The 107,407-nt window shown below is 65.9% G+C and carries 78 protein-coding genes, 1 tRNA gene, 1 pseudogene and 1 riboswitch (1 of these 81 running past the window's edge); of the genes and pseudogenes, 40 read left to right on the top strand and 40 right to left on the bottom strand.

All coding sequences use genetic code 11. The features are described 5' to 3' along the window. Window positions 1-297 precede the first annotated feature (297 nt). Window positions 298-468: pseudogene (locus FHT02_RS21480) on the top strand (nitronate monooxygenase); the annotation flags it as partial. Between the two features lie 868 nt (window positions 469-1,336). Here the strand turns inward: FHT02_RS21480 and FHT02_RS05695 are convergent. Both FHT02_RS05695 and FHT02_RS05690 read right to left on the bottom strand, forming a co-directional pair. Next, a complete protein-coding gene (locus FHT02_RS05695; RefSeq protein ID WP_184085385.1) occupies window positions 1,337-1,870 on the bottom strand; it encodes a hypothetical protein in 534 nt (177 codons plus the stop codon). 13 nt (window positions 1,871-1,883) lie between these two features. Next, window positions 1,884-3,032, bottom strand: a complete 1,149-nt coding sequence (locus tag FHT02_RS05690) for a zinc-dependent alcohol dehydrogenase (RefSeq protein ID WP_184085383.1) — start codon at window positions 3,030-3,032, stop codon at window positions 1,884-1,886. Window positions 3,033-3,292: 260 nt separating this feature from the next. Between FHT02_RS05690 and galU the strand changes: the two genes are divergently transcribed. Further along, window positions 3,293-4,192, top strand: a complete 900-nt coding sequence (galU, locus tag FHT02_RS05685) for a UTP--glucose-1-phosphate uridylyltransferase GalU (RefSeq protein WP_184085381.1) — start codon at window positions 3,293-3,295, stop codon at window positions 4,190-4,192. A gap of 30 nt (window positions 4,193-4,222) precedes the next feature. After that, entirely contained in the window at window positions 4,223-5,566 is a 1,344-nt protein-coding gene (locus FHT02_RS05680) for a UDP-glucose dehydrogenase family protein (RefSeq protein WP_184085380.1), read from the top strand. Between the two features lie 539 nt (window positions 5,567-6,105). Here FHT02_RS05680 and FHT02_RS05675 read toward each other — a convergent pair. The 12 genes from FHT02_RS05675 to FHT02_RS05615 all read right to left on the bottom strand — a co-directional run bounded on the left by FHT02_RS05675 (window position 6,106) and on the right by FHT02_RS05615 (window position 30,108). Then, entirely contained in the window at window positions 6,106-6,294 is a 189-nt protein-coding gene (locus FHT02_RS05675) for a hypothetical protein (protein WP_184085378.1), read from the bottom strand. 90 nt (window positions 6,295-6,384) lie between these two features. After that, the gene (locus FHT02_RS05670; RefSeq protein ID WP_184085376.1) at window positions 6,385-7,776 is read right to left on the bottom strand and encodes an exopolysaccharide biosynthesis polyprenyl glycosylphosphotransferase; all 1,392 of its coding nucleotides are present in this window, start codon (window positions 7,774-7,776) and stop codon (window positions 6,385-6,387) included. 589 nt (window positions 7,777-8,365) lie between these two features. Continuing rightward, window positions 8,366-10,000: an alkaline phosphatase D family protein gene (locus FHT02_RS05660; RefSeq protein ID WP_184085372.1), complete on the bottom strand. Its 1,635-nt coding sequence runs from the start codon at window positions 9,998-10,000 to the stop codon at window positions 8,366-8,368. Window positions 10,001-10,013: 13 nt separating this feature from the next. Then, on the bottom strand, window positions 10,014-12,401 hold the full coding sequence (locus FHT02_RS05655) for a TonB-dependent receptor (protein WP_184085370.1): 2,388 nt from the start codon (window positions 12,399-12,401) through the stop codon (window positions 10,014-10,016). A gap of 189 nt (window positions 12,402-12,590) precedes the next feature. After that, window positions 12,591-15,656 (bottom strand): TonB-dependent receptor domain-containing protein, encoded by a 3,066-nt coding sequence (locus tag FHT02_RS05650; RefSeq protein ID WP_184085368.1) that lies wholly within the window; start codon window positions 15,654-15,656, stop codon window positions 12,591-12,593. 17 nt (window positions 15,657-15,673) lie between these two features. Next, window positions 15,674-16,675, bottom strand: coding sequence for a glycosylasparaginase (locus tag FHT02_RS05645; RefSeq protein ID WP_184085366.1), 1,002 nt, complete (start codon window positions 16,673-16,675; stop codon window positions 15,674-15,676). Between the two features lie 274 nt (window positions 16,676-16,949). Beyond that, window positions 16,950-18,869 (bottom strand): alpha-L-fucosidase, encoded by a 1,920-nt coding sequence (locus tag FHT02_RS05640; RefSeq protein ID WP_184085364.1) that lies wholly within the window; start codon window positions 18,867-18,869, stop codon window positions 16,950-16,952. A gap of 14 nt (window positions 18,870-18,883) precedes the next feature. Continuing rightward, window positions 18,884-21,202 carry a GH92 family glycosyl hydrolase gene (locus FHT02_RS05635; RefSeq protein WP_246352196.1) on the bottom strand — a complete coding sequence of 773 codons (2,319 nt, stop codon included), beginning with the start codon at window positions 21,200-21,202 and terminating at the stop codon, window positions 18,884-18,886. After that, window positions 21,199-22,677 (bottom strand): glycoside hydrolase family 125 protein, encoded by a 1,479-nt coding sequence (locus FHT02_RS05630; protein WP_184085360.1) that lies wholly within the window; start codon window positions 22,675-22,677, stop codon window positions 21,199-21,201. The genes FHT02_RS05635 and FHT02_RS05630 overlap by 4 nt, the downstream gene beginning before the upstream one ends. Next, window positions 22,629-25,190, bottom strand: a complete 2,562-nt coding sequence (locus FHT02_RS05625) for a glycoside hydrolase family 3 C-terminal domain-containing protein (protein WP_184085358.1) — start codon at window positions 25,188-25,190, stop codon at window positions 22,629-22,631. The genes FHT02_RS05630 and FHT02_RS05625 overlap by 49 nt, the downstream gene beginning before the upstream one ends. Then, window positions 25,187-27,778, bottom strand: coding sequence for a glycosyl hydrolase 2 galactose-binding domain-containing protein (locus FHT02_RS05620; protein ID WP_184085356.1), 2,592 nt, complete (start codon window positions 27,776-27,778; stop codon window positions 25,187-25,189). Before FHT02_RS05620 ends, FHT02_RS05625 begins: the two co-directional genes overlap by 4 nt. After that, window positions 27,775-30,108 (bottom strand): beta-N-acetylhexosaminidase, encoded by a 2,334-nt coding sequence (locus FHT02_RS05615; protein WP_221239311.1) that lies wholly within the window; start codon window positions 30,106-30,108, stop codon window positions 27,775-27,777. The genes FHT02_RS05620 and FHT02_RS05615 overlap by 4 nt, the downstream gene beginning before the upstream one ends. A 246-nt stretch (window positions 30,109-30,354) precedes the next feature. Here FHT02_RS05615 and FHT02_RS05610 point away from each other — a divergent pair, with 246 nt between their 5' ends. Then, on the top strand, window positions 30,355-31,092 hold the full coding sequence (locus tag FHT02_RS05610; protein WP_184085354.1) for a GntR family transcriptional regulator: 738 nt from the start codon (window positions 30,355-30,357) through the stop codon (window positions 31,090-31,092). Between the two features lie 60 nt (window positions 31,093-31,152). After that, window positions 31,153-34,056 (top strand): beta-galactosidase GalA, encoded by a 2,904-nt coding sequence (galA, locus tag FHT02_RS05605; RefSeq protein ID WP_184085352.1) that lies wholly within the window; start codon window positions 31,153-31,155, stop codon window positions 34,054-34,056. Here the strand turns inward: galA and FHT02_RS05600 are convergent. From FHT02_RS05600 to FHT02_RS05575, 6 genes are all read right to left on the bottom strand, one after another. Continuing rightward, complete coding sequence (locus tag FHT02_RS05600; RefSeq protein ID WP_184085349.1) at window positions 34,053-35,300, bottom strand: alpha/beta hydrolase; 1,248 nt, start codon at window positions 35,298-35,300, stop codon at window positions 34,053-34,055. The genes galA and FHT02_RS05600 overlap by 4 nt on opposite strands. 61 nt (window positions 35,301-35,361) lie before the next feature. Then, complete coding sequence (nagE, locus tag FHT02_RS05595) at window positions 35,362-37,071, bottom strand: N-acetylglucosamine-specific PTS transporter subunit IIBC (protein WP_184085346.1); 1,710 nt, start codon at window positions 37,069-37,071, stop codon at window positions 35,362-35,364. After that, the gene (ptsP, locus tag FHT02_RS05590; RefSeq protein ID WP_343056843.1) at window positions 37,068-39,608 is read right to left on the bottom strand and encodes a phosphoenolpyruvate--protein phosphotransferase; all 2,541 of its coding nucleotides are present in this window, start codon (window positions 39,606-39,608) and stop codon (window positions 37,068-37,070) included. The genes nagE and ptsP overlap by 4 nt, the downstream gene beginning before the upstream one ends. Window positions 39,609-39,653: 45 nt before the next feature. Beyond that, a complete protein-coding gene (gene nagA / locus FHT02_RS05585) occupies window positions 39,654-40,787 on the bottom strand; it encodes an N-acetylglucosamine-6-phosphate deacetylase (protein ID WP_184085343.1) in 1,134 nt (377 codons plus the stop codon). Next, the gene (locus FHT02_RS05580) at window positions 40,784-41,833 is read right to left on the bottom strand and encodes an SIS domain-containing protein (RefSeq protein ID WP_184085340.1); all 1,050 of its coding nucleotides are present in this window, start codon (window positions 41,831-41,833) and stop codon (window positions 40,784-40,786) included. Before FHT02_RS05580 ends, nagA begins: the two co-directional genes overlap by 4 nt. 38 nt (window positions 41,834-41,871) lie before the next feature. After that, complete coding sequence (locus FHT02_RS05575; protein ID WP_343056837.1) at window positions 41,872-42,660, bottom strand: copper homeostasis protein CutC; 789 nt, start codon at window positions 42,658-42,660, stop codon at window positions 41,872-41,874. Between the two features lie 107 nt (window positions 42,661-42,767). Here FHT02_RS05575 and FHT02_RS05570 point away from each other — a divergent pair, with 107 nt between their 5' ends. Continuing rightward, the gene (locus FHT02_RS05570) at window positions 42,768-43,154 is read left to right on the top strand and encodes a GFA family protein (protein WP_184085336.1); all 387 of its coding nucleotides are present in this window, start codon (window positions 42,768-42,770) and stop codon (window positions 43,152-43,154) included. A 100-nt stretch (window positions 43,155-43,254) separates the two neighbouring features. On the opposite strand, the gene FHT02_RS05565 is transcribed toward FHT02_RS05570, so the two are convergent. Then, window positions 43,255-43,860 (bottom strand): TetR/AcrR family transcriptional regulator, encoded by a 606-nt coding sequence (locus tag FHT02_RS05565; protein ID WP_184085333.1) that lies wholly within the window; start codon window positions 43,858-43,860, stop codon window positions 43,255-43,257. A 103-nt stretch (window positions 43,861-43,963) separates the two neighbouring features. Between FHT02_RS05565 and FHT02_RS05560 the strand changes: the two genes are divergently transcribed. Genes FHT02_RS05560 through FHT02_RS05550 form a run of 3 tightly spaced genes read left to right on the top strand, consistent with a single transcriptional unit; the run spans window position 43,964 to window position 49,836 of the window. Beyond that, window positions 43,964-45,151, top strand: a complete 1,188-nt coding sequence (locus tag FHT02_RS05560) for an efflux RND transporter periplasmic adaptor subunit (RefSeq protein ID WP_184085330.1) — start codon at window positions 43,964-43,966, stop codon at window positions 45,149-45,151. Between the two features lie 6 nt (window positions 45,152-45,157). After that, entirely contained in the window at window positions 45,158-48,367 is a 3,210-nt protein-coding gene (locus FHT02_RS05555; protein WP_184085327.1) for an efflux RND transporter permease subunit, read from the top strand. 5 nt (window positions 48,368-48,372) lie between these two features. Then, a complete protein-coding gene (locus tag FHT02_RS05550) occupies window positions 48,373-49,836 on the top strand; it encodes an efflux transporter outer membrane subunit (protein ID WP_184085326.1) in 1,464 nt (487 codons plus the stop codon). A 243-nt stretch (window positions 49,837-50,079) separates the two neighbouring features. Here the strand turns inward: FHT02_RS05550 and FHT02_RS05545 are convergent, their stop codons facing one another. The 3 genes from FHT02_RS05545 to FHT02_RS05535 are packed head-to-tail and all read right to left on the bottom strand — an operon-like array spanning window position 50,080 to window position 54,371. Then, window positions 50,080-51,591: an efflux transporter outer membrane subunit gene (locus FHT02_RS05545; RefSeq protein ID WP_184085323.1), complete on the bottom strand. Its 1,512-nt coding sequence runs from the start codon at window positions 51,589-51,591 to the stop codon at window positions 50,080-50,082. Window positions 51,592-51,600: 9 nt separating this feature from the next. Then, window positions 51,601-53,184 (bottom strand): MDR family MFS transporter, encoded by a 1,584-nt coding sequence (locus tag FHT02_RS05540; protein ID WP_184085320.1) that lies wholly within the window; start codon window positions 53,182-53,184, stop codon window positions 51,601-51,603. Continuing rightward, window positions 53,181-54,371 (bottom strand): HlyD family secretion protein, encoded by a 1,191-nt coding sequence (locus tag FHT02_RS05535; protein ID WP_184085317.1) that lies wholly within the window; start codon window positions 54,369-54,371, stop codon window positions 53,181-53,183. Before FHT02_RS05535 ends, FHT02_RS05540 begins: the two co-directional genes overlap by 4 nt. Window positions 54,372-54,470: 99 nt before the next feature. Between FHT02_RS05535 and FHT02_RS05530 the strand changes: the two genes are divergently transcribed. The 7 genes from FHT02_RS05530 (at window position 54,471) to FHT02_RS05500 (ending at window position 61,976) form a co-directional block, all read left to right on the top strand. Next, window positions 54,471-54,938, top strand: coding sequence for a MarR family winged helix-turn-helix transcriptional regulator (locus FHT02_RS05530; protein ID WP_184085314.1), 468 nt, complete (start codon window positions 54,471-54,473; stop codon window positions 54,936-54,938). Between the two features lie 49 nt (window positions 54,939-54,987). Then, a complete protein-coding gene (locus FHT02_RS05525; protein ID WP_184085312.1) occupies window positions 54,988-55,599 on the top strand; it encodes a TetR/AcrR family transcriptional regulator in 612 nt (203 codons plus the stop codon). Window positions 55,600-55,725: 126 nt separating this feature from the next. After that, window positions 55,726-56,085, top strand: coding sequence for a hypothetical protein (locus FHT02_RS05520; protein WP_184085309.1), 360 nt, complete (start codon window positions 55,726-55,728; stop codon window positions 56,083-56,085). Window positions 56,086-56,128: 43 nt separating this feature from the next. Further along, window positions 56,129-56,773, top strand: a complete 645-nt coding sequence (locus FHT02_RS05515) for a peptidylprolyl isomerase (RefSeq protein WP_184085306.1) — start codon at window positions 56,129-56,131, stop codon at window positions 56,771-56,773. Between the two features lie 126 nt (window positions 56,774-56,899). Then, complete coding sequence (dacB, locus tag FHT02_RS05510; RefSeq protein WP_184085303.1) at window positions 56,900-58,303, top strand: D-alanyl-D-alanine carboxypeptidase/D-alanyl-D-alanine endopeptidase; 1,404 nt, start codon at window positions 56,900-56,902, stop codon at window positions 58,301-58,303. Between the two features lie 91 nt (window positions 58,304-58,394). Further along, window positions 58,395-60,839, top strand: coding sequence for a hybrid sensor histidine kinase/response regulator (locus FHT02_RS05505; RefSeq protein WP_221239310.1), 2,445 nt, complete (start codon window positions 58,395-58,397; stop codon window positions 60,837-60,839). A gap of 201 nt (window positions 60,840-61,040) precedes the next feature. Further along, window positions 61,041-61,976 carry a DUF808 domain-containing protein gene (locus FHT02_RS05500; RefSeq protein WP_184085300.1) on the top strand — a complete coding sequence of 312 codons (936 nt, stop codon included), beginning with the start codon at window positions 61,041-61,043 and terminating at the stop codon, window positions 61,974-61,976. Window positions 61,977-61,983: 7 nt separating this feature from the next. Here the strand turns inward: FHT02_RS05500 and FHT02_RS05495 are convergent, their stop codons facing one another. Both FHT02_RS05495 and FHT02_RS05490 read right to left on the bottom strand, forming a co-directional pair. Continuing rightward, window positions 61,984-63,027 carry a patatin-like phospholipase family protein gene (locus FHT02_RS05495; RefSeq protein ID WP_184085297.1) on the bottom strand — a complete coding sequence of 348 codons (1,044 nt, stop codon included), beginning with the start codon at window positions 63,025-63,027 and terminating at the stop codon, window positions 61,984-61,986. Beyond that, window positions 63,027-63,755, bottom strand: a complete 729-nt coding sequence (locus FHT02_RS05490; protein WP_184085294.1) for an SDR family NAD(P)-dependent oxidoreductase — start codon at window positions 63,753-63,755, stop codon at window positions 63,027-63,029. Before FHT02_RS05490 ends, FHT02_RS05495 begins: the two co-directional genes overlap by 1 nt. A 244-nt stretch (window positions 63,756-63,999) precedes the next feature. Here FHT02_RS05490 and FHT02_RS05485 point away from each other — a divergent pair, with 244 nt between their 5' ends. Together FHT02_RS05485 and FHT02_RS05480 are read left to right on the top strand one after the other, a co-directional pair. Further along, window positions 64,000-64,905 carry a manganese catalase family protein gene (locus tag FHT02_RS05485; protein ID WP_184085291.1) on the top strand — a complete coding sequence of 302 codons (906 nt, stop codon included), beginning with the start codon at window positions 64,000-64,002 and terminating at the stop codon, window positions 64,903-64,905. Window positions 64,906-64,918: 13 nt separating this feature from the next. Beyond that, a complete protein-coding gene (locus tag FHT02_RS05480; RefSeq protein WP_184085288.1) occupies window positions 64,919-65,443 on the top strand; it encodes a ferritin-like domain-containing protein in 525 nt (174 codons plus the stop codon). A 473-nt stretch (window positions 65,444-65,916) separates the two neighbouring features. Here the strand turns inward: FHT02_RS05480 and FHT02_RS05475 are convergent, their stop codons facing one another. Further along, window positions 65,917-66,444 carry a DUF4142 domain-containing protein gene (locus FHT02_RS05475; RefSeq protein ID WP_184085285.1) on the bottom strand — a complete coding sequence of 176 codons (528 nt, stop codon included), beginning with the start codon at window positions 66,442-66,444 and terminating at the stop codon, window positions 65,917-65,919. Window positions 66,445-66,614: 170 nt separating this feature from the next. Between FHT02_RS05475 and FHT02_RS05470 the strand changes: the two genes are divergently transcribed. Then, window positions 66,615-67,637, top strand: a complete 1,023-nt coding sequence (locus tag FHT02_RS05470; RefSeq protein WP_221239309.1) for an SDR family NAD(P)-dependent oxidoreductase — start codon at window positions 66,615-66,617, stop codon at window positions 67,635-67,637. Between the two features lie 104 nt (window positions 67,638-67,741). Here FHT02_RS05470 and FHT02_RS05465 read toward each other — a convergent pair whose 3' ends face one another. Further along, complete coding sequence (locus tag FHT02_RS05465; RefSeq protein ID WP_184085278.1) at window positions 67,742-70,165, bottom strand: DUF3772 domain-containing protein; 2,424 nt, start codon at window positions 70,163-70,165, stop codon at window positions 67,742-67,744. Between the two features lie 214 nt (window positions 70,166-70,379). Between FHT02_RS05465 and FHT02_RS05460 the strand changes: the two genes are divergently transcribed. The 11 genes from FHT02_RS05460 (at window position 70,380) to FHT02_RS05410 (ending at window position 83,895) form a co-directional block, all read left to right on the top strand. Beyond that, the gene (locus tag FHT02_RS05460) at window positions 70,380-71,243 is read left to right on the top strand and encodes a helix-turn-helix domain-containing protein (RefSeq protein WP_184085275.1); all 864 of its coding nucleotides are present in this window, start codon (window positions 70,380-70,382) and stop codon (window positions 71,241-71,243) included. A 259-nt stretch (window positions 71,244-71,502) separates the two neighbouring features. Beyond that, a complete protein-coding gene (locus tag FHT02_RS05455; protein ID WP_184085272.1) occupies window positions 71,503-71,769 on the top strand; it encodes a hypothetical protein in 267 nt (88 codons plus the stop codon). An 83-nt stretch (window positions 71,770-71,852) separates the two neighbouring features. Next, window positions 71,853-73,178, top strand: coding sequence for a hypothetical protein (locus FHT02_RS05450; RefSeq protein ID WP_184085268.1), 1,326 nt, complete (start codon window positions 71,853-71,855; stop codon window positions 73,176-73,178). A gap of 7 nt (window positions 73,179-73,185) precedes the next feature. Continuing rightward, complete coding sequence (locus tag FHT02_RS05445) at window positions 73,186-75,015, top strand: type I secretion system permease/ATPase (RefSeq protein ID WP_184085265.1); 1,830 nt, start codon at window positions 73,186-73,188, stop codon at window positions 75,013-75,015. Then, window positions 75,012-76,355 carry an HlyD family type I secretion periplasmic adaptor subunit gene (locus FHT02_RS05440; RefSeq protein ID WP_184085262.1) on the top strand — a complete coding sequence of 448 codons (1,344 nt, stop codon included), beginning with the start codon at window positions 75,012-75,014 and terminating at the stop codon, window positions 76,353-76,355. The genes FHT02_RS05445 and FHT02_RS05440 overlap by 4 nt, the downstream gene beginning before the upstream one ends. Before the next feature lie 36 nt (window positions 76,356-76,391). Next, on the top strand, window positions 76,392-77,510 hold the full coding sequence (locus FHT02_RS05435; RefSeq protein WP_184085260.1) for a hypothetical protein: 1,119 nt from the start codon (window positions 76,392-76,394) through the stop codon (window positions 77,508-77,510). A 177-nt stretch (window positions 77,511-77,687) separates the two neighbouring features. Next, window positions 77,688-79,313 carry a hypothetical protein gene (locus FHT02_RS05430; protein ID WP_184085257.1) on the top strand — a complete coding sequence of 542 codons (1,626 nt, stop codon included), beginning with the start codon at window positions 77,688-77,690 and terminating at the stop codon, window positions 79,311-79,313. Then, window positions 79,295-80,917 (top strand): Dyp-type peroxidase, encoded by a 1,623-nt coding sequence (locus FHT02_RS05425; protein WP_184085254.1) that lies wholly within the window; start codon window positions 79,295-79,297, stop codon window positions 80,915-80,917. Before FHT02_RS05430 ends, FHT02_RS05425 begins: the two co-directional genes overlap by 19 nt. Beyond that, the gene (locus FHT02_RS21865) at window positions 80,914-82,149 is read left to right on the top strand and encodes a cytochrome P450 (protein WP_184085252.1); all 1,236 of its coding nucleotides are present in this window, start codon (window positions 80,914-80,916) and stop codon (window positions 82,147-82,149) included. Before FHT02_RS05425 ends, FHT02_RS21865 begins: the two co-directional genes overlap by 4 nt. A gap of 265 nt (window positions 82,150-82,414) precedes the next feature. Further along, window positions 82,415-82,816, top strand: a complete 402-nt coding sequence (locus FHT02_RS05415; RefSeq protein ID WP_184085249.1) for a hypothetical protein — start codon at window positions 82,415-82,417, stop codon at window positions 82,814-82,816. Window positions 82,817-82,998: 182 nt separating this feature from the next. Beyond that, entirely contained in the window at window positions 82,999-83,895 is an 897-nt protein-coding gene (locus FHT02_RS05410) for an ROK family protein (RefSeq protein ID WP_184085246.1), read from the top strand. 129 nt (window positions 83,896-84,024) lie between these two features. On the opposite strand, the gene FHT02_RS05405 is transcribed toward FHT02_RS05410, so the two are convergent. Further along, the gene (locus FHT02_RS05405) at window positions 84,025-84,648 is read right to left on the bottom strand and encodes a DNA-3-methyladenine glycosylase family protein (protein WP_184085243.1); all 624 of its coding nucleotides are present in this window, start codon (window positions 84,646-84,648) and stop codon (window positions 84,025-84,027) included. Window positions 84,649-84,711: 63 nt separating this feature from the next. Here FHT02_RS05405 and FHT02_RS05400 point away from each other — a divergent pair, with 63 nt between their 5' ends. Continuing rightward, entirely contained in the window at window positions 84,712-85,029 is a 318-nt protein-coding gene (locus FHT02_RS05400) for a 2Fe-2S iron-sulfur cluster-binding protein (protein WP_184085240.1), read from the top strand. Between the two features lie 32 nt (window positions 85,030-85,061). On the opposite strand, the gene rlmB is transcribed toward FHT02_RS05400, so the two are convergent. Together rlmB and FHT02_RS05390 are read right to left on the bottom strand one after the other, a co-directional pair. Continuing rightward, the gene (gene rlmB, locus FHT02_RS05395) at window positions 85,062-85,811 is read right to left on the bottom strand and encodes a 23S rRNA (guanosine(2251)-2'-O)-methyltransferase RlmB (protein WP_184085237.1); all 750 of its coding nucleotides are present in this window, start codon (window positions 85,809-85,811) and stop codon (window positions 85,062-85,064) included. Beyond that, window positions 85,811-87,424: a M20/M25/M40 family metallo-hydrolase gene (locus tag FHT02_RS05390; RefSeq protein WP_184085234.1), complete on the bottom strand. Its 1,614-nt coding sequence runs from the start codon at window positions 87,422-87,424 to the stop codon at window positions 85,811-85,813. Before FHT02_RS05390 ends, rlmB begins: the two co-directional genes overlap by 1 nt. 124 nt (window positions 87,425-87,548) lie before the next feature. Here FHT02_RS05390 and FHT02_RS05385 point away from each other — a divergent pair. Continuing rightward, a tRNA-Tyr gene (locus FHT02_RS05385) sits at window positions 87,549-87,635 on the top strand. A 312-nt stretch (window positions 87,636-87,947) separates the two neighbouring features. Here the strand turns inward: FHT02_RS05385 and FHT02_RS05380 are convergent. Then, on the bottom strand, window positions 87,948-90,803 hold the full coding sequence (locus tag FHT02_RS05380) for a PAS domain S-box protein (RefSeq protein ID WP_184085231.1): 2,856 nt from the start codon (window positions 90,801-90,803) through the stop codon (window positions 87,948-87,950). A gap of 463 nt (window positions 90,804-91,266) precedes the next feature. Continuing rightward, window positions 91,267-92,148 (bottom strand): archaetidylserine decarboxylase, encoded by an 882-nt coding sequence (gene asd / locus FHT02_RS05375; RefSeq protein WP_184085228.1) that lies wholly within the window; start codon window positions 92,146-92,148, stop codon window positions 91,267-91,269. Between the two features lie 326 nt (window positions 92,149-92,474). Next, window positions 92,475-92,588, top strand: a riboswitch (SAM-I-IV-variant riboswitch). A 52-nt stretch (window positions 92,589-92,640) separates the two neighbouring features. On the opposite strand from asd, the gene FHT02_RS05370 reads away from it, so the two are divergent. Next, on the top strand, window positions 92,641-93,693 hold the full coding sequence (locus tag FHT02_RS05370) for a beta-eliminating lyase-related protein (RefSeq protein ID WP_184085226.1): 1,053 nt from the start codon (window positions 92,641-92,643) through the stop codon (window positions 93,691-93,693). Window positions 93,694-93,731: 38 nt separating this feature from the next. Here FHT02_RS05370 and rdgB read toward each other — a convergent pair whose 3' ends face one another. Both rdgB and rph read right to left on the bottom strand, forming a co-directional pair. Beyond that, entirely contained in the window at window positions 93,732-94,376 is a 645-nt protein-coding gene (rdgB, locus tag FHT02_RS05365; protein ID WP_184085223.1) for an RdgB/HAM1 family non-canonical purine NTP pyrophosphatase, read from the bottom strand. Continuing rightward, window positions 94,373-95,086 (bottom strand): ribonuclease PH, encoded by a 714-nt coding sequence (gene rph / locus FHT02_RS05360; protein ID WP_184085219.1) that lies wholly within the window; start codon window positions 95,084-95,086, stop codon window positions 94,373-94,375. The genes rdgB and rph overlap by 4 nt, the downstream gene beginning before the upstream one ends. Window positions 95,087-95,175: 89 nt before the next feature. On the opposite strand from rph, the gene FHT02_RS05355 reads away from it, so the two are divergent. From FHT02_RS05355 to FHT02_RS05325, 7 genes are all read left to right on the top strand, one after another. After that, the gene (locus FHT02_RS05355) at window positions 95,176-95,682 is read left to right on the top strand and encodes a DUF6438 domain-containing protein (RefSeq protein WP_184085216.1); all 507 of its coding nucleotides are present in this window, start codon (window positions 95,176-95,178) and stop codon (window positions 95,680-95,682) included. Window positions 95,683-95,758: 76 nt separating this feature from the next. Beyond that, complete coding sequence (hrcA, locus tag FHT02_RS05350) at window positions 95,759-96,802, top strand: heat-inducible transcriptional repressor HrcA (protein WP_184085214.1); 1,044 nt, start codon at window positions 95,759-95,761, stop codon at window positions 96,800-96,802. 16 nt (window positions 96,803-96,818) lie between these two features. Continuing rightward, window positions 96,819-97,382, top strand: coding sequence for a nucleotide exchange factor GrpE (gene grpE / locus FHT02_RS05345; protein WP_184085211.1), 564 nt, complete (start codon window positions 96,819-96,821; stop codon window positions 97,380-97,382). Between the two features lie 93 nt (window positions 97,383-97,475). Beyond that, on the top strand, window positions 97,476-100,223 hold the full coding sequence (locus tag FHT02_RS05340) for a [protein-PII] uridylyltransferase (protein WP_184085208.1): 2,748 nt from the start codon (window positions 97,476-97,478) through the stop codon (window positions 100,221-100,223). Window positions 100,224-100,238: 15 nt separating this feature from the next. Next, window positions 100,239-100,622, top strand: a complete 384-nt coding sequence (locus FHT02_RS05335; protein WP_184085205.1) for a VOC family protein — start codon at window positions 100,239-100,241, stop codon at window positions 100,620-100,622. A gap of 112 nt (window positions 100,623-100,734) precedes the next feature. After that, window positions 100,735-101,049 (top strand): YdeI/OmpD-associated family protein, encoded by a 315-nt coding sequence (locus FHT02_RS05330; protein ID WP_184085202.1) that lies wholly within the window; start codon window positions 100,735-100,737, stop codon window positions 101,047-101,049. A gap of 67 nt (window positions 101,050-101,116) precedes the next feature. Then, a complete protein-coding gene (locus FHT02_RS05325; RefSeq protein ID WP_221239308.1) occupies window positions 101,117-101,869 on the top strand; it encodes an SIMPL domain-containing protein in 753 nt (250 codons plus the stop codon). Between the two features lie 48 nt (window positions 101,870-101,917). Here the strand turns inward: FHT02_RS05325 and FHT02_RS05320 are convergent, their stop codons facing one another. From FHT02_RS05320 to FHT02_RS05300, 5 genes are all read right to left on the bottom strand, one after another. Then, window positions 101,918-102,778 carry a glycoside hydrolase family 16 protein gene (locus FHT02_RS05320; RefSeq protein WP_184085196.1) on the bottom strand — a complete coding sequence of 287 codons (861 nt, stop codon included), beginning with the start codon at window positions 102,776-102,778 and terminating at the stop codon, window positions 101,918-101,920. Beyond that, window positions 102,775-103,311, bottom strand: a complete 537-nt coding sequence (infC, locus tag FHT02_RS05315; protein ID WP_184085193.1) for a translation initiation factor IF-3 — start codon at window positions 103,309-103,311, stop codon at window positions 102,775-102,777. The genes FHT02_RS05320 and infC overlap by 4 nt, the downstream gene beginning before the upstream one ends. Before the next feature lie 125 nt (window positions 103,312-103,436). Further along, window positions 103,437-103,760 carry a YnfA family protein gene (locus FHT02_RS05310; protein WP_184085190.1) on the bottom strand — a complete coding sequence of 108 codons (324 nt, stop codon included), beginning with the start codon at window positions 103,758-103,760 and terminating at the stop codon, window positions 103,437-103,439. Continuing rightward, complete coding sequence (gene thrS / locus FHT02_RS05305) at window positions 103,760-105,751, bottom strand: threonine--tRNA ligase (RefSeq protein ID WP_184085461.1); 1,992 nt, start codon at window positions 105,749-105,751, stop codon at window positions 103,760-103,762. Before thrS ends, FHT02_RS05310 begins: the two co-directional genes overlap by 1 nt. 111 nt (window positions 105,752-105,862) lie before the next feature. Next, on the bottom strand, window positions 105,863-107,407 hold the 3' portion of the coding sequence (locus FHT02_RS05300) for an EAL domain-containing protein (RefSeq protein ID WP_184085187.1). 486 nt of this gene lie beyond the right edge of the window; 1,545 of the gene's 2,031 nt are visible here — the last part of the coding sequence; its start codon lies off the right edge, out of view; its stop codon occupies window positions 105,863-105,865.

Here is a 107,407-nt window from a genome sequence, read left to right as displayed (position 1 = left end):
TGCGGAGTGCGTGATGAACATTGGAAGAGCCGCCCGCGAAGCCCCATCATGCGGCGGCACATGCCGACCGCGAAGACGACCATGCTCCCGGCAACGGCATCTCAGAAACCCCTTGCAACCGACGCGATTAGACGACGAATGGCCAAACGTGAGAAGCGGCAATGCGGCTCTGAACGTCCACATTTGGGTCTTCCCGGCCGCAGAGCTGCCAGTCAGCTTCCGCCCCAGAGCCCGACATTCACTTTGCGCTTCGAGATGCCCATAAGCAGACGATCGTACATTGGGGTTGGTGTGCTCATGTCCTTGCTCGATCGTTTCGAACTCAGTGCGCCGTTGATCCAGGCTCCGATGGCCGGCGTCTCAACGCCGCTCCTGCCGGCATCGGCTTGTGAAGCGGGGGCGTTGGGCTCCATCGGTGTCGGCGCGACGGACGCTGCGGGTGCCCGCACCATGATTGAGGAGGTGCGTGAGATTGTGGCGCAGGGTATCGAGGCGGGTGGCCACCGCGGCATGTTGCTCACGTGCGCGCTCGCGGTAATATGCCGGGTTTTCAGCCATAGGCCCCTCCGTCGCAGGCGGCTAAACGAAACCAAGAGCGAAACGTTGCCGCGAGCCGGAGACCGCCGGTACGCGTCCGCTCTCGACCGTGACCTCTAAAATGCCGCCCTTCCGCTGCCGCTCAATCTAAGCCGTTCAGGCAGCTGCCTTCGGTTGCCGCGAGCGGCTATAGAGCCGTATGAACGACCGGCTGAAATTGGGGAGCCGGAAGGGTGGTGTAAGCGTCGGCTTGGGTCTTAGCGGCCGATCAGCGAGCGAAGCTAATGTCCGCTTCGCGCGATCTGGTCCGGGAGCTGCCAAGCTTCAACCGGCCGATTTGGGCCATCCGAACAGGTCGAATCGGTCGATCAAGAAGGTGCCAACTTGTACCATAATGGTTCGTCGGGCGAGGGTTCGTGTCTATGTTTCGGACCCGGTGCGGGGTGGGGCCACGCAGGGGCCACGGACCTGAGATGGCCCAAAAACCCGCGCTTTTCCGCGGTTTATGCGAACAAGTGTGAGTCCTGTAAGCGCACCATTCGCAAATACCTAGTTTTCACTACCTGTTCCCTAAGGGGGAATCGCTGGCGTGCGGCGCTTCCGGCTTTCGGCATTCATGCGCGCTATCATGCGTTTGCTCGGTGGAGCCGCTGCCCACGCACTTGTTCCCACTTGTTGAAGCGCGTGCTGCGCCCGACATGACGGCTACGGACCGCAAGATCGGCGACATGCTCGGACAGGAGAGGGCTTGATCCGGGGGCGGGCCGTTCAAGCGACCTGCCGCCCCACAGGATCCGCTTCAGCCTTGTGTGCCGTCCTCGCGCTTCCGGGCGCGCCGGCCCCGGGCAAGCAGGCTGATGGCCAGCGATACGCCCGCGACGACCGCGACTTTCTTGGTGAAGCCGCGCTTGTTATATGCAAGCTCGGAGCGGATGCCCATCTCGCCAGGAATGTTGGGCAACCGGGCATGGGCGAGATCGGCGACGACGCCCTCAACCACGTTGATCCGGTCGGCGCCCATCAGCATCAGCCAGTGGATCCAATTGGACTCGCTCCAGCGGAAGGCCGTGCGGCGCAGCACGCCGCTGAGCCCGCTGGGCGGTGTCGAAGTCCCGACCACCGCCGGCTGGCGGATATGCTCGATCGACTGGAGGATCTCGACATCGGGATGCTGGATCGGCGGACGATCCCAATGGCGGGTGAGCCCATGATCCTGCGTCTGATCGCGCATCGGATATGTGGGATCGTTGCGCGGATCGGCGTCGACACCCCAGCCTGGGATGGTGGAGGTGTCAACCAGCGACGGGCTCTCGGTCTTGACGGGAAGAGTCATGCGGGCCTCCTGCTCAACCGCCATTGGGCACCAGCACCGGCTTGATGCAGCCGTCCAGCTTGGCAGCGAAAATGTGATACGCGTCAGCCACATCGGCCAGCGGTACCTTGTGGGTGATCATCGCCTTTGGGTTGATATGGCCGGCGCGGACATGCTCGATCAACCGCGGCAGCAGCCGCTTCACCGAAGCCTGGTTGGCGCGGATGGTGATGCCCTTGTTCACGACATTGCCCATCGGCACCATGTTGCCGGTCGGGCCATAGACGCCGACGACCGATACAATCCCGCCCTTCTTTACCGAATTGATTGCCCAGTGGAGGGCGATCGCATTGCCCGCCTCGAGCTTCAGTTTGGTGCCGAACAGCGTCTGGAGGAAATTGCCCTTGGCATCGCCGCCGACCGCGTCGATCGCAACGTCCACGCCCAGGCCGTCAGTGGTCTTCTTCAGGAAGACCACGACATCGTCCACTTCCTTGAAGTTGTAGACCTCGGCTGGGCCGAAGGTCCGCGCGAACTCCAGGCGATAGTCGATATGGTCGAACACGATCACGCGGCCGGCGCCGAACAGCCAGGCGGCCCGCGCCGCCATCAAGCCCACGGGGCCGGCGCCGAACACCACCACCGTGTCGCCCTTCTGAATGCCCCCCATCTCGGCCGCCTGGTACCCGGTCGGCACCACGTCGGTCAGCAGCACGGCGTCGTCGGGATCCATCCAGTCGGGGATCAAGGTCGGCCCGACATCGGCATAGGGCACGCGGACATATTCGGCCTGACCGCCGTCATAGCCGCCAGCAGTATGCGAATAGCCGTAGATGCCGCCGACCGCGGTCGCCTGCGCGTTGGACTCGTGGCAGTTGCCGAACAGCCCTTGCTTACAGAAATGGCACTGGCCGCAGGCGATATTGAACGGCACCAGAACATGGTCGCCTGCCTTCAGGTTCTCGACCTCGGGCCCGACTTCCTCGACGATGCCGCAGAACTCGTGGCCAAAAGTCATGCCCACGCGCGTGTCGGGCACCATCCCGTGATACAAATGCAGGTCCGATCCGCAGATGCACGACCGCGTGACCCTCACGATCGCGTCGCGCGGGTGCAGGATCTTGGGCATCGGTTTTTCCGACAAGCGGACCCGATATGGTCCGCGATAATCCATCGCCAGCATGCATGCTCCTCCGTTGCCCATCCGAACATCGCTAAAGCCTTGCAGTTCCGCGACTTACATAGGTTATGCTAGACGCTGCCCCTGGCGTCGGGGTGTGCGGAGCGTCGGCACTCGGTCCACCAGATGATTCTCATGGACGCGGGAAGGTCCTGACCGTTAGGACGCGAAATACTAGCTCACCGGAGCCCAGCGGACGATCAGCCGAAATTGCCGTTAACCACTTCCCCATTTATGCTGCGCCGCAGCGATGGAGGTGATCAATGGCACCAAAGACGGTACGTAAAGCAGTGTTTCCCGTGGGTGGCCTCGGCACCCGCTTTCTTCCAGCAACCAAGGCAATTCCCAAAGAGATGCTGCCGATCGTCGACCGGCCGCTGATCCAATACGCCGTCGAAGAAGCGCTCGAAGCCGGCATCGAGCACATGATCTTCGTGACCGGTCGCGGCAAAGCAGCGATCGAGGATCATTTTGATATCGCCTACGAGCTGGAGTCCACCATGCGCGGCCGCGGCAAGTCGCTCGACATCCTGGACGGCACGCGGCTGAAGCCGGGCTCGATCACCTATGCCCGTCAGCAGGAGCCGATGGGACTGGGGCACGCGATCTGGTGCGCTCGCGATGCAGTGGGGGACGAGCCGTTTGCCGTGCTGCTCGCCGATGATTTCATGGTCGGCCGACCGGGCTGCTTGAAGCAGATGGTCGAGGCCTATGCCCGTACTGGCGGCAACCTGATCTGCGCGGAGGAAGTGCCCGACGATCAGACGCACCGCTATGGCATCATCACGCCTGGCGCGCGCGATGGCGCGCTGACCGAAGTACGCGGCTTGGTCGAAAAGCCGGCGCCCGGCACCGCCCCGTCGAATCTGTCGGTGATCGGGCGATATATTCTCCAGCCCGAGGTCATGCAGGTTCTTGAGCGTCAGGAAGCGGGCGCGGGCGGAGAGATTCAATTGACCGACGCGATGGCGCGGCTGATCGGCGAGCAATCGTTCCACGGCGTCACGTTCCAGGGAACGCGGTACGATTGCGGCGACAAGGCTGGGTTCCTGCACGCCAACTTGGCCGTTGCGTTGGGCCGTGACGACCTGGGCGACGCCGTCGAGGCGTTCGCGGCCGATCTGCTCGACCGTCGCGCGGCGCAGCGCCGCGTCGCGGCGTGACCAATTTCATCCAGTAAGGGAGTATTAGGGATGCGTATCGTGATGATCGGGTCCGGCTATGTCGGTCTCGTTTCCGGCGCCTGCCTCGCCGATTTCGGCCACCAGGTGGTCTGCATCGACAAGGATGAAAGCAAGATCGCGCGGCTGAAGGGAGGGCAGATCCCGATTTACGAGCCGGGGCTGGAGGATCTGGTCGCGCGCAACGTCGCCGCCGGGCGGCTGACTTTTTCCACCGAACTCGGTGAGCCGGTCCGCGCCGCCGAGGTCGTGTTCATCGCGGTGGGCACGCCCGCGCGCCGTGGCGATGGCCATGCCGACCTGTCCTATGTCTATGGCGCTGCCGAAGAGATCGCGCCGTGGCTCGACGGTTTCACCGTTATCGTCACCAAATCGACGGTGCCGGTCGGCACGGGCGACGAGGTCGACCGCATCCTGCGTGAGACCAATCCGGAAGCCCAGTTCGCCGTCGCATCGAACCCTGAATTTCTGCGCGAAGGCGCCGCGATCGAAGACTTTAAGCGTCCCGATCGCATCGTTGTCGGCATTGAGGACGATCGTGCCCGGCCAGTGATGGAAGAAGTCTATCGGCCGCTCTACCTCAACCAGTCGCCAGTCCTGTTCACCGGCCGGCGCACCAGCGAGCTGATCAAATATGCTGCCAACGCTTTCCTGGCGCTGAAGATCACCTTCATCAACGAAATGGCGGATCTGTGCGAGGCAGTTGGAGCCGATGTGCAGGAGGTTGCGCGCGGCATTGGTCTGGACAACCGCATCGGCGGCAAGTTCCTGCACGCAGGCCCCGGCTATGGCGGCTCCTGCTTCCCCAAGGACACGCTGGCGCTGGTCAAGACCGCTGAGGATTCCGGCGCGCCGCTGCGACTGGTCGAGACCACGGTGGCGGTGAACGACACCCGGAAGCGCGCAATGGGCCGCAAGATCGTCGCCGCGTGTGGCGGATCGGTGCGCGGCAAGAAGATCGCGGTGCTTGGCCTGACCTTCAAGCCCAACACCGACGACATGCGCGACGCGCCGTCGCTGTCGATCATACAAGCACTGGAGGATGGCGGCGCGACGGTAAGCGCGTTCGATCCCGAAGGCATGTCGTCGGCGCGGGCGCTGTTGCCTAACGTCGAGTTCGTGACGTCGCCTTATGATGCCGTGGACGCCGCCGCGGCGACGGTGATCGTCACCGAATGGGACGCGTTCCGCGCGCTCGACCTGCGCAACATCCGCGAGCGAATGGCAGGCGACGTGCTGGTCGATTTGCGCAACATCTATCGTCCTGAGGCTGCGGAAGCGGCGGGGCTGTTCTATTTCGGCGTTGGTCGTGGCCAGCTGTCCGAACCTGCGGAGCTCAGGGCCGCGGCGGAGTGAGCGTTTTGGGGTGCGGGATCGACTTGTCAGTCCCGCAACTCCAATGGCCTCGAATGCATGTAGAGCCATGCGATGAATGCCGGGAATGCCTCTAAAATGTGCGTGGTGGCCGAGTTCGGCAATCGACGCCGGGGGGGTGTTTTATACATATTTCGTATCTGCGTCCGCGTTGCGGCGCGTTGTTGCTTTGTTTCCTTCCCGCCTGCTCTGGTGGCTCTTGTCCAACTGAAAGCAGTCAAGGCACGATCTTGTTCGCGGGGCCGACCGTTACGGGGGTGGCCTCGACTAGCGGGTCGGATCAAGGCGTTTCAGCAGCACCGGCAGCCTCAACTGCGGCTTCCGCGAGTCCTTTTTCGAACTTGGACTTCGCAAGCGGAACCAAGCCGCCGGAACGTGCGGTGCTGTCAGTAGGGGCGGGCAGCTATGCGCTTATGGAGCACGTGCTCATGCCGCAAAGACGCAACTGGTCGCGCGGAATGGCACGGCTGGTTGGTCAACGTGCCTTAACTACGACACGCCGCACGTGCGAGCGGCGAGAATCAGCCGAGCAGCCAAGCTCCAAGCGCGCCGAGCGCCGCGAAAAAAGCAGTAATTCCCGCCCAGCGCGATACGCCCTGCACGATCCGCTCGCCCGGCGAATCGGTGTCGCCGTAGGGGAATTCGATTTCGGCGCTGATACGACCAGGCGGGGTGTCCGCCCGGTCCGCCACTGCCACTATGTTCGCCACGCCTGAGACCCTTGTTTGTCCAGCGCAGGATTACTCGGCAAACGGTTATCAAACGGTTCCCGCTTGCCGCTTGTGCGACGAAGCGCGGGATCAATAGGCGTTGCGGTGGACGACGACCTGCGCGGTGCGCGCCAGGATGCCGATATCGCGTAATAGGCTCCAGCGGTGGAGATATTCCAGATCGGCTTCGAGCCGGTTGAGGATATCGCGGCGATGCTCGGTCGCGCCACGGAAGCCGCGGATCTGCGCCAGGCCGGTGATGCCGGGCTTGAGCGCGTGGCGGTGCCAATATTGGCGATCGACGCGCCAGAACAATTCGTCGCCGGCCGTGGAGCCCAGCGCATGGGGCCGGGGCCCCACCAGGCTCATCTCGCCGAACAGCACGTTGATCAGCTGGGGAAGTTCGTCGATGCTGGTCTTGCGAATGAAACGGCCGACCCGCGTGATGCGGTCGTCGTCGCGGCTGGCCGAGCGGGCGCCCTGGCGGTCGGCGCTCTCGACCCGCATGCTGCGGAACTTGAGGATGTGGAAGATGCGGTTGCCGCGGCCCATCCGCTCCTGCCGGAAGAAGACCGGGCCGGGCGAGTCGAGCTTAATGAGCAGGGCAATCACCAGCATCGCGGGCGTGAGCGCGATGAGCACCGGCACGGTCAGGATGATGTCGAGCAGGCGCTTCTTGGCGCGATTGGCCAGGTTCAACGGCCCGCGCGACACCACCACGGTGGTGACGCCGTTCAGCTGATGCACCGACAGCGGCGCGAGCTCGCCGATCTCGGGCACGATGATCTCGCCTAGGATGTTGGCGCCCTTGAGCAGCTGCGCCCATTCGTTCTTGCGCTCGGGCGCGCAGCTGATGACGACGCGGTCGTAATGCTGGAAGATCGTGCCCAGACGATGGAGCATATAGGGGTCGTCGAGATCGGAGCGCAGCGCGGTCATGTTCGCGTCGATGATGTCTCCGCCCAGATACGCGTCGGGAACGTTGCCGCCATCGACGATCACCAGTTCGGTATGCAGCCGCCCGCCGCAACTGCGCTGCACCAGCGAGCAGATCAGCACCCGCTGCGCGACGATCAGGAGCACCGCCGAGGCGATGCCCAGCGACAAGGCGAAGCGCGGCAGGGTGCCTGTCACCTTCAGCGAGAAGACGACCAGCAGGAACAGCAGCATCGTGGCGGAAAGCGAAACCAGCGCGCGGCGCGTGCTGGCGATGCCGCTGGTGAGGCATTTGGGGCCATAAGCCTGGTTCTGGAACGCCACGGCGGCATAGACCAGCATGCCGCCGATCAGCGACGTCCACACGTCCGACGGGATCGACCGTGGCTGCTCCACCTGCGCACCGACTCCGAAGCCGACCAGCAAGGCGAACAGGTCCGCGGCGATCAGGATCAGGCAAAGCCAGATTTTCGCACTGCGCTTTGCCGCGACCATCAGCGGCGCACGGCGCGGGAAATCATGGATCGCCAAGTCGATCTTTGACATGCGGGATCTCGCCTCCCTGACGAACTCAACTGGCCTGGGGCACAGGTCAGGAACGCAACCTATGCTTGCTGCGGTGCAACAGGACACAGGCTGGGAGGGAAGACAACAAGGGGGCTGCCGGACGCCCCGAAAGCGGGACGATCGGTGTTAACATGATTGTTAACTACGATCCCACCCTCCCTCGGCCCCCGTGGAATCAACCTGGATCAAGTCAGAAGAAGGCCCACGATCCAACCGTGCCCAGGACGAGCATGAAGGCTGCGGGCCCGATTCGCGAAATCGCTTGAACCGCGCCTTCGGCACGATCGGCGGGGAAGAGCAGCAGCAGTCGCGCACGCCGATTGACGTCGGGCCCCTGGTCCGATGGCGAGGAAGCCGGCGAGACGCCAGCATGCACGTTTGTGGAGCCCTGCAGACGCGCTGGTTCACCCATCATGCCATCCTCACGACGGCCGGGATTGAAAACCCGGTCCGTAGAACAGAGGTCTTACAGATGTGGGCACGATGAAGCGAGTTGATTCCGCGCCGGCTTATTAAGTGCGCGGTGTAGACGGGGCGCGGCTGGACAAGCCGCGCCCCGTCTACCGCTTCAGACGCGCTGGAGCGGTGCCCGCTGCGCGGCGGGGGCAACGCGGTAGGTTGCGGCGACCTTCCGGCCGAACGGCTTGGCAAGGATCGTGGAAACAGTGACGAACTCCGCTGTGGCCGCGCTCGGCGTCAGCGTCAGCAGCGTGTATCCCTTGTTGTCCTGATCACAGAATGCGACTTCGCGGTTCGCCTCGGCGAGTACAACGCCGAGACCTGGAAGCAGCGAGCCATAGGACGGACTGGTAATCGCAGTGCTGCCGAATTCCGATGCCACGAGCATGCCGGCATCGTCGTACAGGTCGTTGGCCCAGGCAGCATGGCTGTCGCCTGCCAGCACGATCGGTTTCGAGCCTGCACGCCGAAACGCCGCGTAGAGCCGTTCGCGTGCCGCCGGGTAGCCATCCCATGCGTCGAAGTTGAAGGGCAAACCGGCCTCGAAGCCGGCGGCCGCCTGTTGGAGCCGCTTGCGGTAGACCTCCGGAAGCTTTGCGATGTGCGGTGCGAGGCTGGTCAGGTTGGGGCCAGCGACGCGTGCCATCAGGACCTGATTGCCGAGCATCTGCCACGGCTTGTTCGCCTGAACCGAAGCCGCGAGCACGCCTTCAAGCCAGCGTTGCTGATCGGCGCCGAGCATCTCGCGCTCCGGCCGGGCACGTTCAGCCATTACTGCGGCATATTGCTCTGGCCCCGGGGTCCCACCCTTGACCTCGGCCTGCTCGGAACGAGCGAGCAGCCGCGTTTCGACCATGGCAAGCGTCGCCAAGTCCCCGAATTCGAAACTGCGGTTGATCGCGTCCCACGGGCGGCCCTGCTTCGGATCTCGGATCGGCATCCATTCGAAATACGCCTGCATCGCCGCGGCTTTGCGCGCCTTCCAGTTGCCCTCGGTCGCGGGGTCATGGTTCTCCGCGCCGCCGATCCAGCTGTCATTGGCAACTTCATGATCGTCCCACACGCAGATGAACGCGGCCCGGGCATGCGCGGCCTGCATGTCCGCGTCGCCCTTCACCTGCGCATGGCGGCGGCGATAATCCGCCAGCGTCAGGATCTCGTGTGGCGGATCGGGCAAGCGGCCCAGCTTCTTGCCGACTTCGACGCCATATCCCTCGGCGCCATATTCATAGATATAGTCGCCCAGGTGGAGCACCGCGTCGAGGCGCGGCAACGCCGCCATGTCGGCATAAGCGTTGAACAATCCGCCCGGGTAGAGCTGGCACGACGCGACGGCGAGCACCAGCGAATCGATCGCTCCCTTGGGCAAGGTTCGGAAGCGGCCCACCGGCGAGCGGTGGCCCGAAGCAGTGGTGAACCAATACCAATAGTCGCGCCCCGCCTTCAGCCGCGTGACCTCCACCTTTACCGTGTGATCGGCGGCCGCACGCGCCGTGGCCTTGCCGCTGGCGATCGGCTTGCCGTCCGCCGCAGCGGCGACATGCCAGGTGACGGGCACATCTCCGACACCCGCATCGGCCGTGATCCGAGTCCAGATCACCGCACCATCCGCCGCGGGATCGCCGCTGGCGATGCCATGTGCGAAGCGTGCCGCCACTGGCTGGGCGGTTTGCGCAGCGCCTGGAACCCCAAGCGCTGCGCCGCTTCCGAGCAGCGCAAGTGCGCCGCGCCGATTGATCGTCATGTCCAGTATTCTCTTAGAAGCGGGCAGTGAGCTGCGCGCCGTAGAAGCGCGGCTCGGCCGGGATGAAGGTAGGCGTGCGGAAGCTGCCACCGGTATTGCCGGCGTCGAGCAGATACCGCTCATCGGTGGCGTTACGGATGAAGCCGGCCAGTTCGAAGCGCTCGTCCATGAAGCTCACGCCCGCACGCGCGTTGACCAGCGTGACCGGCCCCTGAGACAGTGCGATGTTGTTCGGCACTTCGAAGAAGATGCGGCTGCGATGCGTAACGGTCGGCGTAGCGAAGAAGCGCACGCCGTTGCCAAGCGGCGCGTTGATCGTGAAGCCGGCGGCCGCCTGCCATTCGGGCTGGAGGCGGAAGCGCGCGCCCGAGAAGGTGGAGGCGAAGCTTTCATTCTCGTCGATGCCGCCGTTGATGTAGCCGACATTGCCGAACAGGTTGAGCCAGGATGTGGCGCGCACGTTCAGTTCGGCCTCGGCGCCCAGATTGCTTGCGGTGCCGGCGCTCTGCGTCAGCGACGTGCCGTTGGGTTGAAGCACGCTGACCTGGAAGCCGTCATACTTTTGGTAGTAGACGCCCAGCGAGCCCGAGACGGGGCCGACGCTGCCCTTCAGGCCGGCTTCGTAGTTCCAGACACTCTCTTCCGGAACGAGCTGGAGGTTGGAGGCTGGCGCCCCAGTCGCCAGCCGCCTCGCGTTGAGCTGCACGACCGGCGAGCGGCGTCCCTTCGAAATAGTCGCGAAGACGTTCACATCGTCGGTCAGACGGTACAGCATGTTGAAGCGTGGCAGCACCGCCGAATAGGATCGCCGTGCGGTAAAGGTCTGGCCGCGCGTGTCGATCTGACCAGGCAGCAGCGACGGGCCGATGCCCGCTGCCAGCAGTAACGCACGCTGTTCCGCCGGAAGCAGGGTCGGGAGCAGCGGCACCGGCACGTCCGCGCGGTAGCCCGACTTCCTCTGCTCGATCAGGATGCGCACGCCGGCGGTCAGTTCCAGGGCCGGCGTAGGGATCCAGGTTGTGTCCGCGAACATCGAATAGCTGTCGTTGCGGCCCTGATTCTCATAGACCGAACGATACGGAATTTGGGTCAGCCGACCGCCAGTCGCGAGCGCAGTGGCATTGGCGGCGGTTGGGACGCCGGGCGTGAACCCGACGCACGGCACAGCCGGCGCGCCCGGCAGCGCCGGCCGGCCCTGAAGCGCAGTCAGGCACTGGATGAACGAGCCTTCCTCGGACGAGAAAGGCACGTTCTGGAAATTGTCCTCAACGAACACATTCCAGCCGAACGATGCACGCCACTGCGGATCGCTGTACGAGAAACGGCCCTCATGGCTCGCCTGCCACCCCTTCGAGATCTCGGCGAATTCGAGGAACCATGCGGCCGAGCCATCCGCGTCGAAAACCTCGCGGCTGTCGAACTTGCGATAGCCGTTGACGGTGGTGAACGTGACGCCCGAGCCGAAATCATAGTTCGCTGTCAGGTTGACGTCATAGACTTCGCGGTTGAGGCCCAGCTGATCGTCGCCAAGCGCCTGTTCCGACAAAGGCGATCCGCCCAGATTAGCCTTTCCGAACGGATCACCTGGACCTGCTTCGGTAGGCAGTACCCGCGAGATGAACGGCGTTCCGCCGTTGCGCTGCTGGTCGTAGGTGCCGATCAGGTCGACGGTCAGTGCGTCGGCAGGCGTGTAGCGCAAGGACGCGCGGACGCCGAGCTGGTCCTGCGAGTAGAGCTCCTTTTCCTGGCGCGGCGACAGGTTTTCCACATAGCCGTCGCGCTTCTTCCATTCGAACGCGACGCGGCCGGCCAGCGTGTCCGAACCCGCGTTGAGGAAGCCGGACAGCAGCGTGGAATCATAATTGCCATAGGCGGCGGTCAGAGCGCCAGAATAGCCGGGCTTGGGACGCGCCGAGGTCAGGCTGATCGCGCCCACCGCCGAGGCCGTACCGAACAGCGTCGCCTGCGGCCCCTTGATGACCTCGACACGCTCCAGGTCGTAGATCGCCTGGTACGAGCCGCGCGAGCGCGAGATGTCGACGCCGTTATAATAGAGCGTGACGCGTGGGCCCTGCTGAGCCGAACCGGAATCCGAGGTGATGCCGCGGATCACGATGCCGGGATTGTTGGCGCTCTGCTCCTGGATGTTGAGGCCGGGAATATAGTTGGACAGTTCGTCGAGATCGCTCACGCCGATCTCGGCCATGCGCTCGCCAGTGATCGCCGAGATGGTGATCGGCACGTCGGTGGCGCGCTGCTCTATTTTCTGCGCGGTGACGATGATATCGCCACCATGCTCCTCAGCGGCGGCGGGGTCCTCGATAGTGCTCTGCGCCAGAGCGGGCGCGGCGACAAAGGCAGTGGTGGCGAGCAGCGCCGCGAGCGAAATCCGGTACTTCATTATGTCCCCCGAGTTGGTCCCGGGCTGCTGGACACCGATTGTGAAGCGGTCGCGGCGGAGGTGTTACAATTCTACGAAAGATCGCTTCTTTCGTGTCTCCTGCCGCGCCCGTGCCGATCCGCGGCTCCAAGAAAAAGGGCCCGCCTTCCGAAGAAGGCGAGCCCAAGGTTCCCTGGGAAGGGATCTCGATCAGAAGTTGATGGTCGTCCCGAACGCGATTTGGCGACCCAGCGAGTCGTACCGCGAGTTGATCGTGTTGGTACGCGACAGGCTGCCGACATTGTACGAGTTCGGGAACAGCGGCGGCGTCTTGTCGAGGATGTTGTTCGCCGCGATCCGGAACGAGAAGCCGTCATTGACGCGGAAGCTCAGCGCCAAATCGAAGTAATCGAATGCTTCGATCCGGTTGAACGTCGCGCGCTCACCCGCCTGGGTCCAGCCGAGCGTCGGATCGCCCGAGTTGGTGACGTTGGTCAGCGGGCCGAGGTGACGCCAGTTGAGCGACGCGCTGAAGAAGCGGTCCTGGGTGGTGTAGGTACCACGCAGGTTGTGCGACCATTTCGGGATCAGCTGGCCGCAGCCTGCGCCGCCATAATAGCCCACGCAGTTCTTCTCCGGCAGGGCCGGCGAGTCCTGGCCACCGGCCAGGGTCGTCAGCGAGCCCGAGAAGTCGAAGTCCAGACGGCCTGCACCACCCAGCGGTAGTGCGTACTGGCCCTGGAAGTCCCAGCCATGCGACTTGCTCTTGTAATAGTTGGTCGTGCCCTGGCGGATATAGCCGGTCGCCGGATTGCCCGTCGGGTTGCTGGTCAGCGTGCCGTCGGGGTTGCGCACGAATGCGTCGCAGAAGAACGCGCTACCGGTCGCAAGACAGCCGTTCGAGAAGTAGCTGTAGTCGTTGTAGCCGATCGAGTCGTCTAGATCGATCATGAAGCGATCGACCGAGACCACCAGACCCGGCAGGAAGCGCGGCTTGAGGATCAGGCCAAACGTCTTGGTATAGGCGGTCTCCGGATCGACGGTGAAGCCGCCGCTACGCGTGGTGCAGCCGATATCGGTCGGGCACAGCAGTGTCTGGCTGCCGTACAGGCTGTCGGCCAGACCAGTCGCTGCGCAAACCTCACGCGAGGCGATCGGCGAGCCATAGACCGGCACCTGCTGGCCGTTCGCACCGGTCGTGAACGTCACGGTGGGGGCGCAGAAGTCGCCGAAGCTCGGCACGATCCGGTTGTAGCTGATGTTGCTGCCCTGGAACGCCTCGACGACCGTGGGTGCACGCTGTGCGCGGTTGATCGATCCGCGGAAGGTGATGTCCGGGATAGGTGCCCACAGCGCCTCTGCCTTCCAGGTCGAGAAGGTGTCGGGATTGCTGCTGTACTTCGACAGACGGTACGCGCCGTTCACCTGCAACAGGTCCGCAAAGGGCTTGTGCTGAGCGATCGGCACCTGGAGCTCGACATTACCTTCCCAGACATGCTGGGACAGGCTCTGGTCGGTGCCGCCGTTCCGCGCGCGCCAGATCGGGTCGGCATAGCCTTCGAGCTGGTCTTCACGGAACTCGGCGCCGATCGCGATGGCCACGCCCTCCTCGGCCCAGGGGCTCTGGATGCCATAGGTGCCAAGGTCACCCTGTACCGTCGCAATGACGTTGTAGAGGCGGTTCTCGGTCGTCGAGGTGCCGAAATTGCCTTCGGTCAGATAGTTGAATAGCGCGGTGTTGTTGACCGCCGAGTTCGAACTGAACGGATCAAAGGGTACGCAGCCGTTCGCCACGTCGTTCACGCAGCTGATCGTACCATTGTTGTTGACCACGTTCAGCGCGTTGTTGACGCGGTTGAAGTCCGGACGACCCCAGGTCGTGTCCATCTTGTTGTATGAATAGACGCCACCGACGTCATAGCTCCAGCCCTGTGCGAAGTCGCCGCGCAGGCCGCCCGATACGCGCACGCCCTGGTTGAGGTAGCTGTCGTTGATGGCCGGTACATTGTCGAAGCGCGCGCGCACTTCGATCGGAACGGTGCCGCCAGTGCCAGCTGCCGCGCCGCAGACGATCTGTGCCTGCGCCGCCGACATGAACGGGTTGTTGCAGTTGATCGTGTAGGGGGTGGTGCCCGGAGCATAGGCGGTCGAGCTCAGCACACGCGCTGGATAGGGGTTCGTCGACTCGTCGCGGAACCACATGGCATTGGCATAGACTTCGACTGCGTCCGAAATCTCGAACGAGGCAAAACCGCCGGCATTCCAACGCTCGTTCTCGCGCTGGAAGGCCAGCCCGTCGAACGGGTTGGCGGCGTAGGCGTCACTGTAGGGCAGGAAGGTGCGCGTACCGTCCGGGTTGTTCACATATTGCGGGGCGGTGCCGGGCAGGCCGCCGGTCCCCGGCGTGCCGGGGATGCGCGGCGAAATATAGCCGTTGGGCGTATAGGTCGAGACGGTGCAGCTCAGCGGGCCGTCCTTGACTGTCTGCTGAAGCTCGCATGATGAGGTTTCACGCGCGCTGTAGGGGACCAGGTCCGCCTTGCGGTAGTTCACGTAACCCGAGACGTGGAAGCGGTCGTCGAACAACTTGGTGCCTGCGGTCAGCGACAGGTCGACGCGTCCGCCGTCGAATGCCGAGCCGGTGCGCGGCTGGGCGAAACCATATTGGCGCGCCGTTTCCGAGACGATGGTCGGCTTGTTCTCGTGCGCGTAGAAATTATAGTTGCCGTTCAGCTGGATGCCTTCGAAATTGTCATCCAGGATGAAGTTCACGACGCCGGCGATTGCGTCCGAACCGTACACGGCCGATGCGCCGCCGGTCAGCACGTCGACGCGCTTGATCAGCGAGGTCGGGATCATGTTGGCGTCCAGGCCGTTCTGCGTACCCAGGCGCTTGCCGTCGACCAGGACGAGCGTGCGCTCAAAGCCCAGGTTGCGCAGCTTGATGCGCTGGCGACCGTCCGAATCTTGATAGTTCTGCTGGCTGTCCGGGGCGATCATCGGAATGCGGTTGAGCACTTCCTCGATGTTCACTGCGGCCTGGGCGCGGATCGACTCCGACGTCACCGAGGTGATCGGTGCCGCGGCGGCGATGTTCGGACGGCTGATCCGCGAACCGGTGACGACTATCGAGCCTTCATCCGTGCTGGCGGTATCGGCATTCGCCGTGGTTTCGGCGACCGGGCCGCCGGTCGTGTTCGCTTCCTGCGCAAAGGCAGGAGCGGCGAACAGCACCGCAAAGCAGGTGGAGCTCAGTAACAGCGCATTCTTCTTCATATCTTCCCCCAAGGGATTCACTTTTGAGTGTTGCCGCGCCCTTTTAGGCTTTCGGCGGCTCGGACTTGCGTCCCGCCCTGCGGGTCGGTGACGGCAAAGGTGAAGCCGGGCTGGAGCGCGAAAGCGCCCACTTCGCCGCGGCTGTTGATGGCAAGGAAGCCGACTTGGGCGTCACGGATCGCGTCGCCACGCAGCTTGGCGATGTGCAGCACGGCCTCGCGGCATGCAGCTTGCGGCGACATGCCCGAACGCATCGAGCCGACCACGCGCGCCGAACCGACGATGCGGGTGACTTCTTCACCCACGCCGGTGGCAGTGGCAGCGCCGACGCCGGCTTCGACGTACAGGCCCGAACCCGCCTGGGGCGAGTCGCCGACGCGCCCGCGCAGCTTGAACGCCATGCCCGAGGTGGTGCAGGCGCCGGCAAGCCGCCCATCGGGCGCGCAGGCGACCATGCCGATCGTGTCATGATCGAGCGCCGAGCCGCGCAGATTCTCGCTGTTGGCGATGGGCTGGTACTTGGCGGTCTTGAGCCATTCGCGCCACGCCTTCTCGGCTTCCGGCGTCAGCAGCTTGGTCTTCTGGAAACCCTGCTCGACCGCGAACTGGTGCGCGCCTTCACCCACCAAGAAGGTGTGCGGCGTCTTCTCCATGACGCGGCGCGCGACCGAGATCGGGTGCATGAAGTCTTCGAGCGCGGCGACCGCGCCGACATTGCCGCGGTCGTCCATGATGATCGCGTCGAGTGTCACATGGCCGTCACGGTCGGGATAGCCGGAATATCCGACCGAGTGATTCTCGGGATCGGCTTCGGGAACCCACGCCCCGACCTCAAGCGCATCGACCAGATTGCCGGTCTTCTTCCACTGCGCATACGCCGCGGCGTTCGCCGCCGCGCCGAAATCCCAAGTCGACACGATCAGCGCGCGCGACGTAGCCTGCGCTGCTGCTGGGCCCGCGGCTGCGATCGCAGCACCGCCGACACCCAACGCCAAAGCTCCCCGACGAGACGTTTCCATGGTTCGCGACATCCCAAAGCCCGGCCGCCGATGGGCAGCCGTCCAAGCCCGAACGTCATAGCTACGTCCTTAGCCTGACACGAGGTTGTCATAGGTGAAATCGCACTTCAATACCAAAAACGGCGTTGGTCCTATCTGTCGCGCGATCTTGCAGACCAGTTGCATAATTACGTCACCCCGCCGCAGGACCAGCAGAGTCGTGCGCCGCCACGCTGCATTGCAGCATAAAACGAGGAAGCGGCGCGTCACGGGCTCCACGTGACGCGCCAGCAGATCAGCGTTTTGGCGTGAAGCCGCCAATGCCTGCAATTGCGAGGCGCGAGGCTGCAACCGCGGTTTCCGCGAAGCGGAGTCGCAGATAACGGGTGGCACGCGCCTGAGCGAAGACGATGCGCTGCGTGGAGAGCGCGTAAGCGATGTTGGAGAACTCCCCGCTCGCTGCGGCAGTCCAATTGGTACCATCGGTGCTGGTTTCCGCATGGTAGCCGCGCGGCGGGGCGGCGCCGGTCATCACCTGGCGCGAGGGCGTCAGGCTGAAGCCGGCAAGATCGGTGACCGCGCCAAGATCGACAACGACCTGCGCGGGCTTCGCTGCCACAGGGCTGGGCTGAATCCAGATGGTGCTGGCCTCGTTGTCGAGCAGCTTCTCGGCGCCCGGTGCACTCGCCTCAACAACCCGCCACTTCGTGACGTCGAGTACGGTTGGATCCGTGGAGACGATCGCGGGCACCGGCACCGGCGCGACCGAGCGGAACAGCGCAAACTCGCTGATCGCGGGGCTAGCCGGCGCCTCCAGCACGCGGAGCCGCACGCGGCGCGGCCCAATCGGGGCGGGAAGGCGGATGATCCGTTGTGCCGAGATGCATTCATGCTCGGCCAGCGTCCGCCACTTGCCGTCGACCTCTGCATCTACTGCGAAGCGCGTGACGCGGACGCCGAGCGGAAGATATTCGCGCAGCCGGATCACGTCGAAGCGAGTGCCGGGCTTGAGGTCCAGCGTCAGCGTCGGATTGGCGACACCGTCGGGGCCGGTCCAATAGGTCTCGCGATCGGCATCAAGCACGCGCGATGGCGTGAAGCCCGCGCGACTGTGGCTGGCGTGCGCCACCGCTCCTTTGGCAAGGTCGCGTGCAAAGGTGGCGCGGATCGCATCGCCGAACGATTTGAGGATCTTGAAGTCCTGATCGGGAATGCGGCCGCGCCGATCCGGTGGGATGTTGAGGTTGAGGTTCGTGCCGCGCCCGACCGACTCATCATATAGCCGGATCAGCCGCTCGGGGCTCTTAACCTTGGAATCCTCGTCGGCGTGATAGAACCAGCCCGGGCGGATCGAGACGTCGGTTTCCGCCGGCCACCAGATTGCGCCGCCGCGCACGCCCGAATTGCCGTTCTTCTGGTCATACGGCTCGTTGGGCATGGTCGGCCAGCACGGATCACCGGCCACGCCGTCTTCATTGCCAACCCAGCGAATGTCGGCGCCGAGAGGATCGAAGGTGCAGGCGTTGGGCTGAAGCTGGTGCACCAGCGCGATAATCGACGGCCAATTATAGTAACGCGGCGCGTCAATCTTCCGCGCCTCGCGCGCGCCGCCATAATAGCCGTCGCCGCCATTGGCGCCGTCGAACCAGACTTCGAACAGCTCGCCATAGCGGGTGCACAACTCGGTCAGTTGCGCGCGGTAATACTCGACATAGGCCGGACGGCCGTATTCGGCATGGTTACGATCCCACGGTGACAGGTACAGCCCAAAGGGCAGCTTCGCGCGCTTGCACGCGTCGGCCATCTCGCGGACGATGTCGCCCTTGCCGTCTTTGTACGGGCTGTTGCGGATGCAATGCTCGGTGAGCATCGTAGGCCACAAGCAGAAGCCATCATGGTGCTTCGCAGTAAGGATCAGCCCCTGAAGGCCACCGGCCTTGGCTGCCGCCACGATCTGGTCGGGATCGAGGTCGCTGGGATTGAACAGCTTGGGGCTTTCGTCGCCAAAGCCCCATTCCTTATCGGTGTAGGTGTTGATCGAGAAATGGACGAAGGCGTATTGCTCGCGTCCGTGCCAGCGCCACTGGCGCGGGTGTGGCGTCGCCCCGAAGGGGTTGGGCGCGTTCGCCTGTGGCGCGGCGAGGGCGGGAGCAGCGGGGAGCGCGGCACCGGCGAGGCCGGTGGCGATCAGGGTGCGCCGGGAAAGTTCGGTCATAGGATCCTCTTGTCTCAGGCGGGCGTGCGGCCAAACGACGGCGGGCGGTCGGCAAGGGCGCGGCCGAACGCGCGATTGGGTGTGCGGGACATTGTGAAGCGCAGCGTTCCGCCCCCAGCGAGATCGCGATGCGCAATCCAGCTTTTGGTCCACGGGCGACCGTTCCAGGTCACCGCGGCGACATAGGGGGTGTCGGGCCCATTGTTCGGCGCTTCGATCACCAACTTGCGCGTGCCCAGCTTGAGCGTCGCGCGGGTGAACAGCGGCGATCCGAAGACATAGGCAGCCTCGACCGGATCGACCGGATAGAAGCCCAGCGACGACAGCACGAACCAGGCGCTCATCTGCCCGCAATCGTCATTGCCGATGATCCCGTCGGGATCGTTCTTGTACATTTCGACGCAGAGGCGGCGGACCATAGCCTGAGTTTTCCAAGGCGCGCCGACATAGCTGTAGAGATAGGGTGCGTGCTGATCCGGCTCGTTGCCGTGCGCATATTGGCCGACGAGGCCGGAGATATCGGGCGGGGCGTTGGCAGGCAGAGTCGAGGGCGCGGTGAACAGCGCGTCGAGCTTGGCCTCGAACTTGGCATCGCCGCCCATATGCGCGATCAGGCCATAGATGTCGTGCTGGTTGAGGAAGGTCGCCTGCCAGCCATTGGCTTCGGTATAGTCGCGCCAATCCGGTTCGGGCATGTGGCCGAGCTGGATCGGGTCATAGTTCTTCCACCAGCTGCCGTTCGCGAACTTAGGCCGTGCGAAACCGATCTGGGGGTCGATGACGTTGCGCCAATTGCCCGAGCGTTTGAGCAGGCGATCGGCGTCGGCGGGTGCACCCGCGACCCGCGCGAGCCGCGACGATGCCCAATCGTCATAGGCATATTCCTGAGTGCGGCTGACACTCTCATTCACCTTATCAGCCGGAACATAGCCGAGCCGGTCATAGTGATCACGGCCTCGGCTGTTTTCCTTGTCCGGCGCGGCGAAGTCGAAGCTTCGCTTGGCGATAGCCGGCCAGGCCGCGGAATAGTCGGCGGGAATGCCCTTGGCATGCGCCTCGGCGAGCGGCACCACGCCGTGCCAGCCGATCATTGTGCCGGTTTCCTTGCCCTGAAGCGGCCAGACCAGCGGGCCGAAAGGCGATTGCGCGGTCTGGCGGATAAGATCGTCGACGAGCAGCTTGGTCTGGTCGGGTGCGACGAGCGTCAGCAGCGGGTGCAGCGCGCGATAGGTGTCCCACAGCGAATAGCTGCTGAACGCCGTGCCGCCGGCAGGCGCGGTGTGCACCCTTCCGTCGAGCCCAGGGTAGCGGCCATCCACGTCGGAAACGAGCGTCGGCGCGACTTGGGAATGATAAAGGGCCGAGGAGAGGATCGTGCGCTGGTCGGCGGTGCCACCCTCTACCTGAATGGTGTCGAGCGCCATGGCCCAGCGCGCGGACGCGTCTCGGCGGATGCGGTCGAAGTTCCAGTGCTTGGCATCTGCCTGGAGATTGGCGCGGGCGCCGGCGGCGTCGACCGCCGAGATGCCGCAGCGAACCAGCACCGGCGCGGCCCCGGCATCGTCATAATGGAGGACAGCCTTGAGCCGCTTGCCGGTGACACCCGTAGAGCCGGCCGGCTGGGGCAGATCATTGTCGCCATGGAAGGTGATACGGTTTGGCCGACGCGAGAACTGCATCGCGAAGAAGATGCGGCGACCCTTGGCCCAACGGAACACGCGGCGCGTGCCGGTGAGCGTGCCGTCGGCGTCGATCGCGAGTGAGGCTTCGTCGATCAGCGGATGCGCGCCGGTGCGCTCCAGCACCAAGTGCGACAGGTCGACCAGCAGGTGCCCGGCACCCTTGGGAAAGCGATAGCGGTGCCAGCCCGCGCGATCGGTGACGGTCAGCTCGGCCTGCACGCCGGTTTCCAGCGCGACGCGGTAATAACCGGGCTCGGCCTGCTCAGCCGAGAAGCGCTGGCGATAGCCTGCGTCGGGGTTCTCCAGCGTGCCGGGCTGCAGCTGCACGGGGCCGGCGGAGGGCACTACCAGCACATCGAGCATGTCGCCGATGCCGGTGCCCGACAAATGGGTGTGCGAGAAGCCGAGGATCGAGGTGTCGGCGCGGTAATAGCCCGAACAGGTTTCCCAGCGCTCGACCCCGGTATCGGGGCTGAGCTGGACCATGCCGAACGGCACGGTGGCGCCGGGATAGGTATGGCCGGTGCCGCCGGTACCGATAAATAGGTTGGGCGCGGCGGCCTTCCGTGAGCGTGCAGCGGAAGCCGGCAGCGCGGAGGCGGCGAGCCCGAAGGCGCTCGAGGCGAGCAGTTGGCGACGAGTAGGGGTCAAAGCGTGTCCGCCAATAGGTGCGGCCGGGTGTCGGCCAGGTGAACGATGAGCTCGCCGAACAGGCCATTTGCCCAGGCGAACCATTCGCGGGTGAACTTGGAGGGATTATCGTCGTCCACGGCTTCGTGGATGAAGCCGGTGCCGCCATCGCTGTCGCGGATCATGCGCAGGCAGGTGCGGATCGTCGCGTCGTCGCCGACGGTGAAGGCGCGCATCACCAGCGACATCGGCCAGACCTGGCCCAGTCCGACATGCGGTCCGCCAATGCCTTCAACAACCTTGCCACGTGACCAATATGGGTTGTTCTCGCTCCACGCCGCCGCGGCGGTGCGCTGAAACAGCGGGTCGCTCGCCCTGAAACAGCCGAGATAGGCGAGGCTGGAGAGCGAGGGGACGTTGGCGTCGTCCATGAAGATCGCGTTGCCGAACCCGTCGACTTCGAACGGAATGACCTCGCTGCCGTCGGGCAGCCGCATCCGCGCATATTGGCGGAGCGCCGCGGCGACTTCGTCAGCGAGCGCCACGGCTTCGGTCGCCAGTGCTGCATCGCCGCGGGCGGCATTCGCCACCACCGCAAGTTCGCGTAGCGCGGTCACGGCGAAATAGTTGGACGGGATCAGGAACGGCAGGACGCAGGCGTCGTCCGACGGGCGGAACCCGCAATGGATCAGACCCACGGATCGCGACGGCGCACCATAGCCATCGAGCGGCAGGGATTCGCTTGGGATGTTGCTCTTGCGCTGGAAGCGGTACGGACCCTTGCCGTTTTTGCGCTGCTGCTCGCGGAAGGTGGCGATGCTCAGCCGCGCGGCTTCCGCCCAGCGCGCGTCAAAGGGAGTCCTGTCGCGCGTTGCCTGCCAATAGCCGTGCGCCAGGCGCATCGGGTAGCAGAGTGAGTCGATCTCCCATTTCCGCTCGGCCACGCCGGGCTTGAGCGGAAAGCGGTCGTCTAGCGACCAGCTGAGGTTCGTCTTGGCGGTGGGATCCTCCATATACGCGTTGGCATAAGGATCGAGCAGGATCGATCGCGACTGGCGGGCGATCAGGCCATGGTAGAGCCGCCGCAGATCGGCATCCTGCCTGGCGAGGTGCAGATAGGGCTTCACCTGCGCCGAGCTGTCGCGCAGCCATAGCGCGTTGATATCGCCGGTGCGCACGAACGCGTCGGGTGCGCCGTCGATCGTGCGCATGGCGACGGTGGTGTCGAGCGTGTTGGGATAGCAGTTGCCGAACATCCAGCGCAGTTTGGGGTCGCCGATCTTCTTCGAGACGCGGACGATCTCACGCTCAACGGCCTTGCTGACGAACTTGCGCTCGGCCGGCTTCGGGCGGTGGCTGACGAAGCCGCTCTTCTGGCCGAGCGCGGGGGTGGCTGCGAGCGCAAGCGCTGCGCCGATCACGGTACGGCGGCTGATCTCCTTGGCAATCACTTGGGCAGCTCCTGGGCTTCGCCGGTCAGGGTAAAGTCGGCCCATTGGCCAGGCGCAGTGCCGGGCTGGCCACCGCCGACCCACAGGCGATAGGCGCCGGGCATCACGCGGCGGGTGCCGTCGCGTGCCACCGTGCTGATGCTGCGGGGATCGAGGGTGAAGCGCAGCGTGGATGCCTTGCCGGGCTTGAGATCGACGCGGCGGAAGCCGGCGAGCTCGCGCTGGAGCACCGGGGTGGTCATGGTGCTGCCCTTGACCGCGGGCGGCACCACATAGGCCTGCACGACTTCTTCGCCCGCGCGGGCGCCGCTGTTGCGGACGCGGACGCTGACGTCGACCGGGGTAGTGGTGCCACCGGCCTTGGCGGTGAGCGCGTCATAGGTGAAGCTCGTGTAGCTCAGGCCATGGCCAAAGCCCCAGAGCGGCGTGCCGGTGAAGAAGCGGTAGGTGCGCTCCTTCATGCCATAGTCGACGAAGGCGGGCAGGTCCGAGGTCGATTTGTAGAAGGTGACGGGCAGGCGGCCGGACGGATTGTTGAGCCCGGCCAGCGTCTCGGCGATGGCGGTGCCACCGGACTCGCCGGGATACCAGGCAGTGAGGATCGCGTCGGCCATCGCTGGGTCGACCGCCACGGCGCTGCCGTTGGTCAGCACGAGCACCACCGGCTTGCCGGTGTCGCGCACCGCCTGGAGCAGGCGCTGCTGGGCGAAAGGCAGGGCGATGTCGGTGCGGTCTCCGCCGGCAAAGCCGGGGACGGTGACCTGAAGCGCCTCGCCCTCAAGGTCCGGCGACAGGCCGAGCACTGCGACCACCACGTCGGCGTCCTTGGCAGCGCTTACTGCCTGGGCGAGCAACGGCTCGGCGGGGGGCAGCCAGAGCAGGCGCAGCCCTTCGTCCTCACCGGCATGATCGAGCTCCATGCGGAAGGCGTGGCGGCGGCCATCGCTGGTGAAGGGGATCTCCACCCGCGCCTTGCCAAGCAGGCCAGCGTGAAGCGGCTTGCCGTCGATCCACAGCCGCACGCTGTCGTGCGTGGTGCAATCCTTCCAGCATGCCGGAATGTCGATCGCCAGCGTGTAGCGACCGGCGCCCGGGGGCACGATATCGCCGGACCAGCGCACCGCGAACCCCTTAGGGTCGAGCCCTTCGATCGGGGCGGCGCGGGTGTAGTTGAAGTCGATGCGGCGGTCCTGCCGGACATGCGCGGGCGTGCCGGTCACGGTGGGGCTGGCGAAATATTCCGCCTTGAGCCCCGGCTTGCCGTCGGCGGTGAAGGCGGTTTCGGGCATCACCACCGGCGCGCCATCGGCGAGCACCGAGCCTTGCGCGAACCGGACGTTCCCAGCGCCGAACTGGCGGCGGATGCCGTCGAGCGGGGTCACCGGCGCCTTGGCAGTGCCGTGATAATTGCCCTCGAGCACGTTGAGGTCGTCGGCATTTGCGCCAATCACCGCGATCCGGCTGCCGGGCTTGAGCGGCAGCCGGGCGGCGTCGTTCTTGAGCAGCACGATCGCCTTGCGCGCGGCGTCGAGCGCCAGTTCGCGGTGGGCGGGCGTGCCGACTTCGCTTGGGCGGATGCGGTTCCACGGGCTGGTCGCGCCGAAGATGGTGCCGAGCGCCTGGCGTGCCGAAAGCGCGCGGGTGAGCGCGGTGTCGATCTCCGCCTCGCTCACCAGCCCACGCTTCACCGCTTCGGGCAGCGCGGCATAAGTGTTGCCGCAGTTGAAGTCGTTGCCGCCCTTGATCGCGACTGCGGAAGCTGCCGCGGCGTCGAGGCGGTAATGGTGGAACATGTGAATGTTGGCCACCGCGTCGCAGTCCGACACGGTGAAGCCGTTAAACCCCCAATCGGTGCGCAGCCGGGTGTTCATCAGGTCGGGCAGAGCGCAGACCGGCACCCCGTGGATCGAGTTGTACGCGCACATCAGCGAGCGCGCCTTGCCCTCGGTCACCGCCAGACGGAAAGCGGGGAGATAGGTCGATTCCAGGTCCTGCGGGCTGGGATCGACATCGAAGCTGTCGCGCCCGGCCTCGGGCCCGCTGTGCACCGCGAAATGCTTGGGCGTAGCGATGACCTTTGGATATTTGGGATCAGGGCCCTGCAGACCCTTGATGAAGGCGACGCCCAACCGCCCGGTGAGGTAGGGGTCCTCGCCATAGGTTTCCTGGCCGCGGCCCCAGCGCGGATCGCGGAAGATGTTGATGTTGGGCGACCAGATGGTCAGGCCTTCATAGATCCGTCGATCGGCGTTCAGCGGCTTGGCGTTGAACTTCGCGCGCGCTTCAGTGGCGACGACGTCGCCCACCTTGCCGAGCAGGTCGACGTCCCAAGTGGCGGCGAGGCCGATCGCCTGGGGGAAGACGGTGGCATAGCCGTTGCGCGCCAGGCCGTGCAGGCCCTCATTCCACCAATCAAAGGCGGGCAGGCCGGCTTCGGGATTGGCGGGCGCGGTGCTTTGCAGCTGGGCGGCCTTTTCCTCCACCGTCATCGTCGCGATGGCCTTGGCAATCGCATCGGCATCGGGTTCGGCGGCGGCGAGAAGCAGGAACGGGATCATGACTGGGGTCCGAGAGTGCGGAGGGTGAGGGCGCGTTGCAGCGCTTGCGGGTCGGCCTGCGACGCGACGGTGATCGTCACGCTTTCGCCGGGCAGCAGATCAAAGCCGTCGTCAGAGGGCTGGGCGGCGATGCTGCCGAAGTCGAGCATCACCGCGCGGGCGAGCGCCGAGGCAGTGATTGTGACGCGATTGCCGTCCCAGCGCGCGGAAAGGCCGGGGGCGAAGTACGCCATGTCCTTGGGCAGCGCGCGCTCGACGATCGTGCGAGAGATGCTGCGCCCGCCGATGATCAGTTCGGCGACGGCATAGCTGGCGTTCGCGGGGGCGGCACCGAACAGGTCGGCGTCGGCGATCTTCGCAGCTTCCTGGGCGCCGAGCGGGTTGAGCGTCACTTCGGCGCCGCGCTCGCCCAGCGGCTTGCCGGCCATGTCGAACGCGCGAATGCGCCACTGCGCCTGGATCGGCTGAGTCGCGTCGGACACCAGCGCCACCCGGGTTGCACCGTCGCGATGCTCTGTGACGATCGCCTGGGGCGCGAAGAAGCGGCGGGCCGCATAATGGAGAAGCTTCCACTGGCCGCTATAGTCAACGCTGGCCCAGGAGATGGCCGGCCAAGTGTCGTTGAGCTGCCAATAGAGCGAGCCCAGCGTAGTGGGACGGCAGGCCCGGTGATGCCGCGCGGCCATGTCGATCGCCTGGGCCTGGTTGACCTGCGTCAGGTACACCGTGTCGGCGAAGTCCTTTGGCGCGCGCAGGCGCTGGTCGAGATAGAGCTTGAGACGGCTATTGCCCTCGCCCGCGAGGAACTTCTGATGCGCCTTGAGTACGGGACTCTCCAGCGTCAGCGGGCCATCGCCGGCAAAGCCGCGAACCGTGGACATGTCAGGCATCGCCTGGAAGCCGTATTCCGACATGAAGCGCGGACAACTGTCGAGGTAACGCTCAACCGGCTTGGAGCCGGACCACACGTCCCAGAAATGGCGGTCACCGTCCTTGTCAGTGTCCGCCGGCGCCTCGTAATCGGTCGCCGGCGAGTTGTTCCAATAGGGCGTGCCAGGCGAGCGGGTGAGCACCGCGTTGCGCAGCACGCGATCGAACAGCACCGCCATGCCGACGCCGATCCGCTCCTGCTCGTCGGCGCCGACGCGCTTCTTGAACGCCTTGCGGTCGGACCAATTCTCCCAGCCGGCCAGGATCTCGTTGCCGCCCGACCAGGCGATCACCGAGGGATGCGGCTGGAGCCGTTCGACCTGTTCCTCGGCCTCGATCCGGACATTGTCGCGGAACGCCGCGTCCGGTGGCGTGACCGCGCCGCCGAACATGAAGTCCTGCCAGATCATCAGGCCCATCTTGTCGGCAATCTCGTAGAACGCGTCGTCGAGATAATATCCGCCGCCCCAGACGCGGATCATGTTCATGTGCACGTCGCGCGCGCTCTGGAGGATGTGCTCCATCTGCGCGCGCGGCACGCGCGACGGGAAATTGTCGAAGGGGATCAGGTTCGCACCCTTGGCGAAGATGGGTACGCCGTTGACCTTGAAGCCGAAGCTGCCGTCTTTGCGGATCAGATCCACCGTGCGCAGGCCCAGCGTCTGGGTAATGCGGTCACTGGTCTCGCCGCCATCGACCAGCGAACCGGCGACGCTGTAGAGGGGCTGGTCGCCATACCCGACCGGCCACCAGCGTCGCGGCTTCGCGACGGTGAGGGGGAGGCTGAGTTCGTTGATGCCCGCTGCAACGGTGAAGCTGCGCTTGACGCTCTGCTTCTTGCCGCCGGGCGCGGTGAGCATGGTGTTGAGCGTGAACTTGCCGGCGCGGTCGGCAACGATGCGGTAGCGCGCCACCAGGCGGGCTTCGGCGGCGTTGATCGCTTCCTGCTCGACACGCAGGCCGTCGATGCGGGCTGCGTCCCAAGCTTCCAGCCGCACCGGGCGCCACAGGCCGATGTTGATCAGGCGCGGACCCCAGTCCCAGCTCCAATGATATTTGGGCTTACGGATGTAAGGCGAGGTCTGCTTGCCCTTGGGCTCGTCGCCGAATTCGGATTCATATTCGCCTGGCAGCGGGTTGGCTTCGGCGAGCACGCGAGGCTGGAGCGTGCGAATGGGCGAGGCGAACGAAACCACCAATTCGTTGCGGCCGGCGTGGAGGGCAGACTTGGCGTCTACCCGCCAGCGGCGATGCGCGTTGTCCGCGGTAAGCAGCAGCTTACCGTTAAGCGACACCTTGGCGAAGGTGTCGAGCCCGTCGAACACAAGTTCAAGGTGATCGCGCTTGAGCATCGCCGGGGTGACGTCGATCACCTTGCGGAATTGCCAGTTGGTCAGGCCGGCCCATTGGATCGGCGCCTGGTTGATGCCCTTGAACGGATCGGGGACGCGGCCGAGCGCGATCAGGTCCTGCTGGACGCTTCCCGGAACACGCGCCGCGAACCAGCTCGCCTCGCCGGGATGGGCCTTGGCAGCGGGCGTATCGGCTGGGTCGATGCGGACTTCCCAAGCGCCGTCGAGCGACAGCGTCTCGCGCGGATCGGCCCAGGCGGGAAGGCCGGCGAACAGCAGCGGAAGGGCGAGCAGCGCGCGCTTCACTTGGACGCCCCCTCGGTCAGTTCGACCTTTTCGACCGTGTAGAAGGGCGCCGACAGCGGTGAGGTGAATTGGAAGCACAGGTCTTCGTCTCCCTGCATCTCGGGAATCGTGCCCGAGAAGGTGAATTGGTTGGGTGCTGTCTCGGGATCGGGCAGCGCGAAGCTGCCGATCAGGATTGGCTTGATGGTCTTGTCCTTGGCAGCCGCGGTGCAGCGCGCAGTGACCAGCAACTCGCCATGCATCGTTGCTGGATAATGGTCGCGGCGTTTCAACGTGTCGTGCGCCAGGCCCCAGTGCCGGGCCAGCCGCGCGACGCTGACGGTGAAGCCCCTGGCAACATCAAGCGGTGCGGCGGGATAGGCGCTGCAATTGTTGTACAGTTCGATGTTGTACACCGGCGCGTTGGCAGTTGCGTCGGGCGTGAGCGGCACGCGTAGATACAGGTTCCCGCCAGGGCAGGCGGCGAGGTCGGAGGTGGTGCGGGTCAACAGTGCCGCGCGGCCGGTGTCGAACGCGCGCGCGGCGGCGGTGGCGTTCCCCGACTTGTCGAAGGCCGCGGCGCGGATCGTCACACCGGGTTTGAGCGTCAGCGCGCCTTGGTAGGCAGGCGACTTCGACGTCGGCTCGCTGCCGTTGGTGGTGTAGCGGATCGTGCCGTAGGAGGCCTGGGTCGACAGCGCGACCACCGCCTTGTTGGCGCGCAGCGCGTCGCCGCGGCTGCCCTGAAGCTGATAGGCGACTGCAAAGGCGCCGTCAGAAACGTGCATTCCCGAGCGCCGCCAGCGCCCGATCTGTGGCTGCACGCGGTCGAGGAAGCTGGAGAAGTCCCGCTTGTCCTTAGCCGACCAGGTCATCTCGGCGATCGCGGCGGCACGCGGGAAGAACGCGTGCTGCATCTGCTGCGGGGTGATCAGATACTCGCTCCACGCATTACCCTGCGCGCCGAGCACATGCTTCGCGCGATCGGCATCGATCCCGACAGGTATGGGTTCGTACCGATAGATTTTCTCAAGCGACTGCACCGCCAGCCGGCCATTCCACTCGTCGGGGAGGTTGCTTTGCAACTGGTCCAGATACAGGAGCGGCGACGGGCTCAGCACCACGTCATGCCCCTGATTGGCGGCTTCCACAGCGCCTTTCTCCCCGCGCCAGGACATCACCGAAGCAGAGGCGGGCAACCCGCCTTCCAGGATCTCGTCCCAGCCGATCAGCCGCCGCCCCTTGGTGGCCAGATACGTGCCGAACTGCTCAATCATCCAGCTTTGCAGTTGGTTCTCGCTCTTCAGGCCGAGTGCCTTGATCTGCGCCTGGACCTTGGGCGAGCGCTCCCATTGATCCTTGATCGCCTCGTCGCCGCCAAGATGGATGAAGGTGCCGGGGAAGACTTCGATCAGTTCATCGAGCACGTTCTTGACGAACTGAATGCCCTCAGGCGCCGGATTGAAGAGATACGGCATCACCCCCCAATCGTGCCCGACTTTAGGCGCATCGGCGAACACGCTGAACTCAGGATAGGCGGCCGCGAGCGCCTGGGCATGGCCCGGCAGGTCGATCTCGGGGACGATCGTCACGCCGCGCTCCGCGGCATAGGCGACCAGCGCCTTCAACTGGTCCTGGGTGTAGAAGCCGCCATGCTTCGGCCCGACCGGTCCGCCGCTAGACGGCGGCGTGCGCCAGCCGCCGACCTCCGTCAGCTTGGGATAGCGCTTCACTTCGAAGCGCCAGCCCTGATCGTCGGTCAGATGGAGGTGGAGCGTGTTGAGCTTCACCGAGGCCATTTGGTCGACGATCTTGTACACTTCCTTGATCGGCTGGAAGTGGCGGGCGACGTCCATCAGCAGCCCGCGCCAGCCAAAGCGCGGTGCGTCCTCGATACTGAGCGCCGGCACTTTGGCCGCTTTGCCGAAGGCGCGGTCGGGGCTGAGCAGCTGCGCGACGCTCATCGCACCATAGAGCAGGCCGCGATCTCCTGACGCGGTCACGCGGATGCCGGATGTGTCCACGATCAGGCGATAAGCTTCGTCGCCGGAGACAGTCGCATCACGGGCGAATGTGATCGCTGCGGTACCCGCGCCGCTTGTCAGGGTAAGGCCCCGCTCGGTTTTGACATGCGCCGCAAGCACACGCGCCGCCGTGGCGGCGCCGGCGTCACCGGGGGGCGTGGCGATGACCGCGCCATCCCGTACCGTGAAGGTACCGGAGCCGAGCACAACGGCGGCCGGCAGCGGCGTCAGCGGGAGCGTGTCGGCGCTCTGCGCAAAGGCGGAAGACGATGCGAGCAACGCTGCCCAGCCGAGCTGCCGCGCTTGCCTCATTCCGATCTTGCCCATGTCCTGCCTCCCGCAATGCCGTCGACCCGCGGCTGGAGGCTAGGTGTAACCAATATAGGTCCTGGCACAATAGCTGCGTTCGATATCTTGTCTCGTTCGGGTGTTTGTTGCCACGACATTGCTGCGGCGCGGACGCTTCGCGTCACATACCAATATAGCCCCACAAGGATGCCGTTGCCCGACAAGCATTGTTGCGATAGCTTCGCAGGCAAGGGGTAGCGCAAGGGGGCGCACCGGGGAGGGTCGATGTCATTTTCGGATCAGGTGGGGCGCTTTCGCGCGGATAATCCTTCGCCGCTCTACCTTCAATTGCAGCAGCTCATCCGGGAAGGCATTGGCGGCAACGTTCTGAACCAGGGCGATGCGATCCCGCCCGAGCGCGATCTAGCGATCGAGTATGACGTGTCGCGCATCACCGTGCGCAAGGCGATCGGCGGGCTGGTCGAGGAAGGGCTGCTGACTCGCCGCCGCGGCGCTGGCACCTTTGTCGCCGGGCGTGTCGAGAAGAGTTTTTCCAAGCTGTCCTCCTTCACCGAAGACATGGCCGCGCGCGGGCGCCGTGCGAGCAGCAGCTGGATCTCGCGCGCACCGGGCCAAGTGAACCCGGAAGAAGCGATGATGCTGGGCTTGTCCCCAGGCGCGCCGGTGCTGCGCTTCGCCCGCATCCGCTACGCCGATGACGAGCCGATGGCGCTCGAATTCTCCACGCTTGCGGGTTATTGCCTGACTTCGGTCGATGCCGTCGAGGAATCGCTGTACACCGCGCTGGAAAAAGTCGGGAACCGGCCCGTGCGCGCATTGCAGCGGCTGCGTGCCGTCCCCTTCGGCACCGAGCATGCGCGGATGCTGGGCGTCGATCCGGGCCATGCCGGGCTGCTGATCGAGCGCCGCGCATTCCTGCGCGATGGCCGTGCCGCCGAAGTCACGCGCTCCTATTATCGTGGCGACGCTTATGACTTTGTGGCGGAACTGAGCGACATATAGCCCCGTCTTTCTCGTTGTTCAGGCCGGCGGAGTATGGCGGCCTTAGTTGGAGTGTACATCATGGACCGCCGTCAAATGCTTCGCGGCAGTGTCGGCGCCGGCGCCTTGCTGACTGCGCCGATGCGCGAAGCCGCGGCCGCGCCGGCAGGCGCAGGTGACGGTTTCCCGATGCCGCAGCCGATGCGGGGCCTCGCCCCGCGGCTGCCCGATCCCGACTCCTCGCGCACGCTGCTCGAACTGGGTTGGCGCTTCCATGAAGGCGACGTGGTCACGCCTTTGCCGCAGGGCCACCATGAGACTTACCTGAGCGTCAAGGCCGGCAACGCGCTTGGCGCGGCGGCGATGGGCTATGATGATAGCGACTGGGCGGAGGTGCGCCTGCCGCACGATTGGGCGGCGGGGCAGCCTTTCGTCGAGACGGCAAATGTCTCGCAGGGATTTCGCCCGCGCGGGATCGGCTGGTACCGGCGCGCGCTGCGGCTCGACCCGGCGGACCGAGGCAAGACGCTGGAGCTGCATTTCGACGGCATCGCCACCAATGCGACGATCTGGATCAACGGCAGCACCGTCGCGCATAATTGGTCGGGCTATAACAGCGTCCATGTCGACCTGACGCCGTTCGCGCGCTTCGGCGAAGAAACGAACGAGATCGCCATCCGCGTCGATGCCGATGCCAAGGAAGGCTGGTGGTATGAAGGCGCCGGGCTGTACCGCCATGTCTGGCTGGTGCGCCGCGCACCCGTCGCGATCGTCAGCGACGGCGTGCATTGCGACCCGCGGTTGCGCGATGGTCGCTGGCATGTGCCGGTGGTGGCGACGCTGGGCAATGTCTCTCGCCAGGCCTCGACGGTGACGGTTGAGGCGGCCCTGCTGGACCCCAAGGGCCGCGAGGTGGCGATTGGGCGCGCGGACGTTGCGGTTCCGGTGCTTGGCCAAGCGGACGCGGTGCTCGATCTCGATGCCGGTATGCCGCAATCATGGTCGGTGGAGCGCCCGACACTCTACACGGTGCGCGTGCGGGTAGTGGTGGATGGCAAGGCGATTGACGAACGCCGCGTGGCGATTGGCTTCCGCACGATCCGCTTTGATGCCGACCAGGGGCTGTTCGTCAACGACAAGCACGTCAAGCTGAAGGGCGTGTGCCTCCACCAGGACCATGCCGGGGTGGGTGTGGCGCTGCCCGACGCGCTGATCCGCTGGCGGCTCGAGCGGCTCAAGGCGATGGGCTGCAACGCGATCCGCATGTCGCATAACGCGCCGACTGCCGAACTGCTCGATTGGTGCGACCGGATGGGCTTCCTGGTCATGAACGAGAACCGGCTGTTCAACCCGGCGCCCGACTATATGGCGCAGCTGGAATGGCTGGTGCGGCGCGACCGCAACCGCCCGAGCGTGATCCTGTGGTCGGTGTTCAACGAAGAACCGATGCAGGGTACCGAGGCTGGCGTCGAGATGGTTCGGCGCATGGCCGCGGCGGTGCACCGTCTGGACGGCAGCCGTCCGGTAACGGGCGCGATGAACGGGTCGTTCTACAACCCCGTGAACGTGTCGAGCGAGCTCGATGTGATGGGGTTCAATTACTATCAGGCGGACTACGACAAGTTCCACAAGCTCAACCCGACCAAGCCGATCACCAGTTCGGAGGACACCAGCGCCTATCAGACGCGCGGCGCGTTCGAGACCAATGCCGCCGGCCATGTGATCACGTCCTACGACAAAGAGTCGGCGAGCTGGGGCGCGACGCATCGCGACACCTGGAAGAATATCGCGGAGCGTCCGTTCGTCGCCGGTGGGTTCGTGTGGACCGGGTTCGACTATCATGGCGAGCCGACCCCGCATGCCTGGCCGACGATTGCCAGCTTCTTCGGCATCCTCGATCTGTGCGGCTTCCCCAAGACCGCGTTCGACATTCATCGCGCGCATTGGGTGGACGACGAAGCCGTGGTTGCGATCGCGCCGCACTGGACCTGGCCGGGGCGTGAGGGCGAGCCGATCAAGGTCTCCGTCAGCAGCAATGCCGAAACGGTCGCGCTGCGGCTGAACGGGCGCGAACTGGGCGTGCAGAAGGTCGACCGGATCATGGGCAATGAGTGGAGCGTTCCCTACGCGTCAGGCCGGATCGAGGCGCTGGCGATGCGCGGCGGCAAGGTGGTCGCGCGCGCGATGCACGAGACCGCCGGCAAGCCGGTCGCGCTGCGGCTCACGCCTGCGCGCACCGCGATGGCGGGCGACGATGAGGATGCGCAGCCAGTGACCGTCAGCGCCGTCGACGCGCAGGGGCGCCATGTCCCTACCGCCAACCTGATGACCCGCTTCACCGTAAGCGGCGCGACGATCCTGGGCGTTGGCAATGGCGATCCCAACAGCCATGAGCCCGAGCAGGTGGCGCCAAATGCGGGGTCGCGCTCGCTGTTCAATGGCTTGGCGCAGGTGATTGTCCGCGCCGGCAAGGGCAGGGGCAGCATCACCGTGCGCGCCACCGCCGAAGGGTTGAAGCCGGCCACTCTGACGATCGCCCGCGCCGACATCGGCCCACGCGCCCAGGTCGCGGTGGTACCGCAAGTGCAGGCGGTCACCGACTGGCGCCGTTCGGCCCGCTTTGCGGAGCGGCCAGCGCCGACCCTGGCGCCCGCTAATGGAGACAACAACAGCTGGGATTTTGTGAAGAGCGGCACGGCGACGCCCGCCGATACGCAACCCGGCTGGCGGGTTTATCGCACGCGCGCCACGCCGTGGAAGCGCGTTGCGGCCCAAGGCGGAACGATCACGTTCGAGCGCGTGGCCGGACGCGCGGAGCTCTGGATCGACGGGGAGAAGCGGGCGGCGAAGGCAGACGCCGCGCCTGGCGCGCTGCGCGCGTCGCTCGCACCGGGTCAAGGGCCGCGTACGATCGTTTTGCTCGTCGAAGCGGCGCCCAGCATGCCGTCTGGCATCGTCGGCCCGGTGGCGATCAGCTCGCGTTAGCGCAGCGTGAGCGTGGCGGTCGCGGCTGCGGGCGCGTCGATGCGCTCCCGCAGCGACTCTTCGACCGCGCGCGCGGTACGGCGAACCTTGCCCGAATACGCGCTGCGCCCATTGACGATGACCCGCAGCGGTTGATCGAGATTCACCAGCCGGTCGGAAAGGCGAAGCGTCGTGCCCACCGGGACCGACCCGGTCAGCGTGATCGCCTGACCCTCCACCCACGCAGTGATCGTCTCGCCCGCCTTCAGCGCCGCGGCATCGGGGATGCGCAGCCAGTAGAAGCGGTCATGGGCGACATCGTCCTGCACCCAGACGATCCGTTTGGGCCAGGAATCGCGGGTGAAGCCCGCCATCCATGGCACGCCCTCGGCATCCTTGCGGTTCATCCAGTGGGGCAGGCCCGGATAGATGCGGGACATATGGACATAGCCGCCTGGATCGGCGGCGTGCAGCCGGTCGAGCTCGGCGGTCCGGTCCGCTGCGATCTTGTTGCGGTCATAAGCGGCGTCGGCGCCGCCCATGAAGATCGCGAAGGGAAGGTTGCGCAGGCCGAGCAGCGACACATCATTGGGGTGCCCCGCCATCATCGCAGCGGCCGCGAAGCGGTCCGCCATGCGCGGGGCAAGCTGCCACACGCCATCGCCACCCGCTGAATAGCCCATCAGATAGACGCGGTTGGGATCAACGCCGTTGGCGACGATCTGCGCCTCGATCAGGCGCTCAAACAGCGGATCGATATGCCCTTCGTGCCAGAGGTTCCAGGTGTCGGTCGGCGCGCGCGGGGCAAGGTACACGCCTTCGGCCAGCTCGTAGAGGCGGATCTGGTTGCGCCACTGCTGATCGTTCACTGCCGGCTCGGCATTGCCGCCGCCATGCATCGAGATCCACAGGCTGCGCTTTCCGGGCGCCGCGTTGCCGAACAGCTTGCTTTCCCAGCGCAGGGTCTTGTCGCCGATCGTAACCTGCTTGGCGGCGATCGCGTTGGCCGCGCGGGCTGCGACATCGCGCTGATGCGCAGCGCTCAGGAGCGCGATCGCGCGATCTGCCTGGTTTTGGGTTAGCGGACGGGTGAGCGCGGGGTCGTCCAGCCGACGCGCCGCCGCCGGCTTGGCTAGCCAGGCCGTAATCCCGGCTATCGGGGTAACCGGTGCAACCGGCCTTGCCTGTGCGAGGGTGGCGGGCTGGGCGAGCGTTGCGGCAAGCAGGCTCGCGGAAAAGAGCAAGCGGATCGGCAAGCTGGTCATGACTCTCCATGGACCCGCCCCCAATGAGCGGAAGATGAGGGGTGGTTGACGGAGGCAGGCTTCAGCCTGCCAGCACCGCGTTGGTGTCGCCGGGCGCAAGGAGAAGATGGATCACTCCGGCGTCCAGACGGGCAACCGATCGCACGCGCAGCCCAGCCAGCGCTGCCTCGGATGCCGCAGACGGGTCGTTCACGGATATGCGCACGCGGGTGCCGTGCACGCTTGTGCCGCGAACATTGTCGGCTCCGCCGAGTGCGGTCAGCGCTGCCGGGGTGAGCACCGCGCTCCGAGCGGACGGCGCTGCTGACGTTACCGCCGCTAGAGCGCCGCCGCCGACCGCCAGCGCGTCCCGGATCTCAACCGCGACCGAGTCCGCAATGGGGCCGAGCACAACCTGCAACGCATGTGCCGAAGGCTTGATGATACCGCGCGCGCCGAGCGCCTTGAGCGCGGCTTCATCGACCTGCGCCTGGTCGGCCACCATCAGCCGCAGGCGGGTGGTGCAGGCGTTGACGCTGGTTAGGTTCGCCGCGCCGCCCAGCGCTCGTGCAAAGGCTGCGCCGCGCTCGCCGGCAATCGCCGCCTCGGCCACTGGAGCAGCCTCGGGCTCACGTCCGGGCGTCTGCAGGTTGAAGCGGCGGATGGCGAAGCTGAAGATGCCGTAATACAGCGCGAAGTACAGCGCGCCGACGGGCAGCAGCAGCAGCGGGCGGGTCGCTTTGCCGTAATTCAGTACATAATCGAACAGGCCTGCCGAAAAGCCGAAGCCGAGCTTCACGCCGAGCAGGTCCATGATCACCATCGCCGCGCCGGTGAGCACCGCGTGCACCGCGTAGAGCGCGGGCGCGAGGAACATGAAGCTGAACTCGATCGGCTCGGTTACGCCGGTGAGCAGAGCGGTGAGCGCCAAGCTGAGCAACAGGCCGCCAACCGCCTTGCGCCGGTCCGGCAAGGCCGCACGGTACATGGCGAGGCACGCCGCAGGCAGGCCGAACATCATCACCGGGAAGAAGCCGGCCATGAACGCGCCCGCTTCGGGATCGCCCGCGAAGAAGCGGCGCAGATCGCCATTCGCGCCGTTGAAGTCGCCCTGGACGAACCAGAACACGTTGTTGAGGATGTGGTGGAGCCCCGTCACGAGAAGCAGCCGGTTAAGCAGGCCGAACAGGAACAGCCCGAAGCCGCCCGCGCGCCCGATGCCATGGCCGATCCCGTCGATGCCGGCGCTCAGATGCGAGAAGCCGAGGCCGACGAGCAGCGCAAGGAGCAGGCCCGCCACACCGCTGACAATCGGAACGAAGCGACGGCCGCCGAAGAAGGCGAGATATTCCGGCAGCTTGATCGTCGAGAAGCGATTGTAGAACGTTCCGCCGATCAGCCCCGAGATGATGCCGATCGGCACGTCGAGGCGCGAGATCGCCTTAGCCTTCCACGCGGCGACCGTCACGTCGAGGGTGGGACCGGCGAGGCCCGCGCCGATATCTGCGGGAACGCTCATCAGCACCTTGGCGGATTCCGTTGCGACCAGGAAGCAGACGATGCCGGCAAGCGGCGCCGCGCCGTTGCCGTCCTTGGCATAACCGGTGGCCACGCCGATCGCGAACAACAGCCCGAGATGCGAGAACAGGGCGTCGCCCGCTGCGCTGAGGAATGCGATGTCGAGCAGGTCAGGCTGCCCTAGGCGCAGCAGCAGGCCGGCGACGGGCAGAACCGCGATGGGCAGCATCAGCGCGCGGCCCAGCGGCTGGAGCATCTCCAGGATCGACTTCATGCAGTGAACTCCCGGGCGAGCGCGCGTACTTCGGCTGCCGTCGCGCATGTCAGCGCAGCGGCTGCATGGGCACGGGCAGCCTCTAAGGTTAGGCTGGATACCAGCGCCTTGATCTCCGGCACGATTGCTGGCGTCGCCGACAATTCGGTCACGCCCAGCCCTACTAGAATCGGGACCGCCAGCGGATCGGACGCGAGCCCGCCGCACACGCCGGTCCAGCGACCATGACGGCTTGCGCCGCGTGCGGTTTCGGCGATCATGCGCAGCACGGAGGGGTGCAGGCCATCGATGGCGCCGGCGACGGCGGCGTTGCCGCGGTCCATCGCCAGGGCATATTGCGTCAGATCATTGGTGCCGATCGACAGGAAGTCGGCTTCCGCGGCGAGGAGATCGGCGGTTACCGCGGCGGCGGGAGTTTCGACCATGACGCCCAACTCGACTATCTGGTCGACGTCGAAATCGGCCTGGACACGCTCGAGCACCGCGCGGACGCGGCGGAGTTCGTCCACCCCGGCGATCATGGGGACCATGATCCGGCACTGACCGAGCGGTTTTACCGACAGAATCGCGCGAATTTGATCCTCAAGCAGCTGCGGATGCGCGAAACCGACGCGAATCCCGCGCAAGCCCAGCGCCGGATTCTCCTCTGCCGGGATCGGCAGATAGGGCGCCGGCTTGTCGCCGCCGATGTCGAGCAGCCGGACGATCAGCGGACGGCCGGCGAGCACGTCGGCGATCGCCTGATAGTCGGCGGTCTGTTCGGCGACGCTGGGCGCGGTGTCGCGGTCGAGGAACAGGAACTCGGTGCGCAGCAGCCCCGATCCCTCGGCGCCGTTCGCCATTGCCAGCTCGGCATCGGCAACCGAGCCCAGATTGGCGAACACTTCGATCCGGGTGCCATCGGCCATGTGGCAGGTCTTGTCGGCTGCCGCTTTGGCAGCCGTGCGGCGGGCCTGACGCTCTGCAACGGTTTGCCGCGCGGCACCCAGCGCGTCCCCATCGGGCGCGACATGGAGATGTGCCAGTCCCGCGTCGAGGATCAGCGCCGTGCCTTCCTCGACTTGGCGCAGCACCGGGCCGAGCGCGACCAGCGTCGGCAACCCCATGCTCGCCGCGAGGATCGCGACGTGCGAGGTCGGGCCGCCCCGTTCGACGCAGATGCCGACGACATGGGCGCGGTCGAGCGCCATCAGCTGCGAGGGCAGCAGATCCTCGGCCAGGAGGATCGTCTCGGGCGGGAGCGTGAGCGGCGTGTCCTCGCGGCCTGCCAGAACCAGCAGCAAGCGACGCTCCAGATCGAGCAGATCGTCGGCGCGCTCGGCCATCCGGCCGTTGCCGGAGGCACGCAGCGCGTCGGCCTGGGGGCGGATCGCCTCGCGCCAGCCATGGCCGGCACTGGCACCGCCGCGGATCGCCGCCGCGGCGCCGCCCAGCAGCCCGGCATCGTCGAGCAGGGCGCGGTGCGCTTCCACGATCGCCCGCTGCGCGCCGTGCGCGTGCCGCGCTTCGCGCTCGAGCCGCTCGGCCAGCGTGGCGCGTGCGGCGTCGAACCGTGCCTGCTCCTCGGCAACGCCTGTGCCGGCAGGATCGACTTCGATCTCGGCGAGCTTGAACCGGCGCGCATGCCCGACCGAGAGACCTGGCGCGGCGGTGACACCGGGCAGCTTCCCATCCGCGGGTAGAACGGTGAGCGCCGGCGCGGCGGCAACCGCCGTGACCTGGGCGGGGGCGGGGGCGTGGCCCTTCTCGCCCATGCCGCTTTCGATCAGCGCGGCGAGGGCAGCCACGGCTTCGGCCGCATCGGACCCTTGCGCGGCGACGACGATCTCGTCGCCAAAGCCGATCCCCAGCGTCAGCAGGCCGACCGGGCTGCGCGCGCTGGCGCTTCGGCCCGCTTTGGCCAGCGTGACTTCAGCCGAGAACCCGAACAGCGCATCGCGGACGCGCGCCGCCGGACGGGCATGGATGCCATGCGCCAGCGGCACTACGACCGTGCGCTCGACGGTCTCACCGCCGCTCGCCGCCTTCACTTCGGCGGCACCGGCCGCGGCGGGGTGCAGCGTGAAGATCGTCTCGCCGGCCTCGACCAGGCCGTCCGCCCGCGCGCGGGCCAGCGTGTAGCCGGGCGTTTCCAGCAGCACCACCGGGGTCGCCGCCGAAGGAGCGCCGCACACCACCGCGTCGAGATCGAACCGGATCAGCGGATCGCCCTTGCGCACGCGGTCGCCCACCTGGACGCAGGGGCTGAAGCCGACGCCCTTTAGCGCCACTGTGTCGAGCCCGATATGCATCAGGATCTCCGCGCCGTCCGCAGCAAGAACCGTGATCGCATGACCGCTCGGCTGAAGAACCGTCACTTCGCCGTCACATGGGGCGTATAGACAATCGCCAGTCGGATCGATCGCGACACCGTCGCCCAGCATGCGCTGGGCAAAGACGGGGTCGGCGACTTCTTCCAGCCCGGAAAGCCAGCCGGCCAGGGGCGCGCCGATGGTGAGAGTCGCCCCGGCAACGTCGTCGGGGAGGGGCGGCGCGATCGTGCTCAGGGCTAGTCTCCGGGGACGGGGGTCAAGCGGGCGGGGTCAGGCGGCGCGGTCGCCGGCGATCCAAGTGTCGACGGGCTGAAGATCCCGTGTCAACTGAACCCAGTCGGCGACGAGCCCAGGCGCAAGCGCACCGCGCTCATTGCTCAGGCCGAGAAAGGCGGCGGGGCTGGTGGCGGCCATCGCGGCGGCATCGGCATGCGACAGGCCGATGCGAGTCACCGCGTGGCGGAACGCACCGGCCATGTCGAGCGACGATCCGGCGAGCGTGCCGTCTTCGCCAAGCAAGCGTCCGCCGTCCACGCGGATGTGGCGGCCGTGCAGATCGAACGAGTCCATGTCGGTGCCGACAGAAGGCATCGCATCGGTGACCAGCAGGAAGCGGTCGTGCGGCCGTGCATTGACCGCGATCCGCACCGCCGCGTCATGCACGTGGAAGCCATCCAGGATCAGCCCGCAATAGATGCCCTGATCCTCGATCGCCGCGCCCGCCACGCCCGGCGCGCGGTGCTGCAGGGGCGACATCGCGTTGAACAGGTGCGTGACGCCCGTCATGCCCGCTTCGATCGCTGCCTTGGCAGTGTCGTAATCGGCATCGCTATGGCCGATGCTCAGGATCACGCCGGCGGCATGCAGGCGGCGGATGTCGTCGAGCGACACGCGCTCCGGCGCGAGCGTCAGCATCACCTTGCCGCGCCGCGGCCTGGTCAGCAGCGCGATCAGGTCCTCGTCCAGCCCGCGGAACTTGGAGGGATCGTGGATGCCCTTGCGGGTCACGTTGATGATCGGCCCTTCGATATGCACCCCGATCACGCCGGGCACGCCCGCCTCGATCGCGGCATCGGTGGCGTCGAGCGCCTTGGCGATCATTTCGGCGGTATCGCTGATCAGCGTCGGCAGGAAGCCGGTCGTGCCATAAGGCGCGTGCGCCCGGCCGATCGCGGCGATGCCCTCAACCGTCGGCGCGTCGTTGAACAGCACGCCGCCGCCGCCATTGACTTGCGTGTCGATGAAGCCGGGAACGATCCAGCCCCCATCCAGGTCGACGGTCTCGGGTGCCGGCGCGTCGCCCGAGATCGCGACGATCAGCCCGCCTTCGACGCTGAGCGTTGCGGCATCGCGCACGCCTGCCGGCGTGACGATGTGCCCGTTGGTGAAGCGGATCGCGCTCATCGTGTCTCGGTCACCTTCTTAAGGTAGAGTGGCCGGTCGGGATCATGCCCGCGTGCCAGCGATAGCGCATTTGCCATGTGGTAGAAGCTCTGCACCATCAGGATCGGCTCGATCGCCGGATGGCCGGGCAGGGCGGGAAGGTTGCCGTTGCCGCCGCCGCGCGCATCGGCCAGGCACATATGCGCCTCCCGTCCGGCGAACTCGGCCGCCGCCTCGCGCACGCTGTCACCAGCCGCGTCGGAAGTCGCAAAGGCCAGCACCGGAAAGCCCGCGCCGACGATCGCCATCGGCCCGTGGCGCACTTCGGCGGCGCTGAACGCCTCGGCATGCAGGCCACAGGTTTCCTTGAACTTCAGTGCCGCCTCCTGGGCGATGCCAAAGCTGTAGCCGCGCCCGATCACGAACAGGTTGCTGGCGTCGCGCAGCATGTCGACCGCCGCGGTCCAATCCAGCGCGCATGCCTGCTCCAGCTGCTCCGGCAGCGCTGTCAGCGCGGCTTGCAACGCATCGTCCTGCGCCCATTGCGACACCAACGCGACGAAGGCGACCAGCGAGGCGATATAGGATTTGGTCGCCGCCACCGACCGCTCGGGACCGGCCTTCAGCCCGATACAGCTGTCGGCCAGCTCGGCCAGCGGCGAGGTTTCGTCGTTGACGAACGCGACGACATAGGCGCCCGATTCCTGGTGCGCCTTCACCGTGGCGAGCAGGTCGGGGCTGCGCCCGCTTTGCGAGATGGCGATGCACAACGCGCTGCCCGGCGCCACCGGCGCGGCGAACACCGACGCGACCGAGGGCGCGGCCGAAGCCACTGGAATGCCGATCAGCGTTTCGATCAGATATTTGCCATAGCTTGCGGCATGGTCGGACGATCCGCGCGCGCAGGTGACGATCCGCGCGGGCGGATTTGCTCGCAATATCTGGCCAAGCGCCGCGAGCGGCGGGCCATTGGCGGCCACCAGCCGCCGCACCACTTCCGCTGCTTCGGCCGCTTCGCTTTTCATCAGCGTCGCGCCGTTTGCGGTCATCTGCTGCTCAGCCCCCATCGCCTCGTTCTTTCGTTACGTCTGGCGTCAGGGTTAAGTTATATATTGGTACTGTTCAAGGTCTCATGCCGCCTCAGCTGCGTGCAAAGCGCCGATACCTTGGCGACATCGGTATGCATCGCAGGGCCGTTTTGAAAGCCGAAACGCTGCTCCGCCTCGCTGGCGCCGCCCGCCGCGCTGCGGCACGATGCGTGCACTTCGCGCGCGCCGGTGGCCAGGATGGCGGACACGTTGGCGGCATCCACGCCGCTGCCGGGAAGGATGATGATGCGGTTCTTCGCGCGCGCGACCAGGGCGCTCAGCGTGTCGAGTGCGTCCACGGCGCGGGGTTGCCCGCCAGAGGTCAGGATACGGTCGAAGCCCAGGGCGATGGCGGTTTCCATCGCGTCGAGCAGGTCCGGGCACAGATCAAAGGCGCGATGCAGCGTCAGCGACAGCGGGCGGCGCCGCTTCTCGCCCTCGGCACGGGCATGCGCGACCCAGGCCGACAGCAGGGTTGCGTCGAGCGCGCCCGACGCGTCGCTGGCGCCGATCACCACGCCATCCAACCCGGCTTGTGCGGCGTCGCGGATATCCTCGGCGACCAGCGCCGCCTCTCCGGCGGCATAGCGGAAATTGCCGTCGCGCGGGCGGGCGAGCAGGTGCACGGCGATTGGTGCGAGCGCCGCCTGGCGAATCAGCGCGTGTGGCGGAGTGATGCCGCCCAGCGCCAGCGCCGAGCAAAGCTCGATCCGATCCGCGCCGCCGCTCACCGCCGCCGCGATCCCGTCAACGGTTTCCACGCACACTTCGAGCATCTCGATCCCCGACGAACAGACTTGCGCCACCTTCGGCGCGCGGGCCGTCTGCCACCTGGCGCGACAAAAGGCGACTGGCTTGCCTGAATGAAGGGCGAGTGCGACACAAAGCGGGATTCCAAGCGTGGAGGTGCGGTATGGACCGGTTCACTGGCGGCTGCCTGTGCGGGGACGTTCGGATCGAGGCGATGGGGCGGCCCCGTCGCGTGGGGGTTTGCCATTGCCTGGATTGCCGCAAGCATCATGGCGCGGTGTTCCACGCTTCCGCGATCTTCCCTCGGGGCGCGGTCACCGTTCATGGGGAGACCCGCAGCTATGGCGGGCGGCACTTCTGTCCGCGATGCGGCGGATCGGTGTTCGGGGGCAGCGACGGCGAAGTCGAGATTTATCTGGGGATGCTTGATGAACCGGGCAGGTTCACGCCGACCTATGAACTCTGGACGGTGCGCCGCGAACCCTGGCTGCCGGCGCTGAGCGACGCGGAGCAATATGTGTACGACCGGGATGAGGCCTGGCCGCGTTAGCGGCCGCGCCGTTGAAGGGCCGAACATGCCGCCGGGATCGGATCTCATCCCGGCGCAAGGCGCGGAGAAGGGTATGCTGCCTTACCCAAGGGCGTGCGCCTCAGGCGGCGAGCGCTCCGATCCGCTGATCGATGATCTCGGATACCCAGCGATATAGCCGATCAACCTTTAAATCCGGATCGAAGCTTCGCCGCAACATGATCCCCATGCCCAGGGACAGGATCAGGTCGATCAACGAGTCCTGATCCTCCGCCGACCCTTTTGCACTGGCGATCGCCTGAAGTGCGGCGGACAGGCTGTTGCGGATGCGGCGGTCAATGGAGCGGTTGAGTTCGGCGATGCGCGCATTGCGGCCTACTTCGGCGACGATCTCGCTCATCAGCCTGCATTCCTCGACCGGCTCGTCGGAGGAGAGGAAGCGTCCCATCCACTCGCGTACCGCACCGGGATCGCCGGATGCCACCGCCGCCGCCAGCATGTCCTCTTCCAGCCAATCCGACACGTCCCGCTCACAGATTGCAGCGATGATGTCTTCCTTGCTATGAAAGTCCCGATAGATCTGGCCGACCTTGATCCCCGAGGCGGTGGCGATCTGCGCCATTCCCGTTTGGTGGAAGCCATGTTCGATGAACAATGTGCGGGCGGTTTCGAGCAAATGTCCGCGCCGCGTCTCCGCGCGGGTCGGCTGCAATGCATTCTGTTCCATTCGGTATCTTTCTCCGGTTGCCAAACCCGGGTCCTCTCCATATAAGCCCGCTCATCATATGTGTGTGAGCGTTCACTCACAACTCCTATCCTCCGGTGATCCCATGAAAAAACTTACGGCAGCTTTTGGCATGGCGCTGATTCTTGGCGGCTGCGGCGGCAATGATGCTGCGGAGCAGCAAAAGGCGGCGGCGGCTGCTGGCCCGCCCCAGGTCGGTGTGATCACCGTGCAGGAAGCGCCGGTGACGCTCAGCACCGAGCTGCCTGGCCGCACCGCCGCGTACGAGACTTCGGAAGTGCGCCCGCAGGTCAACGGCATCATCCTTGCCCGCCTGTTCGAGGAAGGCGACATGGTCCGCGCCGGCCAGCCGCTCTACCGCATCGATCCCGCGCCCTATCAGGCGCAGGTCGCCAGCGCCCAGGCGGCGCTTGCCCGCTCGCGCGCGGCGATCGCCTCGACCGCTGCGCTGTCGCGCCGCTACAACGAGCTGGTGCGCATCAACGCCATCTCGCGCCAGGAGGCGGAGAACGCCGTGACCGGCGCGCAGCAGGCCCGCGCCGATGTCGCCGCGCAACAGGCTGCGCTGCGAACCGCCCAGATCGACCTGGCACGCACCACCATCCGCGCGCCGATCTCGGGACGGATTGGCCGCTCGACCTTCACCACCGGTGCGCTGGTGTCGGCTTCGCAGACCGATCCGCTGACCACGATCCAGCGCCTGGACCCGATCTTTGTCGACATCCAGCAGTCGAGCGCCGAAGTGCTGAACCTGCGCCAGCAGCTCGCCCAAGGCGAGCTCAGCCGCGGGAGCGGCGCGGCGCGCGTTCGCCTGAAGCTTGAGAACGGCACGACCTATCCCATTGAAGGCACGCTGAAGTTCACCGACGTGACCGTCGACCCGACCACGGGCAGCCAGATCATCCGCGCGGTGTTCTCCAACCCGCAGGGGCTGTTGCTGCCTGGCATGTTCGCGCGTGCCCAGCTGCCTGAAGGCACCAAGGCGAACGCGATCTTGGTGCCGCAGCGCGCCGTCAGCCGCGACGAGCGTGGCAATGCCACGGCCCTGGTGGTCGGCGCGGGAAACAAGATCGAACCGCGCGCCTTGAAGACCGACCGCACGGTCGGCGACAATTGGCTGGTGACCGGCGGCCTGAAGGCGGGGGACAAAGTGATTGTCGAGGGGGCCATGATGCTGCGTCCCGGCATGCCCGTGCAGCCCAAACCTTGGAATCCGAATGCGGCCGCGCCGGGTGGAACCCAGCAGCCACAGGCTCAAAGTCAGGCGAAGTAATCAGCCATGTCACGCTATTTCATCGATCGCCCGATCTTCGCCTATGTGCTGGCGGTGATGGTTCTCATCGCCGGCATTCTGGCGGTGCGCACTTTGCCGATCGCACAGTTTCCGGCGATCGCGCCGCCTGCGGTTTCGATCACTGCGACCTATCCGGGCGCTGACGCCCAGACGCTGGAGAACACCACCACCCAGATCATCGAGCAGCAGATGAAGGGGATCGACCACCTTCGCTACTTCTCGTCCTCGTCCTCGTCGGCCGGAAACGTCACGATCACCTTGACCTTCGAGCAGGGCACCGATCCCGACACTGCACAGGTCCAGGTGCAGAACAAGCTGCAGGCGGCGACGCCGCTGCTGCCGCAGGAAGTGCAGCGGCAGGGTATCATCGTCGCCAAGGCGACCCAGAACATCCTGCTGTTCGTCGGCCTGTATTCGGAAAACGGGGCGCACAACGACGAAGATCTGGCAGACATCATCGCGACTAAGATCGCGGACCCGCTGTCGCGCGTCACCGGCGTCGGCGACACGCAGGTATTCGGCTCGCAATATGCCATGCGCATCTGGGTCGACCCGATCAAGCTCAACAACTACGCGTTGACCATGGCCGACGTGACCGCCGCGGTGACAGCGCAGAACGCGCAGGTTTCCGCCGGTCAGATCGGTGCGCAGCCCGCGCCCAAGGAGCAGATGCTCAATGCGACGGTGTCCGTCTCATCGCGGCTGACCTCTCCAGAGGAATTTGCGCGGATACGGCTGAAGAGCGGCACGAACGGATCGGTCGTGCGCCTGGGCGATGTCGCACGGGTGGCGATCGGTGCCGAGAACTACGGCTTTTCCGCCCAATGGAATGGCAAGGCAGCATCGGGCATAGCGGTGAAGCTGGCCCCAGGGGCCAACGCGCTCGATACCGTGGTAGCGGTCAAGGAGCGGGTGAACGAGATCTCCAAGCAGTTCCCGTCCGACGTCAAGGTCATCTTCCCCTACGACACTTCGCCTTTCGTGCGGCTGTCGATCGAGCAGGTGGTCCACACGCTGGTCGAAGCGGTGGTGCTCGTCTTCCTGGTCATGTTCCTGTTCCTGCAGAACTTCCGTGCGACGCTGATCCCGACGATCGCGGTGCCGGTGGTGCTGACGGGCACGTTCGCCGTGCTGGCGATGTTCGGCTATTCGATCAACACGCTGACTCTGTTCGGCATGGTGCTCGCGATCGGCTTGCTGGTCGATGACGCGATCGTGGTGGTCGAAAACGTCGAGCGGCTGATCACCGACGAACATCTCTCGCCCAGGGAGGCGGCCCGCAAGTCGATGGACGAGATCAGCGGTGCGCTGATCGGCATCGGCCTGGTGCTGTCCGCGGTGTTCCTGCCGATGGCGTTCTTCGGGGGCTCCACCGGCGTCATCTATCGCCAGTTCTCGATCACCATCGTGTCGGCCATGGTGCTGTCGGTGGCGGTCGCGCTGATCCTCACCCCGGCGCTGTGCGCGACCATCCTCAAGCCCCACGATCCCAACAAGGGTGAGGGCCGCGGTCCGCTCGCGCGCTTCTTCGGCTGGTTCAACAACACGTTCGATCGTGGGCGCGATCGCTACGAGCGAGGCACGCGATCGACGGCACGCCGTTGGGGCCGCTCGCTCATTGCCTATGCGCTGATCCTGGCAGGCCTTACCTTTCTGTTCGCACGGCTGCCGACCGGCTTCCTGCCTGAGGAAGATCAGGGCGTGATGATCGCGCTGGTGCAGGGGCCCTCGGGCGCCACCACCGCGCGGACTCAGAAGGGCCTCGACCTGGTTCGCGATCATTTCCTGCAAAATGCCGGCGGCGCGATCCGGGGCGTCTACACCGTCAACGGCTTCAGTTTCTCGGGCACCGGTCAGAATAGCGGCATCGCGTTCATTCCGATGAAGGAATGGAAGGATCGGCCCGGCGCGGAGAACAAGGCGCAGGCGATCGTGGGTCGCGCCATGGGTGCGTTCTCGCAATACAAGGACGGCCTGATCTTCGCCGTGATCCCGCCGGCGGTCCAGGAACTGGGCAACGCCACCGGTTTCGACCTCCAGCTCATCGATGAAGGTGGCCTTGGTCACGAGAAGCTGCTCGCCGCGCGTAACCAATTGCTCGGCATGGCTTCGCAGAACAAGTTGCTGGTGGGTGTGCGTCCCAACGCGCTAGACGACGCGCCGCAGCTCAAGGTCGACGTCGACCAGGACAAGGCGCGCGCGCTCGGACTTGATCTGGGCACGGTCAACAGCACCATCGCGACTGCGTGGGGCGGGGCGTATGTCAATGACTTCATTGATCGCGGCCGGGTGAAGCGCGTGTATCTCCAGGCCGATGCGCCTTATCGCATGGCGCCGGAGGACATCGGCGATCTGTACGTGCGGGGCGAGACCGGCACCATGGCGCCGTTCACGGCCTTCTCCACCCTGTCGTGGCGCCAGGGACCGATGCAGCTGACCCGCTATAATGGCCAGCCGTCTATGGAAATCCTGGGTCAGCCCGCACCGGGGGTCTCGTCCGGCGCCGCGCTGAAGGCGATGGAGGAGATGCAGGCCAAGCTGCCGCCGGGCACGCGGCTCGACTGGACCGGGCTCAGCTATGAGGAGCAGCTGTCGGGCGGGCAGGCTCCCGCGCTGTACGGCCTGTCGCTGCTGATCGTGTTCCTGTGCCTGGCCGCACTGTACGAAAGCTGGTCGGTGCCGATCGCGGTGCTGCTGGTGGTGCCGCTGGGCGTGCTGGGCGCGATGTTGGCGGCGTGGCTCACCGGGCTCAACAACGACATCTACCTGCAGGTGGGCCTGATCACCACGATCGGCGTGTCGGCCAAGAACGCCATCCTGATCGTGGAATTCGCAGAAGAGCGGGTCCGGGCCGGCATGAACGCGTTCGACGCGGCGATCGAGGCGGCCAAGCTTCGTCTTCGCCCGATCCTGATGACGTCCTTGGCGTTCATCTTCGGCGTGTTGCCGCTGGCGATCTCCACCGGCGCGGGTGCCGGCGGCCAGAACGCCATCGGCCGCGCGGTGGTTGGCGGCATGTTCTCCGCGACGGTGCTGGCGATCTTCTTCGTGCCGATGTTCTTCGTGGTCGTGAGCCGTTTGTTCGGCCACGGCCAGGGCGACAGCCGCCCCGAGCATCCCAGCGCCGCGACCGACGTCGCGCCCGACGCCGGCAACAAATCCTCCGATGGCGGCACGCCGCCGCAGGGAGCATGAATAGCATGACGAAACCATTCCTCGCGCTGCTGGCGGGCGCGACCATCCTGTCGGGCTGCAACTTCGCGCCCAAATATGTTCGGCCCGAAGGCGCGGTGCCCACCACCCTGCCTGAGGGCGGCATCTATCCCCGCGCCGCCACCGATGCGCCCGACGTCTCGGCGATCGGCTGGCGTGACTTCTTCCTGGATCCGCGGCTGCGCCAGGTGATCGAGACCAGCCTGACCAACAACCGTGACCTGCGCATCGCGGCGGGCAATGTGCTTCAGGCGCGTGCCCAGCTGCGCACGCAGCGCTCGGAGCTGTTCCCCACCGCCAGCGTCAACGGCAGCGCGACCTACACCAACAATTTCGGTGCAGCGGGAGCGGGCGCCGGGGCGGGCGCAGGCACGGGTGGCGGCGTCACGCCGGGTGTCGGCGTGGGCACCGGCGGATCGAGCAACCTGGAGATCTATTCGCTCAACGCCGGCATTTCGGCCTATGAGGTCGATCTGTTCGGCCGCGTCCGCAACCTGACCCGCGCCGCGCAGGAACAGGTGTTCGCGTCGGAAGAGGCGCAGCGCTCGGCTCGCGTCAGCCTGATCGCCGAAACCGCCAATGCCTGGCTCCAGATGGCGTCGGACCAGGAACAGCTCCGCCTGTCGCGTGAGACGTTAAAGGCGTTTCAGGAAACGCTGCGCCTCACCAGCGCGCAGTTCCGCATCGGCGTCGGCTCCGAGCTGGAGGTCCGCCAGGCCGAGACCAACTTCCAGGCCGCGCGCAACGACATCGCCGCGCTGGAGGTCCGCATCGCGCAGGACCAGAACGCCTTGAACCTGCTCGCCGGCACCACCGTGCCATCGTCGCTGCTGCCCACCGGCTTCGGTGCGGAGCCGGTCACGCGCGACGTGTTGCCCGGGAACCTGTCGTCGCAAGTGCTGCTGCGCCGCCCCGACGTGCTGCGTGCCGAGCACCAGCTGATCGCCGAAAGCGCGAACATCGGCGCGGCGCGTGCGGCGTTCTTCCCCACCATCTCGCTCACCGGCCTGGTCGGCACGATCAGCACCGCGCTGTCGGGCCTGTTCGGCGGTGGCAGCTTTACCTATCAGGCCGCGCCGTCGATCGGCTTGCCGATCTTCGATGGCGGCCGCCGCTCGGGCAATCTCCAATATGCCCGCGCGTCGCAGCAGGTTGCGGTCTCCACCTATGAGCGCACCATCCAAGTCGCGTTCCGCGAAGTCGCCGACGCACTCGCCCAGCGCGGCCGGATCGGCGAGCAGGTCAGCGCCCAGTCGCAGCGCGCCAACGCGGCGCAAGTGGCCGCGCGCTTGTCCGACGCCCGCTTCCGCGCTGGCGTGGACTCGTTCCTCAACACCCTCGACGCGCAGCGCACGGCCTATGCCGCGCAACAGCAGCTGGTGACTACCCGGCTGACTCAGGCAAGCAATCTGGTCGAGCTGTACCGCTCGCTCGGCGGTGGCCTGAACTAAGCCCATGGCCATCCGCCCCCTGGCGGGGGAGGATGGGAGATAAGCGCGGGCGCTCTGCGAAGGCGGCTTCGCCTTTCTTCTTCCGCCCTGGAAGGGAAGGGGGTGCGTTAAGCGAAAGCCGGGGCTCGATGCCTCGGCTTCCGCTTTTCTAGCGGAAAGGTTCGAGTTCTTTTTGGGCGCGCAGACGCGCGCACCCACCCCTGACCCCTTCCTGCTTGCAGGGAGGGGGAATAGTGGAGCCGATTACTCCGCCGACACCGGCGCTCCCGGTACCGGCTCCCAACCCAATCCCAACGCTTTTTGCAACGCGACGTAATCCGCAGTCAGCGCCGCGGTCGCCTGTGCCAGATTCTGCTCGGCCAGCACCCGCTGCCGCTCGGCATCCAACGCGTCGATCAGCCGTGCCGTGCCTGCGCGATAGCGCTGCTGAGTCAGCCCCGCCGCCTTAACGGCCGAGGCGCGCACCCGCACCAGGCTCGCAACCGTTTCCCGGCGATGGCCGAAGCGCGACAGCAAATCCTCGGCGTCCTGCAACGCGCGCAGCACTGCGCCGCGATACTGCGCCTCGGCTTCGTCGCGCGCGCCCTGCGCCTGCTCGACCCGGCCACGGCCGCGCCCGAAATCCAGAAAGCTCCATTGCAGCCGCGGCATGGCCAGCGCGGCCAGATTGTCCAGATCGACCAGCGCCTCTGGCGAGGTTCCGCCCAGTCCCAGCATCCCCGTCAGGCTCAGCCGCGGAAAGCGCGATGCTTCCGCCACGCCGATCCGCGCGGTGTATGCGGCAAGCTGGCGCTCGGCCGCGCGGATGTCCGGCCGCTGCTGGAGCAGCGCGGCGGGGTCGCCCACCGCCACCTGTGCGGGCGGCAGCAGCGTGCGGCCGGGCGTGGTCAGCACCGTGTCGAGCGCGCCCGGCTCGGCCCCGGTCAGCACCGCGAGCGCGTTCAGATAGGCTTCGATCTCGGCGGCGAGCGGCACCTGTTCGGCCTCGGTCGATTCCAATTGGGTGCGCAGCCGCTCGACCTCCAGCGCCGACGCCGTGCCCTGCGCGGCGCGCTGCTGGGTCAGCTCGAACATCTGCCGCTGGAGCGTGCCCGACTGCCGCGACAGCGCCAGCCGCTGCTGCCGGTCGCGCAGCGCGACATAGGCGTTGGCGACATCGGCGGCCAAGGTCACCTGCGCGTCGGCGACGTTCGCTTCCGCTGCCTGCACATTGGCGCGGGTCGCTTCCACCGTGCGGCGCTGGCCGCCGAACAGGTCGACTTCCCAGCTGGCATCGAAGCCGGCGTTGAAGAAATCGAGCGAGCCGAGATCAGGCGCTTCGGCAGCCGCCGCGCCGCCGCCCGCGCCGCCACCCGTGCCCTCGCCTTCGGCGGAGCCACCGGTCAGGCTGCCCAGGTCCACGCCGGGAAGCTCGGCATGGACGTACATCCCCGATGCGCCCGCCTGGGGCAGCCGGTTGGCGCGTTCCAGCCGCAGTGCGCCGCGCGCCTGGCGCAACCGCGCCTGCGCCACCGCCACGCTGGGGTTGGCGGCCAGCGCGCGCGTCTCGAGCATGTCGAGCGTGGGGTCGTTCAGTGCCGTCCACCACCGTGCAGGCGCGGGTGCGGCGACCGTCGCGGAATCGCCGCCGCGCACGAACCGGGCCGGGGGCTGGCCGGCGGTGCCGACGCTCGGCGGCCCGGCATAATCGGGGCCAACCGTGCAGGCACCCAGCAGCGCGACGGAGAGCAGGGGAAGGGGAGCAAATCTACGCATCGCAAAGCCTCAATGCATGGCGATAGGGCCGCCCTGCGGAAGCGGGCGGAGGAACAGGACCAGCGGCGTCACGCACAGGATGCCGACCGCCAGCAGCCAGAACATGTCATTATACGTCATCACCAGCGCCTGCTGGCTGATCATGCCGCCCAGGTTGCGCAGCGCCGCGGCCTGGCCGCCGACCGACTGGGCCATGCCGGCGACATAGTCCTGCACTGCGACCGAGTTGGCGGACAGCGACTCCTCCAATCGGCGGGCGTGGAAATAACTGCGCTGTTCCTGCACGGTGGCAAGCATCGCCAGCCCCACCGATCCGCCGATGTTGCGCGCGGCGTTGAACAGCCCGGCCGCATCGCCCGCCTGTTCGGGCGGCACCGACCGGATCGCCGCCTGGTTGAGGAACAGCATCACGAAGATCTGCCCCACACCGCGCAGCAACTGGGAGTCAGTGAAGGCGCCCCCGGTGGATTCGGCGGTCAGTCCGGTGTCGAGATAACAGCTGAGCGCCATCACCAGCAGGCCAAAGGCAACGGCGATCCGAATATCCACATACCGCATCAACAGCGGCGTGAACGGCATCAGCATCAGGCTGGGGATTCCCGCCAGCAGGACCACGTAGCCTGCCTGAAGCGCGTTGTAATCGGCGATGATCGCGACGAATTGCGGGATCACGTAAGAGGTGCCGTACAGCACCATGCCCAGCACCACTGCCATCACCGCGACGCTGCCGAATTGGCGGTCGAGAAGCAGCTTGAGCTTGATCACCGGCTTGCGCGCCAGGAACTGGCCGGCAAGCAGCAGCACGAAGCCGAAAATGGTGACTCCGGTCAGCTGAAGGATCAGCTCGCTTTCGAACCATTGCTCGCGCTGGCCTTCTTCCAGCACCACCGTCAGCCCACCCAGCCCCAACGCCAGCCCGGCGATGCCCAGCCAGTCGGCCTGGCGGATCTCGTGCAGTCGCGCCTTTTCGTGCGGCAGCCCGACCAGCAGCAGCGTGATCAGCACCGCGCTCACCGGCACGTTGAGGAAAAAGGCATAATGCCAGCTGATATTCTCGGTCAGCCAGCCGCCGATCAGCGGCCCCAGCACGGGGCCCAGGATCGCGGTCACGCCGAACATCGCCGTGCCGATCGGCTGCTGCTGGGGGGGCAGGCGGGTGGCGATGATCGTCATTGCCGTGGGGATCAGCGCGCCGCCGGTGATACCCTGGCCGACCCGGCCGGCGATCATCATGCTCAGATTGGTCGACAGCCCGCACATCACCGAGAACGCCGTGAACAACACGGTGGCGATCAGCAGAAAGGTGCGCAGCCCCAGCATCCGCTCCAGCCAGCCCGAAAGCGGGATCACGATGATCTCGGCGACCAGGTAGCTGGTGGCGATCCAGGTGCCTTCGGTGCCGCTCGCGCCGATTTCGCCCTGGATGGTGGGCAATGAGGAGTTGACGATCGAGATGTCGAGCGTCGCCATCAGCGCGCCCAGACTTCCGGCCGCCACTGCCAGCCACGCGCCCAGGTCCGCTTTCTGAACCTGCGCCTGGCCCTGGGGCTTGCCGACCGCGGCGCGATCGGCCGAGGTCGCGCCCGCGCTCATTTCCGGCGCGCCGCGTTATGCGCCTTCTGCTCGCGCTCGATCGCCTCGCGCTGGCCCTTGGCGGCAATCGTATCGACTTCGACATCGACCGACATGCCCGGCAGGATCAGCTTGCGCGCCGTCGGCCCCAGATCGATTGCGATCCGCACGGGGATGCGCTGCACAATCTTGGTGAAGTTGCCGGTCGCGTTCTGTGGCGGCAGCAGCGAGAATTGCGCGCCGGTGCCGGGCGAGAAGCTTTCGATCCGGCCATGGATCTCCACGCCGTCCAGCGCGTCGACCTTGACGGTCACCGGCTGACCGACCCGCATCAGCCCAATCTGCGTTTCCTTGAAATTGGCTTCGACATAAAGCTGCTGATCGGGAACGATCGACATCAGCCGCACGCCCGGCTGGACCAGCTGGCCCGGCTGCACCGTCTTGTCGCCGACGCGGCCATCGCGGCTGGCGCGCAGGATGGAGGAGGTCGCGTTGACGTTCGCCGCCGCCAGCTGCGCCTGCGCGGCGCGGCCCTGCGACTGCGCCTGGGCGATCTGGGTGCGCAGCGTCCCGACCCGGCGCTGTGCGGCGTCCAGCCCGGCGCGGGCGGTGGCGACCTGCGCCTCAGCCTGGCGCGCCTGATCGCGCAATTGCGACAGCCGCTCGCGCGTTTCGGCGCCCGTCGCAGCCAGCGGCGTGTAGCGCGCCACTTCGGAGCGCGCGAAGGTTAGGGCGCTTTGCGCGGCGGCCAGCTGGGCGCGGGCCTGGTCGATTGCCGCGCCCTGTTCGCGGATCTGCGCGCGTACGCCCTCGGCATTGGCCGCGGCGACATCAATCTGCGCCTGGGCCTGCTCGGCCTGCGCACGATAGTCGCGCGCGTCGATCTGGAGCAGCGGCTGGCCTGCCTTGACCCGCTGGTTCTCCACCACCAGCACCCGCTCGACATAGCCGGAGATGCGCGACGACACGACCACCGCGTCTGCCTGGACATAGGCGTCGTTGGTGCTTTGCAGATATTTGCCCCGCGTCTGGTAGCGCGCGAACCACAGCCCCCCGAACACCAGGATCGCCGCGACGATCAGCAACAGGATGATGCGGACGCGCGGGTTCTTGAGCGGCGACTTTTTGGCCGGCGCTGCATCTTCTTGCGTGCTCTGGTCGTTGGGGGCGTCAGCCAATGCGCTCGGGCGCTGATCCTGTTCGGACATCGGGCGGTGTGATCCTTGCCAAAATACGACAATGGCAGCGGCTAATGCTCGCGCTTGCAGAATTGCGCAAGACCATTTATTGAGGCCCCTCAATAACCCATGACAGATCTCGACCAGCTTTCCACTGAATTCGGCAGCCTCTTCCTGCGCATGCACCGGCTGCTCGATCGGCGCATGAGTGCGTCGGGGGCGTCGTTCGCCCGCACCAAATTGTTGATGTATGTCCACCGGCACGGTCCGGCGCGCGCCGCGGATATCGCCGAACTGTTCAGCCTGGCGCCGCGCACGGTGACCGAGGCGCTTGACGGGATGGAGCGCGACGGGCTGGTGGTGCGCGAACCCGACGCGCGCGATCGGCGTGTGAAGCGGATCTCGATTACCCCGGCCGGCAAGCGCGCGATCGAAACCACCGAACCGATACGGGCCAGGCTGGTGGAGCTGATCTTCGGCACGCTTGATGTCCAGGAGCGCGCGCAACTCTCGGGAATCGTGGAGAAGCTGGCCGTTGCGGTAGCGCGCGAAGAGGGCGATGCGGGCCTCGCCTGCTCCGCGCCGGAACAGGGGTGAGCGAATTTACTATGGATTTTCCGATATTTGCGCTTATGTACCGGAAGTTATGAAACTTTCCTGCTGTCCTGGTGGCAAGGGTCGCCCGCGCGAATTCGATGTCGACGACGCCCTTGCAGCGGCGCTCCGCGTCTTCTGGAGCAAGGGTTATGAAGGTGCGTCGCTTACCGACCTGACCGAGGCGATGGGGATCACGCGTCCCAGCCTGTATGCGGCCTTTGGCAACAAGGAGTCGTTGTTTCGCAAGGCGCTCGATCTGTATGAGCGCGAGAAGCTGGCGTATATGCAGCCCGCGCTCGACGCGCCGACGGCGCGCGGGGTGGCCGAACGGATCCTGGCCGGCGCGCTCGAAATGCACGCCATCGAAGGCGAGCCCAAGGGCTGCCTGCGCGTCATCAGCTCGGTTGCGTGCGGCGTGGAAGCGGAGTCGATCCGCGCCGAAGTGATCGAGCGGCGGCGGTCTTCCGGACGGTTGCTGATCGAGCGGTTTCAGCGCGCCAAGGACGATGGCGAGCTTCCCGAGAGCATGGATGCGGCAGGCCTTGCCTCCTATCTGATCGCCTTGGTGCAGGGCATGTCGCTGCAGGCCGGCGCCGGGGCCAGCCGCGCCGAACTCGAGGCGCTGGTGGCAACCAGCCTTTCGGTCTGGCCGACGCGCTGAACACGATACCGCGCAGTACGGAAATTGCTTGACGGTGTAAGCGGGAGTTAATATACCGCCTGGTACGGAAGCTGTTGTGGATAGCGTTCCGCACAACTTTCATCAACTTCCAGACGGCAAGACTCCATGGCCTATCTCAACTTCTCCGCCCTTCAAGGCGATCCGGTCACAACCCCCGCGGATCTCCTCCCCAGCGCCGGTTTCACACCGCTCGAACGGCAGGTCATTTCGCTCGCTCGCCGCGACCGTCTCTCCTCGCTCCGCCAGCCCGGTCCCGTCGCTACCGCCCTCGGCGTGCTATTTGGCGGCCACCGCGTGAGCCCACGATTGGCGGACGCGCGGCTCGAAGCACTTCGCCGTTCTGCCGTACTCGCCTGGCATCGCGGCCCGACCTTGCCCCAGCACGAGATCGATGCCTTTTACGCCGCGGGTTTCACCACGCCGCAATTCGACGCGCTGATCGCCATTGTCAGCAGCGATTGTTGATCTAATACTCGCGCGGCGGCGCGGCTTTGAGTAGCAGGCCGGCATGCGTCGCCTGTTTGCCTCCGCCGCCTTGCTGTCCTTTACGCTGACCGCATCGGCCTCTCCGCCGCCTCCCGCGCTTACCCGAGTGCGGATCGTCACCTCCGAGGGCGCGATTGTCGTCGCACTGGAAGCGAAGCGCGCCCCCAAGACGACCGCGAACTTCCTTGTCTATGTCGATGACGGGCGGTTCGACGGAACGGCGATCTACCGCTCCGCGCGCCGCAAGGCCGATCCTAAGTTCGGCTTCATCCAGGGGGGCATCGGCACGGATGCTCGCCGCATTCTCCCGTCGCCGCCGCTTGAGCCGACGAACAAAACCGGCATCCGCCATGTGAGTGGCACGATCTCGATGGCGCACGGGAGCAATCCCGATTCCGCAACGGGCAACTTTTCGATCATGGTCGGCGACAATCGTGGTCTTGATGCGAAACCAGGCGCGCGCGGCTTTGCCGCCTTTGGTCATGTCGTGGCGGGAATGGACGTGGTGAAGCGCATCCTGGGCAAGCCGACCTGTTGTGGGCGCGATGCGATGCGTGGCCAGATGATCCAGCCGCCGGTGAAGTTGGTGCGCGTCGAGCGGCTGGACGGCACAGCCAAGCCCACCGGCCTTCCCAAGCCATGGACGCTGGGCATCCCGCGACGCTGAGCAGGCGCGCCTGGAGCCCTGCTGCGAGGTGCAAGCGGCGCAGTGCACGCTGCATCCTCGGATGATCGTGGTGGTAAGTGACTGTTGCGGATTGCGAGCGTGGTGCGCCGCACCTAGGGCATCGCCATGATCCGTCCGCTTGTTGTGTTTTCCATTCTCTCCGCCGCCTTGCCAGCGACTGCGCAAAGCGTTCAGAAGCGTGTGGAGGCCAAGCTAGCGGCAGCACCGCAGGGCACGCGCTTCGGAATGGTCGTCACCGACGACAAGGGACGCGAGATCGTCGCCATCGATCCCGACGGGCGCTACGTGCCGGCATCCAATACCAAGATATTCACCACTGCTGCGGCCTATTGGAAGCTGCCAGGCATCGCGCAGCCTGACACCAGTGGCGGCGCAGCGGTGCGGATGGACGGTCAGGACGTGCTGCTGCTTGGAAACGGCGATGCGAGGCTGTCGAGTGCACCCGAATGTATAACGGATTGCCTGAGTGTGCTTGCCGAAGCGGTGGCGAGGCGCACCCGAAGCGTGCGTCATATCATCGGCGACGACACCGCCTTTCCGGACCAGCGCTGGAGCCCGGGCATGAGTTGGAACAACATCCCTGGTTGGTCGGGCACCGGCGTATCGGCGCTGACCCTTGATGATAACGAGGTGCGGCTGAAAGTGTCGCCCGGACCTGTCGGACGCCAGCCGGTGGTGGAGATGCTGCCTTATTACCAGGTCGAGAACCGCGCGGTCACCGTGGCGTCGGGACCGACAAGGATCGGCTACGACCGCGACATCAACGGCACTCTGGTGCGCCTGACGGGTCAGATCGCGGCAGGAGCGCCGTCCAAGAGCCTGCGCCTGAGCGTCGACGATCCCGCGCATTATGCCGCGTGGCGGCTAAAGACTCTGCTGGAGGCGCGGGGCGTGCGAGTGACCGGCAAGCTGAGCGTGCGGCATCGCGCGTTGGCGGAAGACACCAAGATGCGCAACGCCGCAACGCCAGTGCTCGCGAGGCTGACGCCGCCTCCATTGGCGCAAGACGTGGCGGCCACGAACAAGCAGAGCCAAAACTTGCATGCCGAGCTGTTGCTCAGGCGGCTGGGCCTGCAAAGCGGTTCCGGATCAATCGCCGATGGACAGGCACAGGTCGAGGCGATGCTGACGCAGGCAGGCGTGCCCCGTACGGCGTACGATCTTTCCGACGGATCGGGTATGTCGAGCTATAATCGGATTGCGCCGCGGGGCACGGTCACACTGCTGCGCTGGGTGGCGGCACAGCCCTGGGGCGCGGCGTGGCGCGCTTCTCTGCCGGTAGCCGGGACCGATGGAACGCTGGCGCGGCGCTTCAAGGGCACCAGCCTGGAGGGGCGGCTGTTCGCCAAGACGGGCACCTTGAACGCGACCAGCGCGCTGTCAGGTTATCTGGTGGCACGTAGCGGCAGGACGCTCACTTTTTCGCTGATCGCCAACGACATGCCGCAGGATGCCGATGTGTCGGGCATCATGGCGGCGGCCTTGCTTGCGGTGGCGGAAGCGAGTTGATCGGTTTGTCCAGCGCGCGCGGGGCGGCGTTTCCGGCGCCGGTAAATGAATGTATCGCGCGTCGCGAAGGTGGACGTAGAAAGTGGTTTCAATGATGGATCAGCGTTCGTGCCTGGCCGGCGGCGGTGAAGCGGGCGCGCTGCTGCGGGCAGTCGACTGGACAAGCAATCCCTTGGGGCCTGTCGATAGTTGGCCGATGTCGTTGCAATCCGCCGTGCGCATTCTGCTGGGTTCGGACTTTCCCATGATGATCCATTGGGGGCCGGAGCTCATCACTTTCTACAACGATGCCTATGCGCCTAGCCTGGGGCGCAAGCACCCCGGCAATATGGGCCGTCCCGCGCGGGAATGGTGGTCCGAGATGTGGGATCAGCTTACCCCGATATTCGACAAGGTGCTGGCGGGTGGATCCTATTATGTCGAGGATGCCCGCTACACGCCCGACCGACGTGGTGCGCCCGAAGACGCGTACTTCACCCATTGCCACAGTCCGTTGTGGGACGACGAAGGAAAGGTCGCGGGCATCTTCCTTGTCGTCACCGAGACCACGCGACGGGTGACCGCGGAACGCATGCTGCAAGAAAGCCACATGCGGCTGGAGCGTGAGATCGCCGCATTTCAAGTCAGCGAAGCGCGGCTCGGAGCGCTCGTCAGCGCGTCCTCCGAGGTGCTGTATTCGATGAGTGCCGACTGGAGTGAGATGCGGCAGCTGTCGGGTGGATCCTTTCTGGCCGACACCAGTACCGCCAATCCCAAATGGCTGAACGAGTATATCCCGGCCGACGACCAGCCCCGCGTCGCCGCCGCCATTCGCACGGCGATCGAAACCAAGTCGCTGTTCAACCTGGAGCATCGGGTCAACCGGACCGATGGCGGGGTCGGCTGGACGCTGTCCCGTGCGACGCCGTTGCTCGACGATAAAGGCGAGATCACCGAATGGTTCGGCGCTGCCGCCGACGTCACTGACCGCAAGCGGCTGGAAAGCGACCTGCAGGAAAGCAATGCGCGACTGGCGAGCGATGTCACGCTACGCACCGCAGAGCGCGACCGCTTGTGGGAGACTTCCCCCGACCTTCTCGTGATGATCGACTTCGATGGCGTGTTCCGGAAGGTCAATCCGGCTTGGACCGTTATCCTTGGCTATGGTCCGGAGGAGCTGGTCGGGCACCACGTCAACGAGTTCGTAGTGGCCGAGCATCACGCACAGACGGTGAAAGCCTATCAGCAGGCCGCAGCCGGCGGGCAGGCGAGGATAGAGAACCGGTATGTCCGCAAGGACGGCACCTTTCGGACCATATCCTGGGTGTCGGCGCGCGCGGGCGACGTCATCTACGCGACGGGCCGAGATGTGACGCAAGCAAAGGAGGCCGGAGAAGCGCTTCGCAAAGCCGAGGAGCAGCTTCGCCAGGCGCAGAAGGTGGAAGCGGTCGGCCAGCTGACGGGCGGCGTCGCGCACGACTTCAACAATCTTCTTACCGTGATCCGCGGCTCGGTCGACCTGCTGCGCCGGCCTGGGCTCACCGAAGCGCGACGTGTGCGCTATATCGATGCGATCGCGGACACCGCGGACCGGGCCGCGCGGCTGACCAGCCAGCTCTTGGCCTTTGCGCGCCGCCAAACCCTGAAGCCGGTCGTGTTCGATGCGCGCAAAAGCATCGCCAATCTCAGCGATATGCTTGGAACGCTGGCGGGATCACAAGTCGAAGTGACGATCGATGCGGGGGAAGATCCTTGCCCGGTTAATGCCGATCCTAACCAGTTCGATACCGCGCTGGTGAACATGGCGGTGAACGCCCGCGACGCCATGAACGGTGCCGGCACACTGACCATCCGCGTTCGGGCAGTCGAAGGCATGCCGGCGATCCGCAACCACGCGGCGGTCTCAGGGGACTTCGTGGCGGTCTCCATCGCCGACAGCGGCGCGGGGATCCGTCCCGAGGACATCGATCGCATCTTCGAACCGTTTTTCACCACCAAGACCGTCGGTCAGGGAACTGGCCTGGGTCTGAGCCAGGTGTTCGGCTTTGCCAAGCAGTCGGGTGGCGAAGTGATCGTGGAGAGTGCGCCCAACGCGGGCGCGATCTTCACGCTGTTCCTGCCGAAATCGCCGGCCGACCAGGCCGCACAGGTAGACGATGAAGATAAGGCGTCGCCGCTGGGCCATGGCGCCTGTGTGCTGATCGTCGAGGATCATGCCGAAGTGGGGCAGTTCGCAACCGACGCGCTGGTGGAACTGGGCTATCACACGGTGCTGGCGATGAACGGCCATGACGCGCTGGACACGCTTCGCGGCGGTGCAGACGCGTTCGATGTCGTGTTTTCGGATGTCGTGATGCCGGGCATGTCGGGCGTGGAACTCGGCGAAGAAATCCATCGCCTCTATCCCAGCCTGCCGGTCATCCTGACGAGCGGGTACAGCACCGCGCTCGTTCAACACGGCACCCAGGGTTTTGCCGTGCTGCAAAAGCCTTACTCGGTCGAAGAACTGGCGCGGGCGCTGCGCAAAGCGGCGGAGGGGGTACAGCGGAAGCGGTGAGCGAGGATAGCGCCCGAATGATGGCCGCTGGGGGGGAGGCCGCCGCTACCTTCGAGTCTGGTGCTGACACGGTAGCGGGATCCGACGGTCCGTAAGGAAATCCGGATCGAACCGGCGGCGTTCTGGTTGTTCTCAATGGGCCGTGCATCTTGCCGCCGGCGGCGCTAGCGATGTTGGCTGGGTCACAAAGGGGGTTTGCGCATGGCAGGTGGTTTGGTCGCGTTGCTCGATGACATCGCGGCATTGGCGAAGTTGGCGGCCGCGTCGGTGGACGATGTCACCGCGGCTGCAGGCAGGGCGAGCGCCAAAGCGGCGGGGGTGGTGATCGACGATACCGCGGTGACGCCACGCTACGTCGTCGGGCTGTCGCCGGATCGCGAGTTGCCGATCATCTGGAAGATCGCACTGGGATCGCTGCGCAACAAGCTGCTCTTCATCCTCCCCGCCGCGCTGGCGCTCAGCGCGCTGGCACCCTGGGCGATCACGCCGATCCTGATGGTGGGCGGCGCGTATCTGTGTTTCGAGGCGGCCGAGAAGATCTTTGAAGCGCTGAGCGGGCACCAGCATGCCGAGGAAGTGGAGACGATCACCGATCCCAAGGAACTGGAGGCGCGGCAAGTGAGCGGGGCGGTGCGTACCGATTTCATCCTGTCGGCCGAGATCATGGCAATCGCCCTCTCGGACCTGTCGGACCTGTCGTTGTGGACGCAGGCACTGGTGTTGGCGGTGGTCGCGGTGGCGATCACGATCGGCGTGTACGGTGTAGTCGCCCTGATCGTGAAAATGGACGATATCGGGCTGCATCTGAGCGGCCGCTCCTCGGCGGGGGCCAATGCGCTCGGGCGCGGGCTGGTGAAGGGCATGCCGGTGCTGCTGAAGGCGCTGTCGCATATCGGTGTTGCGGCGATGGTGTGGGTCGGCGGCGGCATCCTGCTGCACGGGCTGGAGGTGTTCGGGCTGGGGGCGGTGCCGCATGCCGTGGAGCATTTCGCCGAGCAGGTGGCGCATGGCGTGCCGGCGGGGCAGGGCGTGGTCGGCTGGCTCGTGAACGCCGTCGCCGCTGCGATCCTGGGGCTGATTGTTGGCGGGGTGATCGTCGGCCTCGTGCACTTGATACCGCGCAAGGGCCATAGCTGATCCTGTCTTAGGACCCGCGGCGGATGCGGTGAATGTGGAGGCCCGGTTCGGGTGCTTGGGGAAGCGTCGCCAGCAAGGCAAGCGCCGCTTCGGTGTCGGCCGCGCCTGCCTGTTGACGGTCGCGCAGGGTGGCCGGAGAGAAATCGTAGGTCTTTTCCTGGCCCGCTTCGTGCGCCGGGCCGCGATAGCTCATATGCAGCAGCGTGGTTGCTTCGGAATTGCCCAGCCGCGCCTCGAGCGCACGCTCGCGACGCAGACCGGCGAGGCGCAACGTGGTCTGCGTTGCGTATTTGAGATCAGTGGCGCGTTCGACGGCGGCCTCAAGGCCGTTGGGCAGCGGGCCGTCGGGGGCGAACAGGTCGAGCACGAGGCAAAGCGGCGGCGCCGGGCAAGGGCGTTCGGAGCAGAGCAGCGGTTCCAGTGGCACATTGGCCGAGAAGCCGCCGTCGCTGAGCCAGCGGCCGTCCACCTGTACCGGCTCGAAGGCGGGGAGCAGCGCACTGGCGGCGGCGATGTGATCGGGGGTGATGTGGTCGCCCAGCGCAGTGTCGAACAGGATCGTTTCGCCGCTTTCCACGTCTGTGGTGGCGATGGTGAAACGGATGTGCCCATCGTTCAGGCGATCGAAGTCGACGAACTCGGCAAGTGAGGCGAGCAGCGGGCTAGCCTCGTACAGGCTGGCCACGGTTGTGCGTCCCATGCCGGGCAGCCGGGGGGCAAATAGCCCCGGCGTGCCGGTGGTGCGGGTCGTCAGGATGTTGGACCAGTTGCGCAAGTGGCGTAGCGGTCCGCTGCGGGCGAGCGCGAGCGGGTCGGTCCATTCTTCGGGCGCGGCTTCGCGCTCGACGCGCTTCCAAAAGGCGCGCAGCTTGGCCAGGCGCTGTTCGGGCGGATTGCCGACGAGGATCGCGCCATTGACGGCGCCGATCGACGAGCCTGCGACCGCCTGAAGTTCGATGGTGCCGCTGGCTTCGAGCGCAGCGTAGGCGCCGAGCTGATACGCGCCGAGGCCTACCCCGCCGGCCAGCAGGAGTGCGGTTCCCGTCGGCATCAGCTGGTTTTCTGGTCGAGGGGTTCGATGCGCAGGTTGACGATGTTTGCCGAGCGCGTGAGCACCCAGACGATCGCGTCAGCGACTTCCTCGGCATGGAGCATCTGCTGCTTTTCCACGGCTTGCGCTTTCTCTCCGTCGGTGCATTCCTGCATGTCGGTTTCGACGGACCCGGGCTGGATCACCGATACCTTGATGTTCTTTTCCGCCGAGATTTCCTTGCGGAGCGTTTCGGCGAATGCCTGGACGCCGGCCTTGGTGGCGGAATAGACGCTTTCGCCTGCGGCTTTGATTTCGGTGCTGATCGAGCCGACGAACAGGAGGTGGCCGCCGCCGGACTGTTCCATGCGCGTGATCGCGCGCTGGGCACTGGCGAGATAGCCGACCAGGTTGGTCTCGATCACATAGCGCCAATCATCCTCGGCCATTTCGGTGAGGGGATCGGCGCCGAGCGCCGCGCAGGCGACGAGCATGTCGAGGCCGGCCAGCATCTGGTCGACGCTGACAAAGACCTTGTCCAGACCCTCTTTGGTGCTCGCATCTGCCGTGATTCCAAAGACTTGGCCGTCGCCCGCACGAGCTTGTTCCAGCACTTCGTCGAGTGGCCCCTGGTCGCGGCCGAAGGTGATGACATGGGCGCCCCGCGCCACCAGTTGCTTCACGGTTTCGCGGCCGATCCCAGTGGTGCCGCCGGTTACCAAAATGCGCTTTCCTGCGAGATTCGTCATAGATTCCAGACTCCGGTTCCGCGCCCCAACGCACGAGCGGAGTCTTTGCGCCGTTGATCGGGACAAACGATCTAGCGCCAGCAACAACAACTTGGATGATGACGTAACGATGCGCAGGCGACGGGGGCGAAGCGACGAAAACTAACAAGGGTTTAGATTGAATTTGCCACTCTGTGGGCGGGCGCCGCAACCCGGATTCATCTGCACGGTTAGTTGGGCAGGCCGAAGAGGAGTGGCTTTCCCCATGTTCATGCACAACAAGCGCCTGCAATATACCGTCAGGGTGTCCGAACCCAATCCGCGGCTCGCCTGCCTGATGCTGGAGCAGTTCGGCGGCGCCGATGGCGAGCTGGCCGCGGCCATGCGCTATTTCACCCAGGGGCTGGGCGAAGAGGATCCGGGCCGCAAGGACCTGCTGCTCGATATCGCCACCGAGGAGCTGAGCCATTTGGAAGTGATCGGCACGATCGTAACCATGCTCAACAAGGGCGTGAAGGCGCAGCTGTCCGAAGGGCAGATGGCCGAAGCCGAACTGTTCGCGATGGTCGGCCAGACCGGCACGAGCGCCAAGGAATCAATCCTGTTCGGCGGCGGGCCTGCATTGGTGGACTCCGCGGGCGTGCCGTGGAACGCCGATTATATCGACACGCGCTCCGAGCCGACGGTGGACCTGCGCTCCAACATCGCCGCCGAGGCCCGGGCAAAGATCGTCTATGAGCGGCTGATCAACATCACCGACGACCCCGGCATCAAGGACGCGCTCACTTTCCTGATGACGCGCGAAGTGGCGCACCAGAAGTCGTTCGAAAAGGCGCTCTATTCGATCGAGAACAACTTCCCGCCGGGCAAGCTGCCGGGCCGCGAAGAGTTCGCCAGCGTGTACGTCAACGCCTCGCAGGGCGAAGGCGACATGACCGGACCATGGAACTCGGGCGATCAGTGGGAGCGGATCGACGACCTGGAGCAGAGCATGCCGATCGATGGCCGCGACGGAAAGGCGAGCGTGGAGCTGAGCAACAGCGACATGGCCGCGCTGAGCCAGATGGCCACCCGGCTGAAGTCCGACGTCACCAAGGATCCGACCACCGGCACCGATCTGGGCGCGGGCCCGGGTGCGGGCCGCACCAAGCAACTCGAAACCGCTAAATAAGGAGAGCATTCCTATGGCGACGACCATCGACAGCAATGCCGCACGCGAAGTGTTCGTGACCGGCCTGAAAAACGCACACGCACTGGAACATCAGGCGATGGCGCTGATGGACCGGCAGATCGAGCATCTCGCCAATTATGCCGAAGTGGAAGCGCAGCTGCGCGCGCACCGTGGCGAGACCGAGGGGCAGATCCGGCGGTTGGAGACGATCCTGACCAATCTGGGCGAGAGCCCGTCGGGCCTGAAGGACGCCGCGCTGACGTTCAGCGGCAACATGGCGGCGCTGGCGCACACCTTCGCGCCCGACGAGATCATCAAGAACAGCTTCGCCAACTACGCGTTCGAAAGCTTCGAGCGGGCGAGCTATGAAGCGTTGATCACCATGGCGGAGGAAGCGGGGTTCACCGACGCGGTGCCGCTGCTCCAGGAAACGCTGCGCGAGGAAATCGCCATGCAGCAATGGGTGATCGACACCCAACCGCTGGTGATCCGCAAATTCCTGGCGCTGCGCCAGTCGGGCGAGACCGCGAGCCACTGAGTTGGCGTAGCGGTGCGCAGAAAAGGGCGGGGCCTGACGGCCTCGCCCTTTTTCGTGTGCGGTCGAGGGGGGGCCGGGCTTGCAATCCCTTCCCGCCAGGGCCGACATGGCGCCGAAGGCGACGGAGGCGAGATTTCAAGACGGGCGCAAGGGAGTCCTCCCCCTCCGTCACGCTGCGCGTGCCACCTCCCCCTGGGCGGAGGATTGGGCGCATTTCAGCCTGAAGGTCCCCGGCGGAGGCCGGGGCCCAGTTTCGATGCGCTTTGCGAGTGGCAGTCTCTCATCGCCAGCCGCTTGCAGCTAGGCTCCGGCCTTCGCCGGGGAACTGGTTTTGGCTGATTGGGAGCGTAGCGCGCCGCTGCAACGCGCTTGTCACTTCGGCGTGCAGCCTGGTCTGCACTTCGCACAAAGAAGGGGCGGGCGCCGGAGGGACAGCGCCCGCCCATCAGGTGGACCTGGGGCCAGGAAAGGGCTCAGGTCGGGGAGAGGGTCTTGAGCTGGTCGATATGCTGCTGGACGATCGGCACGGCACCGGCTGCGGCCTGCCGCAGCGGTTCCTTGTCGCCGCGGCGCGAATAGGTCTGGTGCAGCGCCAGTGCCTGGCGGTGCGCCGTGCGCTGCTGGTCGAGATACATGCGGTCGAAGTCGCGGCCCTGCGCGGGCTGGAGCTTGTCGAGGAGCGTGCGGTGCGGCGGCAGCAGGGCCGGGGGCGGCGGGGTCATGCCCGAAGCCTGTGCGGCTTGCGTCACCTGCTGCGTGGTCATGGTGTGATGATCGATCATCATCTGGGCGAATTGCTTGATCGCCGGACTTTGCGAGCGCTCGAGCGCGAGGCGCGACGACTCGATTTCGTACATGTCGCTGGAAGCGGCCATCGGCACGAACTGCGCCGCCTTGGTCGGGGTGCGGCTGGCCTGGGCTTCAACTGCGGGGGTGCTGCCGACTGCCGGCGCGGCAATCGCCGCAACAAGCAGGCTGGTAGAAATAAGAAGGTGCTTCATCGGAGTGCTCCTTGTGTTCCATCGCCGAACGGCAACTTGGCGGCATGGTTCCCCTTCCTGATCCATGTTGGCGATGACTTCGTTTCGTAAGAACAATGCTTGTAGTGGACGGAACCTTCGATTTCGGCAGATCTTGTGAAGAGCATCCTCAAGCCGCCCGGAACATGACCATGCGCAAGCTCTTCCTCCTGTTCCTGCTGCTCGTGCCGGCGCTATCCGCCTGCGCGGTCAACACCCATCTGGGCAGGAGCGACCTGCAACGGATTGCCGGCAAGACCTATGTCGTGACCGGCGCGTCGAGCGGCTTCGGGCGCGGGGTTGCCGAGATGCTGGGGCGCGAGCGGGCCAATGTGGTGCTTGCCGCCCGGCGGGCGAATGTGCTGGAGGAAGTGGCGGCGGTGATCCGCGCATCGGGCGGACAGGCGCTGGTGATCCCGACCGACGTTTCCGATCCTGCTCAGGTGGAGCGGCTGGCGCGCGAGACGGTGGCGCGGTTCGGGCGGATCGACGTGTGGATCAACGATGCCGCGGTGGGCACGATCGGGCGGTTCGAAGAGATTCCGATCGCCGACCATGCCCGCGCGGTCGACGTCAACCTGAAGGGCGTGATCTATGGCAGTCATCACGCGGTACGCCAGTTCAAGGCGCAGGGACACGGCGTGCTGATCAACCTGGGATCGGTGGAGAGCCAGGTGCCGCTGGCCTATCATGCCAGCTATGCCGCGACCAAGGCGGGGATCTGGGCGCTGGGCCGCGCGATGAACGAGGAACTGCGCAAGGCCGGGTACAAGAAGCGCATCCAAGTGGTGACGATCATGCCCTGGGCGGCGGACACGCCATTCTGGGACCATGCCGCCAATTATAGCGGGCATAAGGGACGCATGGCGGCGTTGGACCCGCCCGAAAAGGTGGTGCAGGCGATTGTCTGGGCCTCGCTCCACCCGCGTGAGGAAGTGCCGGTGGGCTGGAAGGCGCAGGCCGTGTCGGCCTTCCACACGATAACGCCGGACCTGGTCGAGGCGGTGTCGGGGAACATCGCCCATGCCGAGCAGATGCGGAAGGCTGCGCCCCAGGCGCCGGGGCCGGGGGCGATGCACCAGCCGATGGCGGAAGGGACGAGCGTGGATGGAGGCGTTCGGGCGCGGATGAAGGCCGAGGATCGGGCTCGGGAGGGCGGGGAGACGCCTCGCTGATTGGGATAGGGTTTTCTCGAGAGTGCATTGCGCTGAACCCTCACCCCGGCCCTCTCCCGCAAGCGGGAGAGGGAGTAGGTTGATGGCACTGCCTTCGCCGGGAACTATTTCGGCGTGGTCGGTGCGGTTGGCGCGGGTTCGTCTGCGGGGGTCGGAACGAACGGCGTGGGCTCGCCGGGGGCGAGTTGGAGGCGTTGCGGGACGGTGCCGATGTCGATGGCCTCGTCGCGGAATTGCTTGAGGAGGACGAGGAAGATGTTGCTGCGCGCGCCATAGGCGTCGCGCGGCGAGCTGACATGGGCGAAGCAGTTGAACAGGATGCGCCCGTCGAGAATCGCGTCGACAAACGCAACGGGTGCGGGATCGTCGAGGATGGCGGGTTCGGCGGCGAAGGCGTCGAGGACGATCTCGCGCACGCGCTCGACATCGCTGCCGAGCAGCACCGAAAACTGGATCTGGATGCGGCCGAGCGGGCTGGACAGCGTCTTGTTGAGCACCGACTTGGTGATGAGTTCCGAGTTCGGCACGATCAGGGTGGAGTGATCCGCCAGCGTGATCTCGGTCGAGCGGACGCTGATCCGCTTCACGTCGCCTTCGTCCAGGCCGACGCGAATCCAGTCGCCGATCTTGATCGGGCGTTCGGCGAGCAAGATCAGCCCGGAGACGAAGTTGGACGTGATCGCCTGAAGGCCAAAGCCGATGCCGACCGAGAGCGCGGAAAGAAGCAGTGCGATCCGCTCCATGCCGATGCCGAGCGAAGCGAGCGACCAGATGATCGCCAGCGCGATGCCGACATAGCGCGCCACCAGGCTGACGGAATTGCGTCCCGAACCGTCGAGATCGGTCGCGGGCAGATAGCGGCTTTCCAGCCAGCTCATGAAGGCGCGGACCAGCGCCAGGCCGATCGCGAGCACAACGATCGAGCGCAGGATCGCGCCCGGCGATATGGCGATGCCGGCGATCTCTATCCCTTGCGCAAAGGCGCCCAGACGCCCGAACAGGCTTCCCAATCCGCCGCCGCCGCCGAACGGAGACATCAGCAAACCCAGCGCGACCAAGACGAGGGCGATCCGCAGCGCGCCCGATAGGAGCACGCCGAACTGATCGACCACGCTGCCGCGCAGGCCGATGCTGCGGATCATGGTGAGGCCCAGGCGGCTGTCGCGATTGAAGACGGTGGTCGCCATGTCGTCAGCGCCGCCCATCAACAGGTAGAGCGCGGCGCCCAATATCACCATCCAGATGACCAGCCGCGCGACGAACAGGCTGAGCCCGACATAGCCGAGCAGCAGCGCGATGAGCGCAGCGGCGACCAGCGCCCAGGCGACGAGGGTGATGATGCCGAGGCCGGCGCTGGTGGACAGGCTGTTCGCGTCCTCACGCCCGGCACGTTCGGCGCGAAGACGGCCAAGCAGGAGCAGGAACGCCCCGATCAGCAGGAGGTGGAGTGACGCCTCCAGCACCTGCGTGGCAACGTTGGCGGCATGGCTGGCGCCGACGCTTTGATTGAAGAATTCGATGAGGATGCTGGCAAAGGTCAGGGCCGCGAGCAGCCAGGAAAGCGGGCGGACGCGGTCGGCGGTCTCGTCGGCGATGGGCGCGACGCGCCACGAAGGCTGGTGGCGCATCAGCACTGCGCCGGCCAGCGCGGCGGTGAGCGCACTGAAGCAGGTCGCGAGGACCAGTCCATCGAGCAGGCTGCTCCAGCGATCGGGCAGGAGCCCCGCCCAGCGGAAGCCCTGTACCAGGCAGATCGCACCGAGCAACGGCATCACCGTGCCGATCAGGACGCGCCAAATGGCATAAGCGGAGCGGCGGACGCGGTGGCCGGGGGCGCTGCCGATCAGGTAGCGCTGGCCGAGCGTGCGGGCCCAGACGCGCAGCGGGAACAGGAAGAGAAGCGCCAGCACGGCGCCGAACATCGCCTGCCAGGGAAAACCGCCGCGCCACTGCGCGTCGATCTGGCTAGCGCCCTGCGACAGGAACAAGTCGATGCGGCGCAGGTCGCGCGGCACCGACAGCAGCACGGCGCGCCAGAAGCTGGGCGCCAGGGGAGAGGCGACGCGCGTGGTGAGGCGTTCGTTCAGCTGCTCGGCCTGGCTGCGCTCCATCTCGTCGACCAGCTGCTGCGCTTCGACATCGACCAGCCGGCCGCGCTTCATCGCAGCGTCGATCGCGCCCCGCTCGGCGGCGAGGCGGCTGCGCTCACGCCGGATCTCGGGCGCTTCGGTGGTGCCGGCGGCGACCGGCCCGAGCCCCTCGATGCGCGCGTCGATCAAGCCAAGCTGTTCCTCCAGCTGACCGGCGGCGGCGCGGGCGGCCTGTTGCGCGGCGACCGCCTTGCTCCGCAAGGGTGCGCGCTCATCATCCTCCACGCGCTGATCGAGCGCGCGGTCGACGCTGCGCAAATCCTTTTCGGCCTGAGCGATCTGGCCGGAGAGCGCCGCGACCGGCGTGGTCTGCGCGTGCGCGGTGGCGGTGCTTGCGGCGAGGAGTATGGTGGCGATCAGGCGGAGCAGACGGGTCATGCGCCGAGTGAGCGGGTTCTGCGGGCTTCCGCAAGTCCCAATCCCCGCAAGCGCTGGCGCTGGTGCCGTTATCGCACGTGTCCCAGACCGGGAATCGCAGGCTGCATCCTTATGCGGGCACCCGACGTTCTGCCCCTCACAAATCGGGAGAGGACATATCGTCAAGGACGCGCGCACGCCGGTTCCGGCGCTTGCACTCCCGCCGCACGCCGACGTGCTGATCACGCCGCTTCCCGGAACCCTGGACGGCGCGGTGGACCGCCTGGCCCTGTGCGAACTGCATTCGGATGTTCCGTTCGACGATGACGGTACCGCCAGCATCACGCTGCATTGCGTCTTGTCGGGCAAGGTGCGCGCGGTGGTGGACGGACTGCCGCCGCACAGCCTGCCCAAGGGATGCGCGATGCTGTTGCCGGCGGGCAAGGCGCTGCGGCTGGTGGCCGAGCGTGGGCGCGGCGCGGCGGCACGCAGGACGCCGGTGCGGGTGCTGATCGGCAATGTCAGCGTAACGGCATCGGTGGCGCTGGGCCTGGGCGACACGCTGCGTCAGCCGATGCTGCACGACCTGCACGCCGCCCCGGGAGCCGAGGCGCTGCTGGCCGCACTGGAGGTGGAGCTCGAGCGGCCTGGAACCGGCACGGTGCTGGTCGCATCGGCGCTGATGAAGCTGTTCCTGGTGCATGCCGCCCGCAAGTTGGCCCAGGGCGAGACGCATAGCGATCCGCGGGTCGCCAAGGTGGTGAGCGCGGTGCTGACCGACCCAGGCTCGCCCCACAGCATCGCCTCGCTCGCCGAGCTGATCGGGATGAGCAGGGCGACCTTCATTCGCCACTTCATGCGCGCGACGGGCATGAACCCGATGCAGTTCGTCGCCAAGGCGCGGCTGGATCATGCCGCGGAGCTGCTGCGCTCCACCGACCTGCCGGTGAAGAGCGTGGCGGCGCGCATCGGCTATCTGAACCGCAGCCACTTTTCCCGCGCGTTCCGCCGCGCGCATGGGATGGACCCGAGCCAGTTCCGCAGCGCCCAGGCCGGGGAGCCAGCGCCGCGGATCGTGGAAGACGTTGAAGCACCGTGATTTTTGGCGTGCCCGTGCAATGCAATGGGGTGCGCTAAAGTCTCAGCAGAGAAACTAACCGAAGTTGGTCGACCTGCAGTAAACCGCAGTTTTACGCCGATCGTTACGCGAACGCAGGCTGAGATTGAGGAGGAAATATCGGATTATCGTGCTGATCGGCGAAGAAAGGGAGTGGAACGTATCATCGCAGTGGCCGGTTTTATCATCGCGTTCCAGAGAGCGCGGCAAGTAAAACCGCCAAATATCTAGGAGAAGTTCCATGGGTCCCCTCAGCGATATCTTCAGCAGCGACGACAGCTCTTCGAGCGATAGCTCGAGCAACAGCAGCGATTTCATGGGCGATCTGACCAGCACGGTCGGCTTGGACGCTTCGTCTTCGTCCGACAGCTATTCGGCTGACGAAGGCGGCAATGTCGAAGCGAACTCGACCGACAACTCGCTCGGCCTCGACACGAGCACCGACGGTCTGCTCCACGGCATCACCGACAACTTCTCGTCCTCGAGCGACTCGACCTCGGATCAGTAATCCGGCGCGAAGCGATGGAAAGGGCGGGTCGAAACATCGGCCCGCCTTTTTCGTTTCAAGAACAAAGGAGGCGGTAGGTTCGCGTGGCTGACGATCCCATCCTGTTCAATCCAGAGAACCGCCTGCTTGGTAGCTCGACGGGCGACCTGAGCCTGTATGGCGGGCAGAGCGACGATGGCTTTGTCATTCGCGAGGCGCGTCCGGACGACGCTGTTTCGCTGTCAGGCGCGGGCGCTGTCGGCGGCAGCATGCCGACTGCACCGTCCAGTGCGCCAGCCTTGCAGCCGCAATCCCTTGCCGATGCAGTGCCAGGCGACGCAGCCATCGCCGGCGCGGGCGCTCCTGCATCTTTTCTGATTTCTTCCCCGGCGACGGCATTCCAGCCTGCTGCCCCTGACGTGGCGCCCCAAGCCGGGGCTGCTGGCGCACAGCCTTTTTCCCCCTCAGCACTATCGGGCGACGCGGTGCCACAGCCTAGCGGCAGCGGATCGACCGCCCCGCTGCCGCCCGTGAACGGCCAAGCTGCCGAGCCGGCGGGGCCGGTCTCCAGTTCGTCTGGCGGCGGCGTGTCACACCTCGCTTCCGCAGCAGTGACTGGGGTGGTTGCACCGACTCTGGAAGCCGGAAACGGTCTTGTCCAAGGTCTGGTGCAGGCGCCTGCGGCAATCGTCGGCGGCCTGGCGGAAGCCGCTCCGGCGCTCGCCAACGGCGTGGTGGTCCCGACGCTCGACACCGCGGCCGATCTGGCCGAAGGACTGGCACAGGTGCCGGCCGCTATCGCGGAGGCGGCCGTCATCCCGGCCCTGGACGGTGCTGCGGCGCTGGTGGAGCAGATTGGCGAAACGCCGGCTTCGGTAAGCGACGCCGTTATCGACCCAGTGCTGAATGCCGCCGCCACGGTGACCGAGGCGCTGGTGCCCGCGCCCATTTCCGATACGTTGGTCGCTCCTGCCCTTGGCCTTGTTGGTGGCGTGGAGGACGGCGTCGGCGCGGCGAGTGATGCGGTTGCCGGCGACGTGGTTGCACCAGTCGTCACTGCGGCGGCCGAGCCGCTGGAAGCGCTGGCATCGGCGCCAGCGGCGATCGCCCAGGGCGTGGTTTCGCCGATCGTCGAGACCGTGGGCGACGCCGTGTCGGCGACTGTCGGGGCCGTCGGTGATACGCTTGAAGGCGTGGTCGGAAGCGACCCCGACGCCGGCGTAGCCACGCTGGTGAGTCTGGTCTCGGTAGCCGACATGTTCGACCTTCAACCCGCGGAGGTGCCGTCTCCGGAGCCTGCGGGGGATCCGGGCTTTGGCGTGCTCGATCTGCTCGCCGCTGACGATGGCGACCACGCCCTGCTCGGCGGCCATCACGACGATCCAAGCGGAACCGATGGCGGGTCCGATCACCATCCGTTCGGCCTGTGAGGCGCGCATGAAAACAGAACCAACCACACCGGCTGAAGCGCAAGGATATAAGGAACGTCTCGACGAAGCGGCCGCCGAGGTCATCGCGCTCGATAGCGCGATGCGTTCGGCCGAGCTGAAGCAGGGCGACGAGTTCGCCTCGGCGCTGGGCCAGTGTAAGAAGCTGCTGATTGCCGCCGGGATCTTCTCAGGCGGCGTGAACCTGTTGTTCCTCGCCTCGCCCATCTACCTCATCCAGATCTATCAGCGGGTGATCCCGAGCGGTAGCGTGACCACGCTGGTGGCGATGAGCTTTGCGCTGTTGCTGGCACTCGGCACCATGGCGGTGTTCGACGCGGTGCGCGCGCGCATCCTGATCCGTGCCGCCGCGCGGCTGGACCGCATCCTGGCGCACCGGGTGTTCCAAGCGACGATCGACGGGGCGCCCAAGGCGGGCGCGGCGATGCGCAACGCGCAGACGCTGCGCGATCTGGACGCTTTCCGTTCGGCCCTGGCGGGGCAGGGCGCGCAGTTCTTCTTCGACGTGCCCTGGATGCCGCTGTTCCTGCTGGTGCTGTTCATCATCCATCCGCTGCTGGGCGGGGTGGCGATCGCCGGCGCGCTGACGCTGATGGCGATGGCCTTCTGGAACGACCGGGCGACGCGCGAGAGCTCCAAGATCGCCAGCGAGGCCGCGAATAGCAGCTATCTGTTCACCGACGCGGTAGCGCGGCACGCCGGACCGGTGCGCGGCATGGGCATGGCCGACCGCCTTGCCGTGCGGTGGCACGTCGATCGCGACACGATGATGCGGCGCCAGGCCGAGGGCAGCGACCGCAATGCCGACTTCGCATCCTCGATCCGGTTCCTGCGGCTCGTGCTGCAAAGCTCGATGATCGGCATCGGTGGCTATCTGGTGATCGAGGGATCGATCCTGCCGGCGAGCATCTTTGCAGCGAACATGCTGCTCGGACGAGGCCTCGCGCCGCTGGAAGTCGCGGTGTCTGGTTGGCGCACGATCGCCAATGCCATTCAGGCAGGGCGGCGCGTGCAGAAGGCATTGCAGCTGACGCCGCCGCCAGCGACGCGCATGAAATTGCCCGACCGCGACGTTGATATCTCGATCCGCGATATGACGTTCGTTCCCCCAGGCGCCAAGCGCCCGTCGCTCAAGAACATCAACCTGGAGATCGTCGCGGGCGAGGCGATCGGCATTGTCGGCCCTTCGGGCGCGGGCAAATCGTGCCTGGCACAGCTGATGGTGACCGCCACGGACCCGACCAAGGGCAAGGTTTTGCTGGGCGGCGTGGAAGGGCGGCATTGGACCGCCGAGAATCTGTCGCGCTATGTCGGCTATCTGTCGCAGACGGTAGGCCTGTTCCCCGGCACGATCCGCGAAAACATCGCGCGCTTCACCGATGCGCCGGATGAGGAAGTTATCAAGGCGGCGCAGCGCGCGAATGTCCATGACATGATCATGGCGTTGCCCGAGGGCTATGAAACCGAGCTGGGTGCCGGCGGCGGCGGATTGTCGGGCGGGCAGCGCCAGCGGATCGGGTTGGCACGGGCGATGTTCGGATCGCCGCGTCTGCTGGTGCTCGACGAACCCAACGCGCATCTGGACGCCGAAGGGGAGGAGGCGCTGGCCGCCGCGCTCCAGACGCTGAAGGATGAAGGCTCGACGATTGTATTGATCGCGCACCGCCTCAATCCGATCGCCCATGTCGACCGAGTCATCGTGCTCAACAATGGCGAGATGCAGCTCGACGGGCCGCGGGCGCGGGTGTTCCGCAAGGTGCGCACCGAAATCGTTCGCTCCGTGTCGCGCGAACCCGTGGTGGAGGTCTCCGAACCATGAAGCTGGAATTCCCCCATTTCGGCGGCCCGAGCGGTGCGTCACTGCCTCTGCCGCGCCGGCTGATCGAACGCCGCATGCGGCGGCTGGACGTGCGCCCGCTGGATGATGCGGGCAGCGCGATCCGCTTCGGCCTGATCGGCGCGGCGGTGTTCCTGGGCCTGTTCCTGCTGTTCGCGGCGTTTGTGCCGATTTCGGGCGCGGCAGTGGCCAGCGGTGAGGTTTCGGTGAGCGGGTCGAAGGTGGTGATCCAGCCTGCGTCTTCGGGCATCGTCGGCGAGATGCTGGTGCACGAGGGGCAGATGGTGAACGCCGGCCAGCCGCTGGTGCGGCTGAACGGCGTCAAGTCGGGCGCCCAGTTAAAGCAGGCGCAGGCGCGGCGTGACGCGCTGCGGGCCACCGAGGCGCGGCTGCTGGCCGAGCGCGATGGCCGGGCGACGCTGACCTTCCCCGCGGACCTGACGGCACGCTGGAACGAGCCGGCGGTACGCGACGCCATGACCGCCCAGCGGGCGATGTTCGACAAGCATCGGTCGCTGCTGAGCGCCGATGAGGACATTTCGACGTCGCAAGTGGCGTCGGCGCGTGCGCGGGCTGCGGCTTCCGCGCAGCAGCTGGCGCTGATCCGGGACGAGTTGGCCGATTACCGCATGCTGTTTGCCAAGGGCTTTGCGCGCAAAACGACCATCCGCTCACTAGAGCGGAACGAGGCGCAGCTCGAAGCCGATGTCGCCGCGAGCCAGGCTGCGGTGCGCGAGGCCGAACTGAGCCTGCGCAAGACCACCGATGGGCAGCAGATGAGCACCGTGTCAGAGCTGAAGTCCGTACAGGACCAGCTGGCGCAGGTGAGCCCGCAGCTCGACGTCACGCGTTATTATGCCGACCTGGACGTGATGCGCGCCCCGGTCGCTGGCCGGGTGTCTGGCGTAGCGGATGTCGGCGCGGGCATGGTGATCAGCGGCGGCAAGACGCTGATGGAGATCGTGCCCAATGGCCGCGCGATGATCGTCGACGTGCAGATCGCGCCTGACGATATCGACGATGTGCGACTGGGCCAGGAAGCGACCGTGCGGTTCTCGACCGTCAATCCGCATGGACAGAGCACCTTCACCGGACGCGTGGTGACGCTGTCGCCGGCGCGGGTCGGCAGCGAAGGGGGCGGCGCTGGATATTACAAGGCGCAGATCACGCTCGATAATCCGGCGATCCTGCAAAAGGCGGGCGTGGAGTTGCAGCCTGGCATCCCGGCGAGCGTGAACATCAAGACGCACGACCGCACGCTGCTGGACTATCTGTTCTCCCCGTTCAGCGACGCGATGAGCAAGAGCTTCCGCGAGGAATAATCGCCCCGCGGACAGAATGTACAAGGAGCATGGACAATGGCTGTGAACGCTGAACCAACCGCCGCCGAGGCACCCCAGCCGATGGGGGGACCCGGCAATGCCGAAGGTACGATGAGCGCCAGCACCCTGGAGGGCAGCCCGCAACCGGCGGCGCCTGCGGCACCTGCGGCTGAACCGACTTCCGAAGCGGCGCCGGCGCAGCCTGCGTCCGACCCGGTGACGAGCACTTCGTCAGAGAGCAGCGCGCAGGATCTGAGCTTCGACACCGGCACCAGCTATCAGCTGAGCGACCAGGGCAGTTCGATCACCACCGGCGGTGAGCCGGGTGGCTATGGCCAGTCGGTGGGCAGTTCGGGCAATTCGACGATGGGTGACGTGAATGCCGATGGCGCGTTCGGTACGCAATCTTCGTCGAGCGACACCGACTATGCCGATGGCAGCAGCGTGAGCACGGACTCGATCTCGTTCACCGGTGGGCTGGACGTCGGCGCAATGTTCGGGGCGGCGATGAACAATGCTGGCGCCAGCAGCGGCGGGAATGGCAGCGAGACAAGCAGCGATTCCGGTGCGCTGGTCGGCGGGTTCGAGGCGGGTGCGCTGGTGACCGGCGGGACCAGTTCGACCGACATCGAGAATGCCGATGGCAGCAGCAGTTCGGATACCGGCACGTTCTCGACCGAGCTGGGGCTGGATGGCCTGCTGGGTGCCACTGGCAGTTCGAGCGACGCCAATGGCGAGGGTGACAGCAGCAGCGAGTCCGCCTCGCTGCTCGGCACGCTGGACTCGGTCGCGGGGCTGACGATCGAGGGTACGCAGAACAGCAGCGAAAGTGCCGATGGCGATACGGCCAATTCGTCGGAGCTGACGATCGACCTGGACACCTTCCTGGAGGGGGATGGACAGAGCGAATATCATGCCGCCGAGACGGGCAGTGATGGGTCAAGCTCAAGCTATGACCAAGTGAACACCGGCGGATTCGAGGTGGAGAACGACCTGGGCGGCAGCGGGTCGGGCAGCGGCTATGACGACGATGCGGCGCTGGTCAGCCTGGACCTGAGCGGGGATGGACCGTTGCTGGGGTTCGATAGCGATGCGGACTCGCTGCTGTCGGTCGATACTGGGCTCGACTCGTTCGATCAGGGCGGGTTTGGCTGATCGGCCACTATCTTGTCGACGCGGAAACGCCGTTTTCTAGACGGCGACGCGTCGACAACTTTGGCCGTTTCGGAGCAAATCTGCCCGCAACTTGAACTTCGTGCTTTTCTTGTTGGATTTCGCATGAGACAGTCCCTGTGATCCGGATGGTGGGGACCATCGGGAAGGGGGGACATCATGCGCCAGACGACGCTGTCCGTGGCACTCGAGGTGAAGCCCGAGAGCTATGACCATTTATCGAGCCTGCTCGACGCGCTGCGCGACAAGCGCAGCCCCGACCCGTCGGGCGGGGTGGGACCGTTCGCCGATTTTCTGACGCGGGTGCCGGCGCTGCATTTCCTGTCGCTGAGCGTCTTTCCCGGATTCGACTACGACCCGCTGTTCGTGATCGAAGCCAATTTCGACGGCGAGAAGGGTCCATTCTGGAGCCAGCTGGAAGCGGCGATCGGCGAGGACCTGCGCGTCATGCTGCGCTGCTGCAAGCAGCCGCTGACCCGCGACGGCGAACTGTTCGAGGCGATCACCGCCGCGGACTCGCGCGCGCCGATCGCACCGTATCTGGAAGCGCGAACCCTGACGCCGAGCGTGTACCATCATGGCAATCGCGGCATGACGCGCGACCGCATTCTGGCTGAAGCGGCGCTGTTCAAGGCGACGCGGGTGGAGCTTGCCGGACCGGCGGGAACAAGCCCCAACCCGTATCGGCGGATGACGCCCGGCGATATCCATGCGCGGCTGCGGGCCGCATTGCTGCCGGGCTTTGGCTGGCTGGGGGAGAAGGCACCCGCGCGGATCCCGCTTGCCGAGAATGTCGGCGACTGGGCGCGGCTGACCGGGTTTATCCTGGCGCTGGTATTCGCGCTGTCGCTGCCCGGGCTGATCCTGATCTTCGAGATACCCTGGCCGCGCTACCTGATCCTGATGGGGGTGGTGTTCGCCGGGTTCGCGGTGGCGCTCAAGCGGATTGGCGTGGCGTTGCCGGGTACGGCGACGCCGACGCGGTTCAGCTTCCTGACGCTGTTCTTCAAGCAATTGCTGCCACTGGCGCTGTTCCTGCTAGTCTATCTGCTGCTGGTGGGCGCGATCGGTACGCCGGTGACGATGCTGCTGACCGGGCGCGGCGGCGAGTCAGCGTGGCGCGATACGCTGGAATGGCTGGCCTGGGGACTGGTGAGCCTGCCGGTCACGGTGGCGGGCATCGTGTTCTGGCTGCGGGTGCTGGAGCGGAGCGACTCCTCGCAGGACGCGCCGCCGGTGGACGACAGGATGCTGCGCGCGATGGCGCGGCGCGAGGACTGGATCCCGCAAAACCATATGGGATCTATCGTGCTGATCAAGCCGGGCATCCTGCGCGCGGTGCTGATCCGGGTCGGGCATCTGGGGCTGGGGCTGCTGCTGCGGATCATCGCCCGCAACGGCTATCTGGGATCGATGCGCACGATCCACTTCGCGCACTGGGCGCGGGTGAATAACGGCAGCCGGCTGATGTTCTTTTCCAACTTCGACCAGACCTGGGAAAGCTATCTGGATGACTTCATCGAGAAGGCGCATGCCGGCCTGACGCTGGCGTGGAGTTCGGGCGTCGGCTTTCCGCCCACCCGCTTCCTGGTCAAGGACGGGGCGAGCCATGGCAGCCAGTTCAAGCAATGGGCGCGGCATTCGATGACGGTCAGCCGCTTCTGGTATTCGGCGTATAAGAACCTGACCGCCGACCAGATCGAGCGCAATTACCGGATCGCGCTGGGCCTGCGCAAAACCACCCTGACCGACAAGGAGGCCGCGCTGTGGATCGAGGACCTGTGAGCACGGCACCGGGCGGCGTGAGGGGACCTGGGGGACCGCCGAGCTGGAAGCTGGCGGCGCCGCACGACGCGATGACGCAGGGGATGGTGGTGAGCGGTTTCGGCACGCTGCCCACCGGTCGCGCGCTGTTCCTGGAGTTTGGCTGGAGCGGCACGCTGCGCGCCAAGGGCGGCGCGTGGCTGCAGGCGTTGCAGGCAGTGGCGCCGATCACCGACGCCGATGGCAAGGACCCGCGCTCGGCGGGGATCGGCTTCACCTGGCAAGGGCTGCGGAAGATGGGGCTGGGGGCGAACGCACTCGCGTCGTTCGACCGGCCGTTCAAGGAAGGCATGTTCCAGGAGGATCGACTGCGGCGGCTGGGAGACCGGCGCGAAGGCAAGTGGCTGGACACCGTGATCGCGGGCGGGCCGCGCTGGAGCGGGAACACGCCGCTGGACGCCGCGGCGCGCGGCGACGACGCCCATGCATTCGACGAGGACGGCCCGGCACCGTCGGAGCAGCACATCACGACACCGATCACCGTGCACGCGCTGCTGCTGCTGTACGAAGCGGACGAGGCGACCGCCGACGCGTGGTGCGCGGCAGTGAGCGACGCGCTGGCGCCGCACGGCGTGCGAGTGGTGCACCGGCTGCCGCTGGAGCTGCGGGTGGACGAACGCGGCATTGCGCGCGAGCATTTCGGCTTTGCCGACGGGGTGTCGCAGCCACAGCCGTTCAAGGACGGCGTGGTAACGATGGACGGGACGAACGCGCCGGCCGATCCCTGGAACGGGGTGCCATTGGGCGAGATCCTGATGGGGCACGAGAACGGCCATAACGAAATCGCCGCGGGGCCGGTGGTGCCCGATAGCCTCAAGGCGCGGGCCGCCGGGCTGAAGGCGCATCCGCGCGGCGAAGGGTTTTTCGACCTGGGGCTGGACGGCAGCTACATGGTGGTGCGCGAGCTGAAGCAGGATGTCGCGGCGTTCTGGAAGTCGATGCGCGACAATGCCGCGCGGATCGCCAAGGACGATCCCGGGCGGGGCGCGAAGATCGATGGGGACTGGATCGCGTCGCGCGTGGTGGGGCGCGACCGCGACGGCAATCTGCTGTGCCCGGAGGGGACGTTGCCGCCCAACCAATATGGCCAGCCCGACAACGCGTTCGGCTTTTGGGACCGCGACCGGCTGGGGCAGGGGTGCCCGCTGGGCAGCCATGTGCGGCGTGGCAATCCGCGCGACGGGCTGGCGCCGACGGCGGCCGACCAGCCAACCCTGCTCGCAGCGTCGAAGAACCATCGCATCCTGCGCCGGGCGCGCAAATTCGGGCCGACCATCGCCGATCCGACGGTTGACGATGGCGTCGATCGGGGCCTGCTGTTCATCTGTCTCAACACCGACATCACCCGGCAGTTCGAGTTCGTGCAGCAGACCTGGGTGCTCAACCCGAACTTCGCGACGCTGTATGACGAAGTCGACCCGCTGATCGGGCCCAAGGGGCAGCTGACGATACCCGAAACACCGCTGCGGCGGATCGTGGAAGTCGAGACCTTCGTGCAGATGGCGGGCGGGGAGTATTTCTTCCTGCCGAGCATGCCGGCGCTGCGTTACCTGGAAACACTGTGAATCCGCTCACGTCGACCGATGTGCTGCGGCCTGGGGCCACGGGGTTCAAGCGGTGGCTGGGCCAGACGGTGTTCGCGGCCATGCCCTACGCCTTTGCGTTCCTGCGGCGGTGGAAGCCTGTGGCGCGAATCGGAGGCATGGTGCTGACGTCGCGCTATGACGATGTGCGCGAGGTGTTCCTGAATGATCCGGTATTCGGGGTGACGTACCATCCCAAGCTGGACGTGATCATGGGGGGCGAGCCGTTCTTCCTGGGGATGGGGGATACGCCGCAATACCGGCAGGATGTCGCGGCGCTTCGCAAAGTAGTCCGGCCCAGCGATCTGGGCCTGTTGGCGCAGCGGGTGGAGCGGCGCGCGGGGGAGATCGTCGCTGATAGTGGCGGGCGGATCGACGTGGTCGACACGCTGGTGCGGCAAGTGACGTTCGAGGTGCTGAGCGATTATCTGGGCGTGCCCTGGCCGCAGGGCGGCGACCTGCGGGTATGGGCGACGCGGCTGTTCGAGTTCCAGTTCGCCGATGGGGGCAACGATCCCGCGCTGCGCGCCGAGGTGGACGTGATCGCGCCGGCGCTGCGCGCGCATATCGACGCGCAGATCGCGTTGCGGAAGGCGGTACCAGGCAAGGACGATGTGCTGTCGCGGTCGCTGGCGATGCAGGCGGCTGGCGAGAGCGGGTTCAGCGATGTCGAGATCCGCACCGCGCTGATGGGGATGATCGTCGGCGGGCCGCCCCAGCCGCCGATGGTGGTGCCCCAGGCAATGGAGCAGTTGCTGCGCCGTCCGGACGCGCTTGCCGGCGCGCGGGCGGCGGCGCTGGCGGACGATGACGCGCTGTTGCGGGGCTATGTGCTGGAGGCGATGCGGTTCGATCCGCTGGCGCCCGGCTTACCGCGTATGGTGTTGGCCGATGGCGTGATCGCCCGGGGGACGGCGCACGAGGCGCCGGTGAAATCCGGGGAGACGGTGCTGGCGGCGTTCGCCTCGGCAATGATGGACCCGCGGCGAGTGGCGGATCCCCGGCGGTTCGATCCGGCGCGGCCGGCGAGTGACTACATCCATTTCGGCTATGGGCTGCACCAGTGTTTCGGGCTGCACATCAACCTGGCGACGCTGCATTTGATGCTGAAGCCGCTGTTGCGCCAGCCGGGGCTGCGGCGGGCCAGCGGGCGTGCGGGGCGATTGCGCAAGAACGGGGTGTTTGCCGAGCGGCTGGTGCTGGTGTTCGGGTGAGTTTTTGTGGTCACTGTCGGGGGCCGGCGGGGGGTGGGGTGGTCAGCCATCCACGGCTCCCCGGCGAAGGCGTGGCCCAGTTTCGGCGGTGTATGACGCGGTGGTCCGCTCTTTCGGCTTTGTGCGACTGGGCCCCGGCCTTTGCCGGGGAACGGGTGTTGGCATGGGGTGCGGCGCGGTGTTCGGTCTTCGTTGCGCAACGCAGGTGGTTGATACTGCGCTTGGTGGCCTTTCGGATCACCTTCATCTGTAGCCCGGAGGCTTTATGGCGTTCTTGACGAAGACCCTGATCATGGTGGGCGCGTGTTTGCTGGCTGGCGGCGCATCGGCGCAGGACCGCCCTGAATCGTACAAGGTGGCGATGCAAATCGAGCGCGATGGGAAGGTGATCGGTGCGCCGACGCTGGTCATGGCGCGTGGTGTGCCGGCTGTTGTGACCGTGGATGGGGTGTATTCGCTCAAGACGGTGATTTCACCGGACGGTGGTGCCTCGTCCACGGTGGCGCTGTCTTCGGAACTGTACTTTCCGCAAGCCGGGACATGGGCGCTGGTCGCGACGCCTTCGGTCTCCATGGCGGCGGGAGGCTGGGCCGACATGACCTTGGACCTGCCGAAGCATGGGAAGATCGCGTTGAAGTATCAGGTGGAGGTTGCGCGCCAGCCCTGAGCGGCACTGCGCCCTTGGGTGCGGTGAATTCCGTTCGCAGCAGGGATGGTGCGTGCGGATCGAGGATAGCCTTGGATCCTCGCCCTCCGGGGGAGGATTGAAGGTGAGGGTGTCGGTTTTGGGGCAAACACCATAGCGCAACCCGGTGGCGTTTGCCGAAAGCTTGGGCTAGCCGGGGGATCATGAGCTCGACTGCACCGCTGATCGCCGGCCTGGAACTGGGCGGCACCAAATGTATCGCATTGCTGGCCACCGGCCCCGACGATGTTCGGGAAACCCGGACGATCGCGACGGGATCGGACCCGGCGACGACGCTGGCGGCGATCGAAGCGGTGCTCGACGAATGGGCGTTCGACGCAGTCGGAATCGGCAGCTTCGGGCCGGTGCAGCTCGATCCCGCCGCGCCCGATTTCGGATCGATCACGGCGACCACCAAGCCGGGCTGGACCGGCACCGATTTGGTGCAGCGGCTGCGCGCTCGGTATGAGAAGCCGCTGGCGATCCAGACCGACGTCAACGGCGCGGCGATCGCCGAGGCGCGCTGGGGCGCGTCGCGCGGGCTGCACACGCATGCCTACATCACCATCGGCACTGGCGTGGGCGTGGGGCTGGTGGTCGACGGGCGGCCGGTGCAGGGGGTGACCCATGCCGAGGCCGGGCATATGCGCGTGCCGCGGGCGCCGGGCGATAGGTTCAAGGGCTGGTGCCGCTTTCATGGCGACTGCGTCGAAGGGCTGATTTCCGGGCCGGCGCTGGCCGAACGGTTCGGCTGCCCGGGGCAAGAGCTGCCGCAGGACGGGCCGCAATGGGACCTGTTCGTGCATGACCTGACCGGGCTGCTGCACAATCTGGTGATGGGCTTTGCGCCCGAGCGGATCGCTATCGGCGGCGGCGTGATCGCGGCGCGCGAGCATCTGTTCGAGCGGCTGCGGACGCGATTGGCCGAGAGCCTGGGCGGCTATGGCTCGATCGCGAGCTATGCCGGCGAACTCGACCGGCGGCTGGGGCCGCCCGGACTGGGGACGATGGCCGGGCCGCTGGGCTCGATCGCGATGGGGCTGGAGGCGCTGGGCGCCTGAGATCCTCTTTTCGAGGGTGAGGTCATCGTCGCTGGGCGAGGGCAGGCCGCGTGCGAAATTCCCCTGAGGCCCATATTCTCCGTCACGCTACGCGTGCCACCTCCCCCTCCGGGGAAGGATTTTAGCGCTTTAGATCACGTCCATGTCGGTCTTGTAATGGTGCCAGGCAAAGATCGCCGCGGCGCCGCGATGAGGGCGCCAGGGTTCGGCCCAGCTGCGCAGGAGCTTTTCCGACGGACGCGCGGGATGGCCAAGCATGCGGGCGATCTCGATCTGCACGGCAAGGTCGCCGGCGGGCCAGATGTCTGGGCGGCCCTCTGCGAAGAGCAAGTAGATCTCGGCGGACCAGCGGCCGATGCCCTTGATGTGGGTGAGCGCGGCGATGGCTTCCTCGTCATCGGCGGGCAGGTTGTGGAGATCGAGCCGGCCGGTGGTGACTTCTTCGGCCAGGCTGCGGGCGTAGCTGGCCTTTTGGCGGGAGAGGCCGACGGCGCGCAGGGTTTCGTCCGAGGCCTGGGCGATCGTGGCGGGATCGGTGAGGTCGCCCAGGGCGGCGGCGAGCTTGTTCCAGATCGAGGCGGCGGCGGCGACGCTGACTTGTTGGCCGACAATGGTGCGCAGCAGCGTCTCATAGCCAGGATCGCGCAGGCGCGGGGCGGGATAGCCGGCGCGCTTCAAGGCGGCGGCGAAACCGGGCTCGATCCGCGCCAATGCATCGATCGATGCCGTCAACTGTTGCGCACTCAAGCCCATCGCGTCGATCCTTGCAGAGCGCCAAGTTGCGCGGCATGGACGCCGCCGACAAAGGAGATTGCCATGCCGAAGCTTACCGTCGTGACCAGAAATGGGGAAGAACGTACGGTCACGGGCGATGCGAGCCTCAGCGTGATGGAAGTGATCCGCGACAACGGCTTTGACGAGCTGCTGGCGATTTGCGGCGGCTGCTGTAGCTGCGCCACCTGCCACGTCCATGTCGACCCGGAATTTGCGGCCAAACTGCCGCCGATCAGCGAGGACGAGAATGACTTGCTGGATAGCGCGCTGACGCGGGACGCATATTCCCGGCTGTCGTGCCAGATCCCGTTCGGCGATGCACTGGACGGGTTGCGCGTGCGGATCGCCGAAGAGGATTGAGGCGGTGCCCCGGCATGGGCCGGGGCATCCGTTCAGCCGCGCGCAGTGACGGCGTAGAGCGCGACCGCGGCGGCGTTGGAGACGTTCAGGCTTTCGACCTTGGACGAGATCGGCAGCTTGGCGAGCTGGTCGCAATGCGCCTCGGTGTTCTGGCGCATGCCTTCGCCTTCGGCGCCGAGCACCAGGGCGATGCGGCCCTGTTCGCCGATGACCTCGGCAAGCGTGCCATCGGCATGGCCAGTGAGGCCAATGCGCCAGAAGCCGGCCTCGCCGATCTCATCGAGCGCACGCGCCAAGTTGACGACGCGCACCCAGGGCACGGTTTCCAGCGTGCCCGAGGCCGAGCGCGCGAGCGCCCCCGATTCGGGCGGGGCGTGGCGATCCTGCGTGATGATGCCGAGCGCGTCGAACGCGGCTGCCGAGCGCAGGATCGCGCCGACATTGTGGGGATCGGTGACCTGATCGAGCACGATCAGCGGGCGGTTGTCGCCCTTGCCCTGTTCGAGCAGGTCGCCCAGCCAGATCTCCTCGAGCGGATCGACTTCGGCGACCATGCCCTGGTGCGGGGCGTCGCTGGGCACCAGCCGGCCGAGATCGGCGGCTTCGGCAAAGGTGACGGGGATTTCGGGCGAAAGATCGAGTCCGGAGAGCGCTTCATGCGTGCCCCAGATCTTGCGGACCTTGCGTTCGGGATTGGCGAGCGCGGCGAGCACGGCGTGCCGCCCGTAGAAACGGGGGCGCGACGGGCTCGACTTGCTCGGGCGGTGTCCTTTGCGTGCCATCAGTCTAGATCATCCGGGTCTGGGTAAGCGAACGGGTTGGTGACCGTCGGCTGAGTGGGGAAGGGGGCGCGCGCGAGCGGCTTTTCGGAATTGGCGGCCTGAAGCAGGAACGCCGCCAGGATCACCGCGGCCTGCCGCATGTCGGCGGACTTGAGGTGATCGAAGGTGTCGGCACTGGTGTGGTGCAGCCGGCTGCCATAATCCAGCGGATCCTGAATGAACTGGAAGGCCGGGATGCCCAGCGCCGAGAAGAACATGTGATCGGTGCCGCCGGTGGTGCGCATCGCCACGGTGTTCGCGCCCATCGACGCGAACGGCGCCATCCAGTCGCGCAGCGTCGGCACGGCGGCGACATTGTTCTCCGCATAGATGCCGCGGATCTTGCCCGAGCCATTGTCGAGATTGAAATAGGCGACGAGCTTGTCATAGCCGGGCTGGCGCGTGACCGGCCAGCGATCGGTCCAGCCATAGAAGCGGGCGAGGCCGGTGGACGGCTCACCGGCCTTGCGCTGGCGCGTGGCGATATGCTGATCGACATAGGCCATCGAGCCGAGCAGGCCCTGTTCCTCACCTGACCAAAGCGCGAAGCGGATGGTGCGGCGCGGCTTGACGCCCATGCGCTGGAGGATGCGCGCGGCCTCCATCACCACGGCGCTGCCCGCAGCATTGTCGGCGGCGCCATCGCCGGCGGTCCAGCTGTCGAGATGGGCGCCGGCCATGACATAGGCGCCGCTGGTGTCGGTGCCGGGAATGTCGGCGAGGATGTTGTACGCCTTGGTATCGGCATCCTCGAAATGGACGACGCTTTCGAGCTCGACCACCGGCGCGGGGCCAACCTTGGCCAGGCGGGCGAGGCGGCGGTAATCCTCGGCGGCGAATTCGAAGCCGGGAACCTGCTGCGTCTCACCGACGCCGAACAGGTAGCCATTGCCGTGGAGGAGCTTGCCGTCGCGCGCGCTCATCGTGACATAGGCGACCGCGCCTTCGGCCTTGAGAAAGCTGTCGAGCTTCTCGGCATATTCCAGGCGCTTGATGCGGCGGTCGCCGGCTTCGGGATCGTAGCTGGGCTGCTGGTAGACGTCGAGTTTGGCGAGATCGTCGCCACTCAGCCGCCGGAAGGGGGCTTCGCCGGGCTCCGACCCTTCGTCGGGGAGCGTCACCAGCACGATCTTGCCCGCGAGCTGGCCGCGATACCGGGCGAAGTGCGCGGGCTCGCGCATGGGCGCGACGATGATCGGGGCGCTGATCCTGCCCGGCGTGCCGGGGGTCCAATTGATCGCCATGGCAGTGAGATCGATCGGGCGCGGGCTGATCATGCGGGCGCTCTGGCGCTCGGCCCACCAGCCGCGGCCGAAATCGAACCCTTCCTTGTGCGCGTTCTTCAGGCCCCAGGTGCGGAAGCGCGACAGCGTCCAATCCTCGGCGGCGCGCATGCCCGGCGAATTGGTGAGGCGCGATCCGATGCGGTCGGTCATGTGCTCGGCGGTGATCATCACCTCCGACCGGTTCATGCCTTCATCGATGATGCGGGCGATCTCGGCCCGCTCGACCTGCTGCGCGGCGAGCGGCGTGGCAATAAGGGCAACGGCGGCGAGAGCTAGTGCTTTGCGCATTGAGAGCCTTGCGTGGGAGAAAGTGTCGTGGCGACGCTATGCGGCAAGGAACCGCGAAGCAAGGCGTTGACAGGGGCGGTTCGCTTCGGCATTGGACCGCCCTCGCTCGACGCGGCGCCTGTTTGGACAGGTGGCCGAGTGGTTAAAGGCAGCAGACTGTAAATCTGCCCGGGTTTCCCGTACGCTGGTTCGAATCCAGCCCTGTCCACCACCGCCGCGTCGAGCGGAAATCCTGCAACATGGCATCTCGCTTGCACGGTCGCCCGGCTTGTTGATTGTCGCTGGGCAACTATGCCGTGATGCGGGTCGTGACCGCATAGACTACGGCCATCCGCGCCAGAGCTGAGTGGCCGAAATTGGGGGAAAGCGGAAAAGCGGTTTCCGGCAGTTGGTGGGAAAAGCAGGCGATCGCCGAAGCGCTGTTCTACGGCTGCTTTGCCTCAGGTCACCGTTGTCCTGTCTTAAAGGACGTCATTTGAAACTCGCCGCACGTTCATCTGAATTCGCTTGCGGTCAGCTGCGGCTACGCTGAAGCGTTAGGCTTCATAGGGCCGCTTTCTTGGGCGCTTCTGAGCGCAATGGCACGCATGATGTCGAGGTACTCTTGGATCCGCAGGGGGCGCTCACCCGGCAACCACACGTTAAGTCCAGCGTCGAGCTCCGCCGCAGCATTGCCCAATTCCGCTTCCCCGAACATACCCGCAGTTCCCGCCAGGTTATGCGCCATCGTGGCGAGTTCGCTTACCGCGTCGTCCGTGAACTGCCCCGCTGAGGTCATCGCCTCCAGCGCCTCGATCATTGCGCGGCGCCTGATGGCGTACCGCTCCCGCAGTGAAGGCTTGGCGGGCGGAGCAGCCTCCGGCGCCACAGTCGCTTCGCTTTCCTCCCCGTGGGCGAGATAGCGTTGGAGCACGACTTCCAGCGACCGAGGGTTCAGCGGCTTGGTCAGGTGCTCATTCATACCCGCGGCCAGGCACCGCGCGAGGTGCTCCGGTTGAGCGCTCGCTGTCAGCGCAACGATCGGTATCTTTGAGACCGGCCCAGCCTGCTCGCGTATCGCGCGGGTGGCGGCGAAGCCGTCCATCACCGGCATCTGGCAATCCATAAGAATCAGGTCGAAGCTCTGAACCTCGACCTCGGCTAGCGCTTGCGCGCCATCCTCCGCTTGCGTGACGGTGCATCCATATCTCGAAAGCAACGCCAACATCAGTTCGCGGTTGAGGTCGACGTCGTCGACGACCAAAACGCGTTTGCCGTCTAACGACTGCACCTCTGGCACAGAGATCTTTCCCTCGGTGCGTTCGTGCTCGTCCGCGACGGGCAAGGTGATCTCGAACCAGAAGGTCGACCCCTTTCCCAACTCGCTCGTGACGCCAATATCGCCGCCCATCAGGGTGACAAGTTGCCGTGAGATCGCCAAGCCGAGTCCTGTTCCGCCGTAATTCCGCGATACCGTTGCGTCCGCCTGGACAAAGCGGTTGAAGAGTGTTGCCAGCCGATCCTCCGGAATACCACCGCCAGTATCCGTAACCTCGACGCGCAGCCTTGCTGCACGATCCTCTTGCCCGACGAGGGTGACGCTGGTGGTGACGGATCCGTCGTGGGTAAACTTCACCGCATTTGAAAGTAGGTTGAGTAGGATCTGGCGGAGGCGATCCGGATCGCCAATCATGCGGGCGGGAACTCTGGGGCAGACTTGAGCGCTGAGCCGAACGTCGCGCGCCGCTGCCTGAGTTTCGAGCAGAGATACCGTGCTGGTAAAAAACTCCGCCACTTCGAACGGGCTGCTGTTTAGCTCGAGCTTGTTCGCTTCCAACTTCGAGAAATCGAGTACGTTGTCGATCACCGCATGCAGCGCGAGGCCGGCGCTGTGAACCAAGTGAATGCGTCGCTGGTCCTCGGCATCGAGGCCGGTGCGTTCACTCAGCAGCCTTGAGAAGCCGATGATGCTGTTGAGCGGCGTGCGCAGCTCGTGGCTCATGTTCGCCAGGAACTGTTCCTTCGAATTCATAGCCTGCTCGGCCTCGAGCTTCGCGGCGGCGAGCGCCTCCTCCTGCTCCTTTTGTGCCGACACATCGCGGATGACGTCGAGATAACCTGTGACCTCCTGCGTCCCCGGGTCTCGCAACAGCGCGGGGCTTGATTCCACCCATACCCAGCGCGCTTGTGTTTTATGCCAGACGCGCCAGCGAACTCGCTGGGGACCCTCGCCAGCCTTAAGCCTGCGGAAAGCATCCCGCAGCTTCACAACGTCGTCAGGATGCGTGATGTTGTCCGGCCCGTGCCCCATCCGGTCCTCACTCGTATAGCCCGTTACAGCCTCTGAGGACGGTGAAACGAAGGTGGTTTTGCCACTTAGATCGCTAGTGACGATGACGTCGGTGGAATTCTCCGCCATCAGCCTGTATCGTAACTCGCTAGCGCGCGCGTTCTCTTCCGCATGCTTGAGTTCGGAGACATCGAGAAGCACACCAAACACGCTTACCGCTAGGCCAGCTTGGCGAAGGATCGTCCCTCGAGCCAGGATGTGGCGGATCTTGCCGCTCGGCAGGAGCAGGCGATAACTGTTCTCGTAATTTGGCGCGCCCTTGGCAATCGCGTCCGCCAGCACCCGCGCCGCCTCTTCTCGGTCCTCGGGATGGCGACGGTCGATCAGCTTATCGATGCTTGGGGGGCCGTGTTTCGGATCGAGTTCGAGCATTGTCCAGAGCTCGTCGGACCATGTTACTTGCTGCGTGATCAGGTCGAAGGTGCAATAGCCCATGTGGGCGATCTTCTCCGCCGTCTGCATCAGCACGTTGGCCTGCAGCGCGGCAACTTCCGCGCGCTTTAGCTCCGTGACGTCGCGCTTGCCGACGAACACGTGGCGGACCTCGCCAACGGCGTTAAGCAGCGGCACCACCCTGACGTCGAAGATGACGTCTTCGCCCGAAGCGGTACGCTCCTCCGCTGTGTGCCGTCCCCTTCCTAGAGCAATTGCCTCTTCCATGTTCTGCTGCCCGCGCTGTGCTCGTTCAGCTGGGAACAAGTCCCGAATTTCCTTCCCTCGCACCTCCGCGATGGTCGTCCCCAGCGAACGTTCGGCCGCCTCATTCATCGTATTCAACGAAAATGTGCTGCCCTTCAGATCGTAAACCATGTGCACGTCGGGCGAACTCTCGAAGATGCCCTTGAAGAGCGCCTCGGCATCGCGGACCAACGCCGCCGACTTCTCCGCAGCCGTATTGGCGCGCATCAACTCTTCGGACTGTGCCTCCAGCGCCCGGTGAGCCCGGTGAGAACGTCTGGCGTACAGGGCGAGTGAGGCTACCCCGGTTACAAGCAGGATGATGATTGCCTCGTCTAGCTGCCATGCTTCATGGCGCTCTACAAAGGTCACGATTCGCTCAAAGGCGTCAATCTTAACGCAAAGTATGCTCAAGATGACGGAACCCAGCGTCGCCAGGCGTAGGTCTCGGTGTTTCCTCTTCATCTCTGGCGTCGACGGCTGGTTCAGCGTCTATCTCCTCTCGTTAAGTATAGCACAACTGCCGACAAAAGGTCGTGAGGACGCGCGGCGCGATCGCCGCAGCCGAACGCGGGGGTGAAATTCGAGTCCTCCCGCCGGGCAACTGCTGCGTGAACGATCGTCCGGTTTCAGGAAAAGCGGCGACAGCATGGGACGATTTTGGGCGGTTTCTGCCGTTCTGCCTTGGCATGAACGGACGTGCGCTTTGGAGCGACGTGAGCAGTGACCTGAACGGTTGACTTTGGGCGGTAGCCGACCTGCCGTTTCACAGGTCTACATTCCAGCCCCCCGACATTGATGCAGGGCGGAGCGCGCCTTTGCTCCCGTGCTGGCTTCAACCCTGAGGGTCGTCGTCCCTGGATGTAGGTAGTGGCGCGTTGCCCATGGCCTCACCCAAGCGGACCGGTTTCTCGGGCGCCCAGTCTTCGTTGAAGCGGATGGCGCCCTGTTTGAACAACATGACGATCGTCGAGCCAAGAAGGAAGCGCCCCATCTCGTCGCCCTTTGCCAGCGTGATGTCCTGTTCGGCATAGCTCCATTCGGAAAGCTTGCCGGTGCGCTTTGGATTGACGACGCCGTGCCACACCGTCGCGATGCTGCCGACGATGGTCGCCCCGACCAGCACCATGACGAACGGACCATGTTCGGCCGATTCAAACACGCACACGACCCGCTCATTTCGGGCAAAGAGGTTCGGCACACCGCGCGCAGTCACGGGGTTCACCGAGAACAGCGTGCCCGGCACGTAGATCATGCGTTTGAGCGTGCCGCTGCACGGCATGTGCAGGCGGTGATAATCCTTTGGCGACAAATAGAGGTTGGCGAAGCTGCCGTGGCGGAACTGCGCGGCGAGCGTGTGGTCGCCGCCCACCAGATCCGTCGTGGTGAATCGATGGCCCTTGGCTTGGAGCATATGATGCTCCTCGATGGCGCCGAACTGGCTGATCGCTCCGTCGACGGGAGAGACGAAGTCGGCATCCGCCACCGGGCGGGCACCGGCTCTTAGCGGCCGAGTGAAGAAGTCGTTGAAACTCTTGTAGCTGTTGATGTCCGGGTCTGCGGCTTCGCGCATGTCGACGGCGTAGGTGCCGACGAACCAGCGGATCGCCCGCGTTGTCATGCGGCCCGCTTTCGCGCCGGCGATGCGGCCGGCGATGGTGCTTATGTGCTTCTTGGGCAGGATGTACTGGAGCAAGACCTTCAGGCGATCGGACATCGGTACCTCGAACCCTCTTACGCCCTTCTGGTGTCATGAACGGACGGGTCGACCGTTGAAAAAGGCGTTCGTGGCAATTGCAACAATTGTCGCCGGAAGCGAAGCATTTAGCGATGCCCGCCTCGATTGTTGGCCGTGGTCCGCGCCCGCCCTGGCTTGGTCTTGCCGCTATTGCACTTCTGTTGAGGATGGAGGGCGACGTCTCTCCAACGACCTTTTGCCGCGGTGCGGTGCGGTGAGAAGTCGCTGATCGGTACTCCCATCGGTGTGACCAGACCTTGCTGCACCGCAGCGGGTTGAACCGCCTGGCCAGCCGCGCTAACGGGGCACTGCATCAAGAGTCGGGCCGACGCCTGGCACCAACCTGCTCCCGAGCAAGGTGGTGCCTCCGCTTTACCAAGCGGAGGGATGTGGCCGGACCGGCAACCATCGGGTTCCAAGCCACGTGTCGACCTGTCTCCTGGTGCCGAACCAGTTTAAGAGGCAGTGCGCGTGATCGATCAAGCTCAACAATTCGCCAGCGACAATTATGCCGGAATCTGTCCAGAGGCGTGGAACGCCATGGCGGAAGCGAATTCAGGCTCGGCCACGGCCTATGGCGATGACGATTGGACGCAGCGCGCATCCGACGCGTTTCGCACGCTGTTCGGCACCGAGTGCGAAGTGTTCTTCGCGTTCAACGGAACGGCGGCCAATTCGCTGGCGCTGGCGTCGCTCGGGCAATCCTATCACAGCGTGATCTGTTCCTCCTCGGCGCATGTCGAGACCGACGAGTGCGGCGCGCCGGAGTTCTTTTCCAACGGATCCAAGCTGCTGGTGGCGCAGACCGCGGGCGGCAAGCTGACGCCCGAAGCGGTGCGCGGGCTGGCGACGAGCCGGTCGGACATCCACTTCCCCAAGCCGCGCGTTGTGACGATCACGCAGCCGACCGAGACGGGACAGGTCTATAGCGTCGCCGAAGTGCGCGCGCTGTCGGCGACGTGCCGCGAGCTGGGATTGCGGCTGCACATGGATGGGGCGCGGTTCGCGCATGCCTGTGCGACCTTGGGCTGTTCGCCCGCCGAGATCACCTGGCAGGCGGGCGTCGACGTGCTGTGCTTTGGCGGCACCAAGAACGGCATGGCGGTGGGCGAGGCGGTGCTGTTCTTCGAGCCTACGCTGGCGGAGGACTTCGATTATCGCTGCAAGCAGGCCGGACAGCTGGCGTCCAAGATGCGCTTCTTGTCGGCGCCGTGGGTGGGGCTGTTGGAGAGCGGCGCGTGGCTGCGCAATGCCGAACATGGCAATGATTGCGCGCAGCGGGTCGCGGCGGCGGTGGCGGGGTTGCCGGGAATCGAGCTGATGTTCCCGGTGGAGGCCAACGCGGTGTTCCTGCGCGCGCCTGAGCCGGTGCTGGAGGCGCTGCGGGCGCGGGGCTGGCGGTTTTATACATTCATCGGCGGGGGCGCGCGGTTCATGTTCGCCTGGGACGCCGATGTGGCGCGGGTGGATGCGCTGGCGCGCGACGTGCGCGAGGCGGCGTTGGCGGCGTTGGTCGAGGCTTGAGGGTTCGATCCTCCCCCGCAAGGGGGAGGATTTGTGGGTCAGAACACCGCCGCGACCAGTTGGCGGAAGGCGTCGGCGCGGTGGCTCATGGCGTGTTTGGCTTGTGGGTCCATCTCGCCGAAGGTTTGCGCATGGCCATCGGCGACGAACATCGGGTCGTAGCCAAAGCCCTTGTCCCCGCGCGGGGGCCAGACCAGCGTGCCGTCGACGCGGCCTTCGAACCATTCGACATGACCATCGGGCCAGGCGAGTGCCAGCGCGCAGATGAAGTGCGCCGAGCGGCTGGTTTCGGGCGGAAGCGCGGCCAGGCGGTCCTCAACCTTGCGCATCGCGAGGTCGAAATCCTTGGCTTCGCCGCCCCAGCGGGCCGAGAAGATGCCGGGTTCGTTGTTCAATGCTTCGACGCATAGCCCCGAATCGTCCGACAGCGCGGGCAGGCCTGACAGATCGGCGGCCTGGAGCGCCTTCAGCTCGGCATTGGCGACGAAGGTGGTGCCGGTTTCCTCGGGCTCGGGCAGGTCCAGCTCGGCCGCGGAGACCGGTTCGATGCCATAGGGGCCGAGCAGCGCGCGAATTTCGCGGACCTTGCCCGGATTGTGGCTGGCGATCACCAGCTTGCCGGGCTTGAGCTTGCGGATGGCCTGGGGGGCGTCGCCGCCCACCCCTTCATTGGGCCCGGTCATTGCACGGCCTTCAGCTGTTCGGCGAAGATCTGATTGCAGCCGATGCGGGCGAGGCGGAGCAAGCGGAGCAGGCCTTCCTCATCATAGGTCGCGCCCTCCGCGGTTGCCTGCGCTTCGGCGATCTTGCCGTCGGAGAGGAGCACGAAATTGGCGTCGGCGTCCGCGTTCGAATCCTCGTCATAGTCCAGGTCGAGCACCGGATTGCCCTGGAAGATGCCGCAGCTGACGGCGGCGACCTGCTGCGTGATCGGGTCGGCGGTCAGCTTGCCCTCGGCCATCAGCTTGTTAACGGCGAGGCGCAGCGCCACCCAGGCGCCTGAAATCGCGGCGGTGCGGGTGCCGCCATCGGCCTGAAGCACGTCGCAATCGAGGGTGATCTGGCGCTCGCCGAGCAGCTTGAGATCGGTGACGGCGCGTAGCGAGCGGCCGATCAGGCGCTGGATCTCTTGGGTGCGGCCCGACTGCTTGCCTTTGGCGGCTTCGCGGGCGCTGCGGGTGTGGGTGGCGCGGGGGAGCATGCCGTATTCGGCGGTGACCCAGCCTTCGCCCTTGCCGCGCAGCCAGGGCGGAATGCGCTCCTCAATGCTGGCGGTGACCAGCACGCGGGTGTCGCCGAAGCCGATCAGCACCGAACCCTCTGCGTGGCGGGTGAAGCTGGGCGTGATCGAGATCGCACGCATTTCGTCGGGGGCGCGGCCGGATGGGCGCATCGGTTCATTCTCCTGCAAACTTGGTCGCGCCAAGTAGACCGTGCGTGGGAAACGCGCCAGTGGCGGCGGGTGATCCGAAGGGAGTTGTGATGGGCAGGCAGTGGATGGCGATCGGGGCGGCGGCATTGGCGCTGGCGGGATGCGCGAGCGATGGCGCGCGGCCGGGCGGTACGCCGGTGGCGATCGAAGCGGACTCGATCACGCTGGAGACCGCGCCCTGCCACGGCCGCTGCCCGGTATATGCCGTGGTGGTACGCCCCGATGGGACCGGGGTGTTCGAAGGCAAGCAGTACACCGCGGTTACCGGCGAGCGTCCCTTTAGACTGAGCCGGGAGCAATATGACGCGTTCGCGGCGAAACTGGAACCGTACCGGCCGGCGCAGGGCGAAGTGCGCTACGAGATGGGCAGCGCCAATTGCGGCAACGCGCCGACCGACATGCCGAGCACCGAGGTGCACTGGACGCGGGCGATCGGGGACAGCCAGACGCTCCATTTTTATCACGGCTGCCGGGTCGAGAACGCGGCGCTGGCGCAGGCGCTGCGCGACGCGCCGGGGATGCTGCCGATCGGAGAGATGATTGGGGCACGGCCGTAAGCATGCTGCTCCTCGGCCTTTGTCGAGGAACGGAACCTATGCTTGAGGCTGGCCCGACACGCGCTACATACATTTCATGACCACGCCCCCGATCTCCGAACTTACCGATCGCGCGCGTGACGTGTTCCGGATGGTCGTCGAATCCTATCTCGACACCGGCGCACCGGTGGGGTCGCGGACGATCTCCAAGATTTCGGGGATGAACCTGTCGCCCGCGTCGATCCGCAACGTGATGCAGGATCTGGAGGAATTCGGGCTGCTCGCCGCGCCGCATACCAGCGCGGGGCGGATGCCGACCGATAGCGGGCTGCGGCTGTTCGTCGACGGGATGATGCAGGCCAGCGAACCCTCCGTCGAGGAACGCGCCGCGATCGAGGCGCGGGCGGGGCAGGTCGGGCCAGTGGAAGAGGCGATCGCCAACACCACCGCCGCCTTGTCCGGCCTGTCGGCGTGCGCCGGGCTGGTGCTGGTGCCCAAGGCGGAGCCGGTGCTGCGTCAGTTCGGCTTCGTGCCACTCAGCCAGGACCGCGCGCTTGCGGTGCTGGTGGGCGATGACGGGTCGGTGGAGAACCGAGTCGTGCACTTGCCCGGCGGGATCGATCCGCACTCGCTGCAACAAGCCGCCAACTATATGAGCGCGATGCTGTCCGGCTTGACGTTGAGCGAGGCGCGGGCTCGGATCGAGCGCGACCTGGCGCAGCAGCGGGCGGCGTTGGACAGCGCCTCCGCCGCGCTGGTCGAGCGGGGCCTTGCGGTGTGGAGCGAGGATGGCGGCCGCCGCCCGGTGCTGATCGTGCGCGGGCAGGCCCGGCTGGTCGATGCCACCGCCGCCGAGGACCTGGACCGCGTCCGCCAGCTGCTCGACGAGCTGGAGGGCAAGGAAGAGATCGCCCGGCTGCTCGACAGCGCACGCGAGGGGGAAGCGACGCGGATCTTCATCGGATCCGAGAACAAGCTGTTCGCGTTGTCGGGGTCTTCGGTGATCGCAAAGCCGGTGCGTTCGCTCGACGGCCGCGTGGTGGGCGTGGTGGGCGTGATCGGCCCCACCCGGTTGAACTATGCGCGCGTCGTGCCCATGGTGGATTTCACGGCGGCCACCTTGGCCCGATTGCTCGCTTGAAGACGTACAGGGAATTATGACCGAGAACGACAACATCAACGCGGACGTGCAGGACGCAGACATCAACCTTCGCGACGAAACCGCCGAAGCGGCACCCGAAGTGGCGGAGCATGACCGCAGCGCCGAGCTGGAAGCGCAGCTCGCAGAAGCCAAGCAGCAGGTGCTGTACGCGCAGGCGGAGACGCAGAATGTGCGCCGTCGCGCCGAGAAGGAAGCGCAGGACGCGCGCGCCTATGCTGCCACGGGCTTCGCGCGCGACGTGCTGTCGGTTGCCGACAATCTGTCGCGTGCGTTGGCGGCGATCCCCGCCGATCTGCGCGAGGACGAGAAGCTGAAGGGACTGGTCGTCGGGCTGGAAGCAACCGGCCGCGAATTGGAGTCGGTGTTCGGCCGCCATGGCATCACCAAGATTTCGGCAGTGGGCGAGGCGCTCGATCCCAATCGCCACCAAGCGATGATGGAAGTGCCTTCGGCCGAGGCGGAGCCGGGCACGGTCGTGCAGGAGATCCAGACCGGCTACATGATCAAGGACCGGCTGCTGCGCCCGGCGCTGGTCGGCGTGGCGAAGAAGCCGGATTGACGTTCCGTGGCGTTCTGGCCCTCTCACGCTCTTGCGGGAGAGGGCTGAAGGCGGAGGTGGCGCGCCACTGCGGATGCCTTTATCTCACATGCCATGTCCGGCCGCTTTGACTCCGTTCCGCACCGCCGTTCCCTGATCGACCGGCGCGCCGTCGCCGAGCGGCTTGGCGCGCTTCCCGGGGGGCAGCCTGGGGCGATGCGGGCCGCTGCCACGGCCGAGCTCAAGGACGCGCTTGCCATCGGCCGGGCGGAGATCGCGCGGCGGCTGGAGGAGCATCCTTCGCGCGGGCTCGAGGCCGCGGCGGCAGGGGCGTTTCTGGTCGACCAGCTGCTGCGGTTGTTGTGGGACTTCACGGTGGAGCGGCTGCACCCCAACCATAATCCCACCGCTGCCGAGCGCATGACGCTGATCGCGGTGGGCGGCTATGGCCGCGGCGAGATGGCGCCGCACTCGGACATAGACATCGGCTTCGTCACGCCCTGGAAAGTCACCGGGTGGAGCGAGCAGGTCATCGAATCGATGCTCTATTCGCTGTGGGACCTGCAACTGAAGGTCGGCCATTCGTCACGGTCGCTCGATGAGATGGTGCGGCAGGCGAAAAGCGACGTCACGGTGCGGACCGCATTGCTGGAGGCGCGCTATGTCTGGGGCGACACCGCGCTCTATGATGAGGCCGCGCGGCGCTTCAAGGCTGAAGTGCAGCACGACACGGCCCGCGCCTTCATCGCCCAGAAGCTGGACGAGCGGAATGCACGTCACCGCCGCATGGGTGACAGCCGCTATGTCGTCGAACCCAATGTGAAGGAGGGGAAGGGGGGATTACGCGATCTCCACACGCTCTTCTGGATCGGCAAATACGCGTATAATGTCGGCGAGCCCGCCGAGCTGGTCGAGCAAGGATTGCTGACCAAGAAGGAGTTTCGGCAGTTCCGCCGCGCCGAGAACTTCCTGTGGGCGGTGCGCTGTCATCTGCATCTTCTGACTCGGCGCGCCGAGGACAGGCTGACCTTCGACGTGCAGCGCGAGATTGCCGAGCGGATGCGGTTCGCCGATCGCCCGGGCAAGGCCGCGGTCGAGCGGTTCATGCAATATTACTTCCTTCAGGCTAAGATGGTCGGCGACCTGACCGGCGTGTTCCTGGCGCATCTGGACGAGAAGTTCGCCGCGCGCGGCGGGCGTTTCGGGCTGCCGACGCTGCGGCGCCGTCCGCGCAAGCTGCACGGCTTCGTGCTCGACCGCGGCCGGCTGGCGCTGCCGTCCGACGACTTCTTTCGCAGCGATCCGGTGCGGCTGATCGAACTGTTCCAATTGGCCGATCTGCACGGGCTGGAGGTGCACCCGCTGGCGATGCGTGCCGCGGCGCGCGATGCCAAGCTGGTCGACGATGTCCGATGCGATCCACGCGCCAATGCGCTGTTCCTGGAACTGCTGACCAGCCCGCGCGATCCCGAAACGGTGCTGCGCTGGATGAACGAGGCCGGCGTGTTCGGGCGGTTCATGCCCGACTTCGGCCGCGTCGTGGCGCAGATGCAGTTCGACATGTACCACCATTACACGGTGGACGAGCACACCATCCGCGCGATCGGACTGCTCAATCGGATCGAGCGTGGCGCGCTGGCCGACGATCATCCGCTCGCCACGGCGATCTTCCCGCGTATCGTGTCGCGCCGGGCGCTGTACGTGGCGGTGCTGCTGCACGACATCGCCAAGGGGCGCCATGGCGACCATTCAATCCTGGGTGCCGAAGTGGCCGAGCGGCTTTGCCCCCGGCTCGGCCTGACGCCGGCGGAGACGGAGACAGTGGCATGGCTGGTGCGGTGGCATCTGCTGATGTCCGACACCGCCTTCAAGCGCGATCTGAGCGACTTCAAGACGATCCTGGATTTTGTCGACCGCGTGCAGAGCCCTGAACGCCTGCGCCTGCTGCTGGCGCTCACCATCGTCGACATCCGCGCGGTGGGACCCACTGTGTGGAACAGCTGGAAACGCCAGTTGCTCGCCGACTTGTTCGATGCCGCGGAGGAGGTGCTGCAACTCGGCCACAAGCAAAAGGGTCGGAGCGAGCGCATCCGCGCCAAGCAGGTGGCGTTGGGCGGCTTGCTGGGCTGGGATGCGGCGCGAGTGGATGCGTTCGCCAGCCGTCAGACCGAGCCATACTGGATCGCCGAACCGCTTGATGTGCTCGAGCGAAATGCGCGACAGGTCGATGCCGCAGGTGTGTCGCAGCTCTCGATCGAGGCGCAGGTCTACCCGGAGCGCGGTGCGACGTTGGTAACGGTCTATGCCTCGGATCATCCCGGGCTGTTCTACCGCATCGCCGGCGCGATCCACTTGGCTGGCGGCAACATCATCGACGCGCGCATCCACACGACGCGCGACGGGATGGCGCTCGACAATTTCCTGATTCAGGATCCGCTGGGCCAGCCATTCGACGAGGCTACGCGGCTCGAGCGGATCAAGTCCGGCATCGCCGACGCCCTCGCCAACCGCGCCAAGCTGCAAGAGCGGCTAAAGGCCAGACCCTTGCCGAGGCTGCGCGCCGACGCGTTTCCGATCGAGCCCAATGTGCTGATCGACAACAAGGCGTCGAACCGCTTCACGGTGATCGAAGTGAATGCGCGCGACCGGCCCGCGCTGCTGTTCCATCTGGCCTATGCGCTGTTTCAATCGAAGGTGACGATCCACTCGGCGCATGTCGCGACTTATGGCGAGCGCGCGGTCGACACCTTCTATCTGACCGATCTGATCGGTGATAAGATCGAAAGCGCGGCCCGCCTCAAGACGATCGAGCGGCGCCTGCTGGAAGCGGCGGCGGGACAGGATATCGCCCAAGCCGCCTGAACAAGGGAGAGCGGCATGCCGGTGATCGGATGGGGCGGTTTCTTCTTTCGCGCACGCGATCCCGAAGGGCTGGCGGCCTGGTACCGCGAGATGCTGGGCGTCGGCGGCGGATGCGGCAAGGACGAACAGGGCCAGTCGAGCGACTGGTTCTGGTATCCTGAGCCCGGGCCGGTGGTGTTCGCGCCGTTCAAGGCGGACAGCGACTATTTCGCCGCCGACAAGACGTGCATGCTCAACTTTCGCGTGCGCGACCTGGATGGCCTGCTGGAGCAATTGAACGCTGCCGGAATCAAGATCCAGACCAAGGCGGAGTGGGACACTCCGCAAACCGGACGCTTCGCCCGCATCCACGACCCGGAGGGCAATCCGATCGAGCTGTGGGAGCCGCCGCAGGGATGACGTTGCGCCTGTCATCGCCCCTCGTCAGTCGCGTTGTTGGTGGGGCGCGCGCTTGGTGACTATTTGGCTCTAGCGGGGCGCTCAGTCGAAGCGCTTTGCTGTCGGAGGTTCTGTGGCGACTATCTTTCCGCACGGCACGGTTCACGACGCGCCCGACGATCTTCAAGACGCAGTGCGAGCCGATCCCAGTGTATTTGCTCGTTGGAAGGCTTTGACTCCGCTAGGCCGCAACGAGTTCATCTGCTGGATCGACGATTCGAAGCAGCCTGCAACGCGCCAACGCCGCATTGAGCGGACTTGCGATGAAGTGCTGGAAGGCAAGAAGCGGCCTTGTTGCTGGGCTGGGTGCATTCATCGAACGGACAAGGCACCGGGCCGATGGCAGCAAGCCGTGTTGATCGATCAAAAGAACAAGCGACGCAGATAGACGATCTCTCTGCTTGATGCGTCCCACGGCCTGAGTGATGCTGTGCCTTAACAAGGGGGGATGTATGATGACGTACTGGCTTTTCGCCGCTGCCGTGTTGGCGCCACAGGCGCAGAGCGCGCCGGAGGCGGTGGAGCGGACCATTCAAGTGACCGGCACGGGCATTGTGCAGACGGTGCCGGATATCGCGTTGCTCGACATCTATTTGCGCGGCGAGGGCGCGACGCCCGACGCGGCGACAATCGCGATCGCGGCGAAGCAGAAGGCCGTGCACCGCGGGCTCACGGGTTTGCTGGGCACCGACGCCGAACTCACCACCAGCAACGTCACCATTATCGAGGCCCGAGGCGCTGCCTGCACCGACGCGCGCGGCTATAACAGCCAGCCGCGCATCAGCACGGGCGACTGCGCAGTGATCGGCTATATCGCGACCATCCAGATGAATGTGCGCACCCGCGCCGTCGAGAAGGCGGCCACGGCCGCCGGTCTGGCTTCACGGCTCGGCGCGAGTGACGCGCGGGTGCAGGGTTTCACGCTGTCCGATCCCGAGGCTGCGCAGGGCCGGGCGAACGCCGCCGCGGTCGAGACTGCTCGCAAGAAGGCGGCGGCGCTGGCGAGCGGCGCCGGCCATAAGCTGGGCACGATCGTTGCCGTGCGCGATCAGGCGAATTTCGACATGATGGTGTCGGGCGCGCGTCACCGCGTGAGCGACGCGGCTGCGCCTCCCGCGCCCGAGGTGGCGCCCGTCGTGATCGAGCTGAAGCCCAAGCCGATCGAAACGCGGGCGCAGGTCTTCGTCACTTATCCCATCGCAAGCTGAGGCGCACAGCACGCCGATGTCATTAGCGGGGAAGCGGAGGGAGCGGCTCTACCGCTTCTGCCAGACCCGCACATAATCCACTTCCATCCGCGTGGGGAAAGCGGCCGGGTCGATACCCTTTTGACCACCCCAGCCGCCCACCGCAACGTTGAGAATCAGATATTGCGGCGACGCGAAAGGCCAAGTCGCGGCGTTGCGCTTCCCGTTGTTGTCGAAGCGCATAAAGGCGCGGCCATCCACGCCGATCAGGATGCGATCGGGGTTCCAGTGCAACTGAAATCGGTGAAAAGCGGTGCAGGCGTCGGGCACCATGCGGCTGGCGCCTTTCTGTGTGCCGATGCTGTGGTTGTACGCCTTGGTATGCACGGTGCCGTGGACACGTCCCTTGTCCCAGCCGACATGCTCCATGATGTCGATCTCGCCCATCGCCGGCCAGCCGGCCTTGCCGTCCGCCGCGAGCATCCAGATCGCGGGCCATACCCCGCGTCCGCAGGCGAGCTTTGCGCGCACTTCGATGAAGCCGTATTTCCACGCCGCCACGCCGCGGGTGATCAGCTTGCCAGAGGAGTAATTCTGTCCGCCGAAATCGGCTTTGCCTGACAGGCGTTCCCGGCGGGCTTCGATGATCAGGCGGCCATTCTCCACGCGCGTGTTCTCACGCCGGGCGGCTGCATAATATTGCAACTCGTTGTTGAACCAGCCGCGCTTGTTGTATTCGGTGTCGTAGCGCCACTTGGCGCTGTTCGGCAGGCCGGGGCGGTCGAACTCGTCGGCCCACACCCTGGTATAGCTTTTCGGCAGGACCAGCGGCTCGTTGGCGGGCGCGGTGTTCGAGCCGGTCTGCGCCGACGCCGGACACGCGGCAAGCGCGGCGAGGGCCACCGCACGCAGCCCTCGCCAGAACGTCATTTGGGCGAGATGACCATCAGCATCTGACGGCCTTCCATGCGCGGATAGCTTTCGATCTTCGCGATCTCGGCCGTATCCTCCTGAACGCGCTTCAGCAGCACCATGCCGAGCTGACCGTGCGAAAGCTCGCGACCGCGGAAGCGCAGGGTGACCTTGACCTTGTCGCCTTCGCCGATGAACTTGTGAATCGCCTTCATCTTCGTATCATAATCATGATCGTCGATGTTGGGACGCATTTTGATCTCCTTGATCTCCTGCGTCTTCTGCGATTTGCGGGCGACATTGGCCTTTTTCTGGGCCTCGTACTTGAACTTGCCGACGTCCAGAAACTTCGCCACGGGCGGATCGGCGTTGGGCGACACTTCGACCAGATCGAGGCCGACCTCGCGCGCCTGCTCCATTGCCTCGCGCGTGTACATCACGCCGAGATTTTCGCCGTCCTGATCAATCACCCGCACCTTCGGGGACTGAATGAATTCGTTGAACCGAGGCCCGTTCATCGGCATCGGGGGCGCGTTCGGGCGCCGGGCCATGGGAGGACGTATAGGACTTGCTCCTGGAATCGTTTAAGTTGCAGTTCCCGATATAGGCTTTAGCGGGAAGATTTGGAAGGCGCAGAGGTTCCCGCATCGCGGAAATCCCGGGCGGTGTGGCAGGATTACCGCCGTCCGGCCAGGATGACGATGCAACCGAGCACTGCAAGGGCCGCGCCGATCAGATCCCAGCGGGTTGGCGAGACCCGTTCGACAAGGACCAGCCAGCCCAGTGAGGCGAGGATGTAGATGCCGCCATAGGCCGCGTAGGCGCGGCCTGCGGCTTCGGCGTTGCCGAGCGTAAGGAGCCAGGCGAACAAGGCGAGCGAGACGCCGCCGGGAACCAGCCACAGGGGTGACTTGCCGAGACGGAGTACCGACCAGAAGGCGAAGCAGCCCGCGATCTCCGCCAAAGCGGCGGCGGCGTAGATCGCGAGCGTTGTCGGCATCAGCGCAGGTCGGGCGGCGTTGCTTCGGCCTTCAGCTTGGCGACGGCTTCTTCAAGGGTGAGCATCTGTTGGCCCTGCGATCCGAGCACGCGGAGGGCAACGGTACCTTCCTCGGCCTCGCGCTTGCCGACGACCAGGAGGTTGGGGACTTTCGCGACCGAATGCTCGCGCACCTTGTAGTTGATCTTTTCGTTGCGCAGGTCGGTTTGGACGCGGATGCCGACGTCGGCCAGCATCTTGTCGACGCGGAAAGCATAGTCGTCGGCGTCGGACACGATGGTGGCGACGACGGCTTGGGTGGGAGCCAACCAGGCAGGCAGCTTGCCGGCGAAATGCTCAATCAAAATGCCGATAAACCGTTCATAAGAACCGAAAATCGCGCGGTGGAGCATGACCGGACGGTGGCGCTCGCCATCCTCGCCGACGTACGATGCGTCGAGACGTTCAGGCAAGACGCGGTCGGACTGGATCGTGCCGACCTGCCAAGTGCGGCCGATCGCGTCGGTGAGGTGCCATTCGAGCTTGGGCGCGTAGAAGGCGCCTTCGCCCGGCAGTTCCTCCCAGCCATATTCCTCGGTGGCGAGCCCGGCGCGGATCACGGCGTCGCGCAGTTCGGCCTCGGCCTTGTCCCACATCTCGTCGCTGCCGAAGCGCTTGTCGGGGCGCAGAGCCAGCTTGATCGAGTAGGTGAAGCCGAAATCGCGATAGATTCGGTCCGCGAGCTTGCAGAAGGCCTGCACTTCCTCGACGATCTGGTCTTCGCGGCAGAAGATGTGCGCGTCGTCCTGCGTGAACTGGCGCACGCGCATCAATCCGTGCAGCGCGCCGTGCGGCTCGTTGCGGTGGCAGCAGCCATTTTCGTACAGGCGCATCGGCAAATCGCGGTACGACTTGATCCCCTGGCGGAAGATCAGCACGTGCGCCGGGCAGTTCATCGGCTTCAAGGCCATCCACTGCGCGTCGTCCGAGACAATCGGGCCTTCATCCTCGACATTGGGCACTTCGTCGGGGATGACGAACATGTTCTCGCGATACTTGCCCCAATGGCCGGACTGCTCCCACTGGCGGGCGTCCATGACCTGCGGGGTCTTGACCTCCTGATAGCCGGCCGCATCGATTGCGCGGCGCATATAGGCCTCCAGCGCGCGCCAGATGGTGAAGCCATTGGGATGCCAGAACACGCTGCCATGCGCCTCGGCCTGCAAGTGGAACAGGTCCATTTCCTGGCCCAGCTTGCGGTGGTCGCGCTTGGCGGCTTCCTCCAGCCGCGTCAGATGCTCGGCGAGCTGCTTCTTGTTGAGCCAGCCGGTGCCGTAGATGCGCGACAGCATCGCGTTCTTCTGATCGCCGCGCCAATAGGCGCCCGACACGCGAGTGAGCTTGAAGGCATCCGGCGCCACCTTGCCGGTCGAAGCGAGGTGCGGGCCGCGGCACATGTCGAGCCAGGCGTTCTCGCCCTTGCCCGCGCGATACACGGTCAGTTCCTCGCCCTCGGGCAGTTCGGCGGCCCATTGCGCCTTAAAGGTCTCGCCTTCCTTTTCCCAGCGCGCGATCAGGTCGGCGCGGCTCCACACTTCGCGGATCAGCGGCTCGTCGCGCGCGATGATGCGGCGCATCTCTTCCTCGATCGCGGGCAGGTCTTCCTCGGTGAAGGGCCGATCCTTGGGCGCGAAATCGTAATAGAAGCCGTCATCGGTCGAGGGCCCGAAGGTGATCTGGGTGCCGGGGAACAGGTGCTGCACCGCCTCGGCCAGGATGTGCGCGTAATCGTGGCGGGCGAGCTCGAGCGCGTCCTTCTCATCCTTCGACGTGACCAGCGCGAGCTGTGCGTCGCCTTCGAGCGGGCGCATGATGTCGCGCAGCTCGCCGTCGACACGCGCGGCAATGGCGGCCTTGGCCAGGCCCGGACCGATCGCCGCGGCGATGTCCGCCGGGGTAGTCCCCGGGGCTACCTCACGGACGGAACCGTCGGGCAGCGTAATGCGGAACATCTCGGACACGGGAAACTCGCTTTTATAGAAAAGGCTGTGGAGCACGGGCTTATGCCCGCGCCGGTGCGATATAGGCAAGCATTGCGGCAATGTGCAGCACCGATGTGCCGATCAGCGGGCGAGCGACAGTCCCGAAGCCCGGGGCGCCGCGCCGCGGCCGGGGTTGGCGGCGGGGCGGCCGATCAGATAGCCCTGGATCTGATCGCAGCCCCACAGCTTCAGCTCGGCGAGCTGGGCGGGGGTTTCCACGCCCTCCGCCACCACCTTGATGCCCAGGCTCTTGCCCAGCGCGATGGTGGTCTTGACGATCAGCGCCGAGGATTCGTGGTCGTGCAGCTCGGCGATGAAGCTGCGGTCGATCTTCAGCTTGTCGAAATTGAAGTCCTTCAGGTTGCTGAGCGTCGAATGGCCGGTGCCGAAATCGTCCATGACGATGCGGGCGCCGGCAGCTTGCAGCACGCGGAACGCCTCCAGCACTTCGTGACGTTGCACGCCTACCAGCATGGCGTTCTCGGTGACTTCGAATTCCAGGCGGCTGGTGGCGACGCCGTGAAGCCGGGCGCGGCTGAGCACCGCCTCGGCGAAACCGGGTGCGCGGAACTGCACCGACGACAGGTTGAGCGAGAGCGACAGGCATTCGTCCCATTCCGCGGCGGCGGCAAAAGCCTGGTCCGCCACCCACAGGCCGATTTCCTCGATCAGCCCCGAGCGCTCGGCAACGGGAATGAAGAGGTCAGGGGCGATATCGCCTAGATCGGGATGCTCCCAGCGCAGGAACGCCTCATAGCCGATGATGCCAAGCGTTGCGGCATTGGCAATCGGCTGAAACACCAGATGCAGCTGGCGCCAGGCGATGGCCAGTTCCAGGTCGCGTGCGAGGCGGACCCGCAGCCGTTCCCGTTCACGGAGCGCCGCGTCGAACAGCCGGGCGCGGTTCCGGCCATCGGCCTTGGCCCGATAGAGCGCGAGGTCGGCGGCATTATGCAATTCCTCGCGGCCAAGATCGCCGGCGGCGATGGCCATGCCGATGCTCATTCGGATCTCGATCGGCTCGCGCGCGGTGGCCGCGGTGTACTCCAGCACTCGCTTCGCCAGTGCTTCGGCCGCCGCAGGCTGAACGGCACCGATCTGAAGAATGGCGAATTCATCGCCGCCCAGGCGCGCGACGAGATCGGTTTCCTCGACACAAGCATCGAGGATCTCCGCGGCCCGGCGCAGCGCACGGTCGCCGCCCGCATGGCCGTGGCGATCGTTGATCGCCTTGAAATCGTCCATGTCGATGGCGAGCAGGCCCAGCGCAGCGCCCGTCGCGCGGCTATGCGCGAGTTCCTTGGTGAGCCGATCCTCAAACTGCAGCCGGTTGGGCAGGCCGGTGAGAACATCGTGACGCGCGAGATAATCGGCGCGGCGTTCCGCGACGCGGCGTTCCTCAACGGCGCCGTGATATTCAGCCAGGCCGCGTGACAGGTCGCCAAGTTCGTCGTCGCGCATCAGTCCGGGGAATTCAGTGTCCGCCGCGTCGGCATCGAAGTCGCGCAGGCGCGTGGCGATCGCGACGATCGGCGAGAGCAACTGGCGGCGCAGCCACGTCGCCATCGCAATGACGATCAGCACGATCAGCAGCCCGCCGGTCAACACGCGCAGGATGTCGCGATG

This window comes from Sphingomonas xinjiangensis (genome assembly GCF_014199255.1).
Classification (GTDB): domain Bacteria; phylum Pseudomonadota; class Alphaproteobacteria; order Sphingomonadales; family Sphingomonadaceae; genus Sphingomonas; species Sphingomonas xinjiangensis.
This window is presented reverse-complemented; position numbering and strand designations above follow the sequence as displayed.

What these genes read in the sequence shown, in the direction of transcription:
- FHT02_RS05320 (WP_184085196.1), bottom strand. Translation starts at nt 102,778, where the DNA reads ATGACGTTCTGGCGAGGGCTGCGTGCGGTGGCCCTCGCCGCGCTTGCC.
- FHT02_RS05645 (WP_184085366.1), bottom strand. Translation starts at nt 16,675, where the DNA reads ATGGAAACGTCTCGTCGGGGAGCTTTGGCGTTGGGTGTCGGCGGTGCT.
- FHT02_RS05410 (WP_184085246.1), top strand. Translation starts at nt 82,999, where the DNA reads ATGAGCTCGACTGCACCGCTGATCGCCGGCCTGGAACTGGGCGGCACC.
- nagE (WP_184085346.1), bottom strand. Translation starts at nt 37,071, where the DNA reads ATGAAGTCGATCCTGGAGATGCTCCAGCCGCTGGGCCGCGCGCTGATG.
- rdgB (WP_184085223.1), bottom strand. Translation starts at nt 94,376, where the DNA reads ATGACCGGGCCCAATGAAGGGGTGGGCGGCGACGCCCCCCAGGCCATC.
- FHT02_RS05655 (WP_184085370.1), bottom strand. Translation starts at nt 12,401, where the DNA reads ATGAAGTACCGGATTTCGCTCGCGGCGCTGCTCGCCACCACTGCCTTT.
- FHT02_RS05600 (WP_184085349.1), bottom strand. Translation starts at nt 35,300, where the DNA reads ATGACCAGCTTGCCGATCCGCTTGCTCTTTTCCGCGAGCCTGCTTGCC.
- FHT02_RS05540 (WP_184085320.1), bottom strand. Translation starts at nt 53,184, where the DNA reads ATGAGCGCGGGCGCGACCTCGGCCGATCGCGCCGCGGTCGGCAAGCCC.
- FHT02_RS05545 (WP_184085323.1), bottom strand. Translation starts at nt 51,591, where the DNA reads ATGCGTAGATTTGCTCCCCTTCCCCTGCTCTCCGTCGCGCTGCTGGGT.
- FHT02_RS05505 (WP_221239310.1), top strand. Translation starts at nt 58,395, where the DNA reads ATGATGGATCAGCGTTCGTGCCTGGCCGGCGGCGGTGAAGCGGGCGCG.
- FHT02_RS05435 (WP_184085260.1), top strand. Translation starts at nt 76,392, where the DNA reads ATGGCTGTGAACGCTGAACCAACCGCCGCCGAGGCACCCCAGCCGATG.
- FHT02_RS05445 (WP_184085265.1), top strand. Translation starts at nt 73,186, where the DNA reads ATGAAAACAGAACCAACCACACCGGCTGAAGCGCAAGGATATAAGGAA.
- FHT02_RS05535 (WP_184085317.1), bottom strand. Translation starts at nt 54,371, where the DNA reads ATGTCCGAACAGGATCAGCGCCCGAGCGCATTGGCTGACGCCCCCAAC.
- infC (WP_184085193.1), bottom strand. Translation starts at nt 103,311, where the DNA reads ATGGCCCGGCGCCCGAACGCGCCCCCGATGCCGATGAACGGGCCTCGG.
- FHT02_RS05325 (WP_221239308.1), top strand. Translation starts at nt 101,117, where the DNA reads ATGACGTACTGGCTTTTCGCCGCTGCCGTGTTGGCGCCACAGGCGCAG.
- FHT02_RS05615 (WP_221239311.1), bottom strand. Translation starts at nt 30,108, where the DNA reads ATGGGCAAGATCGGAATGAGGCAAGCGCGGCAGCTCGGCTGGGCAGCG.
- FHT02_RS05490 (WP_184085294.1), bottom strand. Translation starts at nt 63,755, where the DNA reads ATGACGAATCTCGCAGGAAAGCGCATTTTGGTAACCGGCGGCACCACT.
- FHT02_RS05495 (WP_184085297.1), bottom strand. Translation starts at nt 63,027, where the DNA reads ATGCCGACGGGAACCGCACTCCTGCTGGCCGGCGGGGTAGGCCTCGGC.
- FHT02_RS05440 (WP_184085262.1), top strand. Translation starts at nt 75,012, where the DNA reads ATGAAGCTGGAATTCCCCCATTTCGGCGGCCCGAGCGGTGCGTCACTG.
- FHT02_RS05695 (WP_184085385.1), bottom strand. Translation starts at nt 1,870, where the DNA reads ATGACTCTTCCCGTCAAGACCGAGAGCCCGTCGCTGGTTGACACCTCC.
- FHT02_RS05565 (WP_184085333.1), bottom strand. Translation starts at nt 43,860, where the DNA reads ATGGAACAGAATGCATTGCAGCCGACCCGCGCGGAGACGCGGCGCGGA.
- FHT02_RS05610 (WP_184085354.1), top strand. Translation starts at nt 30,355, where the DNA reads ATGTCATTTTCGGATCAGGTGGGGCGCTTTCGCGCGGATAATCCTTCG.
- FHT02_RS05570 (WP_184085336.1), top strand. Translation starts at nt 42,768, where the DNA reads ATGGACCGGTTCACTGGCGGCTGCCTGTGCGGGGACGTTCGGATCGAG.
- FHT02_RS05515 (WP_184085306.1), top strand. Translation starts at nt 56,129, where the DNA reads ATGCGTCGCCTGTTTGCCTCCGCCGCCTTGCTGTCCTTTACGCTGACC.
- dacB (WP_184085303.1), top strand. Translation starts at nt 56,900, where the DNA reads ATGATCCGTCCGCTTGTTGTGTTTTCCATTCTCTCCGCCGCCTTGCCA.
- FHT02_RS05485 (WP_184085291.1), top strand. Translation starts at nt 64,000, where the DNA reads ATGTTCATGCACAACAAGCGCCTGCAATATACCGTCAGGGTGTCCGAA.
- FHT02_RS05480 (WP_184085288.1), top strand. Translation starts at nt 64,919, where the DNA reads ATGGCGACGACCATCGACAGCAATGCCGCACGCGAAGTGTTCGTGACC.
- rph (WP_184085219.1), bottom strand. Translation starts at nt 95,086, where the DNA reads ATGCGCCCATCCGGCCGCGCCCCCGACGAAATGCGTGCGATCTCGATC.
- FHT02_RS05430 (WP_184085257.1), top strand. Translation starts at nt 77,688, where the DNA reads ATGCGCCAGACGACGCTGTCCGTGGCACTCGAGGTGAAGCCCGAGAGC.
- FHT02_RS05455 (WP_184085272.1), top strand. Translation starts at nt 71,503, where the DNA reads ATGGGTCCCCTCAGCGATATCTTCAGCAGCGACGACAGCTCTTCGAGC.
- FHT02_RS05625 (WP_184085358.1), bottom strand. Translation starts at nt 25,190, where the DNA reads ATGATCCCGTTCCTGCTTCTCGCCGCCGCCGAACCCGATGCCGATGCG.
- FHT02_RS05670 (WP_184085376.1), bottom strand. Translation starts at nt 7,776, where the DNA reads ATGTCAAAGATCGACTTGGCGATCCATGATTTCCCGCGCCGTGCGCCG.
- FHT02_RS05550 (WP_184085326.1), top strand. Translation starts at nt 48,373, where the DNA reads ATGACGAAACCATTCCTCGCGCTGCTGGCGGGCGCGACCATCCTGTCG.
- FHT02_RS05530 (WP_184085314.1), top strand. Translation starts at nt 54,471, where the DNA reads ATGACAGATCTCGACCAGCTTTCCACTGAATTCGGCAGCCTCTTCCTG.
- FHT02_RS05525 (WP_184085312.1), top strand. Translation starts at nt 54,988, where the DNA reads ATGAAACTTTCCTGCTGTCCTGGTGGCAAGGGTCGCCCGCGCGAATTC.
- FHT02_RS05560 (WP_184085330.1), top strand. Translation starts at nt 43,964, where the DNA reads ATGAAAAAACTTACGGCAGCTTTTGGCATGGCGCTGATTCTTGGCGGC.
- FHT02_RS05520 (WP_184085309.1), top strand. Translation starts at nt 55,726, where the DNA reads ATGGCCTATCTCAACTTCTCCGCCCTTCAAGGCGATCCGGTCACAACC.
- FHT02_RS05405 (WP_184085243.1), bottom strand. Translation starts at nt 84,648, where the DNA reads ATGGGCTTGAGTGCGCAACAGTTGACGGCATCGATCGATGCATTGGCG.
- FHT02_RS05555 (WP_184085327.1), top strand. Translation starts at nt 45,158, where the DNA reads ATGTCACGCTATTTCATCGATCGCCCGATCTTCGCCTATGTGCTGGCG.
- hrcA (WP_184085214.1), top strand. Translation starts at nt 95,759, where the DNA reads ATGACCACGCCCCCGATCTCCGAACTTACCGATCGCGCGCGTGACGTG.
- FHT02_RS05465 (WP_184085278.1), bottom strand. Translation starts at nt 70,165, where the DNA reads ATGACCCGTCTGCTCCGCCTGATCGCCACCATACTCCTCGCCGCAAGC.
- asd (WP_184085228.1), bottom strand. Translation starts at nt 92,148, where the DNA reads ATGTCCGATCGCCTGAAGGTCTTGCTCCAGTACATCCTGCCCAAGAAG.
- FHT02_RS05630 (WP_184085360.1), bottom strand. Translation starts at nt 22,677, where the DNA reads ATGGGCCGACTTTACCCTGACCGGCGAAGCCCAGGAGCTGCCCAAGTG.
- FHT02_RS05680 (WP_184085380.1), top strand. Translation starts at nt 4,223, where the DNA reads ATGCGTATCGTGATGATCGGGTCCGGCTATGTCGGTCTCGTTTCCGGC.
- FHT02_RS05650 (WP_184085368.1), bottom strand. Translation starts at nt 15,656, where the DNA reads ATGAAGAAGAATGCGCTGTTACTGAGCTCCACCTGCTTTGCGGTGCTG.
- FHT02_RS05580 (WP_184085340.1), bottom strand. Translation starts at nt 41,833, where the DNA reads ATGGGGGCTGAGCAGCAGATGACCGCAAACGGCGCGACGCTGATGAAA.
- FHT02_RS05640 (WP_184085364.1), bottom strand. Translation starts at nt 18,869, where the DNA reads ATGACCGAACTTTCCCGGCGCACCCTGATCGCCACCGGCCTCGCCGGT.
- FHT02_RS05390 (WP_184085234.1), bottom strand. Translation starts at nt 87,424, where the DNA reads ATGCGCAAAGCACTAGCTCTCGCCGCCGTTGCCCTTATTGCCACGCCG.
- FHT02_RS05690 (WP_184085383.1), bottom strand. Translation starts at nt 3,032, where the DNA reads ATGCTGGCGATGGATTATCGCGGACCATATCGGGTCCGCTTGTCGGAA.
- FHT02_RS05335 (WP_184085205.1), top strand. Translation starts at nt 100,239, where the DNA reads ATGCCGGTGATCGGATGGGGCGGTTTCTTCTTTCGCGCACGCGATCCC.
- FHT02_RS05340 (WP_184085208.1), top strand. Translation starts at nt 97,476, where the DNA reads ATGTCCGGCCGCTTTGACTCCGTTCCGCACCGCCGTTCCCTGATCGAC.
- FHT02_RS05415 (WP_184085249.1), top strand. Translation starts at nt 82,415, where the DNA reads ATGGCGTTCTTGACGAAGACCCTGATCATGGTGGGCGCGTGTTTGCTG.
- galA (WP_184085352.1), top strand. Translation starts at nt 31,153, where the DNA reads ATGGACCGCCGTCAAATGCTTCGCGGCAGTGTCGGCGCCGGCGCCTTG.
- FHT02_RS05310 (WP_184085190.1), bottom strand. Translation starts at nt 103,760, where the DNA reads ATGCCGACAACGCTCGCGATCTACGCCGCCGCCGCTTTGGCGGAGATC.
- nagA (WP_184085343.1), bottom strand. Translation starts at nt 40,787, where the DNA reads ATGAGCGCGATCCGCTTCACCAACGGGCACATCGTCACGCCGGCAGGC.
- rlmB (WP_184085237.1), bottom strand. Translation starts at nt 85,811, where the DNA reads ATGGCACGCAAAGGACACCGCCCGAGCAAGTCGAGCCCGTCGCGCCCC.
- FHT02_RS05400 (WP_184085240.1), top strand. Translation starts at nt 84,712, where the DNA reads ATGCCGAAGCTTACCGTCGTGACCAGAAATGGGGAAGAACGTACGGTC.
- grpE (WP_184085211.1), top strand. Translation starts at nt 96,819, where the DNA reads ATGACCGAGAACGACAACATCAACGCGGACGTGCAGGACGCAGACATC.
- FHT02_RS05475 (WP_184085285.1), bottom strand. Translation starts at nt 66,444, where the DNA reads ATGAAGCACCTTCTTATTTCTACCAGCCTGCTTGTTGCGGCGATTGCC.
- FHT02_RS05660 (WP_184085372.1), bottom strand. Translation starts at nt 10,000, where the DNA reads ATGACGATCAATCGGCGCGGCGCACTTGCGCTGCTCGGAAGCGGCGCA.
- FHT02_RS05500 (WP_184085300.1), top strand. Translation starts at nt 61,041, where the DNA reads ATGGCAGGTGGTTTGGTCGCGTTGCTCGATGACATCGCGGCATTGGCG.
- galU (WP_184085381.1), top strand. Translation starts at nt 3,293, where the DNA reads ATGGCACCAAAGACGGTACGTAAAGCAGTGTTTCCCGTGGGTGGCCTC.
- FHT02_RS05470 (WP_221239309.1), top strand. Translation starts at nt 66,615, where the DNA reads ATGCGCAAGCTCTTCCTCCTGTTCCTGCTGCTCGTGCCGGCGCTATCC.
- FHT02_RS05355 (WP_184085216.1), top strand. Translation starts at nt 95,176, where the DNA reads ATGGGCAGGCAGTGGATGGCGATCGGGGCGGCGGCATTGGCGCTGGCG.
- thrS (WP_184085461.1), bottom strand. Translation starts at nt 105,751, where the DNA reads ATGTTCCGCATTACGCTGCCCGACGGTTCCGTCCGTGAGGTAGCCCCG.